The sequence below is a fragment of the Nonomuraea maritima genome, assembly GCF_900100395.1.
GTDB classification, from domain to species: domain Bacteria; phylum Actinomycetota; class Actinomycetes; order Streptosporangiales; family Streptosporangiaceae; genus Nonomuraea; species Nonomuraea maritima.
This window is the reverse complement of the sequence record NZ_FNFB01000006.1, coordinates 165818-281160: the sequence shown is the minus strand read 5'-3', so window position 1 is coordinate 281160 and position 115343 is coordinate 165818. Positions and strand designations below refer to the sequence as shown.

General features: G+C 71.1%; 99 protein-coding genes (2 of these 99 running past the window's edge). 35 read left to right on the top strand and 64 right to left on the bottom strand.

Going from position 1 to position 115343, the window contains the following annotated elements; translation table 11 throughout:
• From BLR04_RS13815 to prfB, 5 genes are all read right to left on the bottom strand, one after another.
• On the bottom strand, positions 1-1468 hold the 5' portion of the coding sequence (locus BLR04_RS13815) for a penicillin-binding transpeptidase domain-containing protein (RefSeq protein WP_090763726.1). Its footprint begins 389 nt before the window's first position; 1468 of the gene's 1857 nt are visible here — the first part of the coding sequence; the start codon lies at positions 1466-1468; its stop codon lies beyond the left edge, outside the window.
• Between the two features lie 13 nt (positions 1469-1481).
• On the bottom strand, positions 1482-1949 hold the full coding sequence (gene smpB / locus BLR04_RS13810; RefSeq protein WP_090763724.1) for an SsrA-binding protein SmpB: 468 nt from the start codon (positions 1947-1949) through the stop codon (positions 1482-1484).
• 47 nt (positions 1950-1996) lie between these two features.
• The gene (gene ftsX / locus BLR04_RS13805) at positions 1997-2905 is read right to left on the bottom strand and encodes a permease-like cell division protein FtsX (RefSeq protein WP_090763722.1); all 909 of its coding nucleotides are present in this window, start codon (positions 2903-2905) and stop codon (positions 1997-1999) included.
• Positions 2906-2925: 20 nt separating this feature from the next.
• Complete coding sequence (gene ftsE, locus BLR04_RS13800) at positions 2926-3615, bottom strand: cell division ATP-binding protein FtsE (RefSeq protein WP_090763720.1); 690 nt, start codon at positions 3613-3615, stop codon at positions 2926-2928.
• Between the two features lie 379 nt (positions 3616-3994).
• Complete coding sequence (gene prfB / locus BLR04_RS13790) at positions 3995-5110, bottom strand: peptide chain release factor 2 (RefSeq protein ID WP_090763717.1); 1116 nt, start codon at positions 5108-5110, stop codon at positions 3995-3997.
• Positions 5111-5157: 47 nt separating this feature from the next.
• Between prfB and BLR04_RS13785 the strand changes: the two genes are divergently transcribed.
• Positions 5158-6174 (top strand): DUF8094 domain-containing protein, encoded by a 1017-nt coding sequence (locus tag BLR04_RS13785; protein ID WP_143022032.1) that lies wholly within the window; start codon positions 5158-5160, stop codon positions 6172-6174.
• Positions 6175-6216: 42 nt separating this feature from the next.
• On the opposite strand, the gene BLR04_RS13780 is transcribed toward BLR04_RS13785, so the two are convergent.
• The 4 genes from BLR04_RS13780 to BLR04_RS13765 form a co-directional block, all read right to left on the bottom strand.
• Positions 6217-11085 carry an NAD-glutamate dehydrogenase gene (locus BLR04_RS13780; protein WP_090763714.1) on the bottom strand — a complete coding sequence of 1623 codons (4869 nt, stop codon included), beginning with the start codon at positions 11083-11085 and terminating at the stop codon, positions 6217-6219.
• A gap of 38 nt (positions 11086-11123) precedes the next feature.
• Positions 11124-11927, bottom strand: coding sequence for a tryptophan 2,3-dioxygenase (locus BLR04_RS13775; protein ID WP_218128881.1), 804 nt, complete (start codon positions 11925-11927; stop codon positions 11124-11126).
• A gap of 84 nt (positions 11928-12011) precedes the next feature.
• Positions 12012-12209 carry a zf-HC2 domain-containing protein gene (locus tag BLR04_RS13770; protein WP_090763712.1) on the bottom strand — a complete coding sequence of 66 codons (198 nt, stop codon included), beginning with the start codon at positions 12207-12209 and terminating at the stop codon, positions 12012-12014.
• Complete coding sequence (locus BLR04_RS13765) at positions 12209-12763, bottom strand: sigma-70 family RNA polymerase sigma factor (RefSeq protein ID WP_245740234.1); 555 nt, start codon at positions 12761-12763, stop codon at positions 12209-12211. Before BLR04_RS13765 ends, BLR04_RS13770 begins: the two co-directional genes overlap by 1 nt.
• Positions 12764-12871: 108 nt before the next feature.
• Between BLR04_RS13765 and BLR04_RS13760 the strand changes: the two genes are divergently transcribed.
• From BLR04_RS13760 to BLR04_RS13745, 4 genes are all read left to right on the top strand, one after another.
• The gene (locus tag BLR04_RS13760; protein ID WP_090763710.1) at positions 12872-13516 is read left to right on the top strand and encodes a DUF4142 domain-containing protein; all 645 of its coding nucleotides are present in this window, start codon (positions 12872-12874) and stop codon (positions 13514-13516) included.
• Entirely contained in the window at positions 13513-15132 is a 1620-nt protein-coding gene (locus tag BLR04_RS13755; protein WP_245740233.1) for a DUF1996 domain-containing protein, read from the top strand. Before BLR04_RS13760 ends, BLR04_RS13755 begins: the two co-directional genes overlap by 4 nt.
• 62 nt (positions 15133-15194) lie before the next feature.
• On the top strand, positions 15195-16019 hold the full coding sequence (locus BLR04_RS13750; protein WP_143022031.1) for a ferric reductase-like transmembrane domain-containing protein: 825 nt from the start codon (positions 15195-15197) through the stop codon (positions 16017-16019).
• Positions 16020-16035: 16 nt separating this feature from the next.
• The gene (locus tag BLR04_RS13745) at positions 16036-17649 is read left to right on the top strand and encodes an NADH-quinone oxidoreductase subunit NuoF family protein (protein ID WP_342672273.1); all 1614 of its coding nucleotides are present in this window, start codon (positions 16036-16038) and stop codon (positions 17647-17649) included.
• 136 nt (positions 17650-17785) lie between these two features.
• On the opposite strand, the gene BLR04_RS41290 is transcribed toward BLR04_RS13745, so the two are convergent.
• Positions 17786-18367, bottom strand: coding sequence for a L,D-transpeptidase family protein (locus BLR04_RS41290; RefSeq protein ID WP_218128880.1), 582 nt, complete (start codon positions 18365-18367; stop codon positions 17786-17788).
• Between BLR04_RS41290 and BLR04_RS41285 the strand changes: the two genes are divergently transcribed.
• Together BLR04_RS41285 and BLR04_RS13735 are read left to right on the top strand one after the other, a co-directional pair.
• Positions 18341-18925: a hypothetical protein gene (locus BLR04_RS41285; RefSeq protein ID WP_218128879.1), complete on the top strand. Its 585-nt coding sequence runs from the start codon at positions 18341-18343 to the stop codon at positions 18923-18925. The two genes, BLR04_RS41290 and BLR04_RS41285, sit on opposite strands and share 27 nt — an antisense overlap.
• A 289-nt stretch (positions 18926-19214) precedes the next feature.
• The gene (locus BLR04_RS13735; RefSeq protein ID WP_090763704.1) at positions 19215-19850 is read left to right on the top strand and encodes a GNAT family N-acetyltransferase; all 636 of its coding nucleotides are present in this window, start codon (positions 19215-19217) and stop codon (positions 19848-19850) included.
• Positions 19851-20039: 189 nt separating this feature from the next.
• On the opposite strand, the gene rhaS is transcribed toward BLR04_RS13735, so the two are convergent.
• From rhaS to BLR04_RS13700, 7 genes are all read right to left on the bottom strand, one after another.
• The gene (rhaS, locus tag BLR04_RS13730) at positions 20040-21125 is read right to left on the bottom strand and encodes a rhamnose ABC transporter substrate-binding protein (protein WP_090763702.1); all 1086 of its coding nucleotides are present in this window, start codon (positions 21123-21125) and stop codon (positions 20040-20042) included.
• Positions 21122-22096 (bottom strand): ABC transporter permease, encoded by a 975-nt coding sequence (locus BLR04_RS13725; RefSeq protein WP_090763700.1) that lies wholly within the window; start codon positions 22094-22096, stop codon positions 21122-21124. Before BLR04_RS13725 ends, rhaS begins: the two co-directional genes overlap by 4 nt.
• A complete protein-coding gene (locus BLR04_RS13720) occupies positions 22086-23126 on the bottom strand; it encodes an ABC transporter permease (RefSeq protein WP_090763686.1) in 1041 nt (346 codons plus the stop codon). Before BLR04_RS13720 ends, BLR04_RS13725 begins: the two co-directional genes overlap by 11 nt.
• A 52-nt stretch (positions 23127-23178) precedes the next feature.
• Entirely contained in the window at positions 23179-24675 is a 1497-nt protein-coding gene (locus tag BLR04_RS13715) for a sugar ABC transporter ATP-binding protein (protein WP_090763685.1), read from the bottom strand.
• Between the two features lie 208 nt (positions 24676-24883).
• The gene (locus tag BLR04_RS13710) at positions 24884-26815 is read right to left on the bottom strand and encodes an acetoacetate--CoA ligase (RefSeq protein WP_090763684.1); all 1932 of its coding nucleotides are present in this window, start codon (positions 26813-26815) and stop codon (positions 24884-24886) included.
• Positions 26816-26873: 58 nt separating this feature from the next.
• Positions 26874-27731, bottom strand: coding sequence for a serine hydrolase (locus BLR04_RS13705; protein ID WP_090763680.1), 858 nt, complete (start codon positions 27729-27731; stop codon positions 26874-26876).
• Positions 27728-28672, bottom strand: a complete 945-nt coding sequence (locus BLR04_RS13700) for a LysR family transcriptional regulator (protein ID WP_090763678.1) — start codon at positions 28670-28672, stop codon at positions 27728-27730. The genes BLR04_RS13705 and BLR04_RS13700 overlap by 4 nt, the downstream gene beginning before the upstream one ends.
• An 87-nt stretch (positions 28673-28759) precedes the next feature.
• Between BLR04_RS13700 and BLR04_RS13695 the strand changes: the two genes are divergently transcribed.
• Positions 28760-30370, top strand: coding sequence for a penicillin-binding transpeptidase domain-containing protein (locus tag BLR04_RS13695; RefSeq protein ID WP_090763676.1), 1611 nt, complete (start codon positions 28760-28762; stop codon positions 30368-30370).
• A 503-nt stretch (positions 30371-30873) separates the two neighbouring features.
• Here the strand turns inward: BLR04_RS13695 and BLR04_RS13690 are convergent.
• From BLR04_RS13690 to BLR04_RS13675, 4 genes are all read right to left on the bottom strand, one after another.
• The gene (locus BLR04_RS13690) at positions 30874-31575 is read right to left on the bottom strand and encodes an HAD family hydrolase (RefSeq protein ID WP_090763673.1); all 702 of its coding nucleotides are present in this window, start codon (positions 31573-31575) and stop codon (positions 30874-30876) included.
• A gap of 89 nt (positions 31576-31664) precedes the next feature.
• Entirely contained in the window at positions 31665-32294 is a 630-nt protein-coding gene (locus tag BLR04_RS13685; RefSeq protein WP_090763669.1) for an HAD family hydrolase, read from the bottom strand.
• A gap of 40 nt (positions 32295-32334) precedes the next feature.
• The gene (locus BLR04_RS13680) at positions 32335-32844 is read right to left on the bottom strand and encodes a DUF6912 family protein (protein ID WP_090763663.1); all 510 of its coding nucleotides are present in this window, start codon (positions 32842-32844) and stop codon (positions 32335-32337) included.
• 82 nt (positions 32845-32926) lie between these two features.
• Positions 32927-33574 (bottom strand): HAD family hydrolase, encoded by a 648-nt coding sequence (locus BLR04_RS13675; protein ID WP_090763660.1) that lies wholly within the window; start codon positions 33572-33574, stop codon positions 32927-32929.
• A gap of 139 nt (positions 33575-33713) precedes the next feature.
• Here BLR04_RS13675 and BLR04_RS13670 point away from each other — a divergent pair, with 139 nt between their 5' ends.
• A complete protein-coding gene (locus BLR04_RS13670; RefSeq protein ID WP_090763657.1) occupies positions 33714-34508 on the top strand; it encodes a F0F1 ATP synthase subunit A in 795 nt (264 codons plus the stop codon).
• 43 nt (positions 34509-34551) lie between these two features.
• Here the strand turns inward: BLR04_RS13670 and nagZ are convergent, their stop codons facing one another.
• The 6 genes from nagZ to BLR04_RS13640 all read right to left on the bottom strand — a co-directional run bounded on the left by nagZ (position 34552) and on the right by BLR04_RS13640 (position 39741).
• Positions 34552-35829 (bottom strand): beta-N-acetylhexosaminidase, encoded by a 1278-nt coding sequence (nagZ, locus tag BLR04_RS13665; protein ID WP_090763655.1) that lies wholly within the window; start codon positions 35827-35829, stop codon positions 34552-34554.
• Positions 35830-35905: 76 nt separating this feature from the next.
• Positions 35906-37570: a phosphoenolpyruvate--protein phosphotransferase gene (gene ptsP / locus BLR04_RS13660; RefSeq protein ID WP_090763654.1), complete on the bottom strand. Its 1665-nt coding sequence runs from the start codon at positions 37568-37570 to the stop codon at positions 35906-35908.
• A complete protein-coding gene (locus BLR04_RS13655) occupies positions 37567-37827 on the bottom strand; it encodes an HPr family phosphocarrier protein (protein WP_090763648.1) in 261 nt (86 codons plus the stop codon). Before BLR04_RS13655 ends, ptsP begins: the two co-directional genes overlap by 4 nt.
• A 147-nt stretch (positions 37828-37974) precedes the next feature.
• A complete protein-coding gene (locus BLR04_RS13650; protein ID WP_090763645.1) occupies positions 37975-38421 on the bottom strand; it encodes a PTS sugar transporter subunit IIA in 447 nt (148 codons plus the stop codon).
• Positions 38422-38431: 10 nt separating this feature from the next.
• A complete protein-coding gene (locus tag BLR04_RS13645) occupies positions 38432-38668 on the bottom strand; it encodes a PTS sugar transporter subunit IIB (protein ID WP_090763642.1) in 237 nt (78 codons plus the stop codon).
• Positions 38669-38706: 38 nt separating this feature from the next.
• Entirely contained in the window at positions 38707-39741 is a 1035-nt protein-coding gene (locus BLR04_RS13640) for an SIS domain-containing protein (protein ID WP_090763636.1), read from the bottom strand.
• Between the two features lie 125 nt (positions 39742-39866).
• Between BLR04_RS13640 and BLR04_RS13635 the strand changes: the two genes are divergently transcribed.
• The 4 genes from BLR04_RS13635 (at position 39867) to BLR04_RS13620 (ending at position 43664) form a co-directional block, all read left to right on the top strand.
• Positions 39867-40598: a GntR family transcriptional regulator gene (locus BLR04_RS13635; protein ID WP_090763633.1), complete on the top strand. Its 732-nt coding sequence runs from the start codon at positions 39867-39869 to the stop codon at positions 40596-40598.
• A 246-nt stretch (positions 40599-40844) separates the two neighbouring features.
• Complete coding sequence (locus tag BLR04_RS13630) at positions 40845-42161, top strand: PTS transporter subunit EIIC (RefSeq protein ID WP_090763630.1); 1317 nt, start codon at positions 40845-40847, stop codon at positions 42159-42161.
• 102 nt (positions 42162-42263) lie between these two features.
• Positions 42264-42902: a CAP domain-containing protein gene (locus BLR04_RS13625; RefSeq protein WP_218128877.1), complete on the top strand. Its 639-nt coding sequence runs from the start codon at positions 42264-42266 to the stop codon at positions 42900-42902.
• Positions 42903-43217: 315 nt separating this feature from the next.
• Positions 43218-43664 carry an Rv3235 family protein gene (locus BLR04_RS13620; protein ID WP_245740232.1) on the top strand — a complete coding sequence of 149 codons (447 nt, stop codon included), beginning with the start codon at positions 43218-43220 and terminating at the stop codon, positions 43662-43664.
• Positions 43665-43773: 109 nt separating this feature from the next.
• Here BLR04_RS13620 and secA read toward each other — a convergent pair whose 3' ends face one another.
• On the bottom strand, positions 43774-46563 hold the full coding sequence (secA, locus tag BLR04_RS13615; protein ID WP_090763627.1) for a preprotein translocase subunit SecA: 2790 nt from the start codon (positions 46561-46563) through the stop codon (positions 43774-43776).
• A 225-nt stretch (positions 46564-46788) separates the two neighbouring features.
• On the opposite strand from secA, the gene BLR04_RS13610 reads away from it, so the two are divergent.
• Both BLR04_RS13610 and BLR04_RS13605 read left to right on the top strand, forming a co-directional pair.
• The gene (locus BLR04_RS13610) at positions 46789-47049 is read left to right on the top strand and encodes an HGxxPAAW family protein (protein ID WP_090763923.1); all 261 of its coding nucleotides are present in this window, start codon (positions 46789-46791) and stop codon (positions 47047-47049) included.
• A 1014-nt stretch (positions 47050-48063) separates the two neighbouring features.
• Positions 48064-49236 (top strand): winged helix-turn-helix domain-containing protein, encoded by a 1173-nt coding sequence (locus tag BLR04_RS13605; RefSeq protein ID WP_090763624.1) that lies wholly within the window; start codon positions 48064-48066, stop codon positions 49234-49236.
• Between the two features lie 33 nt (positions 49237-49269).
• Here the strand turns inward: BLR04_RS13605 and BLR04_RS13600 are convergent, their stop codons facing one another.
• The 6 genes from BLR04_RS13600 to mtrA form a co-directional block, all read right to left on the bottom strand.
• The gene (locus BLR04_RS13600) at positions 49270-49968 is read right to left on the bottom strand and encodes a response regulator (protein WP_090763621.1); all 699 of its coding nucleotides are present in this window, start codon (positions 49966-49968) and stop codon (positions 49270-49272) included.
• Positions 49969-50140: 172 nt separating this feature from the next.
• Positions 50141-50806, bottom strand: coding sequence for a ribosome hibernation-promoting factor, HPF/YfiA family (hpf, locus tag BLR04_RS13595; protein ID WP_090763618.1), 666 nt, complete (start codon positions 50804-50806; stop codon positions 50141-50143).
• Positions 50807-51417: 611 nt separating this feature from the next.
• Entirely contained in the window at positions 51418-52029 is a 612-nt protein-coding gene (locus tag BLR04_RS13590) for a ComF family protein (protein WP_176903066.1), read from the bottom strand.
• Between the two features lie 156 nt (positions 52030-52185).
• Complete coding sequence (locus tag BLR04_RS13585; RefSeq protein WP_090763612.1) at positions 52186-53916, bottom strand: LpqB family beta-propeller domain-containing protein; 1731 nt, start codon at positions 53914-53916, stop codon at positions 52186-52188.
• Positions 53903-55654, bottom strand: a complete 1752-nt coding sequence (mtrB, locus tag BLR04_RS13580; protein ID WP_090763609.1) for an MtrAB system histidine kinase MtrB — start codon at positions 55652-55654, stop codon at positions 53903-53905. Before mtrB ends, BLR04_RS13585 begins: the two co-directional genes overlap by 14 nt.
• An 18-nt stretch (positions 55655-55672) precedes the next feature.
• Positions 55673-56350, bottom strand: coding sequence for an MtrAB system response regulator MtrA (gene mtrA / locus BLR04_RS13575; protein WP_090763607.1), 678 nt, complete (start codon positions 56348-56350; stop codon positions 55673-55675).
• 271 nt (positions 56351-56621) lie between these two features.
• Here mtrA and BLR04_RS13570 point away from each other — a divergent pair, with 271 nt between their 5' ends.
• Genes BLR04_RS13570 through BLR04_RS13550 form a run of 5 tightly spaced genes read left to right on the top strand, consistent with a single transcriptional unit; the run spans position 56622 to position 62033 of the window.
• Positions 56622-57839, top strand: coding sequence for a DUF7847 domain-containing protein (locus tag BLR04_RS13570; RefSeq protein ID WP_176903065.1), 1218 nt, complete (start codon positions 56622-56624; stop codon positions 57837-57839).
• On the top strand, positions 57809-58477 hold the full coding sequence (locus tag BLR04_RS13565; RefSeq protein WP_245740231.1) for a DUF4129 domain-containing protein: 669 nt from the start codon (positions 57809-57811) through the stop codon (positions 58475-58477). The genes BLR04_RS13570 and BLR04_RS13565 overlap by 31 nt, the downstream gene beginning before the upstream one ends.
• On the top strand, positions 58474-59652 hold the full coding sequence (locus BLR04_RS13560; protein ID WP_090763604.1) for a DUF4350 domain-containing protein: 1179 nt from the start codon (positions 58474-58476) through the stop codon (positions 59650-59652). Before BLR04_RS13565 ends, BLR04_RS13560 begins: the two co-directional genes overlap by 4 nt.
• Positions 59642-60622: an AAA family ATPase gene (locus BLR04_RS13555; protein WP_090763601.1), complete on the top strand. Its 981-nt coding sequence runs from the start codon at positions 59642-59644 to the stop codon at positions 60620-60622. Before BLR04_RS13560 ends, BLR04_RS13555 begins: the two co-directional genes overlap by 11 nt.
• A 37-nt stretch (positions 60623-60659) precedes the next feature.
• Complete coding sequence (locus BLR04_RS13550; RefSeq protein ID WP_090763597.1) at positions 60660-62033, top strand: DUF58 domain-containing protein; 1374 nt, start codon at positions 60660-60662, stop codon at positions 62031-62033.
• Between the two features lie 6 nt (positions 62034-62039).
• Here the strand turns inward: BLR04_RS13550 and BLR04_RS13545 are convergent, their stop codons facing one another.
• Positions 62040-63032, bottom strand: a complete 993-nt coding sequence (locus tag BLR04_RS13545) for a stage II sporulation protein M (RefSeq protein ID WP_090763594.1) — start codon at positions 63030-63032, stop codon at positions 62040-62042.
• 51 nt (positions 63033-63083) lie between these two features.
• On the opposite strand from BLR04_RS13545, the gene BLR04_RS13540 reads away from it, so the two are divergent.
• The gene (locus BLR04_RS13540; protein WP_176903064.1) at positions 63084-63968 is read left to right on the top strand and encodes an RDD family protein; all 885 of its coding nucleotides are present in this window, start codon (positions 63084-63086) and stop codon (positions 63966-63968) included.
• 15 nt (positions 63969-63983) lie between these two features.
• On the opposite strand, the gene BLR04_RS13535 is transcribed toward BLR04_RS13540, so the two are convergent.
• Together BLR04_RS13535 and BLR04_RS13530 are read right to left on the bottom strand one after the other, a co-directional pair.
• Complete coding sequence (locus BLR04_RS13535) at positions 63984-65369, bottom strand: LVIVD repeat-containing protein (RefSeq protein ID WP_090763591.1); 1386 nt, start codon at positions 65367-65369, stop codon at positions 63984-63986.
• Between the two features lie 96 nt (positions 65370-65465).
• Positions 65466-66857, bottom strand: a complete 1392-nt coding sequence (locus BLR04_RS13530) for an LVIVD repeat-containing protein (RefSeq protein ID WP_090763589.1) — start codon at positions 66855-66857, stop codon at positions 65466-65468.
• 183 nt (positions 66858-67040) lie between these two features.
• Between BLR04_RS13530 and BLR04_RS13525 the strand changes: the two genes are divergently transcribed.
• Positions 67041-67676, top strand: coding sequence for a DUF305 domain-containing protein (locus BLR04_RS13525; protein ID WP_090763587.1), 636 nt, complete (start codon positions 67041-67043; stop codon positions 67674-67676).
• Between the two features lie 34 nt (positions 67677-67710).
• On the opposite strand, the gene BLR04_RS13520 is transcribed toward BLR04_RS13525, so the two are convergent.
• Together BLR04_RS13520 and ahcY are read right to left on the bottom strand one after the other, a co-directional pair.
• Positions 67711-68946, bottom strand: coding sequence for an adenosylhomocysteinase (locus BLR04_RS13520; RefSeq protein ID WP_090763584.1), 1236 nt, complete (start codon positions 68944-68946; stop codon positions 67711-67713).
• Between the two features lie 230 nt (positions 68947-69176).
• The gene (ahcY, locus tag BLR04_RS13515; protein ID WP_090763582.1) at positions 69177-70604 is read right to left on the bottom strand and encodes an adenosylhomocysteinase; all 1428 of its coding nucleotides are present in this window, start codon (positions 70602-70604) and stop codon (positions 69177-69179) included.
• Between the two features lie 102 nt (positions 70605-70706).
• Here ahcY and BLR04_RS13510 point away from each other — a divergent pair, with 102 nt between their 5' ends.
• Entirely contained in the window at positions 70707-71057 is a 351-nt protein-coding gene (locus BLR04_RS13510) for a MerR family transcriptional regulator (RefSeq protein ID WP_090763579.1), read from the top strand.
• On the opposite strand, the gene BLR04_RS13505 is transcribed toward BLR04_RS13510, so the two are convergent.
• The 5 genes from BLR04_RS13505 to BLR04_RS13485 are packed head-to-tail and all read right to left on the bottom strand — an operon-like array spanning position 71054 to position 75063.
• On the bottom strand, positions 71054-71983 hold the full coding sequence (locus BLR04_RS13505; RefSeq protein ID WP_090763577.1) for a cation diffusion facilitator family transporter: 930 nt from the start codon (positions 71981-71983) through the stop codon (positions 71054-71056). The two genes, BLR04_RS13510 and BLR04_RS13505, sit on opposite strands and share 4 nt — an antisense overlap.
• Positions 71984-72031: 48 nt before the next feature.
• Entirely contained in the window at positions 72032-73138 is a 1107-nt protein-coding gene (locus BLR04_RS13500) for an SIS domain-containing protein (protein WP_218128875.1), read from the bottom strand.
• The gene (locus tag BLR04_RS13495; RefSeq protein ID WP_090763574.1) at positions 73135-73302 is read right to left on the bottom strand and encodes a Trm112 family protein; all 168 of its coding nucleotides are present in this window, start codon (positions 73300-73302) and stop codon (positions 73135-73137) included. Before BLR04_RS13495 ends, BLR04_RS13500 begins: the two co-directional genes overlap by 4 nt.
• Positions 73299-74651, bottom strand: a complete 1353-nt coding sequence (locus BLR04_RS13490; protein ID WP_090763571.1) for a phosphomannomutase/phosphoglucomutase — start codon at positions 74649-74651, stop codon at positions 73299-73301. Before BLR04_RS13490 ends, BLR04_RS13495 begins: the two co-directional genes overlap by 4 nt.
• Before the next feature lie 43 nt (positions 74652-74694).
• On the bottom strand, positions 74695-75063 hold the full coding sequence (locus tag BLR04_RS13485) for a DUF3499 domain-containing protein (RefSeq protein ID WP_090763568.1): 369 nt from the start codon (positions 75061-75063) through the stop codon (positions 74695-74697).
• A gap of 264 nt (positions 75064-75327) precedes the next feature.
• On the opposite strand from BLR04_RS13485, the gene BLR04_RS13480 reads away from it, so the two are divergent.
• The gene (locus tag BLR04_RS13480) at positions 75328-75768 is read left to right on the top strand and encodes a metallopeptidase family protein (protein ID WP_245740230.1); all 441 of its coding nucleotides are present in this window, start codon (positions 75328-75330) and stop codon (positions 75766-75768) included.
• A 4-nt stretch (positions 75769-75772) separates the two neighbouring features.
• On the opposite strand, the gene BLR04_RS13475 is transcribed toward BLR04_RS13480, so the two are convergent.
• From BLR04_RS13475 to BLR04_RS42320, 4 genes are all read right to left on the bottom strand, one after another.
• Entirely contained in the window at positions 75773-77077 is a 1305-nt protein-coding gene (locus BLR04_RS13475) for a DUF5719 family protein (RefSeq protein WP_090763562.1), read from the bottom strand.
• The gene (locus BLR04_RS41730) at positions 77077-80592 is read right to left on the bottom strand and encodes a glycosyltransferase family 2 protein (RefSeq protein WP_245740229.1); all 3516 of its coding nucleotides are present in this window, start codon (positions 80590-80592) and stop codon (positions 77077-77079) included. Before BLR04_RS41730 ends, BLR04_RS13475 begins: the two co-directional genes overlap by 1 nt.
• 115 nt (positions 80593-80707) lie before the next feature.
• Positions 80708-80968 carry a WhiB family transcriptional regulator gene (locus BLR04_RS13460; RefSeq protein ID WP_176903063.1) on the bottom strand — a complete coding sequence of 87 codons (261 nt, stop codon included), beginning with the start codon at positions 80966-80968 and terminating at the stop codon, positions 80708-80710.
• Positions 80969-81287: 319 nt separating this feature from the next.
• Positions 81288-83462, bottom strand: coding sequence for a hypothetical protein (locus BLR04_RS42320; protein WP_281191424.1), 2175 nt, complete (start codon positions 83460-83462; stop codon positions 81288-81290).
• Positions 83463-83631: 169 nt separating this feature from the next.
• Here BLR04_RS42320 and cofD point away from each other — a divergent pair, with 169 nt between their 5' ends.
• From cofD to BLR04_RS13440, 3 genes are all read left to right on the top strand, one after another.
• Positions 83632-84570 carry a 2-phospho-L-lactate transferase gene (gene cofD / locus BLR04_RS13450; RefSeq protein ID WP_090763559.1) on the top strand — a complete coding sequence of 313 codons (939 nt, stop codon included), beginning with the start codon at positions 83632-83634 and terminating at the stop codon, positions 84568-84570.
• Positions 84571-84608: 38 nt separating this feature from the next.
• Positions 84609-85898, top strand: a complete 1290-nt coding sequence (locus BLR04_RS13445; protein WP_090763556.1) for a coenzyme F420-0:L-glutamate ligase — start codon at positions 84609-84611, stop codon at positions 85896-85898.
• An 80-nt stretch (positions 85899-85978) separates the two neighbouring features.
• Positions 85979-86719 (top strand): lytic polysaccharide monooxygenase, encoded by a 741-nt coding sequence (locus tag BLR04_RS13440; RefSeq protein ID WP_090763553.1) that lies wholly within the window; start codon positions 85979-85981, stop codon positions 86717-86719.
• Positions 86720-86767: 48 nt separating this feature from the next.
• On the opposite strand, the gene BLR04_RS13435 is transcribed toward BLR04_RS13440, so the two are convergent.
• The 6 genes from BLR04_RS13435 to BLR04_RS13410 form a co-directional block, all read right to left on the bottom strand.
• Positions 86768-89320 carry a bifunctional FO biosynthesis protein CofGH gene (locus tag BLR04_RS13435; protein ID WP_090763550.1) on the bottom strand — a complete coding sequence of 851 codons (2553 nt, stop codon included), beginning with the start codon at positions 89318-89320 and terminating at the stop codon, positions 86768-86770.
• A 57-nt stretch (positions 89321-89377) separates the two neighbouring features.
• A complete protein-coding gene (locus BLR04_RS13430; RefSeq protein ID WP_176903062.1) occupies positions 89378-90274 on the bottom strand; it encodes a DNA-3-methyladenine glycosylase family protein in 897 nt (298 codons plus the stop codon).
• 42 nt (positions 90275-90316) lie between these two features.
• Positions 90317-91396, bottom strand: a complete 1080-nt coding sequence (manB, locus tag BLR04_RS13425; protein WP_245740228.1) for a mannose-1-phosphate guanylyltransferase — start codon at positions 91394-91396, stop codon at positions 90317-90319.
• 32 nt (positions 91397-91428) lie between these two features.
• On the bottom strand, positions 91429-92541 hold the full coding sequence (locus BLR04_RS13420) for a glycosyltransferase family 4 protein (RefSeq protein ID WP_090763544.1): 1113 nt from the start codon (positions 92539-92541) through the stop codon (positions 91429-91431).
• A 94-nt stretch (positions 92542-92635) separates the two neighbouring features.
• Positions 92636-93574: a lysylphosphatidylglycerol synthase transmembrane domain-containing protein gene (locus BLR04_RS13415; RefSeq protein ID WP_245740227.1), complete on the bottom strand. Its 939-nt coding sequence runs from the start codon at positions 93572-93574 to the stop codon at positions 92636-92638.
• Positions 93571-94398, bottom strand: coding sequence for a class I SAM-dependent methyltransferase (locus tag BLR04_RS13410; RefSeq protein ID WP_218128874.1), 828 nt, complete (start codon positions 94396-94398; stop codon positions 93571-93573). The genes BLR04_RS13415 and BLR04_RS13410 overlap by 4 nt, the downstream gene beginning before the upstream one ends.
• Before the next feature lie 80 nt (positions 94399-94478).
• Here BLR04_RS13410 and BLR04_RS13405 point away from each other — a divergent pair, with 80 nt between their 5' ends.
• Positions 94479-95438, top strand: a complete 960-nt coding sequence (locus BLR04_RS13405; protein WP_090763542.1) for a lysylphosphatidylglycerol synthase transmembrane domain-containing protein — start codon at positions 94479-94481, stop codon at positions 95436-95438.
• On the opposite strand, the gene BLR04_RS13400 is transcribed toward BLR04_RS13405, so the two are convergent.
• From BLR04_RS13400 to BLR04_RS13390, 3 genes are all read right to left on the bottom strand, one after another.
• On the bottom strand, positions 95339-96400 hold the full coding sequence (locus tag BLR04_RS13400) for a glycosyltransferase family 4 protein (RefSeq protein ID WP_090763540.1): 1062 nt from the start codon (positions 96398-96400) through the stop codon (positions 95339-95341). The genes BLR04_RS13405 and BLR04_RS13400 overlap by 100 nt on opposite strands.
• Before the next feature lie 2 nt (positions 96401-96402).
• Entirely contained in the window at positions 96403-97332 is a 930-nt protein-coding gene (locus BLR04_RS13395) for a glycosyltransferase family 2 protein (protein ID WP_090763538.1), read from the bottom strand.
• Between the two features lie 63 nt (positions 97333-97395).
• A complete protein-coding gene (locus BLR04_RS13390) occupies positions 97396-99402 on the bottom strand; it encodes a glycosyltransferase family 39 protein (protein WP_090763535.1) in 2007 nt (668 codons plus the stop codon).
• Between the two features lie 371 nt (positions 99403-99773).
• Between BLR04_RS13390 and BLR04_RS13385 the strand changes: the two genes are divergently transcribed.
• From BLR04_RS13385 to BLR04_RS13365, 5 genes are all read left to right on the top strand, one after another.
• Positions 99774-101228, top strand: a complete 1455-nt coding sequence (locus BLR04_RS13385; RefSeq protein ID WP_245740226.1) for a hypothetical protein — start codon at positions 99774-99776, stop codon at positions 101226-101228.
• A 185-nt stretch (positions 101229-101413) separates the two neighbouring features.
• Positions 101414-103060 (top strand): LCP family protein, encoded by a 1647-nt coding sequence (locus tag BLR04_RS13380; RefSeq protein ID WP_090763529.1) that lies wholly within the window; start codon positions 101414-101416, stop codon positions 103058-103060.
• Between the two features lie 249 nt (positions 103061-103309).
• Positions 103310-104428: an acyltransferase family protein gene (locus tag BLR04_RS13375; protein WP_176903061.1), complete on the top strand. Its 1119-nt coding sequence runs from the start codon at positions 103310-103312 to the stop codon at positions 104426-104428.
• 56 nt (positions 104429-104484) lie between these two features.
• Positions 104485-105447 carry a glycosyltransferase gene (locus BLR04_RS13370; RefSeq protein ID WP_090763524.1) on the top strand — a complete coding sequence of 321 codons (963 nt, stop codon included), beginning with the start codon at positions 104485-104487 and terminating at the stop codon, positions 105445-105447.
• A gap of 72 nt (positions 105448-105519) precedes the next feature.
• Positions 105520-106236: an acetoacetate decarboxylase family protein gene (locus BLR04_RS13365; RefSeq protein ID WP_090763522.1), complete on the top strand. Its 717-nt coding sequence runs from the start codon at positions 105520-105522 to the stop codon at positions 106234-106236.
• A gap of 1 nt (position 106237) precedes the next feature.
• On the opposite strand, the gene BLR04_RS13360 is transcribed toward BLR04_RS13365, so the two are convergent.
• From BLR04_RS13360 to BLR04_RS42310, 6 genes are all read right to left on the bottom strand, one after another.
• Positions 106238-107122, bottom strand: coding sequence for a glycosyltransferase family 2 protein (locus tag BLR04_RS13360; RefSeq protein WP_090763519.1), 885 nt, complete (start codon positions 107120-107122; stop codon positions 106238-106240).
• Between the two features lie 181 nt (positions 107123-107303).
• Positions 107304-108071: a CDP-alcohol phosphatidyltransferase family protein gene (locus tag BLR04_RS13355; RefSeq protein ID WP_090763516.1), complete on the bottom strand. Its 768-nt coding sequence runs from the start codon at positions 108069-108071 to the stop codon at positions 107304-107306.
• Complete coding sequence (locus BLR04_RS13350) at positions 108049-109089, bottom strand: iron-containing alcohol dehydrogenase family protein (protein WP_176903073.1); 1041 nt, start codon at positions 109087-109089, stop codon at positions 108049-108051. Before BLR04_RS13350 ends, BLR04_RS13355 begins: the two co-directional genes overlap by 23 nt.
• 29 nt (positions 109090-109118) lie before the next feature.
• On the bottom strand, positions 109119-109853 hold the full coding sequence (locus tag BLR04_RS13345) for a phosphocholine cytidylyltransferase family protein (RefSeq protein WP_090763511.1): 735 nt from the start codon (positions 109851-109853) through the stop codon (positions 109119-109121).
• Positions 109854-109928: 75 nt separating this feature from the next.
• A complete protein-coding gene (locus tag BLR04_RS42315; RefSeq protein WP_090763509.1) occupies positions 109929-110564 on the bottom strand; it encodes a DUF5941 domain-containing protein in 636 nt (211 codons plus the stop codon).
• Positions 110561-111976, bottom strand: coding sequence for a CDP-alcohol phosphatidyltransferase family protein (locus BLR04_RS42310; RefSeq protein WP_090763506.1), 1416 nt, complete (start codon positions 111974-111976; stop codon positions 110561-110563). Before BLR04_RS42310 ends, BLR04_RS42315 begins: the two co-directional genes overlap by 4 nt.
• 111 nt (positions 111977-112087) lie before the next feature.
• Here BLR04_RS42310 and BLR04_RS13330 point away from each other — a divergent pair, with 111 nt between their 5' ends.
• Both BLR04_RS13330 and BLR04_RS13325 read left to right on the top strand, forming a co-directional pair.
• A complete protein-coding gene (locus tag BLR04_RS13330; protein WP_090763503.1) occupies positions 112088-113383 on the top strand; it encodes a bifunctional cytidylyltransferase/SDR family oxidoreductase in 1296 nt (431 codons plus the stop codon).
• Between the two features lie 26 nt (positions 113384-113409).
• Positions 113410-115146 carry a CDP-glycerol glycerophosphotransferase family protein gene (locus BLR04_RS13325; protein ID WP_245740225.1) on the top strand — a complete coding sequence of 579 codons (1737 nt, stop codon included), beginning with the start codon at positions 113410-113412 and terminating at the stop codon, positions 115144-115146.
• Here the strand turns inward: BLR04_RS13325 and BLR04_RS13320 are convergent.
• A protein-coding gene (locus BLR04_RS13320; RefSeq protein ID WP_090763497.1) for a glycosyltransferase family 2 protein crosses the window boundary here: on the bottom strand, positions 115143-115343 show its 3' portion. The gene runs 816 nt beyond the window's last position; only the last 201 of its 1017 coding nucleotides appear in the window; the start codon falls outside the window, past its right edge; its stop codon occupies positions 115143-115145. The genes BLR04_RS13325 and BLR04_RS13320 overlap by 4 nt on opposite strands.

Here is a 115343-nt window from a genome sequence, read left to right as displayed (position 1 = left end):
TGGCCTTGGCCCGGTCGGCGTCGCCGGCGAGCGGCGGCAGCGTGCCGCTGAACGACCGCAGCGGCAGCTTCCACGGCTGCCCCAGGCCGTAGGCCCGGGCGCTGCGGCTGAGGTCGTCGGCCGTGACACGGCGCGCCAGCGAGGCGAGCGCGGTCACGCAGCCCCTGGCGAAGTTCGCCTGGAACGTGGCCGACGTCGTGGTGCCGACCACCTGGCCCGTCTGCACGAACCTGGCACCGCCGACGGTGCGCTCCTGCGGGCAGGCCAGCCGCTGCTTGGGGCTGACTCCGCGCCGGAGCAGCGCGTCGGCCGCCACGATGGAGAACGCCGTGCCGGCCGGGAACTTGCCCGCCAGCGCGTCGCGCTCCTGGTTCATGCCCTTGGTGCCGACCGCGAGGATCTGCCCGGTGTCGGCCTGCACGGCCACCAGCGCGCTTGTGGGCGTGGCGGCCACGGCCCGCTCGGCCGCGGCCTGCGCGGCCCGGTCGATGGTGGTCTTCACCGGTACGTTCTGCCGGCCCCGCCACTCCTTCAGCAGCGCCACCTGCCTGCCGGACTTCAGATCAAGGATGATCACCTTGGTCTGGGTGGAGCCCGTCAGGTAGTCCTGGTACGCCTGCTGCAGGCCGTTGCGGCCCACGGAGTCGCCGGCCCGCTGGGGGCCGCCCAGCTTCTGCTCGGTCTCGGGAGTGAGCGCGCTGACGCTGCCCACGATCTGCCGGGGCGCGTCGGGGTTGACCGGCTGCGGCTGCGGATCGACCTCGATGCCGTCGATGGCGTCCAGTTTCGCCCGCATCGACAGGTAGCGGGCACGGCCGAACGTCACCAGCCCCACGAACTTGTCGGGTGGCGACGACCGTACGCGGCTCAGCAGGCGGTCTTGGGCGTATCCGGTGACCTCGGACAGCTGCGCGACCACCTCTTCCGCCCGGTCGCCCAGCGTGGCCGGGTGGACGCCCGCGACGTAGAGCACCTGGTCGGTCTGCAGCGGATCGCCCGCCCGGTCGAGCACCGGCTGGCGGGGCTTCGGCTCGGTGTCGACCGCGAAGCGCTGCCCCTCCTTGAGCTGCGGGTGCAGCACGGACGGCGACCAGTGCACCTTCCACGCGCCGTTCACGAGGTGCAGCGGGAGCACCCCTTCGTACTGCCACAGGGGGTTGTTCTCGCCCAGGTCGACCTCGGCCTCGAAGTCGGCCTTGGACTGGTCGCCCTGCACGTTGATGCCGGTGATCCGGAAGCGGAACGACGCCGCGTCGAGCTCCTGCTTGGCGTCGGCCAGTGCCTTGCGAACGGTGGTCTGGTCGCCGTCGGTGCGCCCGGCGGCCAGGTCGTAGTCTTCCGACTGCCAGCCGACGAGGAAGTCGCGCACCGCCTCGTGCGGCGAGGACTCCTCGAAACAGCCGGTCAGGGTGGTGGCCGCGACCGTCAGGGTGACGGCCGCGGCCAGGGTGCGGCGGGCACGTGTCATGAGTCGTGAAGCCTCATCGGTTGTGGTGCCGCAGGGCTCGGGCCATCTCTCGTTTGGCCTGCTGCTCGGCCAGGGACTGCCGTTTGTCCCAGTCTTTCTTGCCGCGCGCGACGGCGATCTCGACCTTGGCGCGGCCGTCCTTGAAGTACAGCGTCAACGGCACGATCGTGAGCCCGCCCTCCTTGGTCTTGGCGGCGAGCTTCTCGATCTCCTTGCGGTTGAGCAGCAGCTTGCGCTTGCGCCTGGCCGCGTGGTTCGTCCAGGTGCCCTGCGCGTACTCGGGGATGTGGACGTTGAGCAGCCACGCTTCGTTGTCGTCGATGCTGGCGTAGCCGTCGACGAGCGAGGCGCGGCCCTCGCGGAGCGACTTCACCTCGGTGCCCTGCAGCACGAGCCCCGCCTCGAAGGTGTCCTCGATGTGGTAGTCGTGCCGAGCACGCTTGTTCTGGGCGACGATCTTCCGCCCGGTCTCACGTGGCATGTATCGACTTTACCGGCGGTACGCCCCGAGACGGTTCATGAGCACGATCAGACCCTGAGGTAGCGGCGGAGCGTCACGAACGAGGCCAGCACACAGATGAGCACACCGATGATCATCGTGATGGTGATGGTCTGGGCGACGTCGTTCCAGGTCAGCTGCGCGGTGGCGTCACCGAAGTAGCCGGCGATCTCCTCGAACAGCATCACCTTCGTGACGATGAGGATGACCGCCGCGAACACACCGCCGATCAGGCCGGCGATGGTGCCCTCCATGATGAACGGCAGCTGGATGTAGAGGTTGGACGCGCCGACCAGCCGCATGATGCCGGTCTCGCGGCGCCGGTTGAACGCCGACAGCCGCACGGTGTTGCCGATCAGCAGCGCCGCCGCCAGCACCAGGATGATCGCGACCGCCAGGGCGTAGATCGTGAGCGTGTCGAGCATGTCGAAGAACTTGCCGATCAGCTCTTTCTGGTCGGTCACCTGCGCCACACCCGGCTGGCCCTTCACCGCCTGGATGATGGGCTGGTAGTTGTCGGGGTCGACGAGTTTGATGCGGAACGACGCCGGAAGGTCTTCCACCCTGGTGGCCTCGACGAGGGCCTTGCTGGCCGCGTACGTCTCCTTGAAGTTCTTGTACGCGTCAGCCTGGCTCTCGAAGAACACCTCCTGCACGCCCGGAGTGCCCTCGATGAGGGTCTTGAGCGCGTTGGTCTGTGCGGGCGTGATGGCCTTGCCGTTGCAGTCCGGCATGGCCGAACCCTTGGTGCACAGGAATACCGAGATCTCGACCTTGTCGTCCCAGTAGCGCTTCATGGTCGAGACCTGGGCGTTGATCATCAAGCCGACGCCCAGCATCGCCATACCGACCGCCACGGTGATGATCACCGCGATGGTCATGGTCAGGTTGCGACGGAGGCCGATCCAGACCTCGGAGAAGATGAAATTCGCCCGCATGTTGTGTCTGCAGCTCCCTGTCAGTACGCCTGGCCGTAGACGCCACGCGACTGGTCACGGACGATCTTGCCGTCCTCCAGCTCCACCACACGCTTGCGCATGGAGTCGACGATGGCCGCGTCGTGGGTGGCCATGACGACCGTGGTGCCAGTCCTGTTGATGCGGTCGAGCACCTTCATGATGCCGATGCTCGTCGCGGGGTCGATGTTGCCCGTGGGCTCGTCGGCCAGCAGGATCATCGGCCGGTTGACGAACGCGCGGGCCATGGCGACGCGCTGCTGCTCACCGCCGGACAGCTCGTCGGGCATGCGGTGGGCCTTGCCCTCCAGGCCGACCAGCTCGATGACCTCGGGAACCACCTTGCGGATGAACCGCCGGGGCTTGCCGATGACCTCGAGGGCGAACGCCACGTTCTCGTAGACGTTCTTGTTCGGCAGGAGCCGGAAGTCCTGGAACACGCAGCCGATGCGGCGGCGCAGGTGCGGCACCTTGAAGTTGGAGAGGCGGGCCAGGTCTTTGCCGGCGACGTGGATCGCGCCGGAGTTGGGCCGCTCCTCCTTGAGGACCAGACGCAGGAACGTCGACTTGCCTGATCCCGAGGGACCGACGAGGAACACGAACTCACCCTTGTCGACGTCGACGGAGACGTGGTCGAGGGCGGCTCGGTTCTGGTTCGTGTAGACCTTGGTGACATTATCGAAATGGATCACGAGAGCATCACGGCATGCCAGTCTAGGGGCCAGGACGGACGCGAGGGTGGCACATGCCCACTTCCCGTCGCCGACCAAACGGGGACGTCATCTTTACCAACGATCGACGTTCCGATTGGCCAGACGACAGTCTAGGGGGAAGACTGGCATGGAACGTCCATAACGGAAACAAAACGATTGTGCGGCTAGACTTGGGGCTGTCATGAGCTGTGAACACCTCGTATGCGCGCACTGCGCCCACCCTGTGGTCGAAGGCCGCTGCCCCACCTGCCGCGCCGGCAGAGAGCGGATGCACCAGCACGGCTTCGCCGGGCTGTCACCCGCCCTCATCGCGGCTCTTCTGATCGCGTTGCTCGTGTTGACGCTCGCGATCGAGCACCTAGTGGGTCTCTGACTCCTGCCGCCGCATCCAGCGGATCTCCGACTCGATGAAGTCGTCGAGGTCGCCGTCGAGCACGGCTGACGGGTTGCCGGCCTCGGTGCCCGTGCGCAGGTCTTTGACGATCTGGTACGGGTGCAGCACGTAGTTGCGGATCTGCGTGCCCCACGAGGTGGTCGTCGCGCCGCGCAGCTCCGACATCTTCTCCGCCTCTTCCTGCCGCTTGCGCTCGAGCAGCTTGGCCTGCAGGACGTTCATGGCGGTCGCGCGGTTCTGCAGCTGCGAGCGCTCGTTCTGGCAGGAGACGACGATGCCGGACGGCAGGTGGGTGATGCGCACCGCCGAGTCGGTGGTGTTGACGCCCTGGCCGCCGGGGCCGCTCGACCGGTAGACGTCGACGCGGATCTCGTCCTCGTTGATGTCGATGTGGTCGGTCTGCTCGACGACGGGCACGATGTCGACGCCGGCGAACGACGTCTGCCGGCGGCCCTGGTTGTCGAACGGACTGATGCGGACCAGCCGGTGGGTGCCGTGCTCGCCCCGCAGCGTGCCGTACGCGTAGGGGGACTTGATGGTGAACGTGGCCGACTTGATGCCGGCCTCCTCCGCGTAGGAGGTGTCGTAGACCTCGGTGGAGTAGCCCTTGCGCTCGGCCCACCGCAGGTACATGCGCAGCAGCATCTCGGCCCAGTCGGCCGCGTCGACGCCGCCGGCCTGCGAGTTGATCGTGACGAGCGCCTCGCGGGAGTCGTACTCGCCCGACAGGAGGGTGCGGACCTCCAGCGCGCCGATGTCGGACTTCAGCGTGTCGAGCTCCTTGTCGGCCTCGGCGCGCGTGTCGTCGTCGGCCTCCTCGGCCGCCAGCTCGTAGAGGACCTTCAGGTCGTCGAGACGGCGTGCGACGCCCTCGACGCGGTTGAGCTCGCCCTGAAGGTGGGAGAGCTTGCTCGTGACCTTCTGCGCCTGCTCTGGGTCGTCCCAGAGATCGGGCGCGGCGACCTGCTGCTCCAGCTCCTCGATCTGCTTGCGCATCGCGCCGAGGTCGAGCACGTCCTGGATGCTGCGGAGCGTGCCCGCGAGCTCGTTGATCTCTTCTGCCGGATCGATGCCTGCCACGTCTCCCAAGGGTACGCGACCGACGCACGCCCGAATAACATGGCGAGGTGCGTGCATTCGGTCGGCGGAAGTTGCTGGCGCTCGCCGTCGGTGTGCTCGCGACGGTCAGCGCCTGCAGCGTCGGCGCCCGATCGACCCCCGTGACACCGTCCGCGTCCGCCCCGAAGCCCTCGCCGTCCCTCGCTCCGCCGGCCGTGACCAGGGCCGAGGCCGCCGAGCAGTTCGCCGCGATCACCGCCACCGACGACGCCCTGCGCGCGCCGAGCGATTTGCAGGGCCGCCTCGACCTCGAGGTCAAAGACCTCATGACCGGCGGGCAGGCCGAGCTCACGAAGGCGGCCTTCCTGTCGCACGACTTCGCGCCGCCGCGCTACCGGTGGGGCCCGCCGACGCTGTTCGTGCCGAGGTTCCCCGAGGGCGAACGGTCGCCGTGGTTCAGCGCCCTGGCGACGCGCAACGGGCAGCCCACGCTCCTGACGTTCACCAAGTCCAACGAGTGGCGGCTCAGCTCGGCCGCGCAGCTGCTGCCGGGCGAGCGGCTGCCCGACATCCAGCTCGACGCCGACGGCTACGCGACGGCGGTGGCCACCGACGACAAGACCGTCACGATCAGCCCGCAGTTCATGGGCCCCGTGCACGCCAGCGTGGCCGAGACCGGCACGGCGGGGGTCACGGCGGGCCTGCTCGCGCCCGGCCCGTACACGACCGACGTGGCCGAGCAGATCGCGACCTACCGCGAGACGGCCAAGAGCGACGGGTTCAGCTACGACTCGCTGTTCAGCGCCGACAACTTCCCCGTCTACGGGCTGCGCACCGCTGACGGCGGCGCGCTGATCCAGTACTCCCTGACGCGCATCACGTCCACGAAGAACATGACCAACGAGTCGTACATCATCCCGGTGCCGGAGGAGGCGTCCTGGGCGATCACCTCGCCCTCGGTCCCGCGCAGCCTCCGGCTCACCGAGGTGCACCAGTACGCCACCGTCGTGCCCCCGCTCAGCGACCCCGCCCCCGCCCAGGTGATCGCCCACGACGGCGCCCTGACCCGCGCCGCCGGCGACTAGCCCGGGCGGCGCGCCCCCGGCAGAGGGCGCGCCGGCCTCTCGCTACGCCTCCTTGCGCGGCAGGTTGCTGGAGGCGACCAGGGTGCGGATGGCGCGCAGGGCGACCGACAGGGTGGCCAGGTCGAAGTGGTCGCTCTCCCAGATCTCCGACAGCGTCTGACGGGCGCGGGCGACGGCCGCCGAGTTGGCCTCGGTCCACCGGGCCAGGCGCTCCTCCGGGCCAGGCCCCGGCTCGCTGTGGGCCAGCACGTCGCGGGTCAGCGAGGCGTGCGCGGCGTACAGGTCGTCGCGCAGCGCCGAGCGGGCGATCGAGTTCCACCGGTTGTCGCGCGGCAGCGCGATGATCCGCTCGCGCAGCCGCGCCAGCTGCAGCCGGTCGGCCAGGTCGAAGTAGACCTCCGCCACCTCGTTGACCGGCCGGCCCGTCAGGCTCGCGACCTCCACCAGGTCGAGCGTCGAGTACGCCGGCACCATGCCGGCCACCCGCTCGGCCAGCTCAGCCGGCACCCCGCGGGCCATGAACGAGTCGCGGCGCTCCTCGTAGGCGACGAGGTCGGGGCCGGTGAGCAGCTTGGGCGCGTGACCGAGCAGGCCGTCGACGCCCTTGGTGAAGAAGGCGATCGACCCGGCCAGGTCGAGCGGCGGCCGGCGGTTGACCAGCAGCCAGCGGGTGCCGCGCTCGGCGAGCTTGCGGGCCTCCAGCCGCATCGCGATCTGGGTCGCGGTGTCGACCTCGTTGTCCAGCGCCTCGACGGCCCGGTAGAAGCTCGGCAGGTCGAAGACCTCCCGCGCCACCAGGTACGCCCGCACGATGTCGGGCACCGAGGCACCCGTCTCCTCGGCGAAGCGGAACAGGAACGTGGTGCCCGCCGAGTTGATCACCTCGTTCACCACGCAGGTGGTGATGATCTCGCGGCGCAGCGGGTGGGCGTCCATGTACGTACGGAACTGCTCACGCAGCGCCGACGGGAAGTACGACACCAGCCACGAGGCGAAGTACGGGTCGTCGGGCAGGTCGGAGGCCAGCAGCTCGGCGTCGGCCGTCAGCTTGGTGTAGGCCAGCAGCACCGAGAACTCCGGCGAGGTCAGCCCGAGCCTGGCCTGGCGGCGTTCGGCCAGCACCTTGTCCGAGGGAAGGAACTCCAGCTCGCGGTTGACCAGCCCGTCGCGTTCGAGCTTGCGCAGGTAACGGGCGTGGATGTGGAGCATCTCGACGGCCTGGGCGCGGGCGGCGTCGAGAACCACGTTCTGGGCGTAGTTGTCGCGCAGCACCAGGTCGGCGACCTCGTCGGTCATGGAGGTGAAGACCTGGTTGCGCTGCTTGTCGGTCAGCTCGCCGTCGCGGACGGCCTGGTCGAGCAGAATCTTGATGTTCACCTCGTGGTCGGAGGTGTCGACGCCGGCCGAGTTGTCGATGAAGTCGGTGTTGACCAGCCCGCCGTTCAGCGCGAACTCGATGCGGCCGAGCTGGGTGAACCCGAGGTTGCCGCCCTCGCCGACGACCTTGCAGCGCAGGTCGGCGGCGTTGACCCGCAGGCCGTCGTTGGCCTTGTCGCCCACGTCGGCGTGCGACTCGGAGGTGGCCTTGACGTACGTGCCGATGCCACCGTTCCACAGCAGGTCGACGGGGGCCCGCAGGATGGCGCTGATCAGGTCGTTCGGGGCCATGGACATGATGCCGGCCGGGATGCCGAGCGCCTCGCGCATCTGCGGGGTGATGTGGATCGACTTCGCGGTACGCGGGAACACGCCGCCGCCCGCCGAGATCAGCTTCTGGTCGTAGTCGGCCCACGAGCTGCGCGGCAGCTGGAACATCCGCTCGCGTTCGGCGAACGAGCGGGCGGCGTCGGGGTTGGGGTCGACGAAGATGTGCCGGTGGTCGAACGCGGCCACCAGCCGGATGTGCCGCGACAGCAGCATGCCGTTGCCGAACACGTCGCCCGACATGTCGCCGATGCCGGCCACCGTGAAGTCGGTGGTCTGCACGTCGACGCCCGTCGTGCGGAAGTGGTACCTGACCGACTCCCAGGCGCCGCGGGCGGTGATGCCCATGGCCTTGTGGTCGTAGCCGATCGAGCCGCCGGAGGCGAAGGCGTCCCCGAGCCAGAACCCGTACTCCTCCGCCACGCTGTTGGCGATGTCGGAGAAGGTGGCGGTGCCCTTGTCGGCGGCGACCACGAGGTAGGTGTCGTCGCCGTCGTGGCGGACGACGTCGGGCGGGGGCACGACCTGCCCGTCCACGAGGTTGTCGGTGAGGTCGAGCAGGCCGGAGATGAACGTCCGGTAGCAGGCCACACCCTCGGCGAGGACGTCCTCGCGGGAGCCGGAGGCGGGCGGCTGCTTGACGACGAATCCGCCCTTGGAGCCGGTGGGCACGATGACGGTGTTCTTCACCATCTGGGCCTTCACCAGGCCGAGGATCTCCGTGCGGAAGTCCTCCATCCGGTCGGACCAGCGCAGACCGCCGCGCGCGACCTTCCCGAAGCGCAGGTGGACGCCCTCGACCCGCGGCGAGTACACGAAGATCTCGTACTTCGGCCGCGGCAGGGGCAGCACGCTGATGGCCTCGGGGTCGAACTTCAGGGAGATGTACGACTTGGGCTTGCCGTCGACGGTCTGGAAGTAGTTGGTGCGCAGCGTCGCGTGGATCATCTCCAGGTACGCCCGCAGGATGCGGTCCTCGTCGAGCGAGGCCACCTCGTCGAGCGCCCCGAGGATCTCCTCGTTGACCGCCTCGACCAGGTCGAGCCGCAGCTCGTCGCCGCGGTGGGGGTCGAGCTTGGCCTCGAACAGCCGCACGAGCAGCCGGGCCAGCCGGACGTTGCCCTGGAGCACCCGTTCCATGTACGGCTGGGAGAACGTGCTGCCGGTCTGGCGCAGGTACTTGGCGTACACCCGGAGGATCTCGACCTGCTCCCAGGTCAGCCCGGCGGCCAGGACGAGCGCGTTGAAGTCGTCGGCCTCCACGCGTCCGGTCCACAGGGCGGTGAGGCCGTCCTGGAACAGCTGCTTGAACTCGCCGTGACCGACCTCGTCGTTGGGGGTGTAGCGCAGCCCGAAGTCGTAGATCCAGGCGTTCTTGGTGCTCGGGTCGTTGTCGCGGTCGACCTCGTACGGGCGCTCGTCGACGACCTCGACGCCGAGGCGCTGGATCAGCGGCAGCGCCTCCGACAGCGAGATGGGCGAGCCGACCTTGTAGATCTTGAGCCGGCGCTCCCCCTCGGCGGCGTCGTACGGCTCGTACAGGTTGAGCCCGACCGCGCTCTCGTCGCCCCCGGCCACGAGCTGCTCCAGCCGCTGGAGGTCGGCCACGGCCACCTTGGGCGCGAAGTCGGCCTTGTAACCCTCGGGGAAGGCGCTGGCGTACCGCTTGATGAGGGCGGGGGCCTCGTCGGCGGTCAGCTCGGTGAGGGCCGCGGTGAGGTCGTCCTCCCAGGAGCGGGCGATGCCGGCGAGGCGCGCCTCCAGCTCCTCCAGGTCGACCGACGGCGGCGGGAGCTGCTTGCCGCGCTCGCCGCGCACGACCACGTGCAGGCGGGCCAGCGTCGACTCGCCGATCATGGCGCTGTAGTCGAGCGTCTTGCCGCCGAGTGCCTGGAGGAGGAGGTCCTCCATCTGCTTGCGGATCTTCGTGGTGTAGCGGTCGCGCGGCAGGTAGATCAGGCAGGAGATGTAGCGGCCGTAGTCGTCGCGGCGCAGGAAGAGCTTGACCTGCTTGCGCTCGCGCAGCCGCAGCACGCCCAGCGCGATCGGCAGCAGCTGCTGGACGGAGGTCTGGAACAGCTCGTCGCGAGGGAACGTCTCGAGGATCTCGATGAGGTCCTTGCCGTCGTGACTGTCGGCCTCCAGCCCGGCCTCCTGCAGCACGCCGGCGAGCTTGCGGCGCAGCACGGGGATGCGGGAGATCGACTCGTTGTAGGCGACGTGCGTGAACAGGCCGAGAAAACGGCGCTCGCCGATCACCTCGCCCTCGGGCGAGAACAGCTTGACCCCGATGTAGTCGAGGTAGGTCGGGCGGTGCACCGTGGAGCGTGAGCTCGCCTTGGTGATGATCATGAGGTGCTTCTCGCGCGCCTTGGCGCGCAGGTCGGCGGGCAGCGCCGCGAAGCTCTCAGAAACGAACTTGTCGTCGCGCAGAATGCCGAGCGCCGCCCCGGGCACCGAGCGCAGCGCCTCACCGTGATCGGTGTCCTCCAGGCGGTACTCGCGGTAGCCGAGGAAGGTGAAGTGCCCGTCGGCGAGCCAGCGCAGCAGGTCGATGCTGTCCTCGACCTCCGCGGGTTCGAGCGGCGGCGGGTTCATGCCGAGGTCTTCCGCGGTCTGTACGGCGAGCGCCCGCATCTTCATGAAGTCCTCGACCGCGGCGCGCACGTCGATGAGCACCCGCTGCAGATCGGCCTCGACGGCCTTCAGCACGGCCGGGTCGGGCTGCCGGTCGATCTCGAGATGGATCCACGACTCGACGAGCACCTGGCCGGTGACGTCCTCCTGGCCGCGGCCGAGCATCCGGCCGGTCATGTCGCGGCGCACCCTCATCTGCGGGTGAACCACGAGGTGGACGCCGATGCCGCGCTGCTCCAGCACCATGGTCACCGAGTCGACGAGGAACGGCATGTCGTCGGTCACGACCTGCACCACCGAGCGGCCGGGGTTCCAGCCGTGCTCCTCCAGGGTGGGGTTGAAAGCGCGGACGGTGGCCCTGCCCTGCGGGCGGGTCTCGGCCAGCTGCCGCTGGGACATCGCCGGGCCGTACACGTCGACCGGGTCACGGTCGAGCAGGTCCTCGGGTGCGACATGCCGGTAGTAGAGCCGCAGGAAGGACAGCGCCTCGTCGGCGGTGACATGGTCACCGTTCGCGCAGTTCACGGCTGTTCGTTGAAGCAGCTCGTCCTTGACCTCGTCAAGCGGCATTTCGCTCTCACTCCTTTGTGAGGGGTCGCCAAAACGGTTCATAGCCAGGCCCTGAGTTCCCAGAGCAAGGGGAAGTAGTGCAGACGCATACGGTCGCGGAGATACGGGGCACCTGTCGAGCCTCCGGTGCCCGATTTGGTGCCGATCTGGCGTTCGACCATCTGGACATGACGCATCCGCCACAGGGCGGCCGACTCGTCGTGCGTCAGAAGGTCTTCTGCCAGCTGCCACAGGTCGTCGTAGGACCTGCGGTCTCTCGCCACGGTCAGCAGGGAGTCCATGACCTCGTCGTCCGACACGGGCAGACCGCGCCGGGCGAGCGCGGCGAGATAGGCGTCCCACAGCGTGGGCTCGTCGAGCCTGCGGCGCAGCCGCCGCAGCTCGGCCTCGTCCGCGTGCCGGAAGCTGCCGAGATAGCGCTCGTCCTTGAGCCCCGACAGGAACTCCAGCTCGCGGAACTGCACCGACTGGAACCCGCTCGCGGGCGCCAGCTTGCTGCGGAAGGCCAGGAAGTCCTGGGGCGTCATCGTCTCCAGGACCTCGACCTGCTGGATCAGCACCCGTTCGACCGCGTGCACCCGCCGGAACAGGTGCCGCGCCCGCCACAGCTCGCCGGCGAACATCGCGTCGCGGGCGGACTCCAGCTCGTGGAGCAGCAGTTTGAACCACAGCTCGTAGACCTGGTGGATGGTGATGAACAGCAGTTCGTCAGGGGCCTCCGATTCGGGGCGCTGCTGGTCGAGCAGCTGCGCCACGCGGAGGTAGTCGCCGTACGACAGCCGCCCGCCTTCCTCGCCGAACTGCCGATGGGGAGGACGGGAGTCGTCACCGCCGATGCCCACCGAACACCTCCCCCCGACGCCCGGTCACGTTCGACCGGGCACGACACCTTGACGTTCCGATACCACCCGAAAAGGACATAAACGTCAACGTGACATTGACATCGGTGGATCGTCGTCAGACGTCGAGGAGGCGTTCCTGAGCTCGTCGAGCTGGTCGGGCAGCTCGGCGAGCTCGCGTAGCTCGGCCTGGCAGCGCTCGCATGTCTCGAGGTGGCGCTCGAAGGCCTCGTGGTCGTCCTCGTCGAGGACGCCGAGGACGTAGGCGGCCACCTCTTCATGCATCAGCCGGCTACCCCCTTGTCCCGCAGCTGTTCGCGGAGAGCCCGGATCCCGTAGTAGAGCCGGGACTTCACCGTGCCCGGCGGGATCCCCAGAATCTCCGCCGCCTCGCTTATCGTACGGTCTCGGAGGTAGGTCTGCTCAATGACTTCACGGTGTTCTTCGGACAGGGCACGGAGGGCGTCCGCGACGACCATCGCCGACAGAGCGCGCTCCGAACCATCAGGCACCGACATCATGTCCGCTTCGGGCGGCTCGACCTCCTGAGGCCGGGCGCTCTTCCGCCGACGTCCGTCGATCACGATACGGCGGGCCACGGTCAGCAGCCACGCCCATATAAGGCTTGGTTCCCATTGCAGTCTTGCCGAGTTACGCCAGGCCCTGACGATCGTCTCCTGCACCACGTCTTCAGCCCACTGAAGGTCGTTGCCCGTCGATCTGCGTACGTGGCGCAGCAGAGGGCCGCCGAACTCCCGGTAAAGCACCGCGATGCGGTGCTCCGCCTCGGCATCCGCACTCTCGAACCTGCCGTCGAGGTGACCTAGCACGGGGCACATCTTTACACCTTCGTTATCTCGGTGGCGGCCACTCCGATAACTCCAGTCATTTCTAACTATCTCCGGCCATAGCTGAACCTGGCCCGGGAACGCCGCGTACCTCCGATCATGCACAGACTTATGCGCGGCGAGCTGTTCATGCTCGGCGGCTTCGTTGCCGTCGCCGCCGTGACGATCGCGCTGGTCATGCCACCCGCGATCGATCCGGCGGCCGCCCAGTGGACACAGACACCGTCGGGGCCGCTCACCGCGGCCGACCGCGATCTGCTCTTCAAGGTGCGCCAGGCCGGTCTCTGGGAGATGCCCGCGGGCGAGTACGCCAAGACGCGGGCCGAGTCCCAGCGGGTCAAGGAGGTCGGCGCGCTGCTCATGAAAGAGCACATGGAGCTCGACCTGATGGTCCGCCAGTCCGCCAAGAAGCTCGGCGTGGCCCTGCCCGACGAACCCACCCCCGACCAGCAGCGCTGGATGGCCCAGCTGGCCTCGCAGCGCGGCCCTGCCTTCGACAGGGACTTCGTCAACCTGCTGCGGGCCGCGCACGGCAAGGTCTTCACCACCGTCGCCGCCGTACGGTCCGGCACCCGCAATGCCGAGGTCAGGAAGCTCGCCGGCCAAGGCATCACGTACGTGATGCGCCACATGGGCTACCTGGAATCCACCGGGCTGGTCGACCACACCCAGTTGCCCGAACCTCCGACCCCCTCACCCGCTCCACCCGTCGCGATGGCGGTCGACACGAGGAGACACGCATGAGGAGTTCCAGACGCATGGCCGCGGCCGTGTCCGCGCTGGCCGTGACGGCCGGCGGACTGGTGTCCGCGGCCGTCATAGGCGTGGGACCTGCCCACGCCGACATCTGCGACCCCGCCGACGCCGGCCGGGCGCCCCAGGGGCAGCAACGCGACCGCGACGGCCGCCCCGACAGGAACCGGGACGGGCGCGGCTCCGACCGTGACCGCTCGCGGGGCTTCGACGACCGGGGCCAGGACGGCCGCCAGGACAGCAGGCCGGACGGCCGCGACCAGAACGGCCAGGGCGCTGATCAGGGCTTCGACCAGGGTTCCGGGCAGGGTTCCGTGCCGGTTGACGTACGCGGGTTCGACGGGCGGTCCTCGCGGGGCGGCGGGTCGGTCGCGGACCCGCGCCGCTCCCCCGACGCCGCGGCCCCCGACGGCCGAGCACCTGAGCACCAGGCCCCGGAGAGCCAGGCGCCCGACGGGCGGGATTCCGACGGGCAGGGCTCCGACGGGCAGGCGCCCGACCAGCAGAGCCCCGACCGGCAAGTGCCCGACAGGCAGGCACCCGATGGGCAGGCGCCTGTGGAGCCGGATCAGGGGGTGGAGGCTCCCGAGGGCACGCCAGGGCAGGACGATGCGCGTCGGCGCGGAGGCGGGAACCAGACGCCGCGGCCCGACCCGTCCCAGACGCAACCCCCTGACGGCGGCGGGGCGCAGCCGTCGCCCACCCCGACCCCCACCCCGAGCGGCGGCGCCGGGGACGCGTGCGACCTCGGCCCGTTCACGAGCGACTTCGTGGACATCCGCCGCGTCGCCCAGCGCCGGCAGGATCCGCGGATCGGCGGGAACGGCTCGCGCGGCTCGTTCGTCTCGCAGTGCGGCAGGAACGAGCGCGGCCACCACAACCCCGACAACTTCATCGTCGCCCCCGGCGTGAGCAACGGCGCGCACCACCTGCACGACTACGTCGGTAACGTCTCGACGGACGCCTTCTCCACCGACGAGAGCCTTGAGGCCGCGGGCACCACGTGCCGGCTGGGCGACAAGTCCACGTACTTCTGGCCGGTGCTGCGGGACCGCACGTCGGACGCGAACGCCGCCGACCCGGACGGCAACGTCGGGCAGATCCTGCGGCCGCGGAGCGTGCGGCTGGAGTTCAGCGGCAGCCCGGTGTCCAGGGTGGTGGCGATGCCGAGGTTCATCCGGCTGATCACGGGCGATGCCAAGGCCGCGACGAACGGCGGAGCCCAGGCCCGCGCGGCGTGGACCTGCACGGGATTCCAAAACCGTATATCTCCCGATAAATATCCGCTTTGCCCGCGCGGCAGTCAGGTGGTTCGTATTCTGGACTTCCCCAGTTGCTGGGACGGTCAGAACACCGACAGCGCCAACCACCGCACGCACGTGGTCTTCCCCGACCAGGGCGGTGCCTGCCCCCAGGGCACCAGGGCGATCCCCAGACTCCGCATGACCCTCACGTACACCGTGCCCCAAGGCACGTCGTACGCCCTGGACGCCTTCCCCGAGCAGAAGCACAACCCGGTCACCGACCACGGAGACTTCGTCAACGTGATGCCCGACCGGCTGATGCAGTCCGTCGTGTCGTGCATCAACCGGGGGCGCCGTTGCTGACCTGAGCCGAACCGCGCCCAGCCTTCCGAGTCGCACCCTCACCCGATCTTGGAGGGAGACAGATGCTCCATCGACGACGCCCCATGCACGCCCCCACCAGGCTGGACACCAGGAATGTCCGGCTGGGGGTGAGCGCCTCGATCACGGCCGTCCTGCTGTCGGTGTTCGCGCTGACCAGGACGGAACGCGGCGTGGCGCTGCTCGGCCGAGGGGTGGGTTTCCTCGAGTACTACGCGGGCGTGTTCGCCCTGGTGCTGCTGACCGCGACCGTCGCGCTCGGCCTGCTCACCACCGAACGTGTCTTCCTGTCGCCGTCCAACCGGATCAGGGCGCAGCTGGCCCACCGGGCCACCGCGTTCATCGGGCTGGCGTACCTGGTCACGCACATCACGCTGATGATCAGTCTCGGGCACGTGCCGCCGGGGGCGGCGATCGTGCCCGTCGCCGGGGTGTACGTCGGTCTCGGCGCGCTGGCCTTCGACCTCATGGTCGTGGCCGTGGTGACCGGCGTGCTCAGAGGGCGTTTCGCCGTACGGTCCCGGCCGTGGATGTGGCGGATCCTGCATTCCGCCGCGTACGTTGCCTGGCCCGTCGGCATCATGCACGGGCTCACCGCCGGACGGCCGCCGGCGGGCTGGGTGGCCTGGTCGTACGTGGCCTGCATGGCGGCGGTCGGCTCGGCGCTGGTCGTGCGCGTGCTGGCGTCGCTGCGCCGGCCGCCCGTGCCGGCCGAGCAGGTCGCGGGCCCGGCAGTGAGCCCGGCGGTGAGCCCCGCCGCGCCCATGGTGGTGCCGCAGGCCCGGCCCCAGAAGGCTCCCGTCACGGCCGCCGCGGGCGGTCCCGTGAGTCTCGCGGACGCCCGCCGCCGCTTCCGCGAGGCGGGCTGACCTTGAAGGAGGAAGCGTGATCCCGGCACGAGTGCCCCGCGTCCTGCGCATGGGTCCCGCCCGGCTGACCGCCGGGCTCGACCACTGCCGCCGGCTCGACCTGCCCGCCCACCGCACGCTGCACGGCCTCGTGGAGCCGCGCGACCTGGAGGAGCTCATCTCCTACGCCAACGAGGTGGACATGCGCGGGCGGGGCGGCGCCGCCTTCCCGTTCGCGCGCAAGCTCAGGGCGGTCGCCGACGCGACCGGCTCGCGCGGCGACTGCGTCGTGCTGGTCAACTGCGCGGAGGGCGAGCCGGCCAGTTCCAAGGACGCCATGCTGCTGACCCGCAACCCGCACCTCGTGCTGGACGGGGCGGTGCTGGCGGCCGAGGCGCTCGGCGCCCGCGAGGTGGTCGTCGCGACGGCCGGGGGCGAGGTCGCCGAGGCGTCCGTCGCCGCCGCCGTGGCCGAGCGGCGGGCCGCCAACGTCTCGGGCGGGGCCGAGAGCCGGGTGCCGATCCGCGTGGTCGGCATCGAGGAGCGGTTCATCTCCGGCGAGGGCGGCGCGCTCGTACGCGCCGTCAACGGGGAGGAGGGAATCCCGCCGGGCCGCAAGAAGCGCGCCGCCGTGAGCGGGGTGCACGGCCTGCCGACCCTGCTGTCCAACACGGAGACGTACGCGCAGCTCGCGCTGCTCGCCGAGTACGGGCCCGGGACGTACGCGGCGGTCGGCACCAGCAAGGAGCCCGGCACGATCCTGCTCACCGTCAGCGGCGGGGCCGCGCACGGCGCGGTCATCGAGACCCCGACGGGCACCCTGCTGGCCGACGTGCTCGCGCTGTGCGAGGCCGAGGCGGGCGACGGGGTGCTGGTCGGCGGCTACCACGGCGCGTGGCTGTCGGCGGAGGTGGCCCAGGCCGTCGAGATCTCCCGCGAGGGGATGAAGCTGGCCGGGGCCACCCTCGGCGCGGGCATCATCGTGCCGCTCGGCGAGTCCACGTGCCCGCTGGGCGAGGCCGCCAGGGTGACGTCGTACCTGGCGGCCCAGTCGGCGGGCCAGTGCGGCCCCTGCCGGCTCGGCCTGCCGGACGTGGCCAGGGCCATGTGCGCGCTGGTCGAGGGCACCGGCTCGGTGGACGCGGTGCGCCGGTCGGTGCGCGTGGTCGAGCGGCGCGGGGCGTGCTTCCACCCCGACGGGACGGCGAAGTTCGTGCTGTCGGCGCTGGACGCGTTCGAGAGCGAGATCGCGCTGCACCTGGAGCACGGCTCCTGCGGGCGGCCCGTGCGCGGGGTGCTGCCGATGCCCGAGCCGGAGGCCGAGCCGGAGTACCGGCTGGAGGTCGACTGGTCCCGCTGCCAGGGGCACGGGTTGTGCGCGCACCTGCTGCCGGAGTTCGTCGACCTGGACGACTACGGGTTCCCGTCGTTCCGTACGATCCCTGGCTGGATGGCCAGGGAGGCGCGGCGCGCGGTGGACATGTGCCCGGCGCTGGCCCTGCGGCTGGCCCGTACGACCGGCGACGGCCCGCCCCCGGTCGGCTCGCCGCTGCGGCTGGTCAGGGACGGGGTGCTGAAGAAAGCCGGCGAGAGTGTGCCGTTGCTCACCCGGGTGAACGGCTTCACCGGGATCTCGCGGGCCCGCGGATGACGGTGAAACCGTTCACCCGGCGGATGACGGTGGTCCGCGACCCCGGCGGCTCATGCGCTGCTTTATCGGCGTACGTCATGAATCGCCGGGAATTCCTACGTGTCCAGATTTTTCGAGAAATGCGGGCGGGTTATTCTCATCGGCGCCGGTGGATTTTCCCGCGCACGTACACCGGATCGCCGATGTTCACGATTTCGTACAGACGCTTCGACGTCGACAGCGGGAGGCGTACGCACCCGTGGGAGGCCGGGCGGAGCGGCACCTTCGACGAGCCGTGCAGGGCGATGCCGCCGACGAAGTAGAGGGAGTTGAACATCGACCCCAGCGGTCCGGTCGTCCAGCCGGGCGCGCGCCGGGTCACGCGGAAGTCCCCCACCGGGGTGACGGCGTTGCCGCAGTGGCCATTGCGGCAGTAGTTGACCTCCGCGCCCGACGAGATGTGCGCGTACAGCACCGGGCGGCGGTTGCGGTACACCGTCAGCATCTGCCTGGTCAGGTTGACCTCCACCCGGTTCGCGCCGCCGTTCGACACCAGCGGACGCCTGCGCACCGGGCGGTCGAGCGCCGCGAACTCCCTCGGGCCGACGGCTCCCTTGACCGCCATTCCGTGCGTCTTCTGCAGGGCCCAGACGGCGAACTTCGTCTGCTCGTCGTAGCGGCCGTTGATCCGTCCGAAGTAGTAGTGGCGGGCGTGCAGGCGGCGCTGCAGCCTGGTCACCTCGGGGCCACGGTCGCCAGGCCGCAGCACGATCGGCCGCACCTCGGCCACGCCCGTGCCGTCCACCTCGCCGACGGTCTCACCGCCGGCCGCGACCGCCTCCTCGGCCGGTACGGCGCCCCGCCTGCCGTCGACGGCGGCGCCGGGCCGCACGTCAAGGTCGGCGGCACGCCGGACGTCGGCGTCCACACCACGCCGTACGTGCTCGGCGGCACGCCGGAGATCGGCTTCGGTGACGCGCTGCACGGTGACGCCGCCGCGCCGGACGTCGGCGTTCCTGGCGGGCCCGCGCTCATCGCGCTCATCGCGCTCATCGCGCTCACCGCGCTCACCGCGCTCACCGCGCTCACCGCGCTCACCGCGCTGCCCGTACTCACCGTACTCACCGTGCTGTCCGTGCTGTCCGTGCTGTCCGTGCTGTCCGTGCTCTCCGTGCTCTCCGTGCTCTCCGTGCTCTCCGCGCTGTACGTGCCGTCCGGGAGGGCCGGAGCGCGGCCGGTCGTCGGGATGCGGCGCCGCCGGCGACGCATCCCACAGCGCATGCCCCCCGATCACTGACCCCTTGGCGATCGCCGCGTCGGCATGCGTCCTGGCCTCGCCCGGGACGGCGGTGAAAGGGAGGCCGCAGCCCACACCAATACCGATGACGGCAATTCTGCGAAGGCTTATCGTCATAAATCAACGACTACCCGGATCACCTCTGAATCAGATCTCATACACCGGCTTGTTCAAGCAAAGTCCCGGCTAATGAGCCGATCCCGCTAAATACGGGCATTTCGCTTTTATTGTTACGCACGCCGAAAAATCAGTCGCTGCTGCTCCGGCCTGGCTGACACCATGAGGTGGCATGCGTAACTGGCCGCTCTCCGAGCTCTCCGTCACGACCCCGCGCCTCCAACTCCGCCACCCCTCTCTCGACGACGTCGACGAGCTGGCCGACCGGGCGGCGGAGGGCATCCACGACCCCGGATACATGCCGTTCCTGTTCCCCTGGTCGGACACCACCCCGGAGGAACGCGCGAGGAGCGTGGTGCAGTACCAGTTCCGCGCCTGGGGGAGCTTCTCCGTCGACAGCTGGACCATCGAGCTCGCCGTCGTCCACGAGGGCCGGATCGTGGGCGTGCAGAGCATCAATGCCAAGAACTTCCCGGTCACCCGCGAGGTCGAGACGGGTTCCTGGGTCGCACAGCGCTTCCATGGTCAGGGCATCGGCACCGAGATGCGCCGGGCCGTGCTGCACCTCGCGTTCGCGGGTCTGGGCGCGCACTACGCGGTGACGACGGCGTTCGAGGACAACCATGCCTCGCTGGGCGTGACGAAGAAGCTCGGCTACAAGGAGGACGGCATCGCCCTGCACGCCCGCGGCGACAAGCCGGTGGTCGTCCGCCGCTTCCGCATGGCCAGGGAAGACTGGACGGAGTCGCCGGGCTTCGCGATCCACAACCTCGACCGCTGCCTGCCCCTCTTCGGCCTCTCCTCCTGACACACCAACGGCCCTCCCCGGTCAGGAGAGTCAGCGCCGCATCTTCTTCTGATCAGGGCGGCCCTTCCCCCGGTCGGGGACGGCCCGCTTCCTTACGCGCAGAGGGTCCTCCCCGTACGGGGAGGACCACCGCGAGGGCCGCCGCACGGACGGCCCGCCCCTCGCACGGGGAGGACCGTCCGTTTCGGGTCAGAAGTCGAAGTCGTCGATGTTGTCCGCGTTGAAGACCGTCGGCTTGCCGAGCAGCACCTCGCCCTTCGCGCCGATCGTGTAGTCGCCCAGCTTGCCCGCCTTGAACGTCTCCCCCTCGGCGCCGGTGATCTGCCCGGACGCGAGCGCCGCCGCAGAGTACGCCGCCAGGTAGCCGAGGTCGGCCGGGCTCCACAGCTCGAACGCCTCGATGGTGCCGTCCTTGACGAACTTGCGCAGCTGGTTGGGCGTGCCGAGCCCGGTCAGCTTGACCTTCCCCTTGGCCGGCGAGTCCGACAGGTAGCGGGCCGCGGCGGCGATGCCCACGGTCGTGGGCGAGATGATGCCCGCCAGGTCGGGGTACGAGCGCAGCAGGCCCTGCGTCTCGGTGAACGACTTCTGGTCGTCGTCGTTGCCGTAGGCGACCTTGACCAGCTCCATGTCCTTGTACTCGGGCTTGCTGAGCTCGTCCTTCATGAAGTCGATCCAGGTGTTCTGGTTGGTCGCGTTCGGCGTGGCCGAGAGCACGGCGATCTTGCCCTTGTGGCCGATCTGCTCGGCGAGCAGCTGCACCTGCGTGCGGCCGAGGTCCTCGGCGCCCGCCTGGTTGACGAAGACGTCGCGGCCGTCGGGGGCGGTGTCGGAGTCGTAGCTGACGACCTTGATCCCGGCGTCCCTGGCCTGCTTGAGCGCGGGCACCACGGCGTTGGGGTCGTTGGCGGAGATGACGATGGCGTCCTGCTTCTGCTGCGTCAGCGTGTTGATGTAGGACACCTGCGAGGAGGCGCTGGCGTCGGACGGGCCGACCTCCTTGCCCTCGCCGCCGAACTCCTTGGTGGCCGCGATGCCGCCCTGGTCGGCGACCGTGAAGTACGGGTTGTTGACCTGCTTCGGCAGGAACGCGATCTTGAGCCCCTGCTTGAGCGGGGCGTTCGGGTCGGCGGCGGCCGACGAGGCCGCGGCGGAGGGGGCGGCCGACTGCTGGGCCGCGACGTCGCTTCGCGTGGTGCCGCCGCCGCAGGCGGCCGTCAGCAGGACGAGCCCGGCGAGCAGCGCCGTGGGGCGCCAGGAGGTGCGCATGTTCATGGAGCGGAGTTCCCTTCCACTGGTGATGGTGTGCGCCGCCGGCGGACCGCCCCCAGGTTCGGCGCCAGCACTGATGCGACGAGCAGCAGGCCCGTCACGAAGTTCAGGACCTCGTTGGCCACGTCGGCGAGGATGAGCGCGTTGCGGACGACGCCGAGGAGCAGCACCGCCATCAGCACACCGGCCAGCGTGCCGCGCCCGCCGAAGATCGACACGCCGCCGAGCAGCACGGCGGCCACCACGGCGAGCTCCAGCCCCGTCCCGTTGTCCGCCCGCGCGCTCGCGTACCGGAAGGTGTAGACGAGGGAGGCCAGCGCGGCCATCACGCCGCAGGCCACGAACAGCCAGAACTTGATCCGCTTGACCCGGACCCCGGCGAAGAACGCGGCCTCCTCGTTGGAGCCGAGCGCGAAGATCGCCCGGCCGACCCCGGTCGCGTGCAGCACCACCGCCGCGACCGCCGCCAGCACCGCGACCAGCACCGTGGTGAGCGGCAGCGGCCCGATCGACGCGGTCGCGAGCCCGGTGTACGCGGGCGGCAGGTCGGCCACCGCCTGGTCGCCGAGGATCACGTACGCGAGCCCGCGGAACAGCGCCAGCGTGCCGATCGTGACCGCGAGCGACGGCAGCCCGAGCCGGGTGACGAGGAAGCCGTTGACCGCGCCGCACGCCGCGCCGACGAGCAGGCAGATCGGCATGATCAGCTCGATGGGCAGCCCCGCGTTCCACAGCCGGCCGAGCACCGCGCACGACAGTCCGAGCGTGGACGCCACCGACAGGTCGATCTCGGCGGCCACCACGATCAGCGTCATGGTCAACGCCATCAGGGCGATCTCGGTCGTGTCGAGCAGCAGGAAAGAGACGTTGGAGGCGTTGGCGAAGCCGTCCACGCCGAGCGAGGCCCACACGCAGACGCCGACGAGCAGGACGAGGATCAGGCTCTCCCACCTGCGGGCCGGTTCAAGCCGCATCGCGGAACCTCCTCCGACGCAGCGCCGCGGCCACGCGCAGCGCGAGTATCCGGTCGAGCACGATGGCGGCGATCAGCAGGGCGCCGTTGATCGCCGTCTGGGCGAGCGCGTCCACCCGCAGCACGGCGAGCGCGCTGGTGATGCTCGCCAGCAGCAGCGCGCCGAGCGCGGCCCCGTAGACGGTGCCGCTGCCGCCGAAGATGGCCACACCGCCGACCACGACGGCCGCGATCACGTCGAGTTCCTTGCCGGTCGCCACGGTGGCGTCCACCGTGCCGAACCTGGCCGCCCACAGCACGCCGGCCAGCCCGGCGAGCGCACCGCCCGCGACGAACGCGGCGACGATCCTGCGGCGTACCCGGATGCCGGCCAGCACGGCGGCCTCCGGGTTGGAGCCGATCGCGTACAGCTCGCGGCCCGAGCGCAGGTTGCGCAGCATCCAGCCGACGACCAGCAGGACGACGAGGGCGACCAGCGCGGGCAGCGGCACGCCGAGCACCGAGCTGGTGCCGAGGGCGAGGAAGCTGTCCGGCATGTCGGCCGCGTTGACCTGGCGGCCGCCGGCCCAGGCGTAGTCGATGCCGCGGAAGGCGTACAGGGTGCCGAGGGTGGCGACCAGCGCGGGCACCTTCGCCACGCCGACGAGCAGGCCGTTGACCGCACCGCAGACGGCGCCCAGCAGCACGCAGCCGGCGATCACCACCGCGACGGGGACGCCCGGGTTGTCGGCCAGCACCAGCGCGCCGCCGAACGCCGTCAGGCCGACGACCGAGCTGACCGACAGGTCGACGTTCCTGGTGATGACGACGAGCGTCTGCCCGACGGCGAGCAGCGCCACGATGGCGGAGTTGAGCAGGATGTCGCGCAGGCTGGCGTAGCCGAGGAAGGTCGGGTTGACCGCCCCGGTGACCGCGAACAGCACGGCGAGCGCGATGACGATGCCGAGCTCGCGCACGCGCGCGACGCGGTCGACGAGCCGCCGCGCGCCGCCTCCCCGCACGCTCTCGGCGGACGTCGCGGTGGCGGTCATGCGGCCCTCCTGCGGGTCAGGTGGGGTGTCGTGCTGACGGACGTCGGGGCGGTCATGCGGCGCTCCTGCCGGTGGCGGCGGCCATGACGGTCTCCTCGGTCGCCTGCGCACGGGGCAGCTCGGCGACGAGCCGTCCTTCGTGCATGACGAGCACCCGGTCGGCCATGCCCAGCACCTCCGGCAGCTCGGACGAGATCATCAGCACCGCCACCCCGCTCCCGGCCAGCTCCGACAGCAGCCGGTGCACCTCGGCCTTGGTCCCGACGTCGATCCCGCGCGTGGGCTCGTCCACGATGAGCACGGACGGCCCCCGCGCGAGCCACTTGGCCAGGACGACCTTCTGCTGGTTGCCCCCGGACAGCACGTCCACGGGGTCGGCGAGGCGGGCGTACTTGAGCCGCAGCCGCACCGCCCAGTCGGCGGCCCGGCTCCTCTCGGCGGCCCGCGAGACCAGCGGCCCCCTGCGGACGGCGGCCGGCCCGGCGAGGCCGATGTTGCGCTCGATCGACAGGTCCATGACGAGCCCCTGTTGCCGCCGGTCCTCCGGCACGAGCGCGAGCCCCGCCGCCATCGCCGCCGTGGGGCTCGCGGGGCGCAGGCGCCTGCCGCCGACCTCGACGGATCCGGCGTCCCAGCGGTCGATGCCGAAGATCGCCCGCGCGACCTCGCTGCGCCCGGCGCCGACCAGCCCGGCCAGCGCGACGATCTCGCCCCGCCGCACCTCGAACGACACGTCGGTGAACACACCCTCGCGGGTGAGCCGGCCCACCTTCAGCGCCACCTCGCCCGCGTCGGTCTCCTGCTTGGGGAACAGGGCGTCCAGCTCGCGGCCGACCATGCGGCGGACGAGGTCGTCGGGGGTGATGTCGGCGATCAGGTCGGTGGCGACGTGGCCGCCGTCGCGCAGGGTCGTGACGCGCGTGCAGAGCTCGAACATCTCCTCCAGCCGGTGCGAGATGAACAGCAGCGCGCAGCCCTGCTCGCGCAGGGTCTTCGCGACGCCGAACAGCCGGGCGACCTCGTTGCCCGACAGCGCCGCGGTGGGCTCGTCCATGACGAGCACGCGCGCCTGCCGCGACAGCGCCTTGGCGATCTCGACGAGCTGCTGGTCGGCGATGGACAGCCCGCGCGCCGGCTGGTCGGGGTCGAGCCGTACGCCGAGCCGGGTGAACAGGGCGGAGGCGGCCTCGCGCATCGCCCGGCGGTCGATGCCGAACCGCGAGCGCGGCTGGCGTCCCATGAAGATGTTCTCCATGACCGACAGGTCAGGAAAAAGCGTCGGCTCCTGGTAGATGACGGCGACGCCGGCCTGCTGGGCGTCGGCGGGCCCGGCGAACTCGACCGGCTCGCCGTCCAGCAGGATGCGGCCCGTGTCGGGCCGGTGCACCCCGGACAGGATCTTCACCAGCGTCGACTTGCCCGCGCCGTTCTCCCCGGCGAGCGCGTGCACCTCACCGGGGTAGAGGTCGAGAGAGACCTCGCGTACGGCCCGTACCGCGCCGAACGCCTTGCTGACCTGCGAGAGAGAAAGAACGGGAGTTAGATCCATGTACCCGCGCTCCCGGGAAAAATCGTTTTAAGCAGTGGCAGGACGGTAGATCAGGCAGCCACACCGCGTCAATGCCCTGTTACGGCAAAATTTCCGGCACGTCGCACCGCGCCGGAGCCGTGGGAGAATTGTTACGTTTTAATAGTCTTCACATGGGGAAACATGACGAGTCAGGCGACCGGGGCCGGCCGCCTGACTCGAGAGGCGCTCACGCGCCGAAGTGCCGCAGCACCTCCGGGTTGGCCATGGCGTCGAGGTTCGCGGCCTGCTCGACCGGCGTGCCGAGCAGGATCTTGCGTACCGGCACCTCCAGCTTCTTGCCCGACAGGGTGCGCGGGATGCCCGGCACCACGCGGATCTCGTCGGGGACGTGCCGCGGCGACAGCTCGGTGCGCAGCGCGGCGCACAGCGCGCGTTCGAGCTCCGCGGTCAGCTCGGCGCCCTCGGCGAGGGCCACGAACAGCAGCAGGCGGCCCTCCTGGCCGAGCCGGCCGGTGTCGATCACCAGGCTGTCGGCGATCTCGTCGAACCGCTCGACCACCCGGTAGAACTCGCTGGTGCCCATGCGGACGCCGCCGCGGTTGAGCGTCGAGTCGGAACGGCCGTAGATGACGCAGCTGCCGTCCTCGTCGATCTTGATCCAGTCGCCGTGCCGCCACACGCCGGGGTAGACGTCGAAGTAGCTCTCGGCGTACCGCTCACCCGCGGGGTCGTTCCAGAACATGACCGGCATCGACGGCATCGGCCCGCTCACCACCAGCTCGCCCACCTCGCCGACGACCGGCTTGCCCGCCACGTCGTACGCCTCCACCTTCGCCCCGAGCGACCGGCACGGGATGACGCCCGCCCTGATCGGGTGCAGCAGCGTCGCCCCGACGAACCCCGTGCACACGTCGGTGCCGCCGGAGAACGACCCGACCGGCACCCCGGGCAGCTCGGCGGCCACCCACGCGAAACCCTCCGGCGGCAGCGGCGAGCCCGTCGAGCCCACCCCGCGCAGCCGGTCGAGGCCCTCGGGACGCAGACCCGCCTTCAGCGAGGCCATGATGTACGGCGCCCCCACCCCGAAGTACGTCACCCCCTCCGAGGCGGCGATCCGCCACAGCGCGGCCGGGGACGGATAGGTGGCCGAGCCGTCGTACAGCACAGGTGTGGCCCCGACCAGCAGGCCGCCGATGAGGTAGTTCCACATCATCCAGCCCGTGGTCGTGTACCAGAAGAACACGTCGCCCTCGCCCAGGTCCTGGTGGAAGGAGAGCGACTTGAGGTGTTCGAGCACGACGCCGCCGTGGCCGTGGACGATCGGTTTCGGCAGCCCGGTCGTGCCGCTGGAGTAGAGAATCCAGAGCGGATGGTCGAACGGCACCCGCTCGAACTCCAGCGGCCCCTCCTCGGCCCGCAGCCCCTCCCAGCCGATCACCTCGCCGTGCGGCGTCTCGCGGCTGTGACCCTCGCCCGGCGCGCCCCCCTCCAGGTACGGGATCCAGACGGTGGCGCGCAGCGTGGGCAGCGCGGCGGCGATCTCGTTGACCGCGGCGGAACGGTCGAACGCCTTGCCGTTGTAGCGGTAGCCGTCGACCGCGATGAGCACCTTGGGCTCGATCTGCTTGAACCGGTCGACGATGCTCGACACCCCGAAGTCGGGCGAGCCCGCCGACCAGACCGCCCCGAGTGAGGCCGTCGCCAGGCAGGCGATCAGGGCCTGCGGGATGTTCGGCAGGTACGCGGCCACCCGGTCACCCCGCCCGACGCCGAGCCGCACCAGCCCGGCGCGCACCCTGGCGACCTCGTCACGCAGCTGCGCCCAGGTCAGCTCCTGGCGGGCGCCGTCCTCGGAGACGGACACCAGGGCCACGCCCTCGGTGCGGCGCAGCATGTTCTCGGCGTAGTTGATCGCGCTACCGGCGAACCACGTGGCGCCCGGCATCTCGCCCGACAGCACCGGCCCGTCGCCGCGGTCGCCGATCACCTCGAAGTAGTCCCAGACGGAGGACCAGAACTCGGCGGGGTTGTCCACCGACCAGCGCCACGCCTCCTCGTAGTCGCCCGACCGGCCCAGCCACCGCAGGTAGTGGGTCAGTTTGGCGGACGCGACGACCTCTTCGCTCGGCTCCCAGAGAAGCTCGCCCTCAGCAACCATGTGATCCATCCTGTCGCCGGTCGGGGGGAAAGTCACACCCGACCTCCCACACAACTTGCTATCTCCGTAGGTGGTCGACCGCCATACGCGCGGCCGTGCCGATGACCGCGTCCGCGCGCGGCTGGTTGAGGGCCGTGCTGAACGAACGCGTGAAGACCGACACCGCGTACCGGCCGCCGTCGGGGTACTCCACGACGCCCGACTCGCAGCGCAGCGTGGGCAGCGTGCCGGTCTTGCCGCTCACGGAGACGTCGTCGTACGGGAAGCCCGAGGCCAGGCGGTGCGGCCATACCTGCGCGTTGAACAGAGTGCGCATCCACGCGCACGACTCGGCCGAGGCCGCCTCGTCCCGCCAGATCAGCCCGAACAGCGTGGTCATCTCGCGCGGTGTGCTGCGGTTGGCCCGCGCGGGGTCCAACGCGCCCAGCCGGGCTATGTCGTCCGGCTCCACGACCGGCCACTCGTGCCCGGTGTCGGCGCTCATGCTCGCGAGCATCTCCCCGGCGCTCTGCACCACGCGGGTCACGGCCAGCCCGAACGACTCCAGCACGGCGCCGATCGCGGCGTACCCGACCCTGGACAGCAGCTGGTCGGCCGAGGTGTTGTCGCTCACCGAGATCATCGAGTACGCGAGGTCGCGCAGCGAGATCGTCACGTCGTCCCGCATCGCGGACAGGCCTGTCGACCCCGGCGCCCGGTCGGCGTCCGTCACGGTGACCCGGCAGGACAGGTCGAGCAGCCCGGCGTCAGCCTGCCGGCAGAGCGCCACCAGCAGCGGCACCTTGAACATCGACGCCGTGGGCAGCGGCTCGTCGGCGCCGTGGCCGACCTCGCGTCCTGCGTCGATGTCGGTGGCGTGCAGCCAGCCGGTGACGCCGGCCTGCCGGAAGATCCGCTCGAAGTCGGGGGCGCTCATGCCAGCATCCCTGGCCTGCGGCTGACGCGCCGCGCGGGCACCCCGCCGTCGTCCGTCATCCCCGCGTTCTCCTTCAACGCCCGTACGGCCACGGCAGCGAAAGCCGCGACGAGCTCACCGCCGGTGCCGTCCTCGGCGGGGGCCGCCGCCGCGCGCCAGGCGGTCGAGACCCGGCTCGTGATCGGCGAGCCTAGCAGCGGCCTCCAGGACAGCCCCGGCAGGTCCGCCCTCGGGCCGAACGCCACCGCGGCCCCGGCCAGCACCATCCCGAGCCCGGTGCCCTCGTGCACCCGGGCCGGGACGTACCCGTGGCGGCGGCACTCCGACAGCACCTCGGCGTGCCAGCCGGGTTCGCCCTCCATGGGCGGCAGCAGCAGCTCCCTGCCCGCGAGGTCGGCCAGGTGCACCTCGCCGACGCCGGTGAGCGGATCGTCGTCGGCCAGCAGGACGCCCTGGTTCTGCACGAGCACCCGGCCGAGGCGCAGGCCGGGCCCGGCGACCGGGTGGCGGACCAGGCCCACGTCGATCGTCCCCTCCGCCAGCGCCGCCACCTGGTCGGCGGTCCAGATCTCGGTGGGCATGAGCCGTACGTCGGGGTGGGCGGCACGGAAGCCGCCGACGAGGGCCGCGAGCACGGCGGCGGCCAGGTCGGGCGGGACCCCCACCTTCAGCACCGTGCCCTGGCCCTGGTGGGCGAGCTCGTGCAGGCGGTCGACGCGGGCGACGATCTCACGGGCCTCAGCGAGCAGCAGCCGGCCGGCCTCGGTGAGCCGGACCTGCCGGGCGGAACGGTCGAACAGCCGGACGCCGAGCTCCTCCTCCAGGCGCTTGATGCGCTGGCTGAGCGGCGGCTGGGCCATGCCGAGCCGGATCGCCGCGTTGCCGAAGTGAAGTTCCTCCGCCACCACGGTGAAGTAGCGGAGGTGCCGGACCAGGTCCATGACAAGCAAATATATCCACTTTTATATGTATGTTCCTCTGATATCAATATTGGACGTCTATGTCGGATTTGTGGTCAGCTCTCCGGCATGGCACCACACACGGGGAGTCCGTACGTTCACCTCAGGCCCGAGCGGCCGCCGCGGCGGCGGCGCGCGCGGTGGCCCTGGATCACGGCGGGGCTGCTGGTCCCGCTCGTCGCGGCGGCCGGCGTCATCTGGGCCCTGCGTACGGAGGGCTCGCCCGAGGAGACGGCCGACCGCTACCTGTCGGCCTGGTCCGACCAGGACTACGCGACGATGCGCTCCCTGGTCGTGGACCCGCCGGGCGACTTCGAGACCTGGCACCACCGCTTCCTGACCGACCTCAAGGCCACCTCGGCCTCCTTCCACCGCCCGAAACTGAACGACCCCCTCGCCAGCGCGCCCGACGACGGCAGCGTGAGCTTCAGCGCCACGCTCACCGGGCGGGTGGACTGGAGGTACAGCGGCCGTCTCCAGCTCGTCGAGCACGGCGGCGCATGGAAGGTGGCCTGGGCGCCCGCCGCCATCCATCCCCTGCTGCGTACGGGCCGCTCGCTCAAGGTGGTCAGGCAGCAGGGCGAGCCGCTGCGGGTGCTCGCGGCCGACGGCACGCCGATCAACACCCCCGACGCGCCCGGCTCGGTGCAGCAGCTCGTCGAGGGCATGAAGCAGACGTTCCCCGACCGGTTCACCTCACCCGACCGGTACGGGATCGAGCTCTACGAGGGCGACGCGCCGGTCAGGACCCTCGTGGACGCCGGCGGGTACCGTCCGATGCGGACCACGATCGACCTGAAGGTGCACCAGGCCGGCGCACAGGCACTGGAGGGTGTGGACAAGCCCGCCTCGCTGGTGGCGATGCGCGCCTCGACCGGGGAGATCCTCGCGGTGGTCAACGCGCCGGGCGGCTTCAACCGGGCGCTGCTCGGCAAGTACCCGCCCGGCTCGACGTTCAAGGTGGTGACCGCGTCCGCGCTGGTCGCCGACGGTGTCGAGCCCGGCAGCCAGGTCGGGTGCCCGGCCGAGAAGAACATCGGCGGATTCCCGTTCCACAACGCCGGACACGAGGAATTCGGCACCCTGACGTTCCAGGACGCGTTCGCGCACTCGTGCAACACCACGTTCGGGGAGCTGAGCGTCGCGCGGCTGAACGGCGGGCGGCTGGGCGAGGTCGCGCACAGCTTCGGCTTCGGCTCCCCGATCACTCCGGGCGTGCCCGCCGTACGCGCCGAGTTCCCCGACCCGAGGGACGACACCGACCTGGCCTCCGCCGCCATCGGACAGGGCCGGGTGCTGGCCAGCCCGCTCAACATGGCCTCGGTGGCCGCGGCCATCGCCTCCGGCGCCTACATCCCGCCCCGGCTGGTGCTCGGGGAGCACATCCCCGACGCGCAGCCGGACAACCCGCGTCCGCTGGAGAAGGGGGTGGTGAAGGCGCTGCGCAAGCTGATGCCCGCCGTCGTCACCGGCGGCACCGCCCACGAGGTGAGCTTCCCCTCCGGCACGGCCGGCAAGACCGGCACAGCCGAGTACGGCTCCGGCGCAGAACCCCCCACCCACTCCTGGTTCATCGGCTACCGCGACGACCTCGCCTTCGCCGTCCTGGTAGAAGGCGCAGGAGCCGGCGCCGCCGTAGCCGCCCCCATAGCCGCCCGCTTCCTCAAGAACCTCGCCTAACACCCCCACGTGGCTGAGGTACGGGAGCCACCCCCCGCCCGTCGGGGTACAGGTCCCTTTCGGAGCGGAGAGGAGACCCACCCCAAAGAGACCCACACCTCACCGACGGCCAAGCGACGCGACCGGGGAAGCACCGACGACCGCCACCTCCACACTCCCGCCCCAAAGGAACCTGCACCTCAGCAGCGGGGAAGCCAGGTGGTCAGGAAAGTAACGACAGGGACCTGCCTCCCCACCGTTGAGGTGCAGGTCCCTTTCGGAGTGGAGGGAAACCCAAAGAACCTGTACCGCAGCGGCGGGGAAACAAGGTGGTCAGCGAAGTGGCGGCGGGGTTGCCTCTCCGCCGTTGGGGTGCAGGTCCCTCCACAGAGTGGAGGGGACCCCCCAAGGACCTGTACTGCAGCGGCGAGGAAGCAAGGTGGTCACGGAAGCGACGGTGGGCTTTTCGCCGTTGGGGTGCGGGGCCCTTTTGAGCGGGTGGACGCCCCCGAAGGGGCTGTGGGTCAGTGGTGGGGAAGGGGGGTGGTGAGGGAGGCGACAGCGGCCACCACCTCGCTGGCGTTGGAGAGGTCGGGGAGGACCATGTCGGCGCCCGCCTCCAGCAGTTCGGCCGGCATGGAGCGGCCCGAGGCGATGCCGATCATCGCGGCGCCGCCGATCTTCGCGGCCTGGACGTCGCGCGCCGAGTCGCCGATCACGACGGTGTTGGCCGCGGTGAACGGGGTGCCCAGCCGCTGCGCGGCCCGCGACTGCGCGACCTGCAGCAGCGTCGCCTTGGGGTAGACCTCCTCGCCGTACCCGCCGAGGTCGAAGTCGACGTACTTGTCGAGCCCGAACGCCCTGAGCTTGTGCACGGCGTTGCTCTTGATGGTGCCGGTCAGCACCGTCGGGACGACGCCGTCGAGCCGGCCGACCGCCTTCATGGCGTCCTTGGCCCCCGGCATCATCCGCCCCTCCTTCGCCAGCCGCCCGCGACGGTCGGCGAAGGCGGTGGCGAGGGCGGCCAGGAACTTCGGCAGGTGGTCGTCCTCGGCCACGATGCCGTTGACGGCGAGCGTCTCGAAGACGATCTCGGAGTCGGGACGGCCCAGCGGAGCCACGAGCTTCACCAGCGGACGCCCCGTCACGACGCGGAACGCCTCGGCGTAGGCGTCTCTGGTCACGATGGCGACGTCGACCAGCGTCAGGTCGACGTTCCACAGCACAAGGCGGTTGATGGCAGCCTCCTGGAAATCCCCTGGAAGGGTACGGCCGTCACCGGGCCCGGGTCGACCTCTGGTGCGATTCAAGCATGCTAGGCGTACCGGAGGGCGTCGGAGAGCCGGTCGACGACCGGCAGGCCGGTGCCCTCCAGCTCGGCGCGCGTGCTCATGCCGCCCGTGTAGAGCACGGCGCGAGCGCCCACGTGCCGGGCGGCGAGCCCGTCGTCGACGCTGTCGCCGATCACCAGCACCTCGGCCGGGTCGACGTCGATGGCCGCGATGTGCGCCGCCATGTGCTCGGCCTTCTCGCCTCCGGTGCCGCCGTTCAGCAGGCCGTCGACGCGGGTGAAGCGGGCGGTGATGCCGAACGACTCGACCAGCGGCACCAGTTGGACGTGCGGCGCCATGGAGCACAGCGAGTGGGTGCCCGCCCAGCCGGAGAGCACGACCTCGGCGTCGGGGGCGAGCCCGCACAACTGGCTCAGCCGGAAGTAGTTGTCGTGGAACCCGGTGTCGAGCAGCTCCCACTCGCCCTCGGCCAGGGGACGGCCGAGCAGGCGCTCGTAGGCGACCCAGATGGGCCGCGTGTAGACCGCACGGAAGGAGTCGAGCGTCAGCTCGGGCAGCGCGTACGCCTTGAAGACCTCGTTGGTGGCTCCGACCACGGCCTCCGCGTCATGGAAGAGCGTGCCGTTCCAATCCCAAATAATGTGCTTTGTCATGTCATGGGGAAGCCTAACGGGCCGGCACGACAATTCCCGATCAGGGCCGCAACAGGTCGGGGATCTCCTGGGTGGCATACCACATGAGCTCGTGCGCCTCCGCGCCGTCCACCGTGAACCGCGCGTCGTCGTCGCCCTCGTCGGCGGCGGGCAGCGCGGCGAGGGCCGCGTCGACGTCGGCGGCGGCGTCGAGGTCGTCGACGTGGACCGCCGCCACCTTCGTCATCGGCACCACGTCACTGAGCTGCACCCGCGCACGTTCCTCCAGCTCGGCCCGGACGATGACCGAGCGGTCCGGCACCTCGACGGCGATCACCACGCGCCGGGGCGGGGCGTCGACGCCGTCGGCGCGGTCGGCGGCGAGCATCCGCAGGGAGGCGCGGGCCGCCTCGGTGAGCGCGACGTATTCGAGCTCCTCGATGTCGCCGGAGGCGTACCACTCGGTGAGGGCCGGCGTCACCGCGTAGCCGATCAGCGGGGCGGGGCCCAGCCCGCCCGCCTCGACGGCCGCGGCGAGCGCCGGGAGCGTGCACGGCAGATAGACGCGCATGAAGAACCTTTCGTACGTGCGGGACCGGGCTGCGGCCCGGTGGTGCCGGGACGAGACGTCGTCACGGCAGGGAAGGGCTCCATCATGCCCGGCGCAGCGTGAGGCTGAGGACGGACTCGAGTTCCGTGATGGTCGTGTCCGGGTCGCGGTGGTGGATGCCGGAGATGCCGAGCGCGCGGGCGGCGACGATGTTGGCCTCGATGTCGTCGATGAACACGCATTCCTCGCCGGGCAGCCCGATCCGGTCGAGGGCGTGGTGGAAGATCCGCGGCTCGGGCTTGCGCATGCCGACCTCGCCGGAGATCACGACCGCGTCGAAGACCTCGTCCCAGCCGTCGCGGGGGTAGGTGTTGGACCACGAGTTGGACAGCAGGCACGTCCGCAGCCCGTGGCCGCGTACGTCGCGCAGCATGTCGTACATGGCGTCGACCCGTTCGAAGCCCGCGAACATGCGGTCGAGCAGGCCGTCGGGCACGGGCGGCTCGCCGTCGACGGTGCGGAGCCGGGCGGCGAGGTCGCGCTCGAACGACGGGCCGTCGAGCTCGCCGCGTTCGAGGGCGTGGACGATGCTCTCACCGTCGTCGGTCTTGTAGGCGTGCTCGATCAGTTCCCGCATCACGGTGTAGTAGTGGCCGGCCTCGATCCTGTCCGCCGCGATCCAGCGGGAGATGGCGTGGGAGAGGCTGGTCGTCAGCACCCCGCCCCAGTCGATGAGAACACCTTTCACCATCGTCCCAGAGTAGAACCCCCACGAAACACCACCAGACTCCCCTATCCCCATATACCCGCTATATACCAGGCAAAGGGGTGTCCGAAATGCCTGCGTAAGCTGCGGTTCCAGCGTTGACAACGCCCCAGGAGGGACCGCCGTGCGTTCGACGATCCTGATCACCTCTCCCGACCAGTGGGTCGCCCCCGGCCTCGAACTCTTCGAGTTCGCGCCGATCATCCCCGGCGGACCGGAATGGTTCTCCAAACCCGTCCTCGTCGCCCTGCTCAGCTCCGTCGTGGTCATCGCTCTGTGCTGGGCCGCGTACGCCAAACCGACGATCATCCCCAAGGGCCGGCAGAGCATCGGCGAGTACGCCTACTTCTTCGTGCGCGACCAGATCGCCCGGCCCAACCTCGGCGCCGACTCCGACCGGTGGATGGGCCTGCTGCTCAGCATCTTCCTGACGGTGCTCGTCTGGAACCTGATGGGCGTCATCCCGTTCGTCCAGTACCCGGTGGCCGCGACCATCGGGTTCCCCATCGTGCTCGCCGTCACCGTGTACGGCGTCAAGATCTACCTCGGCGTACGTCACCACGGCGTGCGCGGCTACCTGCGCGGCATCGTCCACCTGCCCGGCCTGCCCGGCTGGGCGTACGGGCTCTACGCCCCGCTGATCCTCGCCGAGGTGTTCCTCACCTCGCTGTTCACCCACTTCACCCGGCTCTTCGCGAACATGTTCGCCGGCCACATCCTCGTCGCCTTCTTCAGCTCGGTCGGCTTCTGGTTCCTGTTCGAACGGCTGACCGTGCTCGGCGCGGGCCTCGGCGTCCTCGGGGTGACCATGACGGTCGCCATGACGGCGTTCGAGATGTTCATCATGTTCCTGCAGGCGTTCCTGTTCGCCATGCTGGCCGCCATGTTCATCGCCGGCGGCCTGCGCGGCGAGCACTGAGACGAGCACTGAGACGGGCGCTGAGACGAGCGCTGAGCAGGCACTAACGGAAGAGCGCGGCCAGTTTCCTGTGCTCCGGGAGACGCATCACGCTCGACGCCTTCGCGGCCGAGGCCACGGGCGTCTTGGCCAGCAGGCCCCGGTGGTCCTTCAGGGTCAGTAACCGGGTGACCGACTGGTCGAGGCGCTCCTTGGTGATCCGCCCCGACTTCACCGCCGCCAGCACCGCCCGCTGCGCCTTCTGCAGGTCGTTCGGCATGAGCAGCAGGTCGGCGCCGGCCAGCACGGCCCGTACCGCGATCTCGCCGTCGTCGTACTTCTTGCGCACGCCGGCCATGTTGAGCGCGTCGGTGGAGATGACGCCGGTGAACCCGAGCTCGTCCCGCAGCAGGCCGGTCAGGATCGTCTTGGACAGCGTCGCCGGGTCGCCCGACCGGTCGAGCTTGGGGAAGACGATGTGGGCGCTCATCACGGCGTCCACGCCGGCCTTGATGGCGGCCTTGAACGGCGGCGCGTCGATGCGCTCCCACTCGGCCTTCGTGTGCCCGATGACCGGCAGGCCGGTGTGGCTGTCGACGGTCGTGTCGCCGTGTCCGGGGAAGTGCTTGGCGGTGGCCGCCATCTTCGCCGCGTCGAACCCCTTGACCGCCGCCGCGACCATCTTCGCCACCAGCGTCGGGTCGTCGCCGTACGCGCGCGTGCCGATGACCGGGTTGCGCGGGTTGACGTTGACGTCGGCCACCGGCGCGAAGTCGAGGTTCACGCCGAGCGCCCGCAGCTCCTTGCCCGTCGCCTCGGCCACCTGCTGCGCCAGCTCCGGCTTGCCCGTCTTGCCGATCTCACCTGCGCCGGGGAAGGTGGACATCACGGCGGCGAAGCGCGACACCAGGCCGTTCTCCTGGTCGGTGGCGATCAGCAGGGGAACCTTCGAGGCACGCTGCAGGCTGTTGGTGAACCCGACCACCTGCGAGACGCTCTTGACGTTGTACGGGAACAGGATGACGCCGCCGAGGTGGTACTTCTCGATGACCTCGGCCGGGGTGCGGGCGCCGTACCTGGCCTGGTTCTCCTCCGAGGCGCTGTCGGCCGTGGTGCCGTAGATGACGGGCATGAACAGCTGCCCGACCTTCTCCTCGACGCTCATCCGGGACAGGGCCCGCTCGACCGGGGTCTGCTCGGGCACCGCGGGCTGAGTCGGCTCCGTCGGCACGGCCGGGGCAACCGCAGCTTCGGACGGGCTGCTCGGAGCGCTCGGAGGCCGCTCGACCACCGGACCGCCACCCCCGCAGGCGGTGAGCGCGGCCAGCAGGAGCCCTGTCATAGCGATCCGTCGAAGCACGCCCACCAAGGTATCTACCTAGCGAGCATGCTGGGTCCCGTATGTCCAGATCCTGGGATTACAACCCCAGCGTGGCCAGCCCCGGCAGGTGAGCGCGGGCCGCCGCGCGCGCGTCGGCCGCCGTCGGCTGCGCCCGTGCCGCCTCCGCCGCCGTACGGCACTGTTCGACGGTGTGCGCGGCCAGTCCGGCGCGTACGGCGGGCAGCGCGGCCGGCGCCATCGACAGCGAGCACAGACCGAGCCCGGTCAGCACGCAGGCCAGGGCCGGGTCGGCGGCGGCCTCGCCGCACACCCCGATCGGCTTGCCGGAGCGCACCCCGGCCTCCGCCGTCATGGCCACCAGGTCGAGCAGCGCCGGCTGCCACGGGTCGTGCAGCGGGCTCATCACGCCGAGCTGACGGTCGGCGGCGAAGGCGTACTGGCTCATGTCGTTGGTGCCGATCGAGGCGAAGTCGGCCTGGGCGAGCAGGTCGCGGGCGCGCAGCGCCGCGGCCGGGACCTCGATCATCACGCCCGCGCTGCGCAGTCCCCGCTCGCGGCAGGCGCGCACGAACCAGGCGGCGTCCTGCGCCGTGGTCACCATGGGGGCGAGCACCTGCAGGCCGTCCTCGGCCACCGCCGCCAGCGCGTCGAGCTGGGCCGCCATCACCTCGGGATGGGCCCGGTACAGGCGCAGCCCCCGCAGCCCGAGCGCCGGGTTGGGCTCGGCGGGCGCGGGCAGGAAGGCCAGCGGCTTGTCGGCGCCGCCGTCGAGCGTCCGCACGACGACCCTGCCGCCGGGGAACGCGCGCAGCGCCTGGCGGTAGGCGCGCCGCTGCTCCTCCTGGGACGGCGGCGCGGTGCGGTCGAGGTAGAGGAACTCCGTCCGGTAGAGCCCGACGCCCTCGGCCTCGGCGGCGACGGCGGCCTCGAGGTCGGCGGGGCTGCCGACGTTCGCGAGCAGCAGCATCCGCTGCCCGTCGGCGGTCCGGCCAGGCCCCTTGGCGAAGGACAGCGCGGTCCTGCGCGTCTCGGCGGCCCTGACCTCCGCGGCGGCGTCGGGTTCCGGCCGCACCCGGACCTCGCCGGTGGTGCCGTCCACCATCACCTCGACGCCGGACGGGATGGCGGTCGCGCCGGGGCACGCCACGACGGCGGGGACGCCCATCGCTCGGGCCAGGATCGCGGTGTGGCTGGTGGGCCCGCCCTCCTCGGTGACGAACGCGGCCACCTGGCCGCGCGACAGCAGCGCGGTGTCGGCCGGCGCGAGGTCCTTGGCGACCAGCACGTACGGCTCCTCGGAAGGCGCCGGCATGGCGGGCATGGACTGCCCGTAGAGCACCGCGATCACGCGGTCGCGGATGTCGTGCAGGTCGGCGGCACGCTCGCCGAGGTAGCCGCCGGACCCGGCGAGCACGTCGCGGTACTTCGTGAACGCCTCGAAGACGGCCCTGGGGGCGGCCAGGCCGCGATCGATCAGCGAGCGCACCTTGACGACCAGGCCGGGGTCCTCGGCCATGAGCGCCTGGGCCTTGAGGATCTCCTCGGCCTCGCCGCCGGCCTGGTTGCCGCGAGCCTCCAGCTCGCCGGCGATCTGCGTGAGCGCGGCCATCGCGCGCGCCTTCTCGTCCTCCGCCTCACCGACGTAGGTGGCGCCCTCGGGGGGTTCGGGCACGGAGACGGAGAGGACGTACGAGGGCCCCTGCCCGACACCCGGGCTGACCGCCACCCCCCTCAGGTTCATGGCGCGGCGGCTATCGCGGCGAGTTCGTCGAGCACCTCTTCCGAGCCGTCGCCCTCGGCGGAGATCACGACGGTCTCCCCCTGCCGGACGTCGAGCGCCATGATCGCGAGGATGCTCTTGCCGTTGACGGGGTCTCCGCCGTTGAGCTTGGCCACGGCGATGTCCATCGAGGCCTGCTTGGCCCGCTGGACGAACGTCGCTGCCGGGCGCGCGTGCAGCCCGACCTCCGCGGCCACGGTGACCTTGCGCTCACCCATCTCGCTGCTTCCTCCTCTGTACCGGTCCGTACCAGCCGCACCAGCGTACGGCCGGCTCCGGTCAATCGCCGTCAAATCGGATTTTTCACCATTGTGACTGGTCTACCCGATGAGGCGGCATCCCCCTTCAACCGATCACCGCGGCCGCTATTCCCACCGGAAGAGCGCGTCCCCCACGCGTACGTCACCGACCGCCAGCCCGGTCAGCGAGCCGGAGACGGCGTCCAGCGCGACGACCGGGCAGACCGGCGAACGCCCGCCCGCCTCGATCACCGCAGGGTCCCAGGCCACCACCGGCTGGCCGGCGCGCACCCGGTCCCCCTCCGCCGCCAGCGCCCGGAACCCCTCACCTCTGAGCTGGACGGTGTCGATGCCGAGGTGCACCAGCACGCCCTTGCCGTCGTCCCCCACGACGACGTACGCGTGCGGATGCATCTTCACTATTTTTCCAGCTATGGGGGCGACTGCCGCGCCTGGCCCCCGTAGCGGGTCGATCGCCGTTCCCAGACCGACCATGCCCGCCGAGAAGACCGGGTCGGGCACGGCGGCCAGTCCCACGGCCTCTCCCCCGACCGGGGCGAGCACAGTCGTCATGGTCTCGCCTTCAGCCGATGATGTCCTCGATGTCGCTGGCGATGGTGTCGGCCTCCGGCCCGACGACGACCTGCACCACGTTGCCCGCGGCCATCACGCCGTGCGCGCCGGCCGCCCGCAGCGCCGCCTGGTCGACCTTCGAGGCGTCGTGCACCTCCGTACGCAGGCGGGTGATGCAGGGTTCGATCTCGATGATGTTGTCCGCACCGCCCAGCCCGGCGATGATCGCACGCACGTCGGCCGCCATCAGACCCTCCCTCGGACTCGCACTCCGAACAGGCTAGATCAGTCGGTCTGCGTGACCTTGTTCAGTCCGCGAGGTGCGTCCGGGTTGTGACCGAGCCGCCGGGCGAGCGCCTCGGTGAGCAGCTGGCCGGGGATGATCAGGCCCAGCGGAGCCAGCCACTCGGGCAGCTCAGGACCGTTCAGCGCGGCCGTGCCCGCCTGCGCGAGCGCGCTCCCCCCACCGATCGTGTACGCCGCCGCGCCCGCGGCCACGACCCGCTCGGCCAGCGCGACGGTGCCCTGCAGCGTCGGGCTGTTCTCGGAGGCGACGAGCAGCGCGGGGGTGTCGGCGTCCACGACCGCGATGGGACCGTGCAGCAGGTCGGCGTACGACAGGCCCATGGCGTGCAGGTAGCAGGCTTCCTTGAGCTTCAGCGCGGTCTCCAGCGCCGTGGAGAAGGCGAGGCCGCGTCCGGACACGACCACGCCGGGCTTGTCGGCCAGGCCCTCGACGACGGCGTCGATGTCGCCGGGCTCGGCGATCAGCTTCTCGACCGCCTCGGGCACCCGCTGCAGCTCGGCCGCGTCGACGTCCGCGCCGAGGCCGAGCGCCAGCACCGCGAGCGCGGCCAGCTGCGTCGTGTACGTCTTGGTCGCGGGGACGGCCTTCTCCTCGCCGGCCACCGTGCACAGCGCGACGTCGGCGGCCTGGGCGAGCGGGCTGCCGGCGCCGCCGTTGGTGATGCCGACGGTCTTCGCCCCGCAGTCCTTGGCCCACGAGAGCGTCTCGACGATCTCCTCGGTGCGTCCCGACTGCGAGATGGCCACCGCGAGCACCCCGTCGAGGTCGAGCTTGCGCCGGTACGTCGTCGCGATCGACGGCGCCGCCAGCGCGGACAGCCGTCCGGCGTGCGACTCGACCAGATAGCGCCCGTAGACTGCGGCGTTGTCGGAGGTGCCACGCGCAATGAACAGCAGCTGGCGGGTCCGCTCGCCCAGGGCGGCGATCTCCGAGACCTGGGGCAGCAGGGCGTCCAGCGTGGCCCGCAGCGCGGCGGGCTGCTCGGCGATCTCGCTGCGCATCTTGGTGGTCATCTTTGAGAACATCCTTACGTCATGGCGGCTCGGACTTGACCGACTTTCGCGACATGTGGTCTAGTCCGGACTAGACCAGTACGAACCATAGCCCATTATCCAAGGTCAGCACGAGGGGAGGTTCCGTGGCGCACATCGACCCCGACAGCCCGGTGCCCAAGTACTTCCAGCTGCGCGAGATCCTGCTGGACCTCATCGACAGCGACGAGCTCAGCATCGGCGCGGCCATCCCCTCCGAGCGCGAGCTGTGCCAGCGCTTCGGGTTGTCAAGGATGACCGTACGCCAGGCCGTCGACCATCTCGTCTCCGAGGGTCGCCTGCACCGCGTGCCGGGCAAGGGCACGTTCGTCGCCCGTCCCAAGATCGAGCTCGCCCTGCAGCTCACCTCGTTCACCGAGGACATGCGGGCCAGAGGCATGATCCCCGGCTCGCGCGACCTCGACCGGCGCATCGTGCGCGCCAGCGCCCACCTCGCCAAGGAGCTCGGCATCCCGCCGGGCGAGGAGGTCCACTTCATCGAACGCCTGCGCACCGCCGACGGCGAGCCGCTGTCCATCGAACGCGCCCACATCCCCGTCAAGCTCGCCCCCGACCTCGCCTCCTTCGACCTGTCGGAGAAGTCGCTGTACGAGCTGCTGGAAACGCGCTACAGCCTCGTCATGGACGCCGGCGAGCTGACCATCGACGGCGGCATCGCCGATCCGAGCGACGCCGACCTGCTCAAGCTCCCCCGGGGCGGCGCCGTCCTGCTGCTGCAGCGCCGGTCGTTCTCCGGCGGCGTGTGCGCCGAGCTCGGCGTGTCCACCTACCGCGCCGACCGCTACCAGCTGCGCACCGTCCTCGACAGACGGGGCTGAATCCCGCCCGCGAGCAGGTGCCGGGCACCCCCTGGCGTCGTCCACCATGGAACGCAGGAAACCGCACCGGGCACCACCCCCGGTCGGCCGCGGCGCACAGGGCGCGCGATCCGCGCCGTCGCCTGTTCGACCATCGCCACCAGATCAGGAAGAGACGAACCTGATGAATGCGTCGCGTTCCGGGCTGTCCCGTCCGAGTGAGGACACGCCCCGCTGGATCCGCCACGGCCCGAACCGGGGTGCCCGGTGAGCGAGACCGCGGCCGCCAAGCCCGCGCTGTTCGCGCGCCTGATGGCCGTGCTCCAGCGGCTGGGCCGCTCCCTGATGCTGCCCATCGCCGCCCTGCCGGCGGCCGCGCTGCTGCTGCGCTTCGGCCAGCCCGACATGCTGGGCTCCAACGGCCCCCAGCCTGGCGGCCTCGCCGACGTGGCAGGCCTGGCATGGATGAACCAGGTGGCCGGGGTGCTCGGCGCCGCAGGGGCGGCACTGCTGGAGAACCTGCCGCTGCTGTTCGCCGTCGGCGTCGCGATCGGCTTCGCCCGCAAGTCGGACGGCTCCACCGCGCTCGCCGCCGTCGTCGGCTACCTGGTCTTCGACCGGGTGACGAAGGTGATGTTCGCCAGGTCCGACATCCGCGACACCGTGGTCATCAGGGAGGCCCTGCCCCAGGGCGGCTTCCACGAGATCATCGACTACGGCATGCAGAACCCCACCAAAGTCCTCGGCGGCATCGTCATCGGCCTGGTCGCCGCCGTGCTGTGGCAGCGGTTCCACCGCATCAAGCTGCCGTCCTGGCTGGCGTTCTTCGGCGGACGCCGGTTCGTGCCGATCATCACCTCCATCGTGGCGCTCCTCCTCGGCGTGCTGTTCGGCTGGCTCTGGCCGGTCATCGGCGAGTGGGTGCGCCACGCCGGCGAGGCGCTGGCCGCCGTCGGCCCCGTGGGCACCGGCGTCTACGGGCTGGTCAACCGCCTGCTCGTCCCTTTCGGCCTGCACCACTTCGTCAACTCGGTCGTCTGGTACGTGGTGCCGCAGTGCGAGGTCGGCGGGCGCGTGCTGGGCGGCGACTGGAACTGCTACTTCGGCGGCGCTCCCGACTCCGGCCACTTCATGGCCGGCTTCTTCCCCATCATGATGTTCGCCCTCCCCGCCGCCGCCCTGGCCATCTGGCGGGCGGCACCCCCGCACCGGCGCGCCACGGTGGGCGGCATCATGCTGTCGGCCGGGCTGGCGTCCCTCGTCACGGGCATCACCGAGCCGATCGAGTTCGCGTTCATCTTCGTCGCGCCGGTGCTGCTCGTGGTGCACGCCGTTTTGACGGGGCTGGCCATGGCGATCACCACGCTCATCGGCGGCCAACTCGGCTTCGGGTTCTCGGCGGGCCTGCTCGACATGCTGCTCAACGCCAGCAAGTCGAACACCCACAACCTCCTCGGCATCCTCGTCGTCGGCGTGATCTACGGCATGGTCTACTACGTCGTCTTCTCGTTCCTCATCCGCAAGCTCGACATCCAGACGCCGGGCCGCGAACCCGAGCCCGACCTCGACTCCGGCGAGACCTAGCCGCTGTAAGCCGTTCGCAGGCGGCGGTTCGTCCATGGCAAGTACGGCGCAAGCGATACGCCGTACAAATATCGACATCACCCCCAATGCCGAGGAAATGCCATGAACCGTACGCTTTGTCTGCTTGGGAGCACGTCCGTCGCCCTCGCGCTGGGCATGACGGCCCTCACCGGCACCGCACACGCCTCGACCACCGCCCCGAACTGCAAGCAAGCGGCGAAGTGGTACGACGCCGTGCCGTGGGACCGCACCACCGGCTCTCTTCCCTTCGCCGCCAACTACGGCATCAGCCAGGCCGTCCACTGCCTCATCGACGCCGAGCGGGCCAAGGTCGGCCTGCCGCCGCTGACCCGCAACACGAAGCTGGACGTGGCCGCGGCGGAGCACGTGCGCGCGGCGGTGAACCTGAAGTGGTGGGGCCGGGGCGCCGACTCGCACACCAACCCGAAGACGGGCTCCACCCCGAAAAGCCGGATCCTCGGCGCCGGCTACTGCCCGAAGGGCCGCTCATGGTCGGTCTCCGAGACCACGTACACCGGCTGGGGCGGCAAGGGCACCCCGCGCGCCGCCGTCCACTGGTGGGTGTACGTCAGCAAGGACGGCCACCGCGAGATCCTCCTGAGCAAGTCACTCAAGGAGATCGGCACCTTCGGCGTCCTCGGCGGCGCCGCCGACAGGTCCGGCGCAACCGCCCGCAACGCCGGCTCCTACGTAGCCACCTTCGGCACCTGCACCCAATAACCCCACAGAAGCACCCACCGCCCGCCCCCTCCCAGCGAAGCCCGACCCACGCCTGGGACCCTCACACGAACCGCTCAGCGCCACCTGGACCCCCGCACGGACCCGCCATGAGGCTCGCGGTTGCGGAAGGCCGTTTCCGGGCGAGGGCCGTGGCCGGAAAGGCCGTACCGGCACCCCAGCTCCGCCCGCCACAACCCGCGGACCCGGACATATCCCCAGCCAGAAGCGGGAAAGTTGGCGCGATCTGTATTCCTGAGCCGGACCGAAAACTCCTAAGAGCGATTGTTTCTCCCCGGATCAGGAACTGGAGGACGCGTGTCCGCAGCCCCTCACATCAACCTCACCCCCGCCCCCGAGCCGCCGTACGACGGCGACCGGGCCCAGGCACGCGACCCGCAGACCTCCGGTTCCCTGGCCCTCGACACCCGCCCCCTGGTGTGGGGCCCACCGGGCGCGCTCCCGGACGAGCGCGCGCTGCGCCACCTGGGGCAGGCACTGGCCGAGGTGCTGAGCGGCCGCCGTCCACCCGAGACCGTGGCGAGCCGGCTCACCGAACGCGCCTACCAGGAGCTCCTCAGGGCGGGCACGATGCTGCACACCGGTCACCCGCCGTTCGCCGGGGCCGTCCGCGTCACGGAGCCCCGCGACGGAGCCGTCGAGATGTGCGTCATGGTGCACTGCGGCCGCCGCGTCCACGTCCTCGCCGTACGCCTCGAACGCCACGGCATGCGCTGGCTCTGCACCGACTTCGAAACCGCGTAGCCCCTTCTGACGGCGACAGGGTGCCCGAGGCTCGAACCCCGCGCACGGGAACGGCCCCGCGATCACCGTAGTGATCACGGGGCCGTCGAGACCGTACCGGGTGACCCGATCAGTCAGCGTTCTTCGGGTCTCCGTGGCAGCGCTTGTACTTCTTGCCCGAGCCGCACGGGCACGGCGCGTTGCGCTCCACGTTGCCGTACGCCGCCCGCTCCTCCGACGTCGTCCGCACGCGTACGTGCTCGACCTGGCCCTGCTCGCCCGGCGCGGAGTACTCGAGCTCGGCCGGACGGTCGGGGCCGCGCAGGCCGCGCGCGATGATCGAGCGCGTCTCGGCGAGGACCGCGTCCTCCTCCTCGACGATCGGGTTCTGCTGCACCTCGACCTCGAGGTTGAACAGGAACCCGACGGAGTCCTCCTTGATGCCCTCGAGCATCGCCGAGAACATCTCGTAACCCTCGCGCTGGTACTCGATCTGCGGGTCCTTCTGCGCGTAGGCCCGCATGCCGATGCCCTCGCGCAGGTAGTCCATCTCGTAGAGGTGCTCGCGCCACTTGCGGTCGAGCACCGAGAGGATCACCCGGCGCTCCAGGTCGCGCATGGTCTCGGAGCCGAACTCCTCCTCGCGCTTGGCGTAGGCGGCGAGCGCGTCGGCCTTGACCTTCTCACTGATGAGCTCGGCGCTCAGCTCCTCGCGGGTGCCGGCCTCCTCGACGAGGTCATCGATGCGCACGGACACCGGGTAGAGCTTGCCGAACGCCGTCCACAGCTTGTCGAGGTCCCACTCCTCGGCGAAGCCCTCGGAGGTGGCGCCCCTGACGTAGCCGTCGACGACGTCGCCGATGAAGCCACGCACCTGCTCGTGCAGGTCGGCACCCTCGAGCACCTTGCGGCGCTCGGCGTAGATGACCTTGCGCTGGCGGTTCATCACCTCGTCGTACTTCAGAACGTCCTTGCGGATCTCGAAGTTCTGCTGCTCGACCTGGTGCTGGGCGGAGGCGATGGCCTTGGAGACGATGCCGGACTCGATCGGCTGGTCGTCGGGGATGTTGAGCCTGGTCATGATCATCTCGACCCTGGCCGAGTTGAACAGACGCATGAGGTCGTCGCCGAGCGACAGGTAGAAGCGGGACTCGCCGGGGTCACCCTGACGTCCGGAACGGCCGCGCAGCTGGTTGTCGATGCGGCGCGACTCGTGCCGCTCGGTGCCGAGGACGTAGAGACCGCCGAGCTGGCTGACCTCGTCGTGCTCGGCCTTGGCCGCCGCGCGCGCCTTCTCCAGCGCCTCGGGGTAGGCCTTCTCGTACTCTTCCGGCGTCTCGACCGGGTCGAGCCCGCGCTGGCGCAGCTCCTGGTCGGCGCGGAACTCGGAGTTGCCGCCGAGCATGATGTCGGTGCCTCGACCGGCCATGTTGGTGGCCACGGTGACGGCGCCCTTGCGACCCGCCTCGGCGATGATCGCGGCCTCACGCTCGTGGTTCTTCGCGTTGAGCACCTCGTGCGGCACGCCGCGCCGCTTGAGCGCCCTGGACAGCCGCTCGGACTTCTCCACCGAGGTCGTGCCGACGAGCACGGGCTGGCCCAGCTCGTAGCGCTCCTTGATGTCCTCCACGACCGCGTCGAACTTGGCGTCCTCGGTCTTGTAGACGACGTCGGGCTGGTCCTTGCGGACCATCGGCCGGTTGGTGGGGATCGGGACGACACCCAGCTTGTATGTCTTGTGGAACTCGTTGGCCTCGGTGACCGCCGTACCGGTCATGCCGGCCAGCTTCTCGTAGAGGCGGAAGTAGTTCTGCAGGGTGACCGTGGCGAGCGTCTGGTTCTCGTCCTTGATCTTGACGCCCTCTTTGGCCTCGATGGCCTGGTGCATGCCCTCGTTGTAGCGGCGACCGTGCAGGACGCGGCCGGTGAACTCGTCGACGATCAGGACCTCGCCGTCGGCGACGATGTAGTCCTTGTCCTTCTTGAACAGCTCTTTGGCCTTGAGCGCGTTGTTCAGGAAGCCGACGAGGTGGGTGTGCTCGGGCTTGTAGAGGTTGTCGATGCCGAGCCAGTCCTCGACCTTCTCGACACCGGCCTCGAGGATGCCGACCGTGCGCTTCTTCTCGTCGACGACGTAGTCGCCGGTGCTCTCCTCGCCCGGGTTCTTCGCCTCGACGCCCTTGCGCAGCCGCGGCACGATCTTGGCGAACTCGGTGTACCACTTGCCCGACTGCTCGCCAGGACCCGAGATGATCAGCGGCGTGCGGGCCTCGTCGATGAGGATCGAGTCGACCTCGTCGACGACGGCGAAGAAGTGGCTGCGCTGGACGCATTCCTCCAGCGACCAGGCCATGTTGTCGCGCAGGTAGTCGAAGCCGAACTCGTTGTTGGTGCCGTACGTGATGTCGGCCTGGTACTGCTTGCGCCGCTCGTCGGGCTGCTGGCCGGCGATGATGCAGCCGACCTCGAGGCCGAGGAACCGATGGACGCGCCCCATCGTCTCGGCGTCGCGCTTGGCCAGGTAGTCGTTGACGGTGATGACGTGGACGCCCTTGCCTGCCAGGGCGTTGAGATACGCCGGCAGCGTACAGGTCAGCGTCTTGCCCTCACCGGTCCTCATCTCGGAGATGTTGCCCAGATGGAGGTTGGCGCCGCCCATGATCTGCACGTCGTAGGGCCGCTGGCCGAGCACGCGGCGCGCGGCCTCGCGCACGGTCGCGAACGCCTCGGGAAGCAGATCGTCGAGCGTTTCGCCGTCCTTGTAGCGCTGCTTGAACTCGTCCGTCAGCGCTCGCAACTCCGAGTCGGACAGGCTCGTGAAGTCGTCCTCGATGGAGTTGACCTGGTCTGCGATCCGCCTGAGCTTGCGCAGGATCTTGCCTTCGCCGGCACGTAGGATCTTGTCGAGAATGGCTGCCACTTTATGTAAAGCTCCTCGCAGGTCTACCCCGGCGGCGCCGCCAGGAGGAGAGGCCGAGACAAACTTCCCCGCCTGCCATCGTAGGCGGTTCTGCAACCACACACAGCCACCGTGCCGACGAGGGCATCACCCCTGTCTGGGAGAATGGGGTAAGGCAGAGGGTATGCCGGTTGACAGCCGGCTCGCACGGATAAGCGGGATGACCGGCAAAGGAAGGATGCAGTGATGGTTGAGGGGAAGAAGTCGGAGCAAACCGAGCACCTGGGCAGTCACGGAGGACGCGCGTCCTCGTGGCTCTCGGTCGCCGTGATGCTGGTGGGCACGATCGTGGCGGGCTTCGGGCTGACGGCCTCAAACTGGATGCTGGTCTGGATCGGCGCCGGGCTGTTCGTCGTCGGCGGAATCCTTGCCCTCGTCTTCGATATCTTCACCGACGTCGTGATCGACGCCCCGCGTGTGGGCTTGCGCGCTGAAGATCACCGCTGAGTCGCACTCGGTCGGCGGGCTCCCTTCACAGGGCAGCCCGCCGTTTTCATGTCCGCCCCACCTTCACAACCATCCAAAACCTTCGCTACACCCCACCCCGGGCGTGTCGCCCTCCGACCTGAACCCCCGCGCCACCCATGCACGCCCTCCCCTGACCCCGCCCACAGCCTCCCCCACTCCCCCGCCGTTGCCGGTCCCCCCACGCCTACAGCCGCTCCCCGGCTGCTTGCCTCCCGCAGCAACCCCACCGCGCCGCACCACCCGCCACCGGAGAGAGGCGGCCCTGCCGGGGCGATAGGCCGCGACGCAGCGCCCCACGCCTGCAGCCGCTCCGCCGCTGCTTACTTCCCCCACAGCCAACCCCGCCCGCGAGGCGACGCGGTGGCGGTCGCCGCGGTGCTACGCGCGGCACGGCGTCGGGGAGGCGGTTCTGCCGGCAGCGATCACCGCAACCCTGCACCCGCTACGCAGCGGCGAGGGCCGCCGCGGAGGGCTTGTCGGCAGCCCTCGCCGCAACACGACGCCCGTCACCGGCGGGACGGCCGTCGCACGACCCGGTTCCGTCAGGGGCAATCGTCACGACCCAGCACCCATCACCCGCCGGACGGCCATAGAGAGAGGCCGTCTGCCAGGAGCAGACGCCGGAACACGACGCCGTCACCGGTGGGACGGCCGTCACGGGAGGCGGTTCTGTCGGGGCGGTGGCCGCGGCGCCCGCCACCGGCGGGACGGCGACAGAGGGAGGTGGCCTGTTGGGAGGAGTCGTCGTGACGCTCAGGGCTGACGGGGCGGCCGTCCCGGTGGGGAGGAGTCGTCGCGACGCTCAGAGCTGACGGGGCGGCCGTCCTGGTGGGGAGGAGTCGTCGCGACGCTCAGGGCTGAAAAGGCGGCCGTCCCGGTGGGGGGTGGTTGCTGTGGCACGGGTCTGTCACTGGGGGAGGTCGTTGAGGGGGCGGTTTTTGTCGGGGGTGGTCAGTAGATTGCACGCATGGACCGCCGTACGGATTCGCAGCCATGATCGATCTCACCGCCGACGAGGCGCGCCGGGTCATCCTGCGCGCGCAGGGGCTGCTCGGCGCCGACGCCCGCAAGGGCGGCACGCAGCAGATGCTGCGCCGCCTGGGCGCCGTACAGCTCGACACGATCTCCGTCCTGGCCCGTTCGCACGAGTTGGTCGCCTATGCCCGCCTGGGCGCGGTCGGCCGGTCGGCGGTCGAGCAGGCCTACTGGCACAACCCGGCGCGCAGCTTCGAGTACTGGTGCCACGCCGCCTGCATCCTGCCCATCGAGCACTGGCCGCTCTACGCCTTCCGCCGCCGCGCCTACCGCGACCGCCGCCAGCGCTGGCACCAGGTGCCCGACGGCGTCGACAAGCTCCTCGACCAGGTCCGCGACTCCGGCCCGCTGACGACCTCCGACGTCGGCGGGGCCAAGAACGGCGGCCCGTGGTGGGACTGGTCCGACTCCAAGATCGGCCTGGAGTGGCTGCTCGACATCGGCGAGCTGGTCTGCACCCGCCGGGTCGGCTGGCGCCGCGTCTACGACCTGGCCGAGCGCGCGGTCCCCGCCGACGTCCGCAACGACGACCTGTCCGACGACGAGTGCATCACCCGCCTGGCCGCGATCGCCGGTCGCTCGCTCGGCGTGGCCACCCGGGCCGATCTCGCCGACTTCATGCGCGTGACCGGCCACCGCGCGCAGATCCTCGACGAGGCGCTGCTCAGCGGCGCCTCGGGGCTGGTGCCCGTCACCGTCTCCGGCTGGCCGCGGGGCGGCAGGACGGGCGCGTGGGCCGACCCCGCCGCCGTCGCCTCCGAGCCGCGCGGCCGCCACCGCACCACGCTGGTCTCGCCGTTCGACTCGCTGATCTGGCATCGGGGCCGCACGCAGCGGGTGTTCGACTTCGTCTACAAGCTGGAGCTGTACGTCCCCAAGCACAAGCGGGTGCACGGCTACTTCACGATGCCGGTGCTCTCCGGGGGCCGGCTGATCGGCCGCGTCGACCCGGCGCGCGAGGGCTCCACCCTCGTGGCCCGGCGCGTGACGCTCGAGCCGGGGCTCTCACCGGCCAAGTGGGCCGGCGCGGTGCGCGAGGCCCTGTGGTCGGCCGCCAGCTGGGTCGGCTGCGACGACGTACGCGTCGAGATCGCCGACCCGCCCGAGCTGCTTCCCCTGCTCAACGCCTGAGAGCGGCGGCCCGCACGGCCGCCCCCCCGGCGGTCAGGTGATCTCGAGCATGCGCTCCCTGACCGCGTACACGACGGCTTCCATCCGAGAGTGCAGCTGCAGCTTGTCGAGGATGTTGCGGACGTGGTTCTTCACGGTGTTCTCGGAGATGAACAGTTGCTTGGCGATCTCGCGGTTGTTCATGCCCTTCGCCACCAGCCGCAGGACCTCCATCTCGCGGTCGGTCAGGCGCGGCGCGGGCAGCTGTGGCGGCCGTTCGGCCTCTTTACGGCTCATGGACGCGAACTCGTTGATGAGCTTCGCCGCCATCGCCGGGTTGATTAACGACTGGCCCTCGTGCACGCCGCGCACCGCGTCGGGGACGTCGTTGATCTGGACGTCCTTCAGCAGGTAGCCGGTCGCGCCCGCCTTGATCGCCTCGAACAGGTCTTCTTCCTCGTCGCTCACCGTCAGCATGATGATGCGGGTGCTGGGGACGGAGGCCTTGATGCCCTTCGTCGCCTCGATCCCGTCGCGGCGGGGCATGCGGACGTCCATGAGGGCGACGTCCGGCATGAGGCGGTCGGCCAGTTCGACCGCCTCATGTCCGTCACTCGCCTCACCGACCACCTCGATGTCGGGCTCAGCGGCCAGCGCCAGTGCCAGGCTCCGCCTGATCAGTTCGTGATCGTCCACGATCAGTACGCGGATCGGTTCGCTCGCAGACGCGCGGGACTCGCCGGATTCCGTCACGAGGCCTCCTTGATCCGCCTCGCGACCGCCGTTCCCTCGCTTCGCTCGCTCACCTGCACCTGACTGAGCTCGCTCACGTCTCCTCCTCGTCGGGGGCCAGAGCCGTTGAACCGCCATGATGGCACGTGGCCGCGGTTCTCGGGTGGTCGAGAAGATCTTTTTCAGCGCGCGATCAGGGCTCTACGAGTCGCAGCACGCCGTAGTTGTACCCGCGCCTGTTGTAGACGACGCTGGGCAGGCCGCTCTCCTTGTCCCGGAAGAGGTAGAAGTCGTGACCGACGAGTTCCATCTCCAGCAGGGCCTGGTCGATGGTCATCGGCTCGGCCTTGTGGAACTTCTCCCGGACGATGAGCGGCCCTTCGCCGTCCATCTCGATCGGGACGATGTCGTCGTAGGTCTTGTCGCTCGCCTCGTACGTGTCCTCCTCGGGCGCCCTCTCGGGGGCGGCCGGACGCTTGCGGGAGGTGGTGGCGTTCGCGGTGCCCGGGAGCGTCGCGGTGATCTCCGCCACCGAGGGCGGGCAGTGGTTGCCGTGGTGGACCTTGCGCCGATCGGCCACCCGGCGCAGGCGGCCTTCCAGTTTGTCGAGAGCGAGGTCGAGGGCTGCGAATCGGTCGTCGGCCGACGCCTCGGCCCGGATGGCCGGTCCTCGGGAGTGAATGGTGAGCTCGACGCGTTCGCGCTGATCGGCGAGCCGCGGATTGCGCTCCTTGGACACCTCCACGTCCACTCGGATGAGCTTGTTGTCCAGACGTTCGATCCTGGCCAGCTTGGTCGCCACCTGGTCGCGGAACCGATCACTCACACCTGTGTGCCGGCCCTTGACGATGATGTCCATGCAGCAGCCCCCCTTCGTCTAACGACTGAGCATGAGCGCCCGGCGAACAGCGTGCCGGACGGGGTTCGCTCGTTGCTTGTTCTTCACCGTTCCCCCTTCCGACGTGGAGACACCGGGTTCTCTGATGGCACCCGCCCGGCCGACCTGGTCTTCGACCCCACATTCGCCTGCTGAGGATTTCGCGGCACTCTTGCCACTACTGCCCTTCTCTTCTGACGAGGGACATCCGGACCCTCGGGAAGGCAGGACTTACTCCTAAGCCGCACCGTGATCGGTCGACAAAGAGTCGCCTTACGTGGACCGTTTTGCCTGCGGCTGGCATCGGCTAGCAGAGCCGGGAACCCCGACCCTGCGCAACCACGGACCCGAACGGGTGCCATGTCAGAACGCTATCCGTATCCAGGGCGAATGTCAGCCGGAGGGTTGGCCGTTGGATCACTTTCCGTGAGGTTCGCCGGGGCCGGTAAGCGGCCCACCATGTCCGGTTCAACAGCGGACGCCCGTTATGTGGAGTCGCTCTGGCCTGCCCCATCAGGCCGGGTCCACCTACGGAGGTAGAGACATGTGGCCTGTGAGTCAGGGCCCTGTCGCGGGTCTGATTTCACACACAGTCACCGTAATGTCTTCCAAGATATTCGGCGTGTCGCGCCCACCGTGACCGCGGCGGGAACCGCGACGCCCGCCGCGCGCAGCGCCCCTGCCGCTTCGGCGAGCGTGGCCCCTGTCGTGACGACGTCGTCCACGAGCAGCGCAGCGCGCGCTGGAGGGCTTTTCGCGGCGGGGCCTACCTGGAGTGACCCCTTGAGGTTGGCGAGCCGTTCCGTGGAGCTCAGGCCCGCCTGGTCGGCCACGCCGCGCGCGTGCCGCAGCGCCGGCCACGGGCGGGCGTCGAGGCCGAGGGCCCGCAGGCGCCGGGTGAGCAGGACGGCCAGCCGCCCCACGGCGTCGTGCCCCCGCGCGCGGACGCTCCGCCGGGAGCTCGGCACCGGCACGACCGCGAAGCGCCCACCGGCCCACGCCCCGTGCCCCGGGACGCGGGCCGCCGCGACGGCCGTGACCGTGAGAGCCTCGGCCAGCACCCCAGCCAGCGTCACCGCGCCCCGCTCCTTGTACGCCACGATCGCCGTACGGACGGCCCCCTCGTAAGGAGCGGCCGACCAGCAGTCGGGCAACCCGGCAGGCCCAGGACGGGGCCCCCGCCGCGCAGGCGCACCGGTCAGCACGCCCAGGCACCCCGCACAGAACGAGGCCCCCCTGCCCCCACACCCCACGCAGGCAGAGGGCAACAAAAGATCAAGCAACCCCAGCACACCCCCACCTTGCCGCTCCCCACCGACATTTCCGGGTGGGGGCGAAGAGGGGGTGCCGGCGCTCCTGGGTCAGCCCAGGGGGAAGAGGGGGGTGCCGGCGTTGGAGTCGATCTGGGGGGTCCAGGTCTGGCGGTCCTGGTTGAGTTCGAGGATCTTGGTGCCCTTCTCGGTCGTCGCCGCGGCCAGGACGCGGTCGTCCAGCGCCGTCACCGACTCCAGCCGGTCCTTCAGCGGCACGCCCACGGTCTCACCGTCGCCGACGTTGATCTCGTTGAGTATCTGCCCGTCCTTGCTCTGTGCGAGCACGAGCAGGTGCTCGTCGTCGGCCCACGCCACGTCGGTGATCTCGAAGCCCACCTCGGTGGTGGTGAGCAGCTGCAGGTTGCCCAGCACGAGCCCGGGGCCCTCACCGGTGAGCGCCCCGACCTGGACGGTGTTCTTGCCGGTCGTCACCGCCACCCGGACGCCGTCCCTGGCGATCCGCAGCCGGGTGACGTCGAGCCCGTCGAGCTTCGGCGCGGACACCCGCTGCGGCCCGCGCCCGGCGGCCGGGTCGTACCGCAGCAGGACGTCGGCATCGCGGTCGTACGTCCACACGGACCCGTCGCGGTGCCAGGTCGGCGCCGTCAGCTTCTCGCCGTGGATGACCTCCTGCCAGCGTCCGCCCTGCGTGAGGGGGGCCATCGAGATGCCGGTCGAGGTCACCGCCGCGACCAGCGCGGTGCTCTCCTTGGACAGCGCGAACTTGGAGTACCCGCCGCGCGGCTCCCCTGCCGCCCCTGGCACGTACGCGCCGGAGGTGTCCTTGCCGAGGTAGCGGATGGCGCCCTGGCTGACGTAATAGGCGCTGTCGCCGCTGTCGTCCAGCCAGTGCTCGTCGGAGCCCGGCCGGTCGACGGAGTACTGCTCGCCGTCGACCTGGAGCTCGATGGTGCGGCCCTTGGCCACGTCGTTGTTGTTCAGGGTGTACCTGATCTGCGCCCGCACCGCGTCCTCGGCGCTGAGGTCGAGCGGGTCGAGCGGGCCGGACAGGTTGATCACGACGCGTTCCTCGCCCGACGTGACCGACTCGATCGTGGTGCCGATCGGGAAGCTGGTGGAGACGGCGTCCTTCAGTGCCTCGGTCGGGGGCTTCAGCAGCCGTTCCAGCACGGTCTGCGCGAAACGCTCCCCTGGCTTCATCCGCAGGCGGACGCGGTCGACGACGAGGCGGTCCTCGGTGCTGCGGTTGAGGTAGTAGAGGTTCGTCGACCGGTAGGCCCGTTCGACGTCGGAGCTGGTGAGCAGCAGCCCCTGGGGCAGCGCGTTGACGCGGTACCCGCCGTCCTTCGCCTTGACCAGCTCGTACGGCCGCTCCCACTGCCCCGCCGCGGGCACGTACGAGTCGTCCTCCTTGATGGTGGCGACCGAGCTGCCCTTGAGCGTGACGGTCTGGACGATCTCGCTGCCGTCGCCCGGCGCGGGCAGGGCGACCGTGAACGCGTCGTCGATCACCGTCACCGGGCCCGCGGGGCTCCACGTGGCCCGCGCCGTGGGGGTCAGGTATTCCAGCACGACCGACGAATCATCGGGGTAGGCCGCCATGGCGGCCTGCAGTCCGCGGATCGTGTCCTCGATGCCCCATTCCGGCCGCGGCCCGATGGGGATCAGGCGCTGGAACGGCTTGCCCAGCGGGTCGCCCGCGCTGATGTCGTTCAGCGTGACAGGGCCGGTGGGCGGTATCACGGTGCACCCGGTGCCCGACCACGCCAGGAGGGCCATGATGGCCGCCACCAGGCCGAGCCGCTCAGTCCTCCGCATGCCCGGCCCCGTCTCCTCCGAGCGCGGGCAGCAGCACCGGCGTCATGGCGGTGCGCCACGTACGCCGCATCTCGATCTCGGGTGGCACCAGCGGCAGCGGCGAGCCCTTCAGGTCGGTCCCCGCGGTGCGCGGCAGCGTCAGCCTGAACTGGGAGCCCTCACCGGGCTGCCCCCAGGCCTGCAGCCAGCCGCCGTGCAGCGTGGCGTCCTCACGGGAGATGGCGAGCCCGAGCCCGGTGCCTCCGATGGTGCGCGCCCGCGACGGGTCGGCCCGCCAGAAGCGGTCGAACACCATGGTTTCCTCGCCGGGCTTGAGGCCGATCCCGTGGTCGCGTACGGCGATCGCCACGGCGTCGCGGTCGGCGCCCACGGTGACCACGATGTCACGGCCCTCGCCGTGCTCGATGGCGTTGAACAGCAGGTTGCGCAGGATGCGCTCGACCCTCCGGTTGTCGATCTCCGCCATGCACGGCTCGTTGGGCAGCCGCAGCTCGAAACGGGTGGCGTGGCGTTCGGCCAGCGCCTCGGAGTCGCCGATGGCGCGCAGCACCACGTCGCGGACGTCGACCGGCTCGAGGTCGAGCGTGGCGGCGCCGGCGTCGTAGCGGCTGATCTCCAGCAGGTCGGCCAGCATCGACTCGAATCGTTCCAGCTGGTTCTGCATGAGCTCGGCCGAGCGGGCGGCCATCGGGTCGAAGTCCTCGCGGGCGTCGTACAGCAGGTCGGCGGCCATGCGGACGGTGGTCAGCGGCGTGCGCAGCTCGTGGGAGACGTCGGAGACGAACTGCCGCTGGACGTGCGAGAGCTCCTCCAGCTGGTGGATCTTCAGCGCGAGGTTGGCCGCCATCTCGTTGAACGAGTTGGCCAGCCGGGCGAGGTCGTCCTCGCCGCGCACCTTGAGGCGTTCGTCCAGCTTCCCCGAGGCGAGCCGTTCGGCGGCCTGGCGGGCGAGCCGTACGGGGGTGACGACCTGGCGGGTGACGAGGTAGGCGATGGCGGCCAGCAGCAGTACGAGCCCGAAACCCACCACGACGATGGCGAGCCGGACGTTGACCAGCAGCTCCTCTTCCTCGTTGAACGGGAAGAAGTGGTAGACCTCGTAGTTCTGGCCGTTCGCGGGCACGTGGACGACGCCACCGACGACGTACGTGAGCCGGGCCTGGCTCGCGTCGGCGAACTTGATCTTCTCCATGTAGCCGAGGGCGGGCTTGTCGTACTGCTGCTCGCGGATGTTGCGCTGCACGCCCGCCTGCAGGCTCGCCGGCACGTCCTCGGGCACGACGCTGCCCGAGCCGCGCGACGCGCCGGGCAGGCTCCGGTTGAGCACCAGCACGTCGTAGCGCTTCTGGGTGCCGCCGGCGCCCGCGCCCGTGACGGCGTTCATGACCGCGTCGAGCGGGTTGGCCGAGCCCTGCTGGCCGCCGTCGGCGGCCTTGGCCTGGTCGGCGACGTTGGGGGCGAGCGCGTCGGCGATCTGCAGCCGGTCGGCGAACGCCTCACCCACGGACGTCTTCTGGCTGCCCTCCACGACCGACTTGTTGATCTGCCCGAACAGGAAGGTGCCCAGCACCACCACGACGATCACCGAGATCACCATCGTGCTGGTGACGACCTGGAGCTGCAGTGAGCGCCGCCACCCGCTGCGCGCCGCCCCCGCCGCACGACGCACCCGCCGACGGACACCGGCCAGTATCTGGCGGAACGTCCGTCGGGAGTGGCGTCTCTTCGTCGGGGGCATGGCGGGGCAGAGGGAGGATCAGGCCGGGCCGGCTTTGTAGCCCACGCCGCGGACCGTGACCACGATCTCGGGGTGCTCGGGGTCCTTCTCGATCTTGGCCCTGAGCCGCTGGACGTGCACGTTCACCAGGCGGGTGTCGGCGGCGTGGCGATAGCCCCACACCTGCTCCAGCAGCACCTCGCGGGTGAAGACCTGACGCGGCTTGCGGGCCAGCGCCACGAGGAGGTCGAACTCCAGCGGCGTGAGGTTGATCGTCTCGTCGCCCCGCTTGACGGAGTGCCCGGCCACGTCGATGGTGATGTCGCCGATCTGCAGGATCTCGGGGGTCGGCTCGTCGGTACGGCGCAGCCGCGCCCGCACCCGCGCCACGAGCTCCTTCGGCTTGAACGGCTTGACAATGTAGTCGTCGGCGCCCGACTCCAGGCCCAGCACCACGTCGATGGTGTCACTCTTCGCGGTGAGCATGACGATCGGAACCCCCGACTCAGCCCTGATCCTGCGGGCGACGTCGATGCCGTCCGCGCCGGGCAGCATCAAGTCGAGCAGCACCAGGTCCGGGCGTGTATCCCGGAACGCGTCGAGGGCCTTGTCGCCGTCGGAGACAAATGACGGCTCGAAGCCTTCCCCTCGCAGCACGATCCCCAGCATCTCGGCGAGAGCGGCGTCGTCGTCAACGACCAGCACGCGACCTTTCATGGCCCCTCATTCGTTCTACGCATTGTGGGACATACCCGCACGATCGCTGTAGGTTACCCTCGGCGGACCCATGTGTGACACATGAGCCTACGAGAGACGAACGTGAAAGCCCGCCTCGCGCGATCGTTCTCCTCAGTCTGCGGTAACAGAGCGACTTTCTGCCATCCCTGTAAGCGAACCTTGTCCACATTCGCCCGGGATTGCAGGCGAGAGCGGACGCCGAAACTCCTCTGTGACACCACGGCCCCGCCCAGCATGCCAGGATTGGGATATGTCAGACGGTCACGGTTCCCTGCCCGAGACGCCACCCGGCTGGTCGGCCGAACAGCCCCCGCCCTACAGCGCCCCGCCGGCCTCTCCGTGGACCGCACCCGGCTCACCGCAGCAAGGGCTCGCCGGCCAACCGTACGAGCAGGCGCCCGCGACACCGCGTCCACCTTATCCGGGTCACCCGTACGGCCACGGCTACATGCCGCCACCGCCGGCTCTGCGGCCCGGCATCATCCCGCTGCGACCGCTGCGCCTCGGCGAGATGCTCGACGGCGCGATCAAGCTGTTCCGCTCCAACCCGAAGGCCGTGCTCGGCCTGTCGGCGGTGGCCGCCCTGGTGGTGTCGATCCCCGTCGCCGTCGCGCAGGGGTTCTTCTTCAACTCGGCCACCATCTACACCGACCCGGTGAACGCCACCCCCGACGACGTCTACGGCGCGATGGCCGGCCTGTTCGGCGGCAGTCTGGTCTCCCTCGCGGTGCAGTTCGTCGTGGTCACCATCCTGACCGGCGTGCTGACCCGCATCCTCGGCCGCGCCGTCTTCGGCGGCACCATGAGCGCCGCCGAGGCCTGGCGGCTGTCCAGGGGCCGGATGCCGGCGCTGTTCGGCGTGCTGGGGCTGATGGCGGTCATCATGGTGGCGCCGCTGATCGTCTTCGTGGTGCTCGTGGTGGCGGTCGTCGTGAGCGCCCCCGCCGAGATGATCGGCCTGGTCGACCTGGTGGTGCTGCTGATGCTGCCCTTCGGGTTCCTCTACTACATGTTCTTCAAGTCGCGCTTCGCGTTCGCCCCGGCCGCCGTCGTGCTGGAGGGCAGGGGCCCGCTCGACGCCATGCGCCGCTCGTGGCGGCTCGTGACCGGCGACTTCTGGCGCGTGTTCGGCATCGTGCTGCTCACCTGGGTCCTCTGCCTGCTCGTCTCCAACATCATCGGCTTCCCGTTCTCCCTGTTCGGCACGGCCGCCGGGGTGCTCGGCGGCACCACGGCGGTCACCGCCGTCGTCTCGGCCCTGTTCCTCGTCGTCGGCTACACGCTGAGCGCGATGCTCACCTATCCGTTCGAGGCGGCCGTGGCCGGCCTGCTGTACGCCGACCGGCGCATGCGCGGTGAGGCGTTCGACCTCGTCCTCCAGACGGCCGCGGTCGAGCAGCAGCGCCAGGGGTGGGTGCACGAGTCGGCCGACGACCTGTGGCACCCGTCCAACTCGGCCGGTTCGTGAGCCCGATCGGCAGGGACGAGGCGGCCCGCCAGGCAGCGACCGAGCTCCTCGACCCGAAATACCAGCACGAGTCGCTGCTCGACCTGGTCTACCGGCGGGTCATGCAGTTCCTCGGCGACCTCGCCGACGTGGCCACCGGCGGCGGCACGACCGGCGGCGTCATCGCCGCCGTGCTGATCATGTTGATCCTGCTCGGCGTGGTCTCCCTGGTCACCTGGCGGTTGCGGGCCACCTCGCGCCGGCGCTCCGCTGCGACGGGAGCGCTGTTCGGCGAGCGGACGCTGACCGCCGCCGAGCACAGGCGCGCCGCCGACGGGCTGGCCGCCGAGGGGCGCTGGGCCGAGGCCGTCCGCGAACGGCTCCGCGCCATCGCCCGCGACCTGGAGGACCGCGCGCTGGTCGACGGCATGCCGGGACGTACGGCCCACGAGCTCGCGGCCGAGGCGGCGAAGTCGCTGCCCTCGTTCGAGGCGGAGCTGGCGGGCGCGGCCCGGTCCTTCGACGACGTGACCTACGGCGGGGCGCCGGGCACCAGGGAGGCGTACGACGCGATGGCGTCGCTCGACACCCGCCTCCAGCAGGCCCGCCCCACCCTCACCACCACCGCGAGCGGCGCGTACGGCGGAGGGGCTTCGTGAGCGTGCAGGCGCGTCCCGAGCAGGGCGCGGGGTCGTACCCCAGTTCCCCCACCGTGCGCTCGGCCTGGCGCTCGGCGCGCGGCGTCGTGCTGGTGGGCGTCCTCGTCGTGCTCGTCTCCGCGGTGACCCTGCTGATCCTGCCCGACCGGGGGCCGCAGCGCCGGCTCGACCCCGACGACACCTCGCTCGTGGGCTCAGGAGCGCTGGCCGCGCTGCTGCGCGAGCGCGGCGTCACGGTCGACCGGGTCGACTCCGCCGCGGCCGCCGCCGGGCGGGCCGGCACCGGTGACCGGCTCCTGCTGATCACCGACGCCACGTACGCCGACGAGTCCGCCCTGGCCCGCATCCCCGGCGACCGGCTCGTGGTCGGCAACCTGCCGGCGCTGTCCACCCTCGCCTCCGGCGTCCGCGTGACCGCCGCGGACGTGCGCTCGCGCGACCGCGACCCCGACTGCCGGCTGCCGGCCGCGACCGCCGCGGGGAGCGCCTACCTGGGCGGCCTTTCGATGACCGGGCCGAGGGGGACGACCGGCTGCTACCCGGCCGGCGACGGGCACCTGCTGGTCAGCTTCCCGAACGGCGGCGGCGTCACGACGGTCGTCGGCGACGGCTCCTTCATGACCAACCAGCGCCTGAGCGAGGGCGGCAACGCGGCACTCGCGCTCAACCTCGTCGGCTCCGCCAAGGCCGTCACGTGGCTGGTGCGTCCCGACGACCCGCCGCCCCTCGACCTCGCGGGCGAGCGCGGCCGCTCGCTGGAGGACCTGATGCCCGGCAGCATCCGCTGGGCGCTCGCCATGGCAGTCATCGCCCTCGCCGTCACCGCGTTCTGGCGGGGCAGGCGCCTCGGACCCGTGGTGACCGAGAAGCTGCCGGTCGTCGTCAGGGCCGCCGAGACGGTCGAGGGACGCGGGCGCCTCTACCGCGCCAGACGCGCCAGGCAACGCGCGGCCGACGTGCTGCGCGAGGGCACGATCGACCGGATCGTCCCCCGGCTCGGGCTGGTCGCGGGCGCCGGACGGCACGAGGTCGTCACCGCGCTGGCGGCCCGTACGGGGCTCGACCCGCAGGAGTTGATCGCGGCGCTCTACGGCCCCCCGCCCGCGGACGACGCCGGGCTCGTCGCGTTGGCCGGACACTTGTACTCCGTGGAAAGGCAGGTCAGTGAACTCTGAGGAGACGTACCGCGCGCCCGAGTCGGCCGACGCGGCCAGAGAGGCGCTGGCCGCGCTGCGCGCCGAGGTGGCCAAGGCCGTGGTCGGCCAGGACGCGGTGGTGACGGGGCTGGTCATCGCGCTGCTGTGCCGGGGGCATGTGCTGCTGGAGGGCGTGCCGGGCGTGGCCAAGACGCTGATGGCGCGTACGCTCGCCGCGGCGCTGTCGCTCGACTTCAAGCGGGTGCAGTTCACGCCCGACCTGATGCCGGGCGACGTCACGGGTTCGCTGGTCTACGACGCGAAGACCGCGGAGTTCGAGTTCCGCGAAGGGCCCGTGTTCACCAACCTGCTGCTGGCCGACGAGATCAACCGCACCCCGCCGAAGACGCAGGCTGCGCTGCTGGAGGCCATGGAGGAGCGCCAGGTCAGCGTGGAGGGCGCGGCGCGGCCGCTGCCCGAGCCGTTCGTGGTGTGCGCGACGCAGAACCCCGTCGAGTACGAGGGCACCTACCAGCTGCCCGAGGCCCAGCTCGACAGGTTCCTGCTCAAGCTGACCGTGCCGCTGCCGCCGCGCGAGCAGGAGATCGCGGTGCTCGACCGGCACGCGCGCGGCTTCGACCCGCGCGACCTGTCGCACGTCAAGCCGGTCGCCTCGGCCCACGACCTGGCCGCGGGGCGGGCGGCCGCCGCCGCGGTGCACGTGGCGCCCGAGGTGCTCGGCTACATCGTGGACGTCGCCCGCGCCACCCGCGTCTCGCCGTCGTTGCAGCTCGGCGTCTCGCCGCGCGGGGCCACGGCGCTGCTCGCCGCCGCGCGGGCGTGGGCGTGGCTGTCCGGGCGTACGTACGTCACTCCCGACGACGTGAAGGCTCTGGCCAGGCCCGCGCTGCGGCACCGCGTCCAGCTGCGGCCCGAGGCCGAGCTGGAGGGCGCGACCGCCGACGGCCTGCTCGACGGCATCCTCGCCTCCGTCCCGGTTCCGCGCTGATGACGGCGGCCTACGCGGTTCATGCGGTGGCGGGCCGATGGCGCTGACGGGGCGCGCGGGCCTGCTCGCGGCCCTCGGGATCGTCGTGGTGCTGCTCGCGCCGCAGCCGGGCGCCGCGCTGGCCGGGGTCTGCCTGCTGCTGGCCGCCGGGATCGTCATCGACCTGGCGTTCGCCGGTCCGGTGCGCCCGCTGCGCTTCCACCGCTCCGGCGACACCCTGATCAGGCTCGGCGAGCGGGCCACGGTCGAGCTGGTGGTGGAGAACGCGGGCGACCGGCGCGTACGCGGTCTGCTGAGGGACGCCTGGCCGCCGTCGGCGGGGGCGGCTCCGCGGGTGGCGCGCGTCGACGTGCCCGCCGGTGAACGCCGCAAGGTCGTCATGACGCTCACCCCGACGCGGCGCGGCGACCGCTCGTCCGTGGCAGTGACCGTGCGCTCGCTGGGGCCGCTGGGCCTGGCCGCCCGGCAGGGCACCCATCAGGCGCCGTGGACGGTGCGCGTGCTGCCGCCGTTCCTGTCGCGCAAGCACCTGCCGTCCCGCCTGGCCAGGCTGCGCGAGCTGGACGGACGGCACCCGGCGCTGGTCCGCGGGCAGGGCACCGAGTTCGACTCCCTGCGCGAGTACGTGGTGGGCGACGACGTGCGCTCCATCGACTGGCGGGCGACCGCGCGCCGCGATGACGTCGTCGTGCGCACCTGGCGTCCCGAGCGCGACCGCCGGGTGCTGATCGTGCTCGACACCGGACGCACGTCCGCCGGCCGGGTGGGCGAGGCGCCCGTCCCCCTTGCTGGCGCCACGCCCGATCCCGGCGGCCTGCTGCCCCGGCCCGATCCGCTGCCCACGCCGGGCTGGCCGCGGCTCGACTGGTCGATGGACGCGGCGCTGCTGCTCGCGGCGCTCGCCGCCCGGGCGGGCGACCGGGTCGACTTCCTCGCCCACGACCGGGCCGTACGCGCCTGGGTGAGTGGGGCGGCGCGTACCGAGCTGCTGTCCACGCTGGTCAACGCGATGGCGCCGATCGAGGCGGAGCTGGTCGAGGCCGACGCGCAGGGCATGGTGGCGGCGGTCCTGGCGCGGGCCAAGCGGCGCTGCCTCGTGGTGCTGCTGACCGACCTCAACCCCGCGGCCCTCGACGAGGGACTCATGCCGGTCCTGCCGCAACTGTCGGCGCGGCACCTGGTGCTGGTGGCCGGGGTGTCCGATCCGCGCGTCACGGCCATGGCGGCCCGCCGCGGCACGGCCGAGGAGGTGTACGACGCCGCGGCGGCCGAGCAGGCCCGGCTCGGGCGGCGGCGCATCACGGCCCGGCTGCGGCGGCACGGCGTCGAGGTCGTGGACGCGTCGCCCGACGACATCGCGCCCGCTCTCGCGGACGCGTACCTCGCGTTGAAGGCCGCCGGACGCCTGTGACCGTGGTCAGGCGGCCGGGGCGACGTCGGGTGCGCGTTCGAGATCGCCGGTCTCGTCCCTGGCCACCGCCCTGCGGCCGAGGACGACCACGTACGCGATGAAGGCGGCCTCGGCGAGCACGCCGATGCCGACGCGCGCCCACGTCGGCAGCCCGGAAGGCGTCACGAACGCCTCGATCAGCCCCGACACGAACAGCACCACGACCAGCCCCAGAGCCACGCTCATCACGGCCCGGCCCTGCTCGGCCAGCACCTCGACGCGCCTGCGCGGGCCGGGGTCGATGACCTTCCAGCCGAGCCGCATGCCGACGGCCGCCGCGAGGAACACCGCGGTCAGCTCCAGCAGCCCGTGCGGCAGGATCAGGCCGAAGAAGATGTCGAGCTTGTCGCGGGAGGCCATGAGCCCGCCGGACGCGGCGACGTTCGCGGCGTTGACGTACAGCAGGTAGGGGATCGGTAGCCCGAGCACCACCGCGAACGCGATGGTCTGGAGGGCCAGCCACGCGTTGTTGGTCCACACGCGACCGGCGAAGGAGGCGGCCGGGTTCTCGGAGTAGTAGTCGGCGAAGTCCTCGTTGACGAGCTGCGTGATCTGCTCGGGGCTCGCGATCGTGGCCTGCACCTCGGGGTTGCCCGCCACCCACGCGCCCATCACGAACGCCACCGCCACGAACGCGAGCGAGGTGACGAGCCACCACCACCGCGCCCGGTAGGCGACCACGGGGAACGACACCGTGAAGAAGCGCGTCAGCTCGCGCCAGGCCGGGGCGTGCGCGCCCGTCACCGCGGAACGCGCCCGCGCCACCAGCGCCGACAGGCGCCCGACCAGCATGGGGTCGCGCGAGGACGAGCGGACGATGGACAGATGCGTCGACACCCGCTGGTAGAGCTCCACCAGCTCGTCCACCTCGGCGCCCGTCAGGGACGAGCGGCTCTTGACGAGCTGGTCGAGCCGGTCCCAGGCGGGGCGGTGTGCCGTGACGAACGCGTCGATGTCCACCCGAACATTCTGGCCGCTCGATCGACGGGGAAGAGCCGTTAGGCTCCACATATGTCAGAGGTTGTGACCGGCGACGCGGTCGTCGTCGAAGTGCGCGTGGCCCAGATGCCGTCCCGTGCGCTGGCGATCGTGATCGACCTGGTCGTCCAGTTCGTCGTGATGTTCGTCGCCTATGCCCTGCTGGGGGCGTTCGCGCCGATCACCGACCTGGCGATGTTCTCGGCGGTCATGCTGGTCATGATCATTGCGGTGATGGTCGGCTACCCGGTCGCCTTCGAGTCCCTGAGCAGGGGCCGCAGCCTCGGCAAGCTGGCGCTCGGCCTGCGGGTGGTCAGCGACGACGGCAGCCCTGAGCGCTTCCGGCAGGCGCTGTTCCGCGGGCTCGCCGGGATCGTGGAGCTGTGGCTGCTGTCGGGGGCGCCCGCGCTGATCGCGTCGCTGGTCTCGCAGCGGGGCAAGCGGCTCGGCGACGTGTTCGCCGGCACCATCGTGATCTCCGAGCGGGCGCCGCGCCAGGCGTACCAGAGCGTCGTGATGCCGCCGCAGCTCGCGGGCTGGGCGGCCGCGCTTGAACTGTCCCAGCTCCCCGACCAGACGGCGGAGGCCGCCCGCCAGTACCTGACGCGCTGGCACGAGCTGTCGCCCGCGGTCCGGCACGAGATGGGGATGCGCATCGCGGCGCAGGTGGCGACGTTCGTCTCGCCCGCGCCGCCCGCCGGAGCGCCGCCGCACGCGTACCTGAGCGCCGTCCTGGCCGAGCGCCGGCGCAGGCAGGAGGCCAGGTTCGCGCAGGGGCCCGGCGCCGTCACTCCCCCGCAGGCTCCTGACATGCGGCAGGCCCCGCCGTGGCAGCCGCCACAGCAGGGCCCCGCTCCGGCGCCACCCGTCCCGGAGCCGCCGCAGGCGACTCCGGGCGGGTTCGCGCCGCCCCAGTGAGTACGGTTCAGCCGGTCAGTGGCGGTGACCGCCGCCGTACGACTCCTGGGTCTGCACGTTCAGGTCGTCCATGCGGACGTGCTTGGCGCCGTCCGTCAGCTTGTCCTTGATCTGGACGACGTCGAGGCCCTCGTTGAAGTCGGCCGCGTAGATGTAGCCGTTGTAGTAGTACGCGGACCAGATGCCGCCGCCCGAGCCGTCGGAGCGCGGGCCGCGGTCGAAGTAGCCGATCTCCCTGGGCCGCGCCGAGTCGGTGAAGTCCCAGATCGACACGCCGCCCATGTACCAGGCCTGGACCATGATGTCGCGGCCCTTGACCGGGATGAGCGAGCCGTTGTGGGCGACGCAGTTCTCGGTGTCGTCCTGGTGGCGCGGCAGCTTGAAGTAGCTCTTGAAGACGAGCTGACCGCGCTTGATGTCGAAGATGGCGTCCGCGCCGCGGTTGGGGCCGACCGTCTCGTTGCAGGTGGCCGCGCCGCCGCCGCCGAGCTCGTCGGTGAAGACGACCTTCGTGGCGTCGTTGTTGAACGTGGCGGAGTGCCAGAACGCGAAGTTCGGGTCGGTGGTCCGCGCCGTGATCCGCGGGTTGAGCCGGTCGGAGATGTCGAACAGCACACCGTCGCCCATGCAGGCGCCCGCCGCGATGTCCTTCTCGGCGTAGACGGTGATGTCGTGGCAGCCGCTGGTCGGCAGCAGCAGGCCGGGCTGGGTCTCGTTGCCGCCGTCGGGGAAGACGACCGGCGTGGCGGCGAGCTCGGCGGCGGCCGCGTTCTTGAGCGGCACCTTGATGACCGAGATCTTGTCGTGCGGCGGCTGGCAGTCGGGGAACGTCGCCGACGGCGAGTACGACGAGACGTACACGTAGACGTTGCGCTTCTTGTCCGGGCCCTTGCCTGGCACCACCGTCAGCGTGTGCGAGCCGCAGTTCGTCTCCACCGACTTGATGTAGCGCGGGTTCGCCTTGTCGGAGATGTCGAAGATGCGAACGCCTTCCCACGACTCCTTGACCGCGGCGCTCTGCGACGTGCTGTTGCACGAGTCGTCGCTGCGCGAGGCGTCGACGGCGCCGAAGAGCAGGTCGCCGTAGACGCTGACGTCCATCTGGGCGCCGGGGCAGACGACCGAGCTGACGACCTTGGTCTTCTTCGGGTTCTTGATGTCGTAGATGGAGAAGCCGCCGTAGTTGCCGACGAACGCGTAACCGCCCTGGAAGGCGATGTCGGTGTTGATGGTGCCGGCGATGGGGGTCGGCTTCGGGACGTTCAGGACGTGAGTCACGTTCCGGCTGGTGACCACGGTGTCGGGGGGCGGGATGTCGGTGGCCTGCGCCGGCATGCCCGCCAGCGCTAATGCCGTCGCGGCGGCCGCCACGACGGCGAGGGCACGACGTGCGAATGACACTCGGGAGCCTCCTTGATCACTGTGTCCGGTGGGACCTGTCGAACGCGGAGAGCAAAAGGGGGCGGTGAGGGCCGGTGCGGCCCTCACCGCCGAGGATCAGTGACGACCGTGCTCGGGGTACGAGGTCTGCGACTGCGTGTTGAGGATGTCCATCTTCACGCTCTTCGCCTGGTTCGTACGCGGGTCGGTGATCTTCAGCACATCGAGGCCCAGGTTGAAGTCGGAGCCGTAGATGTAGCCGTTGTAGTAGTACGCCGACCAGAAGCCGCCGCTCAGCGGAGGCGCGGTGCTGTCGGGGCCGCGCTCGAAGAAGCCGATCTCCTTCGGGTGGGCCGAGTCGGTGAAGTCGACGACGGAGATGCCGCCCTGGTACCAGGCCTGGACCATGATGTCGCGGCCCTTGACCGGGATCAGCGAGCCGTTGTGGGCGACGCAGTTCTCACTGTCGTCCTGGTAGCGGTCGATCTTGAAGTAGCCCTTGAAGACCATCTTGCCGCCGACGATGTCGTAGTAGGCGTTGGCGCCCCGGTTCGGCCCGATGGCCTCGTTGCAGGTCGCCGCGCCGCCGCCGCCGAGCTCGTCGGTGAAGATGACCTTGGTGGCGTCGTTGTTGAACGTGGCGGAGTGCCAGAAGGCGAAGTTGGTCTCGTCGCGGACGGTCGCGGTGACCCGAGGCTGCTCGGGGTCGCTGATGTCCATGAGGATGCCCTCGCCCATGCAGGCGCCCGCCGCGATGCCCTTCTCCGGGTAGGCGGTGATGTCGTGGCAGCCGGTCGTCGCCGACTTGCCGTTCGGGTACGAACCCGGGACGCCGGGGAAGCCGCCGTCCGGGAACAGGTTCGGCGTGCCGACGACGGACGCGGCCGTCGGGTCGTTCACCGGAACCTTGATGATCGAGATCAGGTCGTGCGGCGGCTGGCAGTCGGGGAACGACGCGCTCGGGCTGTAGGACGAGACGTAGAGGTAGACGTCCTTGCCCTTGCGGTCAGGCACCAGCGTGTGGGTGTGGGAGCCGCAGTTCGTCTCGACCGACTTGATGTAGCGAGGGTTCGCCTTGTCGGAGATGTCGAAGATGCGGACGCCCTCCCACGACTCCTTGACCGCGGCGCTCTGCGACGTGCTGCTGCAGGAGTCGTCGCTGCGGGAGGAGTCGACGGAGCCGAACAGCAGGTTGCCGTAGACGCTGACGTCCATCTGCCCACCGGGGCAGACGACCGAGCTGACGACCTTCGTCTTCTTCGGGTTCTTGATGTCGTAGATCGAGAACCCGGAGTAGTTGCCCACGTAGGCGTAGTCGCCCTGGAACGCGATGTCGGTGTTGATGTCGGCCAACGGCGCCGGCTTCGGGATGTTGGCGACGTGGCTGATGTTGGCGCTCTTGGCGATCTCGCCTGGAGCCGGGATGTCCGATGCCTGTGCGGCCGGCGCGAAACCGGCGAAGGCGACGAGGGACGCGATCAGTACCGCGGCCCTTCGGGGGGTGAACACTCGGGAACCTCCGATAAAGGGGGCATAAATCTACGCAATCCTTACTCCAGAGCCGAACGGATACTAGCGGCCAATCTGTCAAATTTTGTTCCGGTTCGATACCTTCCATTCCATCCAATCTTCACCTAAAGTTCGCATTCTTACCGAGCCAGCATGGCTTGCCGCGTCAGCATGGGAGGTTGGGTGCGCTCCGCGCTCATCGTCATCGTGGGCACGGTCGTTGCCCTCTCCGGATGCAGCTCCAGCGCCACGCAGCAGGCGCCCAGGGCCGACTCGACCGCGCCCGTGATCGCTCCGGGCCGTCCCGGCGAGCAGGCCAGGACCCTGGGGCCGGAGGAGGCCGCGACCGCGGTGCCCTCGCCGACGGCGAACGCGGCCGACATCACCTACGTCCAGGACATGATCGTCCATCACCGGCAGGCGCTGGACATGGCGCTGCTCGCCCCCAACCGGGCGGAGAACGAGCGGGTCAAGGGCCTCGCGGACCGGATCCAGGCCGCCCAGGGGCCGGAGATCCAGTTCATGACCAACTGGCTGCAGCAGCAGGACCAGAAGGTACCCGACCACCATGCCGCGCACGAGGGCATGCCGGGGATGGCCACGCCCGAGCAGATGGAGTCGCTCAAGACCGCCAAGGGCAAGGACTTCGACCGGCTGTTCCTGGAGCTGATGATCAACCACCACCTCGGTGCCATCAAGATGTCCGAGCAGGTCCTGACCGACGGCACCCACATCCGCGTCGAAGAACTCGCCGCCGACGTCAATGTCACCCAAACCGCCGAAATCCGCCGCATGCAAGAACTCCAGTCCCAGCTGTAGCTTCGCGAGGCGGGGACCGCGCGCGCAGGTGGGGTCAGGAGCCGGTGCGCCAGGAGTGGAGGTAGGTTTCCTGGTCGTCCGTCAGGGTGTCGATGGCGATGCCGGTGGCCTGGAGTTTGAGGCGGGCCACCTCGTGGTCGATCTCCTCCGGTACGTCGTACACGCCCGGCGCGAGCCCGGCCCGCTCCCCCGCGAGCCAGGCCACGGCGAGGGCCTGGGCGGAGAAGGACATGTCCATGACAGCGGCCGGGTGCCCTTCTGCGGCGGTCAGGTTGACCAGCCGGCCCTCGGCGAGCAGCAGCAGGCGTCGGCCGTCGGGCATGACGTACTCGTCGGTGTTGGGCCGTACGCCTCTGTGCACCTCGTGGGCGAGCTCGTCCAGCGCCCGCACGTCGATCTCGACGTCGAAGTGTCCGGCGTTGGCCAGGATCGCGCCGTCCCGCATGGCCGACAGGTGCTCGGCCCTGATCACGTCGCGGTTGCCCGTGACGGTGACGAACAGGTCGCCGAGCAGCGCCGCCTGGGCCATCGGCCGCACCTCGTAGCCCTGCAGCGTGGCGTCGAGCGCCTTGACGGCGTCGATCTCGGTGACGATGACCCGGGCGCCGAGCCCCTTGGCCCGCTCGGCCACCCCGCGCCCGCAGAACCCGAAGCCCGCCACCACCACCGTACGACCGGCCAGCATGGTGTTGGTCGCCCGCATGATGCCGTCGAGCGTCGACTGCCCGGTGCCGTACCGGTTGTCGAACATCCGCTTGGTACGGGTGTCGTTCACCGCCACGACAGGGAAGCGCAGCGCGCCCTCGGCCGCCATCTGGCGCAGCCGGATGATGCCGGTCGTGGTCTCCTCGCACCCGCCGCTGACCTGCTCCAGCAGGTCGGTGCGCTCGGTGTGCAGGATGTTCACCAGGTCGCAGCCGTCGTCCAGCACCAGGTCGGGCTCGACGTCGAGCGCCCGGTGGATGTGCCGGTAGTAGGTGGCCCGGTCGACCCCGGCGCGGGCGTGCACCTCGATGCCGTAGTCGCGCAGCGCCGCCGCCACGTCGTCCTGCGTCGACAGCGGGTTGGACGCCGCCAGCGCGATCTGCGCGCCGCCCGACTTCAGCGCCCCCATGAGCACGGCCGTCTCGGCGGTGACGTGCAGGCAGGCGGCGATCCGCAGCCCGTCGAGCGGCCGTTCGAGCGCGAACCGCTCGCCGATCGCCGTCAGCACCGGCATCGAACGCGCGGCCCAGGAGATCTGCCGCTCACCGCTGTCACTGAGATCCATCGGGTGCCTTCAAACCGAAGAACACGGCCAGGGACGCGCGCGTCACGGCGCCCGGCCCGTGAGCCCTCACGACCGGCCAGGACGGACGGCTCGGGGCTACGGCGCGTGCGGCCGACCTGGCCTGCCGTAAAGGAAGGGTGGAAGCGCTCCGCGAGGAGCGCCTCCAGCGTCGCGTGCGCGGGCGCTCCTGACGGAGAGGACCCCGTCAGGAGCGCCCGGCCGCCGACGGTCTAGTAGCGGTAGTGGTCGGGCTTGTACGGCCCCTCCACGTGGACGCCGATGTAGGCCGCCTGCTCCTTGGTCAGCTCGGTGAGCTTGACGCCCAGAGCGTCGAGGTGGAGGCGGGCGACCTTCTCGTCGAGGTGCTTCGGCAGCGTGTAGACGCCGATCGGGTACTCGGCGGTCTTGGTGAAGAGCTCGATCTGCGCGATCACCTGGTTGGTGAACGAGTTGGACATGACGAAGCTGGGGTGGCCGGTGGCGCAGCCCAGGTTCATCAGCCGGCCCTCGGCGAGCACGAGGATCGAGTGGCCGTCGGGGAAGACCCACTCGTCGACCTGCGGCTTGATGTTGATCCTGGTGATGCCCTCGGTGCGGGCCAGCCCGGCCATGTCGATCTCGTTGTCGAAGTGGCCGATGTTGGAGACGATCGCCTGGTGCTTCATCTGCGCCATGTGGGCGGCGGTGATGATGTTGAAGTTGCCGGTGGTGGTGACGAAGATGTCGGCGATGCCGACGACCTCGTCGAGCGTCGTCACCTGGAAGCCGTCCATGGCGGCCTGGAGGGCGCAGATCGGGTCGATCTCGGTCACGATGACGCGGGCGCCCTGGCCGCGCAGCGCGTCGGCGCAGCCCTTGCCGACGTCGCCGTAGCCGCAGACCACGGCCACCTTGCCGCCGATCAGCACGTCGGTGGCGCGGTTGAGGCCGTCGATGACGGAGTGGCGGCAGCCGTACTTGTTGTCGAACTTCGACTTGGTGACCGAGTCGTTGACGTTGATCGCCGGGAAGAGCAGCTGGCCGTTCTTGTGCATGTCGTAGAGACGGTGCACACCGGTCGTGGTCTCCTCGGTGACGCCCTTGATGCTCTCGGCGATCCTGGTCCACTTCTTGTCGGCGCCGACCGTGCGGGTGAGCAGGTCGATGATGACGTGCCACTCCTCCGGGTCGTCGGCCGTGGCGGGCGGCACGGCGCCGGCCTTCTCGTACTCGGCGCCCTTGTGGACGAGCAGGGTGGCGTCGCCGCCGTCGTCGAGGATCATGTTGGGGGCGCTGCCGTCAGGCCAGGTGAGGGCCTGCTCGGTGCACCACCAGTACTCCTCCAGGGTCTCGCCCTTCCAGGCGAACACCGGGACGCCCTTGGGCTCGTCGACGGTGCCGTCGGGGCCGACGACGACCGCGGCGGCGGCGTGGTCCTGCGTGGAGAAGATGTTGCAGCTGACCCAGCGGACCTCGGCGCCGAGCGCCACCAGCGTCTCGATGAGGACGGCCGTCTGGATGGTCATGTGCAGCGAGCCCATGATCTTCGCGCCGCGGAGGGGCTGAGAGGCCGCGTACTCCTTGCGGACCGCCATGAGGCCGGGCATCTCGTGCTCGGCGAGCCGGATCTCCTTGCGGCCGAAGTCGGCAAGTGAAAGGTCTGCGACCTTGAAGTCCATCGGGTTTCCCCTCGCGTCACTGATGTTGTCTGCGTCGAGTTTAGGCGCCGCTCGTACGGGATCGCATCTCGGGAAGCCTGAATCTGACGTAAGAATGTAAGAATGCGCATCACGGAAGCCGCGAAGCGGCTCGGCATGTCACCCCGCATGCTCCGGTACCGAGAGGCCCTCGGGCTGTTGCCCCCGGTCCGCGAGCAGGGGGCGCACCGGCGCTTCGGGCCCGACGACCTGTCGGCCGTGGCCCACGGCGTCGAACTGGAGAAACGCCTCGACGTGTCGCCGGCCGAGCTGGCGTTCGCGCTCCGCGTGCTCACCGAGCCCGCGGTGGCCGCGGCTGTCCGCGACCTCGGGGTACGGATCGGCCGCATCCAGGCACCCCGCAGGGCCCTGGACTTCGAGAAGGAGAAGGCGCTGCGCCTCCTGCGCTCCGCGGACGGCCCGTCGCGCGGCTAGGACGACGCCCGCGACGACGACCGGTCGAGGTCGGGCTCCAGGTAGATCACCCGGGCGATCGGCACCGCCTCACGGATGCGCCGCTCGGCCTCGTCGATGCCGCGCGCCACCTCGGCGGCCGTGTCGTCGTGGGCGACGGCGATCTTGGCGCCCACGAGCAGCTCCTCAGGGCCGAGGTGCAGCGTGCGCATGTGGATGATCCGCTCGACCTCGGGCGTGCTCTCCAGCGCGCGCCGGATCAGCTCTTCCGACTCAAGCGATGCGCTCTCGCCGACGAGCAGCGACTTGGTCTCGATGGCCAGGACGACCGCGATCACGGCCAGCAACAGGCCGATCATCAGGGTGCCGATGCCGTCCCAGACGCCGTTGCCGGTGACGACCGCCATCGTCACACCGAACAACGCGAACACCAGACCGAGCAGCGCGCCGAGGTCCTCCAGCAGGATGACCGGCAGCTCGGGCGACTTCGCGCGCCGTACGAACGACACCCACGACTGCTTGCCGCGCAGGACGTTCGACTCCTTGATCGCCGTACGGAACGAGAAGCCCTCGGCGATGATCGCGAAGATCAGCACGGCGAACGCCCAGATGGGCGACTCGACCGCGTGAGGGTCGGAGATCTTGTGCACGCCCTCGTAGACGGAGAACGCCGCGCCGATCGTGAACAGCACGACCGCCACCACGAAGGCGTAGAAGTAGCGCTCGCGCCCGTAGCCGAAGGGGTGCTCCCGCGTGCTCGCCCTGGCCGCCCGCTTGCCGCCGATCAGCAGCAGGAGCTGGTTGCCCGAGTCGGCGACCGAGTGGATACCCTCGGCCAGCATCGAGGAGGAACCAGTGAAGAACGCCGCCACGAACTTGGCCACGGCGATGGACAGGTTCGCGGCCAAGGCCGCAACGATCGCTTTCGTACCGCCGCTCGCGCTCACCGATGTGCTCCAGTCCAAACGATCACGACAGAAGGTTAGATACGGATCCTATGGGGAAATCCGGGCCTTCACTTCCGTGATCGCCGACATCGGCGACGGATCGACGCCGTAGCCCAGCGCCAGGTAGGTGCTCGCGTAGTCGCCGAGCACGATCAGGTGGGCCAGCCGCTCCAGCGGGTGCTCGCCCTCGGCCGCGATCTCGGTGACCGGCACGTCGTGGTCGCGCGCCGACCGCAGCGACGCCTCCCGCCGCACCGCCACCTGCGGGTGCTCGTCGACGTCGCGCAGGACCACCAGGCGGAGCGCACGCACCGCGTTGTCGGCGAAGATGTCACGCTCGGCCAGCGGCCCGTCGAACGTCGCGACCTGGTGGTGCCCTGCCTCGGGCAACTCGCCGTGGACCGCGGGGTACTTGGCGTTCGCGTTCAGCTGGCACACCAGCCGGTACGCCGCCACCGACGTCAGCGCCGAAGTCCCCCACACCATGGGGATGCTCTCGGCGAGGTCGAGCGCGAGGGCCTTGCCCGGGTTGATGAAGGAGTCGCTGGACGGCCGGCAGCGGTTCGCCATGTCCTCCAGCGACTTGGCCACCCGCTCGAACAGATCGGCGTCGGCCTGGACCAGCCGCAGCGCGGCCGCCGCCGCGATCACCGGCACGGCCAGCAGCCACAGGTTGGCCCGCGACTGCCCGCTCACGGGCACCGGCACGTGCACGGCCGACGCCTGCCGGGCAACGGCCTCCAGCGGGGAGCCCGGCGGCCCCACGGCGAGCACCGAGCAGCCACGGCGCACCGCCTGCGTGGCAACGGACAGCGTCTCCTCGGTACGGCCCGAGCCGGAGACGGCGACGACCAGGTCAGTGGCACCCACCCAGCCGGGAAGCTGGAACGAGCGCACGGTCACGATCGGCAGCGGGGCGCCGTTGCCGGCGATGGCCGCCAGCATGTCGCCGACGACACCGGAGCCACCCGTGCCCGCGACCACGACGGCGCGCGGGCGGCCGTGGGTGGCCAGCCGATCGATGCCCGCCTCGACGGCGGCGCGGTAGCCGGTGCGTACGTGCGCCGCCGAGGCGGCGACCGCCGGCAGCATGCCGCCGGGGTCGGCCTCGGAGAGATGACGCTGGTCGTCGAGCCGCTCCGGCTCCCAGGTCACGGCTTCCTGGCCTCGTCGACGAGCAGGACGGGAATGTCGTCTCTGACCGGGTAGACCAGGCCGCAGCCCGTGCAGGCCAGCTCGTCGGCCTCGGTCTCAGCCCGCAGGGGCGCCTTGCACGCCGGGCACGCCAGGATCTCCAGCAGCCAGTCGTCGATCTTCACTCTGACACCTTTCCCACGATCGTGAGGACTTCGTCCCTGATCGCCGTCATCTTGGTCTCGTCGGCCGCCTCAGCGTTGAGCCTGAGCAGCGGCTCGGTGTTGGACGGCCGCAGGTTGAACCACCAGCCGGAACCGCTGACGGTGAGCCCGTCGAGCTCGTCGAAGGTTCCGCGACCGGCGAACGCCTCGCGCACCCGGCGCAGCGCGTCGTCCTGGTCGGACACCGCGCTGTTGACCTCGCCCGAGGCGTGGTAGCGCGAGTAGGCCGCCACGACCTGCGACAGCGGCCGGCCCTGCTCGCCGAGCGCGGCCAGCACGTGCATCGCGGCCAGCATGCCGGAGTCGGCGAACCAGAAGTCTCTGAAGTAGTAGTGGGCCGAGTGCTCGCCCCCGAAGACCGCGCCCGTACGCGCCATCTCGGCCTTGATGAACGAGTGCCCCACCCGTGTGCGCACCGGAAGCCCGCCGTGCTCGCGCACGATCTCGGGCACGCCCAGCGACGTGATCAGGTTGTGGATGACCGTCGCGCCGGGGTGCTTGGCCAGCTCGCGGACGGCGACCAGGGCGGTGATGGCCGACGGCGACACCGACGCGCCGTGCTCGTCGACCACCCAGCACCGGTCGGCGTCGCCGTCGAACGCGAGGCCGAGGTCGGCGCCGCTGTCGCGGACGGCCCGCTGCAGGTCGAGGAGGTTCTGCGGCTCCAGCGGGTTGGCCTCGTGGTTCGGGAAGCTGCCGTCGAGCTCGAAGTAGAGCGGCACCAGCTCGATCGGGAGCCCGTCGAACACGGCAGGAACGGTGTGGCCGCCCATGCCGTTGCCCGCGTCGACGACGACCTTCAGCGGACGGATGCCCGACAGGTCGACCAGCGTGCGCAGGTGGCGGGCGTAGCCGCTGAGCAGGTCTTTCTCGATCAGCGAGCCGCCCTGTTCGGAGACCGGTGCGCCGAGCAGCTCGGCCGCGCGGTCGCGGATCTCGATCAGGCCCGTGTCACCGCCGATCGGCACCGCGCCGGCGCGGCACATCTTCATGCCGTTGTAGCGGGCGGGGTTGTGGCTGGCCGTGAACATGACGCCGGGCAGCCCGAGGCTGCCGCTGGCGTAGTAGAGGAGGTCGGTGGAGCCGAGGCCGGCGTGCACGACGTCGGAGTGACGTGAGCGGGCGCCGCGGATGAACGCCGCGGCCAGCGGGGGCGACGAGTCGCGCATGTCGTGCGCGACGACGACCGAACGCGCGCCGGTCACCTCGACGAAGGCGGCTCCCACGGCTTCGGCGGCAGGCTCGTCGAGCTCGGCGGGCACTACCCCGCGAACGTCGTACGCTTTGAAGATCTTGGCGAGATCGCCCACTCTCCAGCTCCGCCCTAGGTCGTTTCCTTCGTGTGAAACGAGCCTACCGGTCGCGGTGCTGCTGGGCCGACCTCAATACGCGCAGGTGCCCGCGGCGGCCGACCTCGACCCCCTGCCCGACCGGCTCGCCGCTGCCGGACGTCGTGGGCCGCGCGGCTTCCCGCACCGCGTTGGCCAGAGCCTCGAGGTCGTCGGAACTGGGTGAGGCGCCGTCGGTCGGCAGGCGGACCACCTCCCACCCGCGGGGGGCGGTCAGCCGTTCGGCATGTTCGGCGCACAGGTCATAGCAATGCGGCTCCGCGTACGTCGCCAGGGGGCCGAGGACAGCGGTCGAGTCGGCGTACACGTACGTGAGCGTGAAGACGGCAGGCTGGCTGCAGGCGGTGCGGGAACAACGGCGGACGGGGCTCACGGAGGGACCGTATACGGTAAGACTGCGAGGCGCCACTATCTGAGCACTCTTAACGAGCGTGTCGCCACAATTCGGACACCTGTCGCAGGCTTTCCACCCACATGCCCCGAAGGCGCCGCCCCTGGTGCCGCCCGGACGCCGTCGTTCCCTCTCCCGGCTTCCCCACCTCGCCACCTGCCCAATCACCAGAACCCCGCCGATGTTGCCCCACATCCGCGACACCGTTCCCGATGACGCCGGGCGCGGGCCCGTACACTTGCTGGCGTGACAGACAAGCGCGGTCCTCGGCGACGCGATCGCCACGGTCGCGGCCTGCGCGGACCGCTCGCCCCCTCCCACGTCCCCATGGCCAAGTCCCGCAGCGAACGCTTCGACGACCTGGTGCTCGACGCCGTCGACCGGCTGCGGCCACGGTGGGAGCGGCAGCTGTCGGCGGTCGAGTTCGCGGTCGAGGACGTCCCCCCGCTGAGCGAACTCGGCGACAGCCCGCAGCTCGGCTCAGACCCCATCCCGCTGGGCCGCGCCGACGCCGCCACCGGCCAGTCGCCCGCGTCGGTGGTGGTCTACCGCCGGCCGCTCGAGGCGCGGGCCCGCGACCGCGAGTTCCTCGGCGCCCTGGTGCACGACACGGTGGTGGAGCAGGTCGCCACGCTGCTCGGCCTGTCGCCGGAGACCGTCGACCCCGGTTACGACGACCGCGGGTGACCCCTCACGGCGTCACGACGGCGGGGGTGTCGAACAGGGGCGGCAGCATGGTCCACGCGCGGGCCGGTGAGAGCGGCTGCACCGTCTGCAGCACGGACTCGCGCGTGCGCTGCTCCATCACGCGGGCGCCGTAGACCTCGCCCTTCACGGGTGTGACCGCCACCGCGAACTGCCCCTGCGCGCGCAGCCTGACGTCCCTCGTCCGTCCCGGGGCGATGTCGACGTCGAACGGCTGCTCCGGTTCGCCATCGACCGGCACCACCTGCACGCGCACCCGGCCGGGCCGGCCGAGCGCCGTCAGCACGAGCCGCGAGCCCGCCCCGTTGCCGGCCACCGAGCTGCCCAGTTCCAGCGACGGGGTGCCGGCCGTGAAGGCGACGTCGCCTGACTGTCCCGTACTCGTGATGACCACGCCCGCCACGATCGGCGTCGGCGACGTGAGCACCAGCGCGGCCGGCGAGCCGCCCAGCCCCGTCGTGACGTCGACCGCGACGACGCTGCCCGCGGGCACGTCGAGCGTCTCGCGTCCGCGCATGGCGTACTCGGCGTCCTTGCTGACGGCCTTGACCTGCACCAGCGCATCCGTCTCGCCGGGCGCGGCCACCAGCAGCCGGCGTTGCCCGCCGCCGCCGGGGATGCCGGGGACGACCACGCGCGTCGCCGGGGGCGCGGACGCCGGGAGCCAGTCCACTCCTCCGGTCTCCATCGTGGTCCTGGCGGCCACCGCGACCCGTCCGTAGACGGTGGTGACGCTGACGGCCATGATGTCGGCGGCCGGGGCGAGTGTCCGCAGGTCGATCTCACGGTGCCTGCCCGGTGCGATGTCGAGGCCGACGCCCTTGTCGCCCGACACCTCGCCCTCCGCCGCGTACACGTGCACGTCGACGAGTGCCGGGGCCTTGTCGGCGTTGACGAGGTGCAGGCGGACCTCGGCGTTCGCCGGGCCCGGCCCCACCAGCCAGGTCGCCGCGCCGGGCTCGGTGCACCGGACCCCGGCCAGGCCGCGCGACCGGCCCTCCGCGGCGCGGATCACGTAGCCGGCCTCGAGGCCGCCTGGGCCCTTGGTGACGTACGGCTCGTCGTCCTCCAGGGCCTCGGTGTTCACGGTGCCGGGCAGGTAGACGTTGACCCGCTGGCCTCTCGCTCCCGGGCACACCGCGGTGACGGACTCGACGGCGACCTTCCTCGCCGCCTGCGAGGGCGGTGGGGGCGGGGTGGGCCGGGTGGCGAGTGCGAGGCCGTACAGCGCGGCCAGCACCGCGACCACCAGCACGAGCGGGGCGAACCTGTTGCGTACGAACGCTCTCATCACGCCCCCGCCGACGCGGCCTGCCCGACGCCCTCGGACGGACGCCGGCCCGGCGAGGCCAGGATCACGATCACGACGACCAGCACGCCCTGCGCCCACAGCCACGGTGTGTGCAGGATGCTCACCGGCTGCGCCGGCACACGGGTGACCTGCTCGGCCAGCCCCCACAGGCCGCCCGCTTCCGACAGGCTCAGCCGGTGCAGCGACGGCTGCGAGTCGAGGGTCCTCGCCAGCGTCGGCGAGACGGGCGGCGCGACGGAGACCATCGCGATGCCGTACCTGGCCAGCGTGGCCGCGTCGCCGCCGCGCCCGCCGACCAGGCCCTGCGCCGCCGCCACCACCTTCGCGCGGGCCTCGGACGCGGCGGGCAGCTCCGCCTCGCCGACCAGCGGGGTACGCCCGTGCAGGATCGTCAGCGCGGAACCCTTGATCACCAGCGTCCGCTCGCCGTTCGCGCTCCGGGACACCGCCAGCGCGGGCAGCACGTCGGGCGCGTCACCCGTGAGCGGGCCGCGTACGCCGGTGACCATCCAGTGTCCTGCGGCCAGCAGCGGCGTGCTGAACGCGACCGCCGCGACCGCCAGCGCGGCCAGCCTGCGCGTCCCGCCGGCGGCGCGGATCTCGGACAGGCGGTGCGCGGTCAGGCCCACGAGGACGACCAGCCCCGCGCCGGCGACCGCGAGCGGCACGCCAGGCCAGACCGGGGCGCCCTCGACGGTGAACCGGCTGACCAGGACGGCCGCCAGGATGCCGTAGAGCGCGACGCCCCAGCCGAAGGCCACGATCACGCGCTGGCGGCGCATGAGCAGCGCGGCCAGGGCCACCGCCATCAGGCCGGCCGTCACCCACAGCGGCGGCAGCCCGGGCCCTCCCGGGCTCAGCGCCAGCAGCGACTCGGCGGCGATGGACGGGTCGGCGAGTGCGGGGTCGTTCAGGCCCGCCTCCATGAGGAACCGGGCGGGGTCGGTGACCAGGGTCGCCAGCCACGGCATGAGGAGCACGAGCGGAACCCCGAGCGCGATCCCCATCGACGCGGCCACCCCACCCCGGACCTCCCCCTCACGGGCGTCCCGGCCGGCCACACCCGCGCCCGCCCGCCCGGCCGCACGCTCGCCCGCGCGCTCGCTCGACCGACCGGCTGCGCGCGTGGTCGCCCGACCGGCTGCTCGCTCGCTCGCGCGACCAGCCATGCGCCGCCCGCGCCGGCCCCTCTCAGCGTCGCTCCCCTCTGGGGCGAGCTCGGGGCCGGTGGGCACGGAGCTCGTGCTTTCGGGGCCGGCGCCGCGTCCGCGGCGGCCCCGACGGCCCCGGGCCGCCTCGCCCGCGTCCTGCGGGAAGTCCGCCTGGTCCGCGAGGACGGAACCGGCCGCGACCGGACCCGGCCCGTGCGGACCCGCGGGTTCGTGGCCCGACGGGACTGCGGCCCCGTGGCGCGCCCGCCCCTGACCGATGGCCGCGGCGACGCCGGCCCTCTCTTGTCCGATGGCCGCGGCGACGCCGCCGGCCCGCCGTTGGCCGAGCGCGGCGGCGACGCTCGCGCCCCGCCCCTGTCCGACAGCACCTGGGGCGGCCGCGCTGAAGAGGTTCTCCCCCGCGGCACCCTGACCATTGGAGGCGGAGCTCTGGGCGCTGGGATGGGAGGCCGCTGACCCGAAGAGATCGGCGGTTGCCTCCTGGGCCGCTGGTGCCTGGTCGTTGAAGAAGTCGGCGGGTTCCCCAGCGGTGTGCAGGTCGGGGGCAGCCGTCGCCTGGGCGGTGAACAGTGAGCGGGTGGTGAGAGAGCGGACGGTGAGCGCGCTCACCACACCGAGAACCGCGACGAGCGGGTAGACGAGCGGCACGAAGGCCGTGCCGACCGTGAGGAGCAACCCGAGGCCCCAGGCGGACCTGCGGGCCCGGCGCGGCTCCCCCGACAGCAGCATGGCGATGAGCCAGGCGTACACGGGGATCAGCACGAACACGACCGCCGTCCCCAGCCGTCCCGCGGAGATGGCGCCCGTCGCGACGGGCAGCAGCGCGTACGTGCCCGCCGCCCACGCCCGCGCCGACACGGCGGGGACGAGGTGCCGCGTGGCCAGGTACGCCGTGGCCCCCGCCAGCGGCACCGAGCCGAGCAGCAGCACCGACACCGCCACCCACGGCTTGCCGAACGCCAGCGTGGACAGCACGGCGAGCACCGCGACGTACGGCGGCGCGGGGGCGGTCGAACCGAGCCCGACGTCGTGGAACCCCTCGGTGTAGAAGGTCCACAGGTCGGTCGCGCCGCCCGCCACGGGGACGAGCGCGCCGCCGCCGAGCCGTTCCCCGCCGAGCAGCGACCGTTCGGCCACGAGCGCGACGAGGCTGAGCGCGAACATGAGGACGACGCCGGGACGGCCGACGAACCGTTTCACGGCCCCTGTGTCGGGCGGCGGGACGAGCTCGTTCTCGTCGTCCGTGGCCGCGTGCTGGTGACGTCCCTGCGCGTCGAGGGGTCCTTCCCCGGAGAGGAAGCCCTGCACCATGTCGGTGAACCGCCGGAACGTCGTCCAACGGGAGGTCATCAGGTGCTTGATGACGACATATCCGCGCTTGCGGCCTTGACGGCGGGCGCGGCGGGCCTGTCTCAGCCGTCCGGGATGCGCCAGGATCGACCCCATGGCCAGCACCTCGTCCAGCGCGTTCGCCGGTTGCTTGCTCACGACGAACAGCACCGTGCGCACGAGCGCGCTGACGACGTTGCGCAGCAGCGCCCAGAGCATCGCGCCGAGCGGCAGGTTGGCGAGGACCACGAAGATCGCGTTGCGGCGGTCGAGGCGGCGGGGGTGGTCGCCGCTCACCGCGACGGGCCGCCGCCTGCGCGCCGACGCCTCGGCGTGCCAGGCCACGGCGGAGGTCACGCTCAGCACCTTGTGACCGGCGTTGCGGACGCGCCAGCACAGGTCGAGGTCGTCGCGGAACAACGGCAGGTACGGGTCGAGCCCCCCGGCCTTCTCCCACACGTCGCGCCGGATGAGCATGCCGGCCGTGGACACCGACAGCACGTCGCGTGTCCCGCCGTACTGGCCCTGGTCGAACTCGCCCGGCTCCAGGCCGGTGTCCCGGCGGCCGGTGCGGCCCACGGTCACGCCCATCTCCAGCAGCCGGCGCCGGTCGATCCAGTCGCGCAGCTTGGGGCCGAGCACGGCGGCCTTGGGGTCGTCCTCGGCCGCGGCGAGCAGCGCCTCCAGCGCGCGCCTGTCGGGGGCGCAGTCGTCGTGGATCAGCCAGATCCACTCCTCGCGGCCTGCGGGCGGCAGGTCGGCGAGCGCCTCGGCGACGGCTTCACCGAAGCCGGTGGTGCGGGGCAGGGAGATCACGTTGCCGGCGCCCAGCGTCTGGGCCAGCAGCTCGGCCGAGCCGTCCTTGCTGCCGTTGTCGACGCCGGACACCCGGTCGGGCCTGCGGCTCTGGCTGAGCAGCGCGCGCAGCGTCTCCCCGAGCCAGCGCGCGCCGTCGTGGGCGACGACGACCGCGGTGACGAAGGGACGTGACATCGGTGGGCGACTCCGGAAGGGGGAAGATCAGGCGCGCCCACAATACAGGTGGAACCCTGTCAGGAGATGCGAAAAGGGTCACACGGCGACCCGTGCGACCCCCTCCCCCCTGTACCTATACGGCCTGACGCTTGATCCGTCTGCGCTCCCGCTCGGACAGCCCACCCCAGATGCCGAACCGCTCGTCGTGCTCAAGCGCGTATTCCAGGCACTCGGCACGTACTTCGCACGATCGGCAGACCTTCTTGGCCTCTCGGGTGGAGCCTCCTTTCTCCGGGAAGAACGCCTCCGGATCCGTCTGCGCGCACAGTGCGCGCTCCTGCCAGCCGAGTTCTTCAGCGTCAAGCTGTTCCTGTGCGATGACCGGATCGGTCACTGCACACCTCCCTGCCGCCCGCCCGCAATGGAGCCCCCCATGGACGCCTTCCTTAGTACCCACCCACTGGAAGGCGTAACAACATGGTTGTAATTACATGCGTGTGCTGCACGTGGCGTCAAGCGGCATGCAGGTATCCGGGGAAAGACCAGAGCTCGCCCCGGTGTGCTCGGCATGTGAGATTCTCGCCTGGCCGACACCTTGCGTGCATGGCGCCAACCTGGCTTGTTCCAACGCTGTCAGCGGTCGGAACCGTACCAGGGCGGGATACACGCCCGCCCGTGGCAAACCTTGTCTCTAGTCCTTCATTGCTGGTCCGTTACCTGCGTGGCTCGTTGGGGGTGTATATGGCGGTCGGGTCGATCGGGTCGTCCCCGGGACGGCGCTGCTCGCCGCCGAACGGGTCGATCCGCATCGTCGACTCGGCCTGACCGTCCGGCCAGCCCGCCGGGGAGGCCTGGTGGGTCGGCTGGTACTGACCCTGCTGGGGCTCGTACCCGCCGCCGGGCTGCGGGGGCTGCTGGGGGTGTCCGAACGGGTCGTCGTACGGCCTGCCCTGCTGGCCCGAGTAGTCCGGCGCGCGCAGCTCCGGCTGGGTGCCCGCGGAGTTCGCGTGCTGGTACGACTCGGCCTGCTGGTAGGCGTCCAGCAGCTGCTGCGAGCGCGGGTCCACCGGGAGGTCGGGCTCCTGGTAGCCGGACGACGCCCCGAACTCCTGGCCGGAGTACCCGGTGAACGGCTGGCCGGTCTGCTGGTCGAAGGCGTTCTGCCCGTACGGCTGCTGGCCGAAGGCGGGCTGCTCGGCCGGCGGGAACGGCGCGTTCTGGGCCGGCTCCGCGGGGGCGGAGAAGGCGTTGGGCAGGGTTTCCGCCGGCGGCTGGAACGGGGGCTGGTCCGCGGGGGCGTAGGGGTTCTGGCTCTGCTGGCCGTAGACGTTCGGCTGGCTGTCGGCCGGGACGTACGGCGCGGGGGTGTACTCGCCGGCGGGTGGGGTCGAGTACGCCGACCCAGGGGGCGTGGTCTCGGCGCCCGCGTAGCCGTGCTGGCCGAAGCCCTGGAAGTCCTGACTCTGCTGGCCCTGCTGACCGGCCTGGCTCGGCTGTTCCGGCTGGCGCTGGTCCGACGGGGCGGCGGGCAGCGCGGCCCTGATCGGCTGGTACGACCCCGCCTGCGGAACATGGGCGGCGGGGGCCTCGGGCTGCTGCGCACCGTAACCGGCCTGGTCGGGCTGCCCGCCGAAGCTCGGCGGCTGCTGCCCGTAACCGGGCTGGTGTCCGGACGGCGGCTGCTGACCGTAACCCTGACCGGAGGGCGGCTGCTGACCGTAGCCCTGGCCGGAGGGCGGTTGCTGGTCGTAGGCGGGCTGGTGTCCCGACGGCGGCTGCTGACCGTAGGCCGGCTGCTGACCGGACGGGGGCTGCTGGCCGTAGCCCTGACCGGAAGGGGGCTGCTGGTCGTAACCTGGCTGGTCGTAACCTGGCTGGCCGTACACGGGCTGCTGGCCGTAGGCGGGGTCCTGGCCCTGGGCGGGCTGCTGGCCGAAGAACTGGCCGGAAGGGGGCTGCTGGCCGTAACCGGGCTGCGCGGCGGACGGCGGCTGCTGTCCGTACGCCTGGGCCGGCGCGGGCTGCTGCCCGAAGTTCGGCTCCTGACCCTGGCCGAAGCCGGGCTCCTGACCCTGCTGCTGGCCGTAGCCCGGTTCCTGGTTCTGACCGAAGCCGGGCTCCTGCCCGAAACCGGACTCCTGGCCCTGGCCGAAACCGGGCTCCTGAGCCTGGCCGTACGAGGGCTCCTGACCGTACGAGGGTTCCTGGCCGGACGGGGGCTGCTGGCCGTACGCCGGCTGCTGGCCGTAGGAGCCGGGGGGCTGCTCCTGCTGGCCGAATGCGGGCTGGGACGGGGGCTGCTGGCCGTACGCGGCGGGCTGGTCCTGGGGACCGTAGCCGGGGTGCTGATCCTGGGGACCGCCGTAGCCGGGGTGCTGCGGGCCTGGCTGCGGCTGGTCGGGCTGGCCGAAGGAGCCCGGCTGCCGGCCGAACTGGCCGTGGACCTGCGCGGCCGGACGCTCGGCCGTGACCTGAGGAAGCAGGTACACCAGGGCGATGGCGGTGAGCGCGAGCGTGGGGGCGCCGAGGAAGAAGTGCTCGACGGTGGACCGCGCCCCGGCTCCGGACGCCATGCCGGCGAGCAGCGCGATCAGACCGAAGACGGTGGCGAGCGCCAGCCCGGCGGCGGCGCCGTACGCGAAGAGCTTGGCCTTGGGCGACGGCGGGCCGACCTTGGTGACCAGGAGCACCGCGCCCAGCAGCAGCGCCGGCACGATCGGGCTCGTCAGGTTGGGGAAGAACGCCATCGAGCGCTCCGCGAACGACGAACCGAAGGCCGACGGGCTGATCAGGATGTGGCCGATCGCCAGGATCACGTTCATCAATCCGGTGACGAGCGCGATCCAGGCGGCCGGCTCCCTGAGCCGGGTGACGTCAATTTTGCTCACGAGTAACCCCCATCGGACCCTTTGGCCCGAAGGGAGTTTGCCACAACACTGACTCTCCCGGCGGAAGTCCCAGAAACCTCTTACGCACCAAAGCCCTATATATCGGCATATCTAGGGGAAACCTGATCCGGGATCCGGGCATCCGCAACCCGGTGGAAGACTGGGCCGCATGCACATCGTGTCCCTCGCCGGAGGCATCGGCGGCGCCCGTTTCCTTCGCGGCCTGCGCGCCACCGCCCCTGACGCCTCCATCACCGTCATCGGCAACACCGGTGACGACATCACCCTCTTCGGCCTGCGCGTCTGCCCCGACCTCGACACCGTGATGTACACGCTGGGGGGCGGCATCAACGAGGAGCAGGGCTGGGGCCGCACCGACGAGACCCACGTCGTCAAGGAGGAGCTGGCCGCGTACGGCGTCGAGCCGCAGTGGTTCGGGCTCGGCGACCGCGACCTCGCCACCCACGTCGTACGCTCCCAGATGCTCGAGGCCGGCTTCCCGCTCTCGCAGATCACGCGGGCGCTGTGCACCCGCTGGCAGCCCGGCGTCGAGCTGCTGCCGATGACCGACGACCGCTGCGAGACCCACGTCGTCATCGAGGACGAGCAGGGCAGGCGCGCGGTCCACTTCCAGGAGTGGTGGATCCGGCTGCGCGCCTCGGTGCCCGCCCAGGAGTTCGCGCTCGTGGGGCTCGACACCGCCAAGCCGGCCCCCGGCGTGCTGGAGGCCATCGAGCGGGCCGACGTGGTGATCCTGCCGCCGTCCAACCCGGTGGTGAGCATCGGCACGATCCTCCAGATCCCCGGCATCCGCGACGCCCTGCTGCCCAAGACCGTGGTCGGCGTCTCGCCGATCATCGGCGGCGCTCCGGTGCGCGGCATGGCCGACGCCTGCCTGACCGCCATCGGCGTCGAGACCACCGCGCAGGCCGTCCTGGAGCTGTACGGCTCCGAACTGGTCGACGGCTGGCTGGTCGCCGACGAGGACTCCGGCGTGGCGCTCGACGGCGTGCGGGTGCTGGCCCGTCCGATCCTCATGCACGACGCCGACGCCGCGGCCGACATCGCCCGCTCCGCCCTCGACCTCGCCCTGGAGCTCGCCGGATGACCGCAGCAGACCGTACAACCCCAGCAGGAGCCGATGCGATGAGCGCGACAGCAAGCACCGCCCCCGCCCGTTTCGAGGTGATCGCGATCACCGGCATCGGCGAGGTACGGCCCGGCGACGACGTCGCGGCGCTGCTGCGCCACGCCGACCTGCGTGACGGCGACATCGTCGTGGTCACGTCCAAGATCGTCAGTAAGGCGGAGGGACGGGTGCGGCACGCGCCCGACCGCGCCGCCGCGATCGCGGAGGAGACCGAGCGCGTCGTCGCCCGGCGCGGCGAGACCGTCATCACCCAGACGCGGCACGGCTTCGTCATGGCCGCCGCGGGGGTCGACGCCTCCAACACCGAGCCCGGCACCGTGCTGCTCCTGCCGGAGGACCCTGACGCCTCGGCCCGCCGCATCCGGGCGGGGCTGGGCGCGCGCGTGGGCGTGGTCGTCTCCGACACGTTCGGGCGGCCCTGGCGCAACGGCCTCACCGACGTCGCGATCGGCGCCGCCGGCGTGCGCCCGCTCGACGACTTCCGCGGCTCGTCCGACTCCTACGGCAACCAGCTGAACGCCACGGTGACGGCACTGGTCGACGAGATCGCGAGCGCGGCCGAGCTGGTCAAGGGCAAGCTCGCGGGCGTTCCTGCCGCGATCGTGCGCGGTCTCGCCCACCTGGTGACCGACGACGACGGCCCCGGCGTGCGGCCCCTCGTACGGCCGGCCGACGAGGACATGTTCCGCCACGGGTCGCGCGACGTCGTCTTCGCCCGCCGGACGATCAGGGAGTTCTCCGACCGGCCCGTCGATCCCGAGGCGGTGCGCCGGGCGGTCGCGGCGGGCATCGCGGCCCCGGCGCCGCACCACACGACGCCGTGGCGGTTCGTGCTGCTGGAGTCGGCCGACACCCGGACGAAACTGCTCGACGCGATGCGCGAGGCGTGGATCGCCGACCTGCGCGGCGACGGGTTCTCCGAGGAGTCGATCGCCAAGCGGGTCAGGCGCGGCGACGTGCTGCGCAACGCGCCTTACCTGGTGGTGCCGTGCCTGGTGATGGACGGTTCGCACACCTACCGCGACGACCGGCGCAACGCCTCGGAGCGGGAGATGTTCGTGGTGGCGACGGGCGCCGGGGTGCAGAACTTCCTCGTCCAGCTCGCCGTCGAGGGGCTCGGCTCGGCGTGGGTGTCGTCCACGATGTTCTGCCGTCCGGTCGTCCGCGAGGTGCTCGACCTGCCCGAGACCTGGGACCCGATGGGCTGCGTGGCCGTGGGGCACGCGGCGGCGCCGCCGCGCGACCGTGCGCCGCGCGATGCTGCCGACTTCGTCACAACTCGCTGACCCTCGGTCAGACGGTCATTTACCGTTAATAAAGTTTCCTTTACATTCAGGGTAACCCCCCATGTGAAGGAGCCGCTTCAATGAGAAGGACTCTGACGTTGGCCGCCGTGGCGGTGCTCGGGATCGCCACCACGGTGTTCAACACGACACCGGCCTTCGCACACGGCTACGTCAACTCGCCGCCGAGCCGCCAGGCCAACTGCGCGGCGGGCAGGGTGCCCGACTGCGGCAACATCGTCTACGAGCCCCAGAGCGTCGAGGGGCCGAAGGGCCTGCGTAACTGCCACGCCAACCTCTCGCAGTTCGCCCAGCTCAGCGACGAGAGCAAGCCGTGGCCCGTCACGTCGGTGGGCAGCACGGTGACCTTCACCTGGAGGTTCACCGCCCGGCACGCCACGCTCAACTACGAGTACTACATCGGCAACACGCGCGTGGCCGTCTTCAACGGCAACGGCCAGCAGCCGCCGGAGACCGTCTCGCACACCGTCAACCTGTCCGGCTACTCGGGACGGCAGAGGGTGCTCGCGATCTGGAACATCTCCGACACCGTCAACGCCTTCTACTCCTGCATCGACCTGCAGATCGGCGGCGGTGGCAACCCCAACCCCACGCCCACCCCCACGCCGACGCCCACCCCGACGCCCACGCCGACCCCGACGCCCACGCCCACGACTCCCTCGGGCACGTGGCGGGCCGGCACGGCGTACGCCACCGGCAGCACCGTGACCTACAACGGCGTCACCTACCGGTGCATCCAGGCGCACACCGCCCTCACCGGCTGGGAGCCGCCGAACGTCCCCGCGCTGTGGCAGCGCGTCTGACCCGGAAGCGAGGAGGGGGCGACCACCTCGGGCGCCCCCTCCCCCGCGTCACTGCCCGGCCAGCGGCAGGACCCGCCTGACGCTCCGGCAGACGCCGTCGCTGGCCGCAGCGGCGCTCAGCCGCTCGTCGCTCGGGACGCCGTACTCGGTGGTGCGCTGGCGGACCGGCCGGCCGGCGACCTCGACCATCGCGCGCAGCTCGCTGATGGTCTTGTACGAGCCGTTCTCCGACCCGGCCATCCGGCTGATCGTCTCCTCCATGAGGGTGCCGCCGAGGTCGTTCACGCCGCCCTGGAGCACCTGGCGGCACAGGTCGTCGCGGAGCTTGACCCACGAGCACTGGATGTTCGCGATCGCGCCGTGCAGCAGGATCCTCGACAGGGCGTGCACGGCGCGGTTCTCCTGCGGCGTCGGCCCCGGCCGCGCCACCCCGGCCAGGTAGATGGGCGCGCTGGTGTGCACGAACGGCAACAGCACGAACTCGGAGAAGCCCCCCGTCTGCTCCTGCAGCCGCCTGATGAGCTTGATGTGCCGCACCCAGTGCAGGTGGTTGTCCACGTGGCCGTACATCATGGTGGACGTCGTCGGGATGCCGACCTCGTGAGCCGTGGTGATGACCTCGATCCACTCCTTGGCGGGCAGCTTGCCCTTGGTCAGCACCCAGCGGACGTCGTCGTCGAGGATCTCGGCCGCCGTGCCAGGCAGCGAGTCGAGGCCGGCCTCCTTGGCGGCCTCCAGCCAGTCGCGGATCGACAGGTTCGTCCGCGACGCGCCGTTGATGACCTCCATCGGGGAGAACGCATGCACGTGCATCCCCGGCGTCCGCTCCTTCACCGCCCGCGCGATGTCGAAGTACGCGGTTCCGGGCAGGTCGGGGTGGATGCCGCCCTGCATGCACACCTCGGTCGCGCCCGCCTCCCACGCCTCCGCGGCCCGGTCGGCGACCTGGTCGAGGCTCAGCGTGTACGCGTCGGCGTCCGTCCTGCGCTGGGCGAACGCGCAGAAGCGGCAGCCGGTGTAGCAGACGTTCGTGAAGTTGATGTTCCGGTTGACGACGTAGGTCACGTCGTCGCCCACCGCCTCCTTGCGCAGCGCGTCGGCGATGGCGGCCAACTCGTCCAGCGCCTCGCCCTCGGCTCCGAGCAGGGCCACGGCCTCGGCGTCGGTCAGCCCCGCCGGGTCGGCCTCGGCCCGGCGCAGCGCCTGCCGCACGTCGCTCGGCGTGGCGGCGGCCACCGAGCCGAGCCGCTCGCGCAGCGCGTCCCAGTCGCCGTACACGTTGTCGAAGTCGTCGCGGCGGTCGTTCGTGCGGCCCGTGGTGTCGACCTCGACGTGCAGGTCCACCCGTCCTGACGCGGCGAAACCGCCGTCGGGCTCCTGCCAGGGACGGCCTTCGAGCACGGCGTCCTCCCTGGCGAGCCCGGTGTCGGGGTCGGCCAGCGCGCCGACGTGGGCGAGCAGGCGCGGGTCGAGCCAGGGCTCGCCGGCCAGCACGTACTCCGGATAGATCGTCAGCCGCTCCCGCAGCTGGAACCCGGACTCGGCGGTGTGCGCCGCGAGGTCGTCGATCTGCGGCCAGGGCCGCTCAGGGTTCACGTGGTCGGGGGTCAGCGGCGAGACCCCGCCCCAGTCGTCGATGCCGGCCCTGATCATGAGCGCGTACTCGGAGTCCACCAGGTTCGGCGGGGCCTGGATGCGCATCCGGGGGCCGAGCACCAGGCGGGCGACCGCGAGGGTGGCCGCCAGCTCCTGCAGGTCGGCGTCCGGCAGGCCGCGCATGGCGGTGTCGGGCTTGGCGCGGAAGTTCTGGACGATGACCTCCTGGACACCGCCGTACTCGCGGGCCACCTTGCGGATCGCGAAGATCGACTCGGCGCGGTCCTGCACGGTCTCGCCGATCCCGATGAGGATGCCCGTGGTGAACGGCACGTTCGTGCGGCCCGCGTCCTCCAGCACCCGCAGCCGCACGGCCGGGTCCTTGTCCGGCGAGCCGTAGTGAGGCTGCCCCTTCTCCTCGAACAACCGCCGCGACGTCGTCTCCAGCATCATCCCCATGGACGGCGCCACCGGCTTGAGCCGCTGGAAGTCCCGCCAGCCCAGCACCCCCGGGTTGAGGTGCGGCAGCAACCCGGTCTCCTCCAGGACCCTGATCGCCATGGCCCGCACGTACGACAGCGTGTCGTCGTAGCCGTGCGCGTCGAGCCACTCCCTGGCCTGGTGCCACCGGTCCTCCGGCCGGTCGCCCAGCGTGAACAGCGCCTCCTTGCACCCCATGGCCGCGCCCTGCCTGGCGATCTCCAGCACCTCGTCCGGGCTGAGGAACGGCGCCGGCAGCTTGTGCGGGGCGGTGGCAAACGTGCAATAACCACAACGGTCCCGGCAGAGCCGGGTCAACGGGATGAAAACCTTCCTGCTGTAGGTGATGATCCCTGCCCGCCCGGCCGCCTGCAGCCCGGCGTCACGCACGCGCGAGGCGTGGTCGAGGAGCGTGTCGAGGTGCTCGTCGCGCGCCCCGAGCAGCACGGTGGCCTCGGTGACGTCGAGGGACTTGCCGTCCCTGGCACGGGCAAGGGCGCGACGAAGCGCGGAGTCAGAACTCATAAAGGCACAGTACGACGGGCTGAGTTCGCCGTACGCACCCAGTCCGTCCCTACCGGCTCAGAATGACCGGTAGTCGCGCACCGGCATCCGCGGCCCCCGGGCGGGCGGTCGCGTGCCGCTCAGCCACACCAGCACCGTGGCCCGGTGCCGATGCCCCGCGTACGGCTCCAGCAGCCGCAGCATGCCCGCGTCGTCGGTCTTCTCCCCCGTCAGCGCGTACCCGACGAGCTTCGCCAGGTGGAAGTCGCCGACGCTCACCGCGTCGGGGTCGCCGAAGGCGCGCTGGCGTATCTCGGCCGACGTCCACACGCCGATCCCGGGCAGCGCCCGCAGCAGCCGGTCGAGTTCCTCGCTGGTGGCCGCCGCCTCCAGCTTGGCGGCGTGCCAGGCGGCCGTGGCGATCGTCCGCGCGCGCACGGCCTCGGCGCCCGCGCGGTGCCAGTGCCAGCTCGGGATCTGCCGCCACACCTCCGGCTCGGGCACGACCCGCATGCCCTCGGGTGCGGGACCGGGTGCGGGCTCGCCGTAACGGGCGAGCAGCCACCGCCACGCGCGCCACGCCTCCCGGCCGACGACCTTCTGCTCGAGCACGGCGGGCACGAGGGCCTCCATGACCCGTCCCGTACGCCCGATCCGCAGGCCGGGATGCCGGCGCGCGGCCTCGGCGAGCACGTCGTGCCGGACGCGGAACCCCGAGACGTCGTCGTCGGCCCCCAGCAGCGCGGGGAGCGTCTCCAGCGCCCACCCCGCGCCGGGACCCCAGGCGTGCCCGTGCACGGCCCCGGCCCTGACGCTCACGCGCAGCGTGCTGGGACCCTCAGGGGTCCTGGAGGTGCGCCACACGGCGCCGTCGGCACCGAGCCGCCAGGCGGGGTCACCGGTGCCGCGCTGGTGAGGCTGCAGAGCCAGCCGTACGTCGAGCGGCTCCTCGGGAATCCAGGTGCGCTCCTCCACCCGTCAAGTGTGCCCCGGCCGGGGACTGCTCGGGGACGGCCGTCAGACGTCGCTGCTGTAGCGCAGCGCCCGCTCCGGCAGCTCGACCCCCGGCCAGATGCGTACGCCGTGCTGGAGCTCGTTGCCCGGCCCCACGATCGCCCCGTCGCCGATCACCGCGTCACGCACCACCGCACCGGCGCAGACGCGGGCCCCCTGACCCACCACCGAGTCGACGACCGAGGCCCCCGCCTCGACCACCGCGTCGTCGCTCAGCACCGAGCCCACGACCGAGGCCCCCGCCTCGACCACGGACCTGGCGCCCACCGTCGTGCCCCCGAGCACCTTGGCGCCGGAGGCGATCACGGCCCCCTCGAGCGCCAGGTGCTCGCCGGTCGGCCCGGGCAGCGCGGGCGAGGCCAGCCGGCCCAGCACCAGGTCGCGCGAGCCCTGCACGTACGCGGCTGGCGTGCCGACGTCGAGCCAGTAGGTGCGGGTGGCGTAGCCGAGGACGAGCCGCCCCGACTCGATGAGCCCGGGGAACGTCTCGCGCTCCACCGACACGACCTCGCCGCGCGGGATCGCGTCGATCACCGAGCGGGTGAAGACGTAGCAGCCGGCGTTGATGCGGTTGGTGACCGGGTCGGGGGTCTTCTCCAGGAAGGCCGTCACGCGACCGGTCTCGTCGGTCGGCACGCACCCGAACCGCGTCGGGTCGTCCACCTCGGTCAGGTGGAGCGTCACGTCGGCCTCGCGCTCGCGGTGCAGCCGCACCTGCTCGCCGATGTCGTGGCCGCTCAGGATGTCGCCGTTGAGGATCAGCACCGGGTCGTCGGGACCGGACGTCAGCGCCTCGGCCGCGTTGCGGATGGCGCCTCCGGTGCCGAGCGGCGTCTGCTCGGTGATGTACTCGAGGGAGAGGTCGAACGCCTCCCCGTCGCCGAAGGCCGGTTCGAACATCGCCGCCTTGTACGACGTCGCGAACACGATCCGGCGCACGCCGAACGATCGGGCACGGGCAAGCTGGTGCGCCAGGAAGGGCACGCCCGCAGTCGGCAGCAAAGGCTTCGGCGTGCCCAGTGTCAGTGGACGCAGGCGCGTGCCTTGCCCCCCGACCAGGAGGATCGCCTCGAGGTCTGGCAAAGAGCTCTCCATCACTCCGTGAGGTTACCGAACTATTCGATCGCGCGTTGATAGGAGCTGAGATGCGCTTCGGCCGAGGCGTCCCAGGTGAACTCACGTGCGCGCGCCAGTCCGGCCTCCCGCAGCCGCCTCCTGCGCTCGGGCGCGGCGAGCAGGTCGCCGAGCGCCGCGGCGATGCTGCCGGCGTCGGGCTCGGTGTAGGCGACGGCGTCGCCGCCGACCTCAGGCAGCGACGTGCGGTGGGTGGTGAGCACCGGCGCGCCGCAGGCCATGGCCTCCAGCACCGGCAGCCCGAACCCCTCGCCCCGCGAAGGGAAGGCCACGACGAGCGCCCCGCCGAGGAAGCCCGGCAGGTCGGCGGCGCCCAGGTAGCCGGGCCGCACCACCTTGACCGTCGCCTCGACCTCGCGACAGGCGGCATCGACGTCGGCCTCGTGCACGCCGCCGCCGATCACCAGCGCCGGCGGGCTCTCCAGATGCCGTACGGCGGCCGCGAAGCCGCGGATGAGGTTCGGGACGTTCTTGCGCGGGTCGAGCGCGCCCAGGAACGCGACGTACGGCCGGTCGTGCAGCCCGCAGCGCAGGGCGGCCCGGCGCACCTCGTCGTCGCTCGGCGGGTGGAACTGCGTGTGGTCGACGCCGTGGTAGGCGACGTCGATGCGGGTGGGGTCGGCGTCCAGCACGCGGACGAGCTCGTCGCGGGTGGCCTTGGACGGCACGATGACGCGCCGCGCCACGCGCACGGCCGTACGCGTGGCCGAACGGAAGAACGAGGCCCGCGGGCTGCGGTCGGGCTCGGTGAACCAGGTGACGTCGTGCACCGTCACGACGGTGGGCAGGCCGGAGGCGAGCGGGATGGAGTAGTAGGGGGCGTGGATCACGTCGGCTCCGGCGCGCCGGGCGAGCAGCGGCAGCCCCGTCTGCTCCCAGGCGAGCCTGGAGGCCCTGTGGGTGATGGAGACGGGGCCGGTGATGACGTCGGCCGACGGCGCGAGCCGCGCGTAGCGTTCGGCGTCGGCGCGCTGGCAGACCACGGCGAGGTCGGCTCCCGCCCGGGCGAGCCCGGCGACCAGTCCGTCGACGTAGCGGGTCAGGGCTCCGCGGTCGGCGGGCACCGCCGCCGCGTCGACGAGCACTCGAGGCATACGAAGATCTTCTCCCCTCAAGATCAACGTGGGGCGTGGACGCCCCCCTCTGTTTTTCACCTTATGACCAGCCTCCCCTAAAAGGTGGGCCAAATCACACCGAGCGGCGTCGTGCTGCGATTCCCGCCAATCCGGCACAGATCAGGTCGCCCAGGATGATGACGACGCGCGAGGACAGCGCCACCGCGATCGCCGAACCCCGGTCGAGGTGCGGGGCGAGCACCGCCACCATGGCGACCTCGCGGACGCCCGCCCCGGCCGGCACGACGAACGTCATGATGCCGAGGCACCACGACAGCGCGAACGCCCCGACGGCGAACAGCAGCCCGCTCTGCGGCGCGACGAAGTACAGGTGGATGCCGTAGCAGAGCCAGCCGGCCACCGCCCAGCCGAGCGCGGTCAGCATGCCGCGCCGGGTGAGCGGGCGTTCGAGCGGCTCGCGTCTGATCCGGCGCAGGGCCCAGCCGATGACCCCGTTGATCACCTTGGGCTCCAGCAGGACCAGCAGCAGGGGGACGAACAGCAGCAGCCAGCCGTACCGGTGCCGGCCAAGCGTGACCAGCGTGACCAGCAGCCCGGTGGCCAGCTGGACCGGCATCATCAGGAAGAACGCCGCCGCGCTGCGCGAACGCGGCACGCCGAGGTCGCGGCCCATCTCCATCTGGGCGAGCACGGGCCAGACCGCTCCGGGGATGTACTTGCCGAGCTGGCCCACGAAGAAGACCTTGGCCGCGGGCCGCAGCGGCAGCGGCGACCCCAGGTCGGCCAGCAGGGTGCGCCACGTGAGCATGGCCCCGAGCAGCGCGGCGACCACCGCCACGAGCGACCCGGCCAGCGCCGCCCACGACAGCCGGGCGAACCCGGCCACCACGGCGTCCCACTCGCCGGCCACCGCCCACCCGCCGAAGCCGAGCGCGACGAGCAGGAAGGCGACGCGCAGGAGCCTGCGCGCGGTTTTGCGCCGCCCCGGCGGCGCGGCGTTCACGGGCTCTCCGACGCCTTCGCGCGACCCCGCCGTGCCGGACGCGTTCACAGCGGGCGCACCCGTTCTGGCGGCTGCGGCAGCGCGGCGCCCACCGGCGCGCGCGGCGTCTTGGTCGCCACCCACAGGTACGTCGGCACGAGCGGCAGCAGCAGCCGCAGCACCGGGCGCGGCGTGCGCGCCAGCACGCTCTTGACCGCCCGGCCCGCCGCTCCGGGGAACAGCTCGCCCCCGGCGAACCTCGTCGGCGTCGCCAGCACCGGCAGGGTGTAGTCCCACACGTGGAAGGCCCGCAGCATCCGGCGCAGCCCGCGCCGCGTGCGGAAGCGCTCGTAGTAGTGGTCGGCCCGCCCGAACGCCCGCACGTAGCGGTCGGCGGCCCCGGCCGGCAGGTACGACAGGAACGGCAGCTTGTAGTGCGGCTCCATGATGCCGAGCCGGTTGCCGAGCCCGAGGTAGAGCACGCCGTCGTCGGACAGCACCCGGCGCATCTCGGTCACCACCGCGTCGGGGTCGACCACGTGCTCGTAGATGTGGTTGAACACCAGCACGTCGACCGAGCCGTCGGGGAACGGCAGCGCCGTGCCGTCGCCGCACACGAACGCCACCCGCTCGCCGAACCGGTCGGCGGCCCTGCGCAGCCCCGGCACGTCGATGTCGATGCCCAGCGTGCGGCCCGCCCCCGCCCGTGCCAGCTCGTCCGCGATGAAGCCGGCGGAGCAGCCCACGTCGCCCACGGTCAGGCCCGCGAGCGGCCCGTGGAAGTGTTCGAGCACCGCGATGATCTTCGCGGCCTTCCTCCTGCGCTTGTCCTCGTCGAGCATGGCGGACTGGAACTCGGAGTATTCGAGCTGCGCGACCCGTTGCTTCACCACGGTTCCCCACCGTACCGACCTTCTGGCCGCCGGCGGTCCTCGTCTGGCCTTCCCCCGCGCACCACGCGTAACCTGAGCCAATGCTGCGTCGGCTGTCGCGTGTCCTGCTCGCCCTGGCCGCGCTCGCCTTCCTCGGCTACGGCCTGGCGAGCAACTGGCACGAGACCACGGCCGCCGTGGGCGCGATGTCGCCCTGGGCGGTGCTCGGCGCGTTCGCCGCGGTGCTGCTCGGCCAGTTCTTCATGCTGGTGGCCTGGCGCGAGATCCTCGCCGGGCTCGGCACGCGCGTGCCGCTACGCGTCGCCGGGCGCATCATGTTCGTGGGCCAGCTCGGCAAGTACATCCCGGGCGCGGTGTGGGCGTACGCGGCCATGATGGACCTCGGCCGCGACCACGGCAGCCCGCCGCGGCGCACGTTCGCCACGATCTCGCTCGGCCTGGTCGTCAACCTCGGGGTGGCGATCTCGGTCGCCGCGGCCACGCTGGGATCGCTCGAAGCGGTGCGCGAGGCGTGGTACCTCGTGCTGCTCGTCCCGGTGATCATCGTCTGCCTGCATCCCAAGGTGCTCGCCTGGGGGCTCAACCTGGCGCTTCGGGTCGCCCGCAAGGAGCCGCTGGAGAGCGTGCTGCCCGGCCGTACGGTGGCCGTCGCGGTCGCCTGGACGTCGCTCGGCTGGCTCGTGTACGGCGTGCACATCTGGCTGCTCGCCGGACAGGCCGACCTGTACACCGTCTCGACCGGCGCCTACGCCTTCGCGTGGGCGACCGGCATCCTCACGGTCGTCGTGCCGGCAGGCGTCGGCGTGCGGGAGGGCGCGCTGGTGCTCGTGCTCGGCCCGATCGTCGGCACGCCCGCGGCGCTCGCGGTGGCGATCGTGTCGCGGCTGGCGTTCACGCTCGCCGACGCCGCGGCCGCGGGCATCGCGTTCCTGCTGGGCCGTCACGCGCCCAGCAGCGCCTCCGTGTACGCCGACCAGAACGGCGCAGGATCGACGGCCTTGACCCCCGACCGCAACCTCTCGGGCTCGCCTGAGGCGTAGAACCGCTCGATGGCCGCGCGCAGCGCGCCGACGTCGCCCGGCTCGACGAGCAGCCCGTCGACACCGTCGGTGACGTGGTCGGCCAGCGCGCCGACCCTGGTGGCGATCACCGGCACGCCGTGCTCGTGCCCGAGCCAGACGTTCTGGCTCGCCGTGGCGTGGCGGTACGGCAGCACGAGCGCGTCGGCCGCGGCGAACAGCTCCGGCACCTCGGCGGCGGGCACGTACCCGGGACGCAGCTCCACCCGGTCGCCGAGCCCCAGCTCGTCGATCAGCGCCCGGGTCTCGTCGAGCCCGCCCCAGAACTCGCCCGCGACGGTCAGCCCGACGCCTTCCGGCAGCGCCCGCAGCAGCAGGTCGAGCCCCTTGTACGGCCGCACGATGCCGAAGAACAGCAGCCGCCTGTGCACCCTCGCCGGCCGCTCGCCCGTGGTCGAGGGCAGGTGCGGCGGCAGCGCCGCCACCCGTACCGGCCTGCCGGTCAGCCCCCTGGCCAGCCCGGCCTGCTCCTCGGAGTGGGTCAGCACGCCGCCGACCCGCCGGAGCAGCGCCCGCATCAACGGCTCGTCGTACGGCTTGCGCTCGTGCGGCAGCACGTTGTGGCAGAGCGCGACCGTGCGCGTCGCGCGGCCCACGCCGTACAGGATGCCGAGGTACGCGGGGACCTGCACCGGGCTCAGGACGGCCAGCACCACGCGGTCGGCCGCCCGCATCCGCCGCCCGGCGGAGAGCCAGCCGTCGGGCCGCCGCCAGTCGAGCCGGCGCACGGTGCCGGGGAACGGCGTGCCCTCGGGGGCGTCGATGGTCTGCTGCCCCGGGTAGAGGAACGACGGGTACTGCGCCCGCCACGACTCGATGACCACGTCGTGGCCCCCGGCCGCGAGCCGGTGCGCCAGCTCGGTGGTGTGCTGCGCCCCGCCCCCCTTGTACGGGTAGGTGGGGCCGACGACGGCGACGCGCACCCTCACTCTCCCCGCGAGCGCACGATCAGGTCGGCGAGCAGCGCCACCGACCCGATGAGCAGGCCCGACAGGAAGATCATGACAGTGTTGGCCGGGAAGTAGAACGGGTGCTCGACCATGTCCCACAGGCCCTTGGCGATGCCGATGCCCACCAGCCACAGCGCGGGCGGCATGAGCACCTTGAGCGGGTTGAAGTACATGATCATCCGCAGCACCTGCAGGATGTAGCGGTAGGCGTCGGAGACGAAGCTGAACTTCGACTTGCCGGCCCGCTTGGCGTACCCGATCGGCATGTAGTGGACGTCGTGCTGGTTCATCAGGAACGACAGCGTGATCGTCGTGACGCAGGAGAAGCCGGGAGGCAGCAGCCTGAGGTAGGGGCGGGCCACCGACTTGCGGAAGGCCCGCAGGCCCGAGTTGAGGTCGGGGATCTTCTGCCCGGCCAGCATCTCGGCGATCTTCCTGATCATCCACTTGGCCGGCACCCGCAGCAGCTTGTGCGAGCCCTCCTCGCTGGTGCGCGCGCCGACGACCTGGTCGATCGACGGGTCCTTGTCCAGCAGCTGCACCAGCTCGGGGATGCGCTCGTTGGGGTAGGACATGTCGGCGTCGGTCCACACGACGATCTCGCCCCTGGCCTCCTGCGTGCCGATCCGGCGCACGGTGCCGGACCCGCCGTTGCGGTGGAAGGCGCGGATGCGCAGGTGGGGGAAGCGCGGCGCGGCCTGCTTGAGCCGGGCCAGCGTCTCGTCGGTCGAGCAGTCGTCGACGGCGACCAGCTCGTAGGTGTAGCCGCTGGAGTCCATCGCCGTGGTGATGCGCTCGACCTCGTCGATGACGTGGTCCTGCTCGTTGTAGCAAGGCAGGACGATCGTGACGTACGGCGGTTCTTCCACGGCAGGTCCACTCTTGGGCGTCTCAAGCGTGCTCACGTGCGTCGAGGGTACTCTGCCCGGCCGGGAACCGGGCTCACATCGGCTTCCCCGTACGCCTGGTCAGAGAGCGGCCATCCAGACGTTCATGCGCAGCGACCAGGTGCCGTCGGGGGCCTCCAGCAGGGAGCGCTCGTCCTGCCTCGTGACCAGCGCCATGACCTGCGTCGCCGGTCCGTACGGCGCGACCTGCCCCTCCTCGGCGGCCAGCACGACGGGGACGCGGCCCGCGGCGCGCACCCTTTCCGCCAGACGGCGCACCTCGGCCTCCGGCGCGGTGTCGGCTCCGTCCTCGTGCTTGACCTGCGCCGTCGGACGCCCGCACATGCCCCGTACGACCTGGGTGAACCGGTCGGCCGTGACCCGCTCGACGATCAGCACCGACGCGTCGGGCGGCAGCCGGTCGCACATGCCCCGCACCGCCGCCGCCTCCCCCTGCTCGACCGGGGTGAAGGCGGTGCCGATCGACGTCACGACCGGCGGCACCAGCACGAGCAGCACGGCCGCCGCCATCCCCCAGGTACGGACCCTCGGGTCGCGCCGCCGCAGCAGGTCGCGCAGGATCGCCAGCCCCTGTACGGCCAGCAGGACCATCCCCGGGATGACGACGGGCACCAGGCGGCGGGCGGCCCAGGGATGGTCGGGGGTGATCTCGGGCCGCAGGAGCGTGGTGACGGTACTCCAGCCCACGACCGCGAGCGGCAGCAGCCAGGTGAACGGCGTGCCGTCGCGCAGCAGGCGGCGCACGAGCACGGCGGCGGCGGCCGTGGCCAGCACGACGGCGGGCAGGCCGACGTACCAGACGACCCAGTGCAGCGACTGCTCGAAGTAGAGACGGTCGCCGTCGAGGGGCAGCCCGTTGGCGCGCTGGATCTGCCGGATCATCTCGGCCGTACGGCGGTCGTCGGCGTTGGCGGCCACGCGGGTCACGGTCTGGAACCACGGGCGGGCGTACAGGGCGGCCATGAGCGCCACCACGAGGCCCGCGCCCGCCGCGGGCGCCCATCGCGGCAGCCGGACGCGGGCCAGCGCGGGCGCGGCGAGCGTCCCGGCGAGGGTCAGCACCAGGACCGCGGCGCAGATGGCCAGCAGCGGCCGCACCGACCCCGACAGGTACGTCAGGTAGGGCCGGGCCAGCTCGTACGCGCCGAGCAGTCCGAGCCCGGCGCCGGCGAGCAGCCCCGCGAGCAGCGGCGGACCCACCTCGCCCTCCGGCCGGGAGAAGCGCCGCATGGCGATCAGCACGCCGGCGAACGCCAGCGCGGGCAGCACGTCGCGCAGCCCGTCGATCCTGACCAGCACCGACAGGCCGAGCGCCAGCCCGGCCAGCAGGCCGCGCCACCGGCGGCCCGACGTGCCGGTGAGCGCGTCGTGGGCGAGGGACAGGCCGCCGAACAGCAGGATCAGCGACGGGATCTCGCTGAACGTCGTGCGGGAGGTGTAGAGGACCGGCTGGCACACCGCGAACGCCGCGGCGGCGACCGCCGCCCAGCGCGGGCCGGCCAGCCGCGCGGCCAGGCCCGCCACGGAGAGGACGGCGAGCGCACCGAGCACGGCGGGCGCCACGAAGGGCGCGCCGAGCCAGTCGCCGATCGCGTACAGCATCGGGGCGCCCGGCATGAACTGCGGCAGCACCGAGCCGTGGACGTCGTAGAAGCCGATGGTGACGAAGTTGAGCCAGGGGTCGGGGCCGCCGAACGCCTCGGCCTGCGCCGGGATGGGCAGCGAACCGTGCCCCGCGATCCAGGCGGCGTACTGGGCGTAGGTGGCCGGGTCGCGCCGCACGGCGACCTGCTCGCTGTGCATGACGGCGTTGAACACGCCCGACGCCACGGCCACCGCCACGACACCCGCGACCTGACGGAACGTGGCTCGTAGCGCGGTCGCCGCCCCGCGCGTCCCCAGGGCGCCCAGCACGACGGCGGCCGCCACGCCGAGCAGCGCGACGGGCACCGGCTCGAACCGGCCGAGCATCAGCAACGGCAGCCCTGCCGTCAGCCACCCCGCCACGGCCAAGGCCGGCAGCACGGTGATCGCGGCGAACTCCCTGCCACACCGATCCACGTCCATCGCTGAGCGAGCGTATCCAACCCACCGGAGAACCCCCACCAGGACGGCCACCACCGCACACACCTGAGCGAGCACCCACCCCCACCACCGAACCCCCCGCCCTCTGAAGGACAGCGACCACAGCAGCGGGCCGGGGAGTCCTGGGCCGGCACCTCTCACCATGGGAAAAGAGCGAGGGCAGGCCCGCTGTCTCGGGGGGCGCGGGGCCGTGGGGCGCGGGTGGGGCGGAAACGGCGGTACCGTACGCGTCGTGCCGGAGCCGCGAACCAAGCCCTCTCCTCGCCCGGACCCCGCCGTCCGGGATGCCGCCTCCCCCACTCGAGGCTGCCCGGGAACACCCAGGTGAGGCAGGCGGCACGGAGGGCGCACGGGTGAGCGGGACGACGAGGGCAGCGGACGAGGCGAACAGCGGGCGCGGCCGGCGACGGGTGCCGCGCGACGCGGCGCACCTCGCACGGCGGCACGGATGGTTCCTCGCCGTGCTGGCAGCAGGCACGGTCCTGCGCGCCCTGGCGATGCTCGGCTACCGCCCCGCCCTGTGGTTCCCCGACACCTACACCTACGTCGTCACGGTCTTCCACCCCCGCCCCGACCTGGTCCGCCCCGCGGGCTACTCGCTGTTCCTCAAGCTGCTGGAGCCGCTGCACTCCTTCGGCGCGGTCGCGCTCGTCCAGCACCTGCTCGGCCTGGCGACCGGGCTGCTGGTGTACCGGGCGGCGCGGCGGGCGCCGCGGTGGGTGGCGACGCTGGCGGCGGCGCCCGTGCTGCTCGACGCCTACCAGGTCGAGCTGGAGCACCTGCTGGTCTCCGACACGCTGTTCATGTTCCTGGTCGTGCTGGCCGTGGTGCTGTCGACGACGCGCCGCACGTCCGTCGTCGTCGCCGTCGGGCTGCTGCTGGCGGCGGCGACCCTCACGAGGACCGTCGGCCAGCCGCTCATCGTGGTGCTGGCGGCGTGGTTCGCGCTGCGCGGCCGGATCAGGCCGGCGGCGGTGCTGGTGGCCGCCGCGCTGGTCCCGGTCATCGCGTACGGCGCCTGGTTCCACGCCACCTACCAGCGCGTCGGCATCGTGGGCGCGAACGGCGTCTTCCTGTACGCCCGCACGATGTCGTTCGCCGACTGCTCGGTCATGGACCCGCCGCCAGACCTGCGCGTCCTGTGCGACCCGCGACCGCCCGAGCAGCGCCCGCCCTCGCAGGAGTACATCTGGGCCAAGGACGCCCCGCTGGTTCGCCTGCCCGGCATCACCTTCTCCGAGGAGAACGACGACCTGGCCGGCCGGTTCGCCATGCGCGCGATCACCGCCCAGCCGCTCGACTACGCCGCCTCCGTGCTGCAGGAGCTGGGCCGTACGTTCGTCTGGGGACGCCCGGTCTACCCCGACGCCGAGATCTACGCCTACTACCAGTTCCCCGAGACCGCGCCGGGACCGCCCGGCCGCTACCCGGCGCAGGTCGGCGCGCAGTACGCCCAGCGCTACGAGCGGGGCGCCATCGGCACGACGGTCGTCGAGCCGTACGCGGGGCTGCTGCGCGCGTACCAGGACGTCGCGCGGCTGCCCGGCACGGTGCTCCTGGGGATCCTGCTGGTGCCGCCGGTGGCGGCGGCAGTGCGCCGTAAGCGCCGCGGCACGCGGCGCGGGACCGGCCGCGCGGGCGTGCCGGTCTGGCCGGTCCCGTGGGTGACGGCCATTGTGCTGTTGATCACACCTGCGGCGGCGGCGGAGTTCGACTACCGGTACGTTCTGCCTGCCGTCCCCTTGGCCTGTCTCGCGGCGGCGCTCAGTGTACGGCCCGACATGCTAAGACAGTTCGGAAAAATGTAAAGAGTTTGGCGATGATATTCCACCCAATGTCCGGGTCTGAGTATGCTTTGCCGCGGAAACATCACGCCCGGGTCACGGTCGATCTCCGCGGTAGTTGCTCGAGGCGCGCCGTACGTGACCTAGCCTCGTGGCGCGTAGCTGACCGGGCCGGCGCATCAGGCGCGAGGGAAAGAGGCTAGGGGCGTATGAGTGACTACAGGGGCGGACCAGTAGTCGATCACGGACGGGACCACCGCGCTGCCGGCACGCAACCGGGCAGCAGGATGGCCCGCCGGGCGGCCGCCGCCGTCCCGCCTCCGCCGCCGCCCGACGACCGTTCCCGCGGCCACCGCGACGGCGGAGGATCAGGCCGGGGCAAGGGCAGCGGCCAGACCAAGATGCGGGTGCTCGCCTGGGTCAGCATCGGCATGACCTCGGTCATGGTGGCGGGCGCGCTCACCGCGTACACCCTCTACCGTGACGCCTTCGGCAACATCAAGGAGAAGAGCGTCAAGGAGGACATCATCAACCCGCGTCCGCCGGACACGGGCGCGCTGAACGTCCTGCTCGTCGGCTCCGACACGCGCGCCGGCGCGGGCAACGCGAGGTACGGCCAGCAGCTCGCCCGGGCGGCCGACGCGGGCGGCAAGCGCACCGACACGATCATCCTCATGCACATCTCGCCGAACCGCGACAAGGCGCAGCTGATCAGCTTCCCGCGCGACTCCCTGGTGCAGATCCCGCGCTGCAAGAACGAGGCCACCAAGCAGGAGATGCCCGCGCGCCGCGACATGATCAACTCGGCGTACAACTCGGGTGGCATCGCATGCACGATCTCCACCCTCGAGACGCTCACCGGCATCCGCGTCAACCACTTCGTCGAGGTCGACTTCAGCGGCTTCAAGAACATCGTCGACGCGCTCGGCGGCATCGAGATCTGCCTGAAGTCGGGCGTCAACGACAAGGCGTCCAAGCTGGTGCTCCCGCCCGGCAAGAGCCTGCTCAACGGCGAGAAGGCCCTCGGCTACGTCCGCCTGCGCCACTACGGCGACGGCAGCGACATCCAGCGCATCAAGCGCCAGCAGATCTTCCTGAGCAAGGTCGTCGCCAAGGCCACCAGCAGTGAGCTGCTCACCGACGTCGGACGGCTGCGCGAGTTCATCGCCGCCGCCGCCGGCTCGGTCACCATGGACCCCGAGCTGGCCAACGACACCGAGCAGCTCATCCAGATCGCGACGAGCGCCAGGGCGATGACGGCCAACGGCGTCAAGTTCACCACGGTGCCGTGGCAGCCCGACGCGGAAGACCCCAACCGGGTCGTCTGGAAGGACCCCGACGCCAAGGAGCTGTTCGCCGCCATCAGGACCGACACCGAGGTCGTCAAGCCGACCCCGACCACCGCGGCGAACAACACGCCCAAGGTCACGGTCAAGCCCGAGCAGGTGAAGGTCCAGGTGCTCAACGGCACCAAGACCCCCGGCCGGGCCCGCGAGGTCGCCGACATGCTGGCCAAGGAGGGCTTCAACGTCGTCGGGCTGGGCAACTTCGAGGCGGCCGACGGCCAGAGCCTGGCCAAGACCGAGATCCACTACGCCAAGGCGGCCGACGTGGCCGTGGCCGGTGCCACCACGCTGGCCGGTGCGGTGCTGCCCAAGCCGGGCACCCAGCAGGGCAAGGTGGCGGCGGTGGGCCCGCAGACGTACTCGTCCGGCGTCACGGCGCCGGCCAAGGGCACTCCGGTGACGCAGCTCGTCATCGGTGAGGACTTCGACTCCGTCAAGGTCACCAAGCTTCCCGACAGCGTCAAGGACAGCACGATCACCGCGTCCGAGCAGAAGAACGTCTGCACCTGAGGCTCCAAGTTGGCTGTGTAACCGGGCGTTCCGGGGCGAGGGGAACGACAAAGGCACTACTCTGTTGCGAGTCGGCGACGCGGCGCGAAACAGTGGCACACGTCCGCTGGAAGCGCCGCCGTCGAGACCCCCGGCCCCGACCGAAGCTGAGCGACTTCCCCTGTGTCTGACACCAGATCCTCCCCACCGTTCACGCCCCCGCACCGGCCCGTCGGCGACGGTCCCACCGACACAGGGGCCAGGTGGCCGTTGCCACAGGGCAGCTACTTCGGCTCATCCACCGACCCCAACGGCATCAACGTGGGCGCGCCCGCCCCGACCGCCGAGCCGGGCGCACAGCCCGAGCCGCAGCCTGAGCCGGCGCCGCGCAAGCGCGACCCGTTCCTCGACAACGTCAAGTTCCTGCTGATCGCGCTCGTGCCGATCGGCCACTCCCTGGTGCCGACGCTCGGAACCGACTCCGCCAGGTCGCTGTACATCTTCATCTACACGTTCCACATGCCGCTGTTCGTGCTGATCAGCGGCTACCTGTCGCGCAACTTCTGGGCGCACAACTCGACCGCCAAGGTCAACAAGCTGGTCGACACGCTGCTCATCCCGTACGTCGTCGTCGAGTTCGGGTACGCCGCGCTGCGCTGGTCGCTGGGCCAGAAGTGGAGCCTGTCGATCGACGACCCGGCGTGGCTCAACTGGTACCTCGTGGCGCTGCTGTTCTGGCGGCTTTCCACGCCGGTGTGGAAGCGGATGAAGCACCCGGTGCCGGTCGCCATCGCGATCTACCTGTTCGCCGGGTTCTCCCAGATCAACGGCGACTTCAGCCTCGACCGCTTCTTCGGCCTCATGCCGTTCTTCGTGATCGGCCTGGTGCTGCAGCCCGAGCACTTCGAGATGCTCAACCGGCTCTGGATCAAGGTCGCCGGCGTGTTCGTCATCCTCGGCGCGGCGGCGGTGGCGATCTACGTGGCCTCCACGCGCACGCCGGTCGCGCCGTTCTACTACAAGGGCAGCTACGACGACCTCCACCTGTCCTGGTACATGGGCCTCGGCGTACGCACCGGCCTGCTGGTGTGCGCGCTGGCCCTGAGCGTCGCGGTGCTCGCCCTGGTGCCCAGGAAGGAGACCTGGTTCACCGACCTCGGCACCCGCACGCTCTACTGCTACCTGCTGCACGGCATCCCCGTCCTGATCGCCAAGGAGATGGGCTGGCTGAAGCTGCCCTGGCTGCACGGGCCGCTCGGCGTGCTGGCGATCAGTTCGTCCTGCTTCGCGCTGTCCATCATCCTGTGCCTGCCGCAGACCCGCAGCGTCTTCAAGTGGGTCCTGGAGCCGCGCCTGACGTGGCTGTATCGGCGGCCTGCCCGAAGTTAAGCGGCAGTTCCCCCCGCATTAACGCCGGTGACCTGGTCGGAGCGCACCATCGACACATGCGCGCCTGTGTCGCCACCACCGTCCATCACCCCGAGGACGCCCGGATCATGCATCGGCAGATCCGGGCCCTGCTCGACGCCGGTCACGAGGTGACCTACGTCGCGCCCTTCACGCACTTCAACGTGACCCCCGCCATGCGGGTGACCCCGGTGGACGTGCCGTACCAGGCCTCGTACGGCAAGGCGCGCGGCGCGCTCAGGCGCGGCCTGCGCGACGCCGACGTGCTGATCGTCCACGACCGCCGGCTGCTGCGGGCCCTGCCCCACCGGCGCCCTCCCGTCGTCTGGGACGTACGCGAGCCCGTCGCCGCCCGCCGCCTGGCCCGCGCCGAGCGGCGGCACCGGGTGATCACGCCCTCCGTGGTGCCGGAGGCCACCCTGGTGGCGTCCGGCCCGTCGCTACCCGGCGAGGCGCGGGTCGTGCACATCGGCCGCCTGTCGGCCGAGTCCGGCGCGAACGAGCTGGTCGGCCTGGCCGAGCGGCTGCGCCCGTACGGGATCCGGATGGACCTCATCGGCGCGGCCGACCCCGCCGTGCGCCCGCTGCTGCGCGACGCCCAGCGGGTGGGCCTGCTCGACTGGTTCGGGTACGTCCCCAACCGCCACGCTCTGCGCATGTCCGAGGGGGCGCTGGCCGGCCTGTCGCTGGCCCGCGACACCGTCGCCCGCCCACCCACCAAGATCATGGACTACATGGGCCGCGGGATCCCGGTGATCACGACCGCGCCGGGAGCGCCGCTGGTCGAGCACTCCGGCTGCGGCCTGGTGGTACCCCTCGACGTGGACGCCGTGCTGGACGCCGTCCTCGACCTCAAGGCCGACCCGGCGCGCCGGGTCAGGCTCGGGGCGCTCGGACACGCCGAGGCGCGCCTGCGCCACCACTGGCCCGACCACGCCGACGCGTTCGTCACCCAGGCCGAGTCGTGGGCCGGCGTCACCACCCACGCCCTGGCCGTCTGAGCAGGACGCGGCTCACCCACACAGCACCGGGCGGAGATGGCGACACGGCCAGGAGGTTGATGTACTGGGAACATGGCATCGCATCTCATCCAGGGCCGGACGGTGGTCATGCCCGTACGGGTGCGGGACGCCGAGGTCTGCGCCGCCTTCTACCCGGTACGCGCCGACGCCGCCCGCGCGGTGCTCGCCTACTCCGGGCTCGACGTGGTGGAGGCGCTGCCCGGCAAGGCCGTCTGCGCGCTGCTGTTCGTCGACTACCGTGACGGCGACCTCGGCGCCTACCACGAGTTCGGCATGGCGTTCCTCGTCCGCCGGCCGGGCGTTACCGGCTCCCAGCAGGGGCTGGCCGACCTGCGGCAGGCGGGCCTGTTCGTGCACTGGCTGCCCGTCGACCAGGAGTTCACCCTGGAGGCGGGGCGCGCGCTGTGGGGGTTCCCGAAGGAGCTGGCCGACATCGACCTGCGGCTGCGGTCGCCGTACAAGCGGTGCGTGCTGCGCAAGGACGGCAGGCTGGTGCTCGACCTGCTGATCAGGCCAGGTGTGCCGGCGCCGGGCCTGACGGCCATGGCGCCGCCCGACGTCTACACGCACCGCGACGGCGTCACCCGACACCTGCCCTGGTCGGTACGCGTGCGCGGCGCGCGGGCGCGCCCCGGCGGCGCGCTGATCCGCCTGGGCAACCACCCGATCGCCAAAGAGCTGAGCGAGCTGGGGCTGCCCCGGCGGGCGATGTTCACCGCCACGATCTCCCACGCCGAACTGGTCTTCGGCGAGGCCCACGCGATCTGACTCAGACGATCGGCGGACGGCCCAGCTTGACCATCCGCCACGCGGTCGCCCACGCCATGGGCCGCCGCTCGCCCGCCGGCGTGCGCAGCCCTTCGGCGAAGCCCGTGAACCAGGCCTTGAGCGCGCCCCCGGCGCCGCGCTCGCGGACGAGCGTCAGCACCACCCAGTTGACGAGGTAGAGGACGGCCAGCGGCCAGGGCAGGTTGCGCCGGGCCAGCCACACCCGGTTGCGGGCGTTGAGCCGGTAGAAGTCGGCGTGCCGGGTCGGCGGCACCTGCGGGTGGTACATCACCGTCTCGGCGTCGTACTCGATGCGGTAGCCCTCGCCCAGCAGCCGCCAGGCCAGGTCGGTCTCCTCGTGGGCGTAGAAGAACTTCTCCGGCAGGCCGCCCACCTGGAGGAACGCCGAACGCCTGATCGCCGAGGCGCCGCCGAGGAACGTGGTAACCGGTGACGAGCGCTGAGGGTCGCCGGCACGCAGCCGCGGCACGTGGCGGCGCTGGCCGATGCCGCCCTCCGGGTCCATCACCCGGAAGGAGATGACCGCGAGGTCGGGCTCGGTGGCGAACCGCTCGCGCACGTGGGAGACCAGTTTGCGGTCGGCGTACCAGCCGTCGTCGTCGAGGAAGAGCACGACGTCTCCCGAGCACTCCTCGACGCCACGGTTACGGCCGGCGGGGATGCCGGTGTTCTGCTCGAGCCGGATCGATTTCACGACCGCGGCCGAGCCCTCGGGTGGCGTCGCCGACAGGTCGGGCACGTCGGCTCCGTTGCCAACGATCACCACCTCGACGTCGCCGTCGACCTGGTTGAGCGCGGACTCGACCGCCCGGTTCAGCTCCGCGACCCGGTTGCCCATGGTGAGGATGACGCACGAGATCTTCAACGAATCATCGTCCTGACGCGTTGAGGACACGAGCGGAGCATACTTTCATGATCACCGAGTCTGCTGGTCTGCATGGTCTGGATGGTGAAGCTAAGCGTATCGGAACCGGCAGTGAACCCCCACCGAACGCCGAACGTCCGATCAATACGACGGACGAGGGCGTCCCGCGGTTCCCGCGCGATCACGCCAGTCGCCGGGAGGCCAGGATGCTGACGAGATGCAGCACCGTCTGCACCCCGGCAGCGATCACACAGGCGACCACCAGCACGCGGGTCGCCATCAGGTCGCCCCGCACCGCGTCGATCACCGCCGCGACCAGCGCGAGCAGCGACAGTTCGACGGGCTGCACGATGCGGTGGAACTTCGTCGCCCCCACGATCCGCCGGGCGAGCCCGAGCAGCCCGGACCGGAACTGCGCCACGGACGCCTCGCTCGCGGACGAAAGCCCGCCCTTGGCGCGCGCGACGTCCACGAGGTCGGTCTCGGCCTTGATCAGGATGGCGCCGAGCGCGGCGGCGAAGCCGAGCACGGTGTACCAGTCGGGCAGCACCTCGGACGCCCGCCAGCCGAGCCCGGCCAGCAGCGCCGCCTCGGTGAAGTAGGCGCCCACCCGGTCGAGGTAGACCCCGGTCAGCGACGTCTTGCCCGTCCAGCGGGCCAGCTCGCCGTCGGAGCAGTCGAGCAGCAGGTAGATCTGGACGAGCAGGGCGGAGAGCACCACGGCCCACAGCCCCGGCAGCGCCAGCACCACCCCGGACACGACGCCCGCCACGGTCATGAGCCAGGTGAGCTGGTTGGGCGTGATCGGGGTCTTGGTCAGGAACCAGGTCACGTAGATGGACAGGCGGCGCATGTAGAGCACGCCCGCCCAGTGTTCGCCGTTCCTGCGTTCGAGGTGGCCGGCCGGCTGGGCCACCCGCCGCAGCTCAGCTACCGAAGGCCCGGACATAGTCCCCCACCCGATCGCGGATCTCGGAGTCCTGCATGCGCAGGTGCTCGAGGATCGTGTAACGGCCGGGACGAGTCGCCGGGGCAAGCGCGACGGCTTCGGCGAACTGCTCGCCGCTCAGCCCGATGTCGCCGGGGACGACAGGCAGCTGGTGCCGGCGCAGGCAGTCGACGACCTGCTTGACCCTGGCTTCGTCCTCTCTCAGGAAGAAGCAGAACGCGGCACCGATGCCGGCGAGCTCGCCGTGGTTGGAGGTGCCGGGGAAGAGCTGATCCACGGCATGAAGGATCTCATGATCTCCACCGCTCGCGGGCCGCGAAGACCCGGCGATGACCATCGACATGCCCGACAGGATCAGCGATTCGGCCAGTACGGTGAGGAACGCGTCGGACTCGATGGAGTCGGTGCGCCCGACCAGCGCCTCGGCGGCCGTCCGCGACATCGAGCAGGCCAGCCCGTCGATGGGCTCGCCGCGCTCGACGTTGCCGAGCTGCCAGTCTTCGATCGCCGACAGGTTGCTCACCACATCGCCCACCCCGGCCCTGACCAGCGACTTCGGCGCGTTGTGCACGAAGTCGAGGTCGACCAGGATGGCGAGCGGCATCGGCACCCCGAACGTGCCCTTGCCCCCCTCGTAGACGAGGGAGGCCGTGGGAGAGCAGATGCCGTCGTGCGACAGGTTGGTGGCGACCGCCACCATGGGGATGCCCGCGAGCGAGGCCGCGTACTTGGTGGCGTCGATGGTCTTGCCGCCGCCGACGCCCACCACGACCTCGTAGGCGCCCTTGCGCAGGTCGGCGCCGAGCGAGACGGCCGCGTCGACCGAGCCGTCGGCGACCCGGAAGACCTCCGCCTCGTCGAGGGTGGGGGCGATCAGGCTTTCGATGTGGTCGCCCTGGCCGGGACCGACGGCCACGGCGACCCGGCCGGAGGTGGCGACGCGGCTGTCGGCGAGCAAAGCGCCGAGCTGCGCGACCGCGCCGCGTCTCACGTCCATGGTGAGGGGGGCAGGAAGCATCCTGGCTAGAAGCGGCATCCGCGCATCCTTCAGTAACGGACGGCGATCGTGCGGGCCTTGGCCAGGTCGTCGTGGTTGTCCACCTCGACCCAGTCGACCTCGCCGATGGGAGCGACGTGGATGGCCTCGCCGCGCTCGACCATCTCCTGGTATCCGTCCTCGTAGTAGAGCTGCGGGTCGCGCTCGTACGTCGCCTTCAGCGCGTCGGCCAGGCGCTCGGCCGCGCCGGGCCGGATGAGCGTGGCCCCGATGTACTCGCCGTACGCGTCGGCCGGGTCCATCAGCTTGGTGATGCGCCGCAGTGAGCCCTCGGGCGAGAGCGTCACCTTCATCTCTTCGTCGGCCAGCTTCTTGACGTTGTCGACGGCCAGCAGGACGTCGCTCGTCTCGGGGGCCGACAGCAGCGTCTTCTCGACCGAGACCGGGTGCACGGTGTCGCCGTTGACCAGCAGCACGCCCTGGGCGAAGTAGTCGCGGGCGCACCACAGGGAGTAGGCGTTGTTCCACTCCTCGGCCTTGTCGTTGTGGACGAGGGTGAGCTTGACGCCGTGCCGCTTCTCCAGCTCCTCCTTGCGCTCGTGCACGGCCTGGGCCGCGTACCCGACGACGATCACGACCTCGCGCAGGTCCACCTCTGCCAGGTTGCGCAGCGAGATGTCCATGATCGTGGTCTCACCGTCGACCGGCACCAGCGCCTTGGGCAAGGTGTCGGTGTACGGCCGCAGGCGTCGTCCGGCCCCAGCGGCCAGCACCATTCCCAGCAACGTGCACTCCTCAGTCGAGCGTCTCTGTAGGCCCAAAGAGTATTCGCCTTTGGCACTTCTGCGGGTAATCCGCCGTTACTCTTGCGTTCCTGGCTCGGCGGCCGACGTGTCGGCCTCGACGCCCGTCGCGGGCGCGGCCAGCCAGCACGTGAGGCTCTCCCAGCCGAACATCGCCCACAGGTAGAGCGCGAGCAGCACGAATCCGCCGGTCAGCCAGCCGGCGAGGGCGAACACCGAGACGACGATCATCCGGCCGTCCCAGCCGAGCCCGGCCGTGGCCAGCCACGGCGGCGGGTAGACGCGCTGGCGCAGCCGGTAGACGAGGTCGTAGTGGTGGAAGGCGAGCGCGCCGAGCAGCACGAAGACCAGCACGGGCGGCACGCCGTTGGCGAAGCCGCAGGCCGCGATGAAGGTGTACTCGATGAGGCGCAGGATCGGCGGCACCAGCCAGTCGAGCCGGCCGTCGTGGGGGTGCGAGCTGCCCGGCCCGGCCAGCAGCAGCGTCACGGCGGGCGCGAACACCGCCAGCCCGTCGGCCCCTGCCACGCCGATGACCAGCAGCACCCCGGTGACGAACGTGCCGGCGACCGCCGGCGGCAGCGGCGGGAGCTGCCCCGCCACGAGCATGCCCATGGCCCGCGAGAGCGGCCCGTCGTCGCGGTAGGCGACCACGGTGCCGGTGGGGACGGGCGTCATGTGAACGGTGGTCACCGTACCGACCTCGCGATCCGTCCTGACAGTTGGTAGAGGACCGCCACGGCGCCCCAGCCGAGCAGCGCGAGGAACGTGACCCGCGCGTTCCAGACGGCGGCGGTGACGGCGATGAGCGCCATGCGTTCGCCGATGGGCAGCACGATGGCCTTCTTCAGCCAGCGCGCGACCGTGTCGCGCTCGAGCCGCTGGGCGAACCGCAGCACGCCCGGCGGGGAGCCGCGCAGGTCGCGCGACTCCAGGAGAGAGCGCGCCGGCCTGCCCCACGCCGCGCCGACCCGGCCGGCGTCGGCCACCGCGCCGGCGTAGGTGTAGTCGACGGCGTGCCGTACGACCTGGAGGATCATGGCGGCGGCGGCGAGGTTCCAGATGCCCGTGACGCCGTACCCGATGGCGAGACCGACGTAGACGGCGTACTCCTTGAGGCGGTCGCCCATGCCGTCGGCCCAGGCTCCGAGCGGCGAGAACATGCGGGTGTAGCGGGCGAGCTGCCCGTCGAGGCAGTCGAGCGCGAACGACAGGTAGAGCAGCAGCGCCCCCACGACCCGCGCGCCCTGCCCCCCGGCCGAGAACCAGAGGGCCGCTAGCAGGGCCAGCGCGACCGAGAAGCCGGTGACGGCGTTCGGGGTGACCTTGAACCGCACCAGGTACGTGATCAGGTGGCGGGTCCAGGTGGAGACGAAGAAGGTGGCGAAGAAGCCGTCGTCCTCCTTGACGCACGCGTCGAGCTTGACCTCGTCCTCGTCGACCTCGGCCAGCCGGGCGACGGCGGCGTCGGCGGCGAGCTGGCCGGTCACCCGGTCGGCGTGCAGGCGTCCGACGCTCGCCGCGCGCACCGCGACGCCCGATCTGACGAGCCCCACGAGCAGCAGGTCGACCGCCTCGACCGGTGTGACGGGGCCGAGCTTGCCCGCGTCGGCGAGCTCGGCCAGCTCTTCGGCGACGTCGGCGAGGCAGGCCAGGTCGGCCTCCCCTGCCTGGAGGACGCCCCGGAACGTGGCGTTCGGCTCGGGCACGGCGTGGAACGAGCTGCCCGCGGTGACGACCTTGCCGCTCTCCACGCGCAGGGGCGGGCGCGTGGGCGTGGCCGCGGCGTCGAGCGAGACCAGCGCGCAGGTGCCGCGGGCCGGGTGTTCGAGCACCGTGGCGAGCGCCTCGGTGTGGGCGACCAGGTCGGCGGGCAGCAGCGCGAGCGCGCCGCCGGCCGCGCGGGCGATCGCGGCGACGCCGCGCAGGTCGGCCCCGAGGCCGCCCTCGCGCACCACGTGGACGTCACGGACGGGCAGCGTCGTGAGCTGGTCGTTCAGCCGGTCGAACAGGGTGCCGTCGCCGCTGAGGAGCTTTCCTGCGGGAGTCGTGGCGAGCAGCACCGCCGACGTGGTCGTGCTGCCGTGCGTCAGTGAGTCGGGCAAAGCGCGGTTCTCCTCCCGGTCGGGGTGGAGCGCGTGGACTGGGGGGTGCGTAGGCACAGCGTAGCGACCGGTCCTCGCGATATCACGGAACGGCACCGTTACGCTGCCCGTATGGATTCACGGCTGCGGTCGGTAGGGGTGCTCCTCGCGGGCGGCGTGGGGCAGCGGGTCGGGCTCGCCACGCCCAAGCAACTCGTCGAGGTCGCCGGACGGACGATCATCGAGCACTCGCTCGCGGTGTTCGAGGCAGCGCCCGAGATCGACGAGATCGTCGTGCTGATGACGCCCGGCTACGCCGACCGGGTGCGCGAGATCGTGGCCGAGGGCGGCTACCGCAAGGTGAGCAAGGTCGTCGACGGCGGCGCGAGCCGTACCGAGAGCACGTGGCGGGCGCTGCTGGCGCTGGGCGACGAGGAGTGCAACGTGCTCCTGCACGACGCCGTACGCCCGCTCCTGGAGCCGCAGATCATCAGCGCGTGCGTCGAGGCCCTGCGGACCCGTACGGCCGTCAACGTGGCGATCCCGAGCTCCGACACGGTCCTCGTGGCCGAGCCGGCGCCGGACGGTGGCGGCGAGGTCATCGGTGAGGTGCTCGACCGGTCGCGGCTGCGGCGCAGCCAGACCCCGCAGTGCTTCCGCCTGTCGGTGATCCGCGAGGCGTACGAGCGGGCGATGGCCGATCCGGGCTTCGCCGACCGGCCCGCCACCGACGACTGCGGCGTGGTGCTGCGCTACCTGCCGGACGTGCCGATCCACCTCGTGCCGGGCAGCGAGCACAACATCAAGGTCACCCATCCGGCCGACCTGCACATCGCCGACCTGCTGTTCCGGCTGCCGGCCGCCGTCCCGGTGGGCGACAGGGGCGCGCTCGCCGGCGGGTCGCTCGTGGTGCTCGGCGGGTCCGAGGTGGCGGGCGAGGTGGCACGGCAGGCCGCGGCGTGCGGCGCCGGGGTGCGTACGCTGTCGGCGGCCGACGGCGTACGGGTGGAGGAGTTCGCGTCGGTGGCCAAGGCGCTCGACGACGGCGGCCCCGTGGACCACGTCATCGTCGCGGCAGACGCAGGCGGCACGGCGGGCGGCCTTGCGGGGGTCGGCGGCGAACTGCTCGCCGACGCCGTGGCCGCCGTCCACCTGGGGGCGCTCAACGCGGCCCGCGCCGCCCGGCCCCACCTGCGCGAGAGCCTGCTGCTGGTGGTGCCGCCAGGTTCGGGGGCGCTGCACGAATCGTGCAGGGCCGCGGTGGCCGCGCTGACCCGGGCACTTGCCCGCGAATGGGCCGCAGACGGCATTCGGGTCAACTGCGTCAATACCGGTTCGTCTCCGGTCCTCACCGCTCAGACCTCGCTGGACATCCTCATCTCCGACGTGACGGGACAAGTCATAGACGGTGGCGTGGACGCCGCTTGACCTGCGGGTTAGTACCGTGCGATCACATGAGGAGACTCATCGTGATAGCGGCTTTGCTCGCCTGCTACCCCGTCCTGCTGGTGTCGGCGCTCTGGCCCGCCCCGGCGGTGTTCGGGATGGTCGCCGCGCTCTCGTACGCGGTGGAGTACCTCGCTCCGTCGGCCGGCCGGCCGCTGCCCGACCTGCTGGCCAAGGTCCACCTGAGCACGACGCTGCGCTTCGCGTTCCGCGAGACCATGGCGCTGCTGCTGGTGGCCAGGACGGCGGGGCCAGACTCGCCGTGGTTCGTGGCGCTGGCGGCGGGCGTGCTCGCGATCCACGGGGTGCGCGCCGCGCACACGGGGCTCGCCATGCGGCTGCGGCAGATGCTCAGCCGGATGCCGGTCACCACCCGTAACCTCGACGTCTCCGCCCTGCGCATCCCCAAGCTGCCGCCGTGGCCGCTGCGCAGCTCGGCCAGCCTGCCGTTCCTCTACCTCGACGCGCTGCCGGTGCTCGGCGCGGTGTTCGGCGCGGTGCCCGCCACGTACGGCGCGGGGCTGGCGATCATGTGCGGCGCCGCGGGGGCGCTCGCGATGGTCCCGTACGTGCGCCGCGCCGTGCCGCTCACCGACAAGGAGCGCGTGCTGCAGGTCGTGGGCGAGCAGGTCGAGACGTACCGTCCCGAGGTCATCCTGTACTTCTCGGGCGCCACGCAGGCCGCCTACCAGGCCCGGATGTGGCTGCCCGTGCTGGAGCGCATCGACCGGCGGGCCGTCGTCGTGCTGCGCGAGCGCGGCATGGCGAGCCACCTGGAGGACACCACGCTGCCGATGCTGTGCATCCCGTCGTCGGCCGACCTGATGAGCTTCCGTGTCCTTTCCAGCGCCAAGCTCTGCTTCTACGTCGCCAACGTCGGCAGGAACGTCCACATGCTGCGCATCCCCAGCCTGCGCAGCGTGTTCCTGAACCACGGCGACAGCGACAAGGAGGCCTCGTTCAACCCGTTCTCGCGGGTGTACGACGAGGTGTGGGTGGCCGGGCCGGCGGGCCGTGACCGCTACCGCCGCGCCAAGGTGGGCGTGCGTGACGAGAACATCCACGAGGTCGGCCGGCCGCAGCTGGAGGGCATCTCGACCGAGGGGCCCGGGCTGCCGTACCGCACCGTCCTGTACGCCCCGACCTGGGAGGGCTGGAACGACGACCTGTTCCACACCTCGCTGATCACCATGGGCCCGCGCATCGTACGGGCGCTGCTCGACCACGAGCCCCCGCTGCGCGTCATCTACAAGCCCCACCCGCTGACCGGCCACCGTGACAAGAGCGCGACCCGGGCGCACCGGAAGATCGTCGCGATGATCGAGGCGGCGGAGCTGGCCAAGTCGAAGGCCCGCCACCCCTCACGCCCCGAGGCCGGGGCCTCGCACATCAGGCACCTGATCGTCAATGGCACCGAGCCCAGCCTGTACGACTGCTTCAACGAGTGCGACCTGCTGATCAGCGACATCTCCAGCGTCGTCGCCGACTTCCTGGCCAGCGAGAAGCCGTACGCGGTGACGAACGTGGCGAACCTGTCCGAGCCCGCCTTCCACGAGAGGTACCCGAGCACCGAGGCGGGCGCGCTGATCGGCCCCGACCTGTCGGGCCTCGCGGAGTTCCTCGACGGGGAGGACACCCTGGCCCGGGCACGCGTCAAGCTCAGGAGTCACCTGCTGGGGCCGGAGTACCCCGATGCGATGACCCGCTTCAACGCGGCGATCGAGCGGGTCATCGCGGGTTCTTAGCGGGGTGGACTGGCGAGCGCCTTCGGGCTGGTGAGGAAGCCCCACCCCCACGAGCAGTGCATGGCCGCGTACACGAGGGGCAGCCGCAGCCGCGCCGACAGGGGCAGGCCGGAGCCGGTCACCACCGACCCGGCGACGATCGCGAGCGCGTAACCGCCCGGGATGACCAGCCCGAGCGGGAAGAACGGCGAGACGAC

What these genes read in the sequence shown, in the direction of transcription:
- smpB (WP_090763724.1), bottom strand. Translation starts at nt 1,949, where the DNA reads ATGCCACGTGAGACCGGGCGGAAGATCGTCGCCCAGAACAAGCGTGCT.
- ftsX (WP_090763722.1), bottom strand. Translation starts at nt 2,905, where the DNA reads ATGCGGGCGAATTTCATCTTCTCCGAGGTCTGGATCGGCCTCCGTCGC.
- BLR04_RS13780 (WP_090763714.1), bottom strand. Translation starts at nt 11,085, where the DNA reads ATGCCGCTTGACGAGGTCAAGGACGAGCTGCTTCAACGAACAGCCGTG.
- BLR04_RS13770 (WP_090763712.1), bottom strand. Translation starts at nt 12,209, where the DNA reads ATGCATGAAGAGGTGGCCGCCTACGTCCTCGGCGTCCTCGACGAGGAC.
- BLR04_RS13765 (WP_245740234.1), bottom strand. Translation starts at nt 12,763, where the DNA reads ATGTGCCCCGTGCTAGGTCACCTCGACGGCAGGTTCGAGAGTGCGGAT.
- BLR04_RS13760 (WP_090763710.1), top strand. Translation starts at nt 12,872, where the DNA reads ATGCACAGACTTATGCGCGGCGAGCTGTTCATGCTCGGCGGCTTCGTT.
- BLR04_RS13755 (WP_245740233.1), top strand. Translation starts at nt 13,513, where the DNA reads ATGAGGAGTTCCAGACGCATGGCCGCGGCCGTGTCCGCGCTGGCCGTG.
- BLR04_RS13750 (WP_143022031.1), top strand. Translation starts at nt 15,195, where the DNA reads ATGCTCCATCGACGACGCCCCATGCACGCCCCCACCAGGCTGGACACC.
- BLR04_RS13735 (WP_090763704.1), top strand. Translation starts at nt 19,215, where the DNA reads ATGCGTAACTGGCCGCTCTCCGAGCTCTCCGTCACGACCCCGCGCCTC.
- rhaS (WP_090763702.1), bottom strand. Translation starts at nt 21,125, where the DNA reads ATGAACATGCGCACCTCCTGGCGCCCCACGGCGCTGCTCGCCGGGCTC.
- BLR04_RS13725 (WP_090763700.1), bottom strand. Translation starts at nt 22,096, where the DNA reads ATGCGGCTTGAACCGGCCCGCAGGTGGGAGAGCCTGATCCTCGTCCTG.
- BLR04_RS13720 (WP_090763686.1), bottom strand. Translation starts at nt 23,126, where the DNA reads ATGACCGCCACCGCGACGTCCGCCGAGAGCGTGCGGGGAGGCGGCGCG.
- BLR04_RS13715 (WP_090763685.1), bottom strand. Translation starts at nt 24,675, where the DNA reads ATGGATCTAACTCCCGTTCTTTCTCTCTCGCAGGTCAGCAAGGCGTTC.
- BLR04_RS13710 (WP_090763684.1), bottom strand. Translation starts at nt 26,815, where the DNA reads ATGGTTGCTGAGGGCGAGCTTCTCTGGGAGCCGAGCGAAGAGGTCGTC.
- BLR04_RS13705 (WP_090763680.1), bottom strand. Translation starts at nt 27,731, where the DNA reads ATGAGCGCCCCCGACTTCGAGCGGATCTTCCGGCAGGCCGGCGTCACC.
- BLR04_RS13700 (WP_090763678.1), bottom strand. Translation starts at nt 28,672, where the DNA reads ATGGACCTGGTCCGGCACCTCCGCTACTTCACCGTGGTGGCGGAGGAA.
- BLR04_RS13695 (WP_090763676.1), top strand. Translation starts at nt 28,760, where the DNA reads ATGGCACCACACACGGGGAGTCCGTACGTTCACCTCAGGCCCGAGCGG.
- BLR04_RS13685 (WP_090763669.1), bottom strand. Translation starts at nt 32,294, where the DNA reads ATGACAAAGCACATTATTTGGGATTGGAACGGCACGCTCTTCCATGAC.
- BLR04_RS13680 (WP_090763663.1), bottom strand. Translation starts at nt 32,844, where the DNA reads ATGCGCGTCTATCTGCCGTGCACGCTCCCGGCGCTCGCCGCGGCCGTC.
- BLR04_RS13675 (WP_090763660.1), bottom strand. Translation starts at nt 33,574, where the DNA reads ATGGTGAAAGGTGTTCTCATCGACTGGGGCGGGGTGCTGACGACCAGC.
- nagZ (WP_090763655.1), bottom strand. Translation starts at nt 35,829, where the DNA reads ATGACAGGGCTCCTGCTGGCCGCGCTCACCGCCTGCGGGGGTGGCGGT.
- ptsP (WP_090763654.1), bottom strand. Translation starts at nt 37,570, where the DNA reads ATGAACCTGAGGGGGGTGGCGGTCAGCCCGGGTGTCGGGCAGGGGCCC.
- BLR04_RS13655 (WP_090763648.1), bottom strand. Translation starts at nt 37,827, where the DNA reads ATGGGTGAGCGCAAGGTCACCGTGGCCGCGGAGGTCGGGCTGCACGCG.
- BLR04_RS13650 (WP_090763645.1), bottom strand. Translation starts at nt 38,421, where the DNA reads ATGACGACTGTGCTCGCCCCGGTCGGGGGAGAGGCCGTGGGACTGGCC.
- BLR04_RS13645 (WP_090763642.1), bottom strand. Translation starts at nt 38,668, where the DNA reads ATGGCGGCCGACGTGCGTGCGATCATCGCCGGGCTGGGCGGTGCGGAC.
- BLR04_RS13640 (WP_090763636.1), bottom strand. Translation starts at nt 39,741, where the DNA reads ATGACCACCAAGATGCGCAGCGAGATCGCCGAGCAGCCCGCCGCGCTG.
- BLR04_RS13625 (WP_218128877.1), top strand. Translation starts at nt 42,264, where the DNA reads ATGAACCGTACGCTTTGTCTGCTTGGGAGCACGTCCGTCGCCCTCGCG.
- BLR04_RS13610 (WP_090763923.1), top strand. Translation starts at nt 46,789, where the DNA reads ATGGTTGAGGGGAAGAAGTCGGAGCAAACCGAGCACCTGGGCAGTCAC.
- BLR04_RS13605 (WP_090763624.1), top strand. Translation starts at nt 48,064, where the DNA reads ATGATCGATCTCACCGCCGACGAGGCGCGCCGGGTCATCCTGCGCGCG.
- hpf (WP_090763618.1), bottom strand. Translation starts at nt 50,806, where the DNA reads ATGGACATCATCGTCAAGGGCCGGCACACAGGTGTGAGTGATCGGTTC.
- BLR04_RS13585 (WP_090763612.1), bottom strand. Translation starts at nt 53,916, where the DNA reads ATGCGGAGGACTGAGCGGCTCGGCCTGGTGGCGGCCATCATGGCCCTC.
- mtrB (WP_090763609.1), bottom strand. Translation starts at nt 55,654, where the DNA reads ATGCCCCCGACGAAGAGACGCCACTCCCGACGGACGTTCCGCCAGATA.
- mtrA (WP_090763607.1), bottom strand. Translation starts at nt 56,350, where the DNA reads ATGAAAGGTCGCGTGCTGGTCGTTGACGACGACGCCGCTCTCGCCGAG.
- BLR04_RS13570 (WP_176903065.1), top strand. Translation starts at nt 56,622, where the DNA reads ATGTCAGACGGTCACGGTTCCCTGCCCGAGACGCCACCCGGCTGGTCG.
- BLR04_RS13550 (WP_090763597.1), top strand. Translation starts at nt 60,660, where the DNA reads ATGGCGCTGACGGGGCGCGCGGGCCTGCTCGCGGCCCTCGGGATCGTC.
- BLR04_RS13540 (WP_176903064.1), top strand. Translation starts at nt 63,084, where the DNA reads ATGTCAGAGGTTGTGACCGGCGACGCGGTCGTCGTCGAAGTGCGCGTG.
- BLR04_RS13520 (WP_090763584.1), bottom strand. Translation starts at nt 68,946, where the DNA reads ATGGATCTCAGTGACAGCGGTGAGCGGCAGATCTCCTGGGCCGCGCGT.
- ahcY (WP_090763582.1), bottom strand. Translation starts at nt 70,604, where the DNA reads ATGGACTTCAAGGTCGCAGACCTTTCACTTGCCGACTTCGGCCGCAAG.
- BLR04_RS13510 (WP_090763579.1), top strand. Translation starts at nt 70,707, where the DNA reads ATGCGCATCACGGAAGCCGCGAAGCGGCTCGGCATGTCACCCCGCATG.
- BLR04_RS13475 (WP_090763562.1), bottom strand. Translation starts at nt 77,077, where the DNA reads ATGAGAGCGTTCGTACGCAACAGGTTCGCCCCGCTCGTGCTGGTGGTC.
- BLR04_RS41730 (WP_245740229.1), bottom strand. Translation starts at nt 80,592, where the DNA reads ATGTCACGTCCCTTCGTCACCGCGGTCGTCGTCGCCCACGACGGCGCG.
- cofD (WP_090763559.1), top strand. Translation starts at nt 83,632, where the DNA reads ATGCACATCGTGTCCCTCGCCGGAGGCATCGGCGGCGCCCGTTTCCTT.
- BLR04_RS13445 (WP_090763556.1), top strand. Translation starts at nt 84,609, where the DNA reads ATGAGCGCGACAGCAAGCACCGCCCCCGCCCGTTTCGAGGTGATCGCG.
- BLR04_RS13440 (WP_090763553.1), top strand. Translation starts at nt 85,979, where the DNA reads ATGAGAAGGACTCTGACGTTGGCCGCCGTGGCGGTGCTCGGGATCGCC.
- BLR04_RS13435 (WP_090763550.1), bottom strand. Translation starts at nt 89,320, where the DNA reads ATGAGTTCTGACTCCGCGCTTCGTCGCGCCCTTGCCCGTGCCAGGGAC.
- BLR04_RS13420 (WP_090763544.1), bottom strand. Translation starts at nt 92,541, where the DNA reads ATGCCTCGAGTGCTCGTCGACGCGGCGGCGGTGCCCGCCGACCGCGGA.
- BLR04_RS13405 (WP_090763542.1), top strand. Translation starts at nt 94,479, where the DNA reads ATGCTGCGTCGGCTGTCGCGTGTCCTGCTCGCCCTGGCCGCGCTCGCC.
- BLR04_RS13390 (WP_090763535.1), bottom strand. Translation starts at nt 99,402, where the DNA reads ATGGACGTGGATCGGTGTGGCAGGGAGTTCGCCGCGATCACCGTGCTG.
- BLR04_RS13380 (WP_090763529.1), top strand. Translation starts at nt 101,414, where the DNA reads ATGAGTGACTACAGGGGCGGACCAGTAGTCGATCACGGACGGGACCAC.
- BLR04_RS13370 (WP_090763524.1), top strand. Translation starts at nt 104,485, where the DNA reads ATGCGCGCCTGTGTCGCCACCACCGTCCATCACCCCGAGGACGCCCGG.
- BLR04_RS13365 (WP_090763522.1), top strand. Translation starts at nt 105,520, where the DNA reads ATGGCATCGCATCTCATCCAGGGCCGGACGGTGGTCATGCCCGTACGG.
- BLR04_RS13355 (WP_090763516.1), bottom strand. Translation starts at nt 108,071, where the DNA reads ATGTCCGGGCCTTCGGTAGCTGAGCTGCGGCGGGTGGCCCAGCCGGCC.
- BLR04_RS13350 (WP_176903073.1), bottom strand. Translation starts at nt 109,089, where the DNA reads ATGCTTCCTGCCCCCCTCACCATGGACGTGAGACGCGGCGCGGTCGCG.
- BLR04_RS13330 (WP_090763503.1), top strand. Translation starts at nt 112,088, where the DNA reads ATGGATTCACGGCTGCGGTCGGTAGGGGTGCTCCTCGCGGGCGGCGTG.
- BLR04_RS13325 (WP_245740225.1), top strand. Translation starts at nt 113,410, where the DNA reads ATGAGGAGACTCATCGTGATAGCGGCTTTGCTCGCCTGCTACCCCGTC.